This is a genomic window from Paenirhodobacter hankyongi (assembly GCF_003664585.1).
In the GTDB taxonomy this organism is placed as follows: Bacteria; Pseudomonadota; Alphaproteobacteria; order Rhodobacterales; family Rhodobacteraceae; genus Rhodobacter; species Rhodobacter hankyongi.
The window spans coordinates 56,390-146,408 of record NZ_RCHI01000011.1; the positions used below are offsets into that span (position 1 = coordinate 56,390).

Sequence of the window (90,019 nt, forward strand, 5' to 3'; positions counted from 1 at the left end):
GGCGCCACAGTTTTGCCCCGCTCGCGCTTGGCTTGACGCGCAGGAACTTTTGTTGTGATCGATGGGAACCGAGAACGCGGGTCCCTATCGATCACAGGGGTTCAACGCGTCACAGCACGAGGCAGGTATGACCATCTTCGACTTGATTTCCCGCACGGCTGCGGCCGCGACCGTCACCTTGATCGCGATCGCGCCCGTCCATGCCGAAACCGCAACCATCGACATCCTCCCCGCCCACAGTGTGGTGGTGAAGACCGCGGCCGGCCACGGCTCCGCCCGGTTCGACTGGATGCGCCCGACCACACCGGTCGTCGCCGAACGCGTGGCCTATGTCACGCCGCCCGGCAACGGCAGCTGGATCTGCTCGCCCTCGGGCTTCGGCTCGAAGTCGAAGTGCTATCGCCGCTGAGCGGCCGGCACCGGGCCATCCGCACCAGTTCTTTGATGCCTCCGGTGTGACGGCCGATCCGTCGCGACCGGGGCCTCAGAGGCTGCGGAACAGCTTCGCCAGACGATTGGCCTCGTCACCGAGGCCCCAGGGCGGGTTCAGCACGACCATGCCCGATCCGATCATCCCGTGCCCCTCGCGCGCGGGCGGGAAGCGCACTTCGCTCAGCAGGGCATCGGGATGCGCGGCCATCAGGGCGCGCACCATCGCGGCCTGCGCCGGCGCCACCGCGACCGTGGGCGCAAGCACCGGATACCAAAGGGCAATCACGCCCACGTTCCACTTGCGCGCCACCTGGCCCATCAGCCGCGGGATGGTGTCGTATTCGCTTTTCACCTCCCAGCTCGGGTCGATCAGCATCAGCCCGCGGCGCGGCGTCGGCGGTGCCATCGCGAGCGCCATCGCCAGCCCGTCCTTGTGGTGCAGCACGCCACCGAAGGGCGCCATCGCGGCGCGCAGCGCCTCGAATTCGCGCGGGTGCAGCTCGCACAGCTGGAGCGAGTCGATCGGCCGCAGCAGGTTCGCCGCGACGAGCGGCGAGCCCGGATAGGCGCGCGCGCCATGCGCGGCCCGCACCGCGGCAAGGGCCCTGGCATAGGGATGGGCCGGCGGGAACCAGCCCAGCTTCTCCACCCGCTCGATCCCGGCTGCCGCCTCGCCGGTCTTCACCGCCTCGGCCGCATCGAGCGCATAGAGCCCGCGGCCCGAATGGGTCTCGAGATAGCTCAGCGGTTTTTCCTTGCGGGTCATGTAGTCGAGCATCACCGCAAGCAGGGCGTGCTTGTGCACGTCGGCCAAGTTTCCGGCGTGGTAGATGTGTTGATAGGACAGCATGGCTTCCTCCGTTCACCCCTCAATGCCGTTGCCCGGTGCGCTCCGCAAGGGCAGGCATGCAGGTTTGCGAAGATGGGTGCGGAAATGGAAACGGCGGCCCCAGGGAGGAGGAGGGGGCCGCCGTCCGAACCTCGGCCCCAGGGAGGAGGAGGGGGCCTTGGTATGGGTGGCACCGCTCGGGAGGAGGAGTGAGCGGCACCGGAGCCGTCGGCCCAGGGAGGAGGAGGGGCCTTCGGTATATCGAACGGCGACCCCAGGGAGGAGGAGGGGGTCGCCGCCTGTCACGACGGGCCGGGAGGAGGATGGCCCTTCGCAAGTCTCGCGCCGAGAAGAAAGCGCGGTGCCCTCAGGGAGGAGGAGGAGGGCACCGCCTTCTTTACGAGACCCCAGGGAGGAGGAGGGGGTCATCGCATCGGCTTTCCGGCAGTGCCTTGCGGCTGGGGCCGGTATAGGGTGGCGGTGCCCTCAGGGAGGAGGAGGAGAGCACCGCCGATTTCCGAGGCCCAGGGAGGAGGAGGGGCCTCAGGAAGGGAAACTTATTTGCCGTAGGCGGCCTCAAGGGCCACGCGGGTGATCATCGATCGATGGATCCCCAGATCTTCGAGCTCGGCGCGCGACAGCGACTTGAGCTCGCGCATCGTCTGGCGGAACACCTTGCGGCGGGCGATCCCGTCGCGGATGCTGGCAACCAGGGTCGCCAGGCCGAAGTCGGCGGTGCGGATGTCGGTAACCAGAGCCATCGTCTCAACCTTTGGTCTTCGTCGTCTTGCCGTCTTGCGGTGGCAACGTCGCCACTGCTGTTGACGCAAACATGGCCCCAATGCTGCAGCTGCACAATGGCCATGAGGTGCAATGCTGCCATGCAGAAAATGCATAATAGGTGCTGACCTAATATTTGGTCATTTCACCCAACGTCACACGACATTTTATGTTCTGAAGATGCGTGTTTCGGCCAAATTTCGACGCTACTCCAGTTTGCGGCGATTTTGCGCCCTTGAACTCCGCGGCCAAAACGCCACAGTTCCGGCAAAAATCGGCGGAGAAGATCATGGCTCTGAGCAAGGAAACGGTGCTTGAGGCGCTGAAGCGAGTCGCGCTTCCGGGGGGCGGCGACCCGGTCACGCAGGGATTCGTGCATGCGCTGGCGGTCGAGTCGGGCGTTGTGCGCTTCGTTCTCGAGGGGGCGCCGGGCCCCGCGCTCGAGGCGCTGCGGCCGGCGCTCGAGGCGGCGGTGAGGGCGCTTCCCGGGGTGGAGAGTGTCACCGTGGTGGTGCCCGCGGGGCCGCCGCGCGGGCTTGGGGGCGGGCCGAAGATCGGTGGTCATCCGACGCCGCAGGCGGGCAAGCTGCCGGTTGCCGGCGTGCGCCACGTGATCGCGGTGGGCTCCGGCAAGGGCGGCGTCGGCAAGTCGACGGTCTCGGCCAATCTTGCGGTGGCGCTCGCGCGGGCCGGCAAGCGGGTCGGCCTGCTCGATGCCGACATCTACGGGCCGAGCCAGCCGCGGATGATGGGCGTGACCAAGCGCCCCTCGTCGCCCGACGGCAAGACCATCGTGCCGTTGCAGGCGCATGGCGTCACCCTGATGTCGATCGGGCTGATGCTGAAGGAGGACGAGGCGGTGATCTGGCGCGGCCCGATGCTGATGGGCGCGCTGCAGCAGATGCTGGGCCAGGTGCAATGGGATGCCTATGGTCCGCTTGACGTGCTGATCATCGACCTGCCGCCCGGCACCGGCGACATCCAGCTGACGCTGTGCCAGAAGACCGAGCTTGACGGTGCGATCATCGTCTCGACGCCGCAGGACATCGCCATGCTTGACGCGAAGAAGGCGATCGACATGTTCCGCCGGCTGAACACCCCGGTGTTCGGCCTGATCGAGAACATGTCGACCTATGTCTGCCCGAACTGCGGCCACGAGGCGCATCTGTTCGGTCATGGCGGGGTCGAGACCGAGGCGGCGCGGCTTGGGCTGCCGTTCCTCGGTGCGCTGCCGCTCGACCTCGAGGTGCGGCTCGCGGGCGATTCGGGCACGCCCGCCGCGGCGGGGGAGGGGGCGCCGGCGCGCGCCTATGCGGCGATCGCGCAGGCGCTGATCGCCTCGGGCGCGGTCTGAACCGGCGCCGATCCGGGAAATCACGGGAAAGGGGCGTCCTGCGGGGCGCCCCTTTCGCTTGGTGTGGCCGGCGTGCCCCCCGCGGTCCGGCGCGGGATTTCATGGCACTTGCCGCGCGAAAGCGCCGATTCACGCCGAATCACCGCCGCGTGAACCGCCGTGATCGGCCGAGAATCAGTCCTTGCCTGTGGGATATTCGCCACGCCCATTCTGGCCGGCGGGAATTTGTGGGATTTGTCCGGGAAAAGATGGCCCCACTAGATCTGGTGTTTCATGCGGTAATTGAAACGATTTGTGCCGTAATTTGTCATGAACTTGCCACAATCCCTTGAGTCTCGAATGGGTTATCCACAACATATCCACAGCTAGTTTGCGGCTGGTCCCGTCTTTTCCCTTGCTATCCCACCCCCGCCCGTGGCATCCCTTGCTCATCGAGAAGACGGGAACGAGGCAACAAGACCTCACGGCGAAAAGAGCAGATTTCATACAGGCACCCGCTTCACGAAACGAAGAGATCCGGCGCGCGAGCGAGCAGCATCCCCCAGGTGGCGCGCGCAGTCGGACAGCCCAGCGATGGGAACGAGGGCGGCGGATCGGACAGTGGCAGCAGTCCGATCCGCCGTTTTCATTACCGGGACCCCGGTTCCGGAAGCCACCAGAGGGGAAGGGGACAGGAGACAGGCCTTGGCGGGCATGTTCATCGGCGAATACACCTTCAAGGTGGACAGCAAGGGTCGCGTGTCGATCCCCGCGCTGTTTCGTCGTGAGCTCGAGGAGGGCGACCCCGAGGCCAAGGCCACCGGCCGCCCCCGCATGGTCATCGTCTACGGTGCCGACACCCAGAAGATGCTGCAGGTCTATTCCTACGAGGGCTTCCAGAAGCTCGCGGCAGAGATCAACGCCCGTCCCTACACCGACCCGCGCCGCGCGATCCTGCAGCGCCTCGTGCTGAACAAGGCTCACCCGACCGAGATCGATCCGGACGGCCGCCTTGTTCTGCCCGCGACGCTGCGCGGGCGGCTCACGCTCGAGGGCGAGGCCTATTTCGCCGGCATGGGCGAGACCTTCGAGATCTGGAAACCCGAGACCTTCGCCGTGGTCGATGCCGCGCGGATGGAAAAGCTGCTGGCCGAGATGGGCGAGGACTTCGACCCGCTCAGCCTGCTCGGCGGGGAGGGCTGAGGGATGAGCGGACCCGAGACCCAAGACGACGCCCCGCATGTTCCCGTCCTGCTGCGACCGCTCCTGAAGGCGGTCGCGCCTGTTTCGGGCGTCTGGCTCGACGGCACCTTCGGCGCGGGCGGCTATAGCCGCGGGCTGCTGGCGGCGGGCGCCGAGCGGGTGATCGGCGTCGATCGCGACCCGGCGGTGTTCGAGATGGCCAAGGCCTGGCGCGGCCCCTATGGCGACCGGCTGGTTCTGGTCGAGGGCACCTTCTCGGAGCTCGACAGCTATGCCGCCGAGATCGCGCCCGAGGGGCTTGACGGCGTGGTGCTCGATCTCGGCGTGTCCTCGATGCAGCTCGATCAGGCCGAGCGCGGCTTTTCCTTCATGAAGGACGGCCCGCTCGACATGCGCATGTCGCAGTCCGGCCCCTCGGCCGCCGACATCGTCAACGAGGCCGACGAGGGCGTGCTGGCCGATATCCTGTACCATTACGGCGAGGAACGCGCTTCGCGCCGCATCGCCCGCGCGATCGTCGAGGCCCGCGCCACCGCACCCTTTGCCACGACGCGCCAGCTTGTCGCGGTGATCGAGCGCTGCCTGCCGCGGCCGAAGCCCGGGCAGAGCCATCCGGCCACGCGCTCGTTCCAGGCGCTGCGCATTGCGGTGAACGACGAATTCGGGCAACTTGCAGCAGGCCTCGAATCCGCGGAGCGCGCATTGAAACCCGGTGGCAAGCTCGCCGTCGTCACTTTCCATTCCCTCGAAGACCGGGTGGTCAAGCGCTTCTTCCAGGCGCGCTCCGGTCGCACGCCCGCCGGCTCGCGCTATGCCCCCGTGCAGGCGGTCGAGATTGCGGCCTTCACCCCGGTGACGAAGAAGCCCGTCGGCCCCGACGAGCAGGAGCTTGCAGAGAACCCGCGCGCGCGCTCGGCGCTTCTGCGCGTCGCGATCCGCACCGAGGCGCCGGCCGGCCGCGCCGACCGCGCTGCGCTCGGCCTTCCCGCCCTTCCCGCCGCGACAGGACGCCACAGATGAGGACGCTGCTCTATCTCGCCACCGCGCTTTGCGTCATGGGGCTCGCCTTCTGGGCCTATCACGTGAACTATGCCACGCAGGACCGGCAGGGTGAGCTGCGTGCGCTGAAGAACGAGATCGCCTCGCTGCAGGAGGGGCTGAGCGTGCTGCGCGCCGAATGGGCCTATCAGAACCGTCCCGACCGGCTGCGCGAACTCGTCAACATGAACTTCACCGAGCTGCAGCTGCTGCCGCTCGCGCCCGAGCAGTTCGGCGCAGTGGGGCAGGTCGCCTATCCGAGCCCGGATGCGCCCGCCGCCGAGACCGCCGCGCCGCTTGCCGGGATGAAACCGATCGATGTCGTCAACGCGCCCGACGCGCTGCTGGAGGAAGGTCAATGATCCGCACGCCGCTTCGCCCGCTGGCCCGCATCCTTGACGCCCGCGCCCGCGGCGAGAATCCCGACGCGATCGAGCGCGAGAACATCCGCCTGCGCGGCGAGGCGCTGCGCGAGCGCGCCCGCACCACCGCCGAGGGCCGGCTCCTGATGATGGGCGTGCTGTTCCTTGCGGCCTTCGTCACCGTCGGGCTGCGGATGGGGACGCTTGCCGCCTCGACCCCCGAGGAGCCGCAGCTGGGCGATTCCGCCCCCGCGATCCTCGCGCAGCGCGCCGACATCACCGACCGCGAGGGGCGGGTGCTGGCGACGAACCTCGTCACCCACGCGCTTTACGCGCAGCCGCCGATGCTGGTCGATCCGGTCGGCACCGCCGACAAGCTGGTCAAGATCTTCCCCGACCTGAACCACGACCGCCTGGTCAAGGACTTCACCGGCGCGCGCAAGTTCGTCTGGATCAAGAAGAAGATCTCGCCCGAGCAGCTGCAGGCGGTGCATGACATCGGCGATCCCGGGCTGCTGTTCGGCCCGCGCGAGATGCGGCTTTATCCGAATGGCTCGGTCGCGGCGCATGTCCTGGGGGGCGCGCGCTTCGGCGCCGAGGGCGTGAACTCGGCCGAGGTCGTCGGTGTCGCTGGCGTCGAGAAGGCCTTTGACGGCTGGCTGCGCGATCCGGCGAACAAGGGCGCGCCGCTACAGCTCTCGATCGATCTGACGGTGCAGGCGGCGCTCGAGGAAGTGCTCGACGGCGGCATGAAGCTGATGGATGCCAAGGGCGCCTCGGCGGTGGTGATGGATGTGCATACCGGCGAGATCGTTGCGATGGCCTCGCTGCCCGATTTCGACCCGAACGACCGGCCGGCGCCGCTGACCAAGGGCGATGCCTCGGACAGCCCGCTGTTCAACCGCGCGGTGCAGGGCGTCTACGAACTCGGCTCGACCTTCAAGATCTTCGCGGTGGCACAGGCGCTGGAGCTTGGCCTCGTCAACCCCACGACGATGGTGCAGACGCAGTCGCCGATGGTCTTCGGTCGCTTCCGCATCCACGATTTCCACAATTACGGCCCGCAGCTGTCGGTCACCGACGTGATCGTCGAATCCTCGAACGTCGGCACCGCGCGCATCGTGCAGATGATCGGGCCCGACCGGCAGAAGGCCTTCCTCGAGAAGATGGGCTTCCTGGCCCCGACCCCGGTCGAGCTGAGCGAAGCGCCCACGGGCCGGCCGATCCTGCCGGCGAAATGGTCCGAGATCTCGGCGATGACGATCGGCTATGGCCATGGCCTCTCGGCCTCGCCGCTGCATCTGGCCGCCGCCTATTCGACGATCGCGAACGGCGGCCGCCGGGTCGAGCCGACGCTGGTGCACGACCCGCGCCATCAGGAAGGCGACCGGGTGCTGAGCGAGGAGACGGCCAAGCGTGCCCTCGCCATGATGCGCGCCGTGGTGACGCGCGGCACCGCCTCGTTCGGCGACGTGCGCGGCTATCAGGTCGCGGGCAAGACCGGCACCGCCGACAAGGTCAGCCCGACCGGCGGCTATTACAAGGACAAGGTGATGGCGACCTTCGCCGGCACCTTCCCGGTGACCGACCCCAAGTATGTGCTGGTCCTCAGCCTCGACGAGCCCTCGACCTTCGTGGCGGGCGAGAACCGCCGCACCGCCGGCTGGACCGCGGTGCCGGTCGCGGGCGAGGTAATCCGCCGTGTCGCGCCGCTTCTGGGCCTGCGCCCCGAGGGCAATACCCCCGACGTGCTTGACGGTATCCAGCTGGTCGTGGCGAAGGCCGGCAGCCACTGATCCCGGGCCGTATGGGCGCGCCGCCGCCCGCGTCCGCCCTTTTCCGCTCGGTCGGGAAAGGGCGCGTTGACGCTTCGCGGCACTCTCCGGTAAATGGGCTGGCAATTTTGAAGGGGCACAAGATATGGGCGAAGCAGTCACGAAAGCCCTGAGCGATCTCGGTCTGACCGCCCGGCACGGCGAGGATGTCGCCGTCACCGGCCTGTCCGTCGACAGCCGTCAGGTCAGGCCCGGCCATCTCTTCGCGGCGCTGCCCGGGGTGAAGGCGCATGGCGCGACCTTCCTGCCCGCGGCGCTCGAACGCGGGGCGGTGGCGGTGCTGACCGACCGCGCCGGCGAAGAGATCGCCCGGCCGCTGCTGGCCGGCAGCCCGGTCGCGCTGGTGGTGGTCGAGGATCCGCGCCAGAGCCTTGCCTATGCCGCCGCGCTGTGGTTCGGCGCGCAGCCCGCGACGGTGGTCGCGGTGACCGGTACCAACGGCAAGACCTCGGTCGCCACCTTCACCCGGCAGATCTGGCAGGCGCTCGGCCTCGAGGCGGCGAATATCGGCACCACCGGCGTCGAGGGCAGCTTCACCGCGCCTTCCGCCCATACCACGCCCGAGCCGATCACCCTGCACCGGCTGCTGGCCGAGATGGCCGAGGCCGGCGTCACCCATGCGGCGATGGAGGCGTCCTCGCACGGGCTCGCGCAGCGCCGCCTCGATGGCGTGCAGCTGTCCGCCGCGGCCTTCACCAACTTCACCCAGGACCACCTCGATTATCACGCCACCTTCGAGGAGTATTTCGCCGCGAAGGCCGGGCTCTTCACCCGGGTGCTGCCCGAGGATGGCGTCGCGGTGGTCAATACCGACGACCCCAAGGGGCTGGAACTCTTCGATTTTGCCGTGGCGCGGGGGCAGAAGGTGATCCGCATCGGCCATGACGCGGGCTGCGAGATGCGCCTTGGCGGACAGCGCTTCGACGCCGCGGGGCAGGACGTGCGCTTCATCTGGGAGGACGAGCCGCAGCTGGTCCGCCTGCCGCTGATCGGCGGGTTCCAGGCGATGAACGTGCTCACTGCCGCGGCGCTGGTCATCGCCTGCGGGGCGGAGCCGGCCGAGGTCTTTGCCGTGCTGCCGAAGCTGACGACCGTGCGTGGCCGGATGCAGCTTGCCGCGACGCGCACCAATGGCGCCACGGTCTTCGTCGATTACGCCCATACCCCCGACGCGGTCGAGACCGCGCTGAAGGCGCTGCGCCCGCATGTGCTGGGCCGGCTGGTGGCGATCGTCGGGGCGGGCGGCGATCGTGACCGCACGAAGCGGCCGCTGATGGGCCGCGCCGCCACCGCCTTCGCCGATCATGTCATCGTCACCGACGACAACCCCCGCACCGAGGACCCGGCCACGATCCGCGCCGCGGTGATGGAGGGCGCGGGGGCCGAGGCGCAGGAGGTGGGCGATCGCGCCGAGGCGATCCTGCGCGGCGTCGATGCGCTCGGCCCGGGCGATGCGCTCCTCATCATGGGCAAGGGGCACGAGCGGGGCCAGGTGATCGGCACCGACATCTTCCCCTTCGACGATGCCGAACAGGCCTCGATTGCCGTCGCGGCGCTGGATGGAAAGATCTGACATGGCCGTTCTGTGGACCTCTGCCGATGCCGCCGCCGCGACAGACGGGCGCGCGACGCGCCCCTTCGCCGTCACCGGCCTCTCGATCGATACCCGCACGATCCGCCCGGGCGAGCTGTTCGTGGCGCTGAAGGACGTGCGCGACGGCCATGACTTCGTGCGCGACGCGCTCGCCCGCGGCGCCGCCGCCGCGCTGGTCAGCCGCATTCCGGACGGCTGCAGCGACAGCGATCCGCTGCTTTTGGTCGAGGATGTGCTCACCGCTCTCGAGGCGCTTGGCCGGGCCGGGCGTGCCCGCACCCGGGCGCGGGTGATCGCGGTCACCGGTTCCGTCGGCAAGACCTCGTCGAAGGAGATGCTGCGCGCCGTGCTAAGCGCGCAGGGCAGGGTGCACGCCGCCGAGGCCAGCTTCAACAACCACTGGGGGGTGCCGATCACGCTTGCCCGGATGCCGGCCGACGCCGATTTCGCGGTGATCGAGATCGGCATGAACCACCCCGGCGAGATCGCGCCGCTTGCCCGCATGGCGCGCCCGCATGCGGCGATGATCACCACCGTCGCCCCGGCCCATCTCGAGGCCTTCGAATCGGTCGAGGGCATCGCCGATGAAAAGGCGACGATCTTCGAAGGGCTGGAACCTGGCGGCACGGCGGTCGTGCCCACGGGGCTGCCGGTGACGCCGATCCTGCTGGCAGCCGCGCAGGCCCATGCCGCGCAGATCGTCACCTTCGGCCCCGCCGCGGGCTCGGACTATCGCCTGCTCACCGCCCGCATCGCGGGCGATGCGACGATCGTGCAGGCCGAGGCGAAGGGGCATCCGCTGCTCTTCAAGGTGATGACCCCGGGCGCGCATTTTGCCGCGAATGCGCTTGGCGTGCTGGCGCTGGCCGAGGCTGTGGGCGCCGACCCTGCCGTTGCCGCGCTGGACCTTGGCACCTGGAGCCCGCCTGCCGGGCGTGGCACCCGCGAGCGGGTCTATCTCGACATCACCGACGAGGCGCAGAGCTTCGACCTGTTCGACGATGCCTTCAACGCCAACCCCGCCTCGATGGCGGCGGCGCTTGACGTGCTGGCCGCGACCGCGCCGCGCGATGGCATTGGCCGGGTGTCGCGCGGGCGCCGGGTGGCGATCCTCGGCGACATGCTCGAGCTTGGCCCCGACGAGCTGAAGCTGCACGCCGCCATCGCCCGGCTGCCGGCGATGGAGGCGGTCGACATCGTGCATTGTGCCGGCGTGCGGATGCGCGCGCTGTGGCAGGCGCTGCCGCAGGCGAAGCGCGGCGAATGGTTCGAGACCTCGACGGCCTTGGCCGAACGCGCCCGGCATCTCGTCGACGCGGGCGACGTGGTGCTGGTGAAGGGCTCGAAGGGCTCGAAGGTCAGCCTCGTCGTCGGGGCACTGAAGAAACTCGGCCAGCCCGGTGCGGCCGAGGCGTTCAAGGGAAAAGAATAATGCTGTATTGGCTTGCCCACCTGTCGAGCGGGGGCGATCTGTTCAACCTGTTTCGCTACATCACCTTCCGGGCGGGTGGCGCGTTCTTCACCGCGTTGATCTTCGGCTTCCTCTTCGGCCGGCCGCTGATCGACATGCTGCGTCGCAAGCAGGGCAAGGGCCAGCCGATCCGCACCGACGGGCCGGCGACGCATTTCGCCAAGGCCGGCACGCCGACGATGGGGGGGCTGCTGATCCTCTCGGCGCTGCTCGTCTCGACGCTGCTCTGGGCGCGGCTCGACAACGGCTATATCTGGATCACCCTCGGCGTGACCTATGGCTATGCGCTGATCGGTTTCGCCGATGATTACGCCAAGGTGACGAAGCAGAACGTCAAGGGCGTCAGCTCGCGCACCCGGATGATCCTCGGGCTGCTGCTCGCGGCCGTCGCCGGTGCCGCTGCCGCCTGGATGCACCCGCCCGAGCTGACCAATCAGCTTGCCCTGCCGGTGTTCAAGGATGCGCTGATCAACCTCGGCCTGTTCTTCGTGCCGTTCTCGATGCTGGTCATCGTCGGCGCGGCAAATGCGGTCAACCTGACCGACGGGCTCGACGGGCTCGCGATCATGCCGGTGATGATTGCCGCGGGCACGCTCGGCGCCATCGCCTATGTCGTCGGCCGCGCCGACTTCACCCAGTATCTCGGCGTGCATTTCGTGCCCGGCACCGGCGAGATACTGGTCTTCACCGCGGCGCTGATCGGCGGGGGGCTGGGCTTCCTGTGGTACAACGCCCCGCCGGCTGCGGTGTTCATGGGCGACACCGGTTCGCTTGCCCTTGGTGGCGCCCTTGGCGCCATCGCGGTCTGCACCAAGCACGAGCTGGTGCTCGCCATCGTCGGCGGCCTCTTCGTGGTCGAGGCGATGTCGGTGATCATCCAGGTCGCCTATTTCAAGCGCACCGGCAAGCGGGTGTTCCTGATGGCGCCGATCCACCACCATTTCGAGAAGAAGGGCTGGGGCGAGGCGCAGATCGTCATCCGCTTCTGGATCATCTCGCTCATCCTGGCGCTGATCGGCCTTGCCACGCTGAAGATCCGCTGAACGCGCTTCCTTCGCAAACCGCTTCCCGCCTGCCGCTCCATGCGGCAGGCGGTGCCGTTTTCGCCCGCCGCGCTCCCCCGCCGACGGAGGGCTGCGGCGCCGGGGCAGGGGGGCGCTGCCCCCCTCTTTGCCCTGCAGGCAAATTCACCCCCCGAGGTATTTTTGCCAAGATGAATGCAGGGGAAGGGCCTTCCCCTTTCGCCTTGCTTCAAATACCTCACGGGGGTGCGGGGGTGTGAAACCCCCGCGTCCGACGCGAGGAAAAGCAGATGATTCCGGTTCAGGGATACGAGGGGCACAAGGTCGCGGTTCTGGGGCTCGGGCGCTCCGGTCTGGCCACGGCGGCGGCGCTGAAGGCGGGGGGCGCGGTGCCGGTCCTGTGGGACGACAGCCCCGAGGCGCGCGCGAAGGCCGAGGAGGCGGGCTGGGCCTGCACCGATCTGGGCCGCGAGGGCGCCTTCGAGGGGATCTCGGCGCTGATCACCTCGCCGGGCATTCCGCATCTCTATCCGAAGATGAACCCGGTGATCGCGAAGGCGATGGCCGAGGGGATCCCGGTCGACAATGACATCGGGCTGTTCTTCCGGTCCTGGGCGACGGCCGACTGGGACAGTTTCGACGTGACGCCGCGCACGGTCTGCGTGACCGGCTCGAACGGCAAGTCGACGACCACGGCGCTGATCCACCACATCCTGGCCCATGCCGGCCGGCCGACGCAGATGGCGGGCAACATCGGGCGCGGCGTGCTCGACATCGAGCCGGCGATCGACGGCGAGGTGGTGGTGCTCGAGCTCTCGAGCTATCAGACCGATCTCGCCCGCGCGCTGACCCCCGATATCGCGGTCTTCACCAATCTCTCGCCCGACCATCTCGACCGCCACGCCGGCTATGGCGGCTATTTCGCGGCGAAGCGGCGGTTGTTTGCCGAGGGCGGGCCGGATCGTGCGGTGATCGGGGTGGACGAGCCCGAGGGGGTCTATCTGGCCAATCAGATGGCCAGCTCGCGCGAGGATGACCGGGTGATCCGGGTCTCCTCGGCGCAGAAGCTTGGCGCCTTCGGCTGGTCGGTCTTTGCCCGCAAGGGGTTCCTGGCCGAGTGGCGCAAGGGCCGGCAGGTCGCCTCGATCGACCTGCGCGAGGTCACCGGCCTGCCCGGCGCGCACAACCACCAGAACGCCTGCGCGGCCTATGCCGCGTGCCGGTCGCTCGGTCTGGCGCCGCGGGTGATCGAGGAGGCCTTCCACAGCTTCGCCGGCCTGCCGCACCGCTCGCAGACGGTCGCGGAAAAGCGTGGCGTGCGCTATGTGAACGACAGCAAGGCCACCAATGTCGACAGCGCGGCGAAGGCGCTCGAGGCCTTTCCGAACATCCGCTGGATCGCCGGAGGGCTGGGCAAAGAGGGCGGTGTCGCTTCCCTGCGGCCGCTTCTGGGCGCGGTGAAGAAGGCCTATTTCATCGGCCATTCGGCGCGCGATTTCGCGCTGGAGCTGGCGCCGCTTGAGCACGAGATCTGCGAGACGATGGAGGCGGCGGTGGCGCGTGCGGCGGCCGAGGCGGAGCCGGGCGATACCGTGCTGCTGGCGCCGGCCGCGGCGAGCTTCGACCAGTACAAGAGCTTCGAGAAGCGGGGCGAGCATTTCGCCGCGCTGGTCGCGGCGCTGCCGGAGTGAACCGCTAGAGCAGCGCCGCGCCCAGCCCCGCCCCCAGACCGACAAGGGCCACGGGCGGCAGCCGGGTGCCGAAGGCGAGCGCCAGCAGCAGCGCGGCAATCCCTGCCGCGCGGCCGTCGTGCAGCCCGGCAGGCAGGATCTGGGTGAGGAAGGCCGCGGCAAGCACGCCCACCACCGCGGCATTCACCGCCGCCACCGCGCCGCGCGCCCGCCCGCTCGCGCCGATCCGCGACCAGAGCGGCAGGATGAAGGCGTAAAGCGCGAAGCCCGGGGCGAAGATCGCCGCCGTGGCGATCAGCGCGCCGCCGATCCCGCCCGTCGCCGCGCCGAGATAGGCGGCGAAGGAGCACAGCGGGCCGGGCATTGCCTGCGCCAGGCCATAGCCGGCGAGGAAGGTCTCGGCCCCGACGTCGGGCAGCGCCTCGCGCAGGAGCGGCAGCACCACATGGCCGCCGCCGAAGACCAGCGCGCCGGCGCCGAGATAGGGGCGGGCGAAGGGCAGGGCGGCCAGCAGCAGGCAGGCGAGCGCCAGCGCCGGACCAAGGGCGCGGCCGCGTTCGGCCAGCGGCGCCGGGGCGGTGGCGGGCAGTGGCCGGGTGACGCCGATCGCGGCGGCCAGCGCGATCACCCCGATCTGCAGGGCCGAAGCGGGCAGGGCGAGCAGCGCGGCGCAGGCGACAAGCGCCAGCAGCCGGCGCGCGGTGTCGGGGCATAGGTTGCGCGCCATGCCCCACAGCGCCTGCGCGACCACCGCGAGGGCGACAAGCTTGAGCCCGGCGATCGCGCCCGCCGCCGCACCGCCCGGCAGCACCTGCGCCGACAGCCCGGCGAGCGTCATCAGCAGCGCCGAGGGCAGGGTGAAGCCGAGGAACGCCGCCAGCGCGCCGGCCACCCCGCCGCGGTGCAGCCCGATCGCGAAGCCGAGCTGTGACGAGGCCGGCCCCGGCAGGAACTGCGCGATCGCCAGCCGCTCGGCGAATTCGGCCTCGCTCAGCCAGCCGCGGCGCAGCACGAATTCGGTGCGGAAATAGCCGATATGAGCGGTCGGGCCGCCGAAACTGGTCAGGCCAAGGCGCAGGAAGGCGCCGAAGATCTGGTTCACCACAGCCCCTGCGTGCTTTCCTTCAGCACCTCGGCCGAGGCGCGCAGCGCCGCGGTCTCGGTCTCGCTCATCTCGGGCATCAGTGTCGCGCTGACGCCCTTGCGGCCGACGACGCGCGGCAGGCTCAGCGCGATGTCGGGCACGCCCTCGATCTCGGGCGCCACGACCGAGACCGACAGCACCGCGCCCTGATCGTCGCGGATCGCCTGCACGATGCGCGCAAGCCCGGCGCCGATGCCATACCAGGTGGCGCCCTTGCCCTCGATGATGCGGTACGCGGCGCGGCGCACGCCGGCGTCGATGGTGGCGCGGACCTCCTCGGTGATCGGCGCGCCGAGCTGGGCGCCGAAGCGGGCGACCGGCTCGGTGCCGGCCCGCGCCGAGGACCAGGCCAGCACCTCGCTGTCGCCGTGCTCGCCCAGCACATAGGCATGCACCGATTGCGGCGCGATGCCGAGATGCGCGCCAAGGAGGCTGCGGAAGCGCGCGGTGTCGAGGATGGTGCCCGAGCCGATCACCCGTTCGGGCGGCAGGCCCGAGGCGCGCAGCGCGACCTGGGTCATGATGTCCACGGGGTTCGAGGCGACAAGCAGCATCGCCCCCGGGGCGGCCGCACGCACGCCGCCGATGACGCTCGCGAAGACCTCGGCATTGCGGCTGAGCAGGCTGAGCCGGCTCTCTCCCGGCTTCTGCGCGACGCCCGCAGAGAGGATCACCACCTCGGCGCCCTCGAGCGCGTCATACTCGCCCGCGCTCAGCCGGCAGGGATGGGCGAAGGGCACGGCATGGCTGATGTCCTCGGCCTGGGCGCGGGCAAGCGCCGTGTTGCGATCGACGAAGACCACCTCGCTCGCCCCGCCGCGCAGGGCCAGGGCCGACCCGGCGGCCGAGCCGACCATTCCCGCGCCCACGATCCCGACCTTCATCGCCGCCTCCATGCGTTTGTTCGCGCCATCATGGCACAGTGCGGCGGCGCGGCAAAGACCGGGCGGCGGGGCGTTGCCAAGCCGGCGCGTTCGGGCCACGTTCCCCTAGGCAGCCGCGTGGCGATGCGCTAGACTCGCCGTCAGACCCGGGAAAAACGGGCGTGTTCGAGGCAGTGACGGCGGTACGTCCATGACAGATATGGTGTTTGGCACCGTGCCCGTTCGGGCTGGTGAACCTGTTCTTCCCCGCTGGTGGCGGACGATCGACAAATGGGCGCTGTCCGCGATCCTGATGCTGTTCGGCGTCGGCATGCTGCTTGGCCTTGCCGCCTCGGTTCCGCTGGCGGAAAAGAACGGGCTCGAACCCTTCTACTATGTCAAGCGTCAGGCCTTCTTCGGCTCGCTCGGCATCATCGCGATGCTGGTCATTTCGATGCTCAGCCCGACCCAGGTGCGGCGCATCGGGGTGATCGGCTTCCTCGGTGCCTTCCTGGCGCTGCTGGCGCTGCCGGTGATCGGTACCGATTTCGGCAAGGGCGCGGTGCGCTGGATCTCCTTCGGCTTCGCCTCGGTGCAGCCCTCCGAGTTCCTCAAGCCCGGCTTCGTCGTCATCGCCGCCTGGTTCATGGCCGCGGCGCATGAGGTCGCGGGACCGCCCGGCCGGCTCTACTCCTTCCTGCTCACCGTCCTCATCGTGGTGCTGCTGGCGCTGCAGCCCGACTTCGGCCAGGCCTCGCTGGTCCTCTTCAGCTGGATGGTGATGTATTTCATCGCCGGTGCGCCGATTTTCCTGCTCACCGTCATTGCCGGGCTGACCGCGGCGGGCGGGCTTTTCGCCTATAACATGTCCGAGCACTTCGCCCGTCGTATCAACGGCTTCCTCAGCACCGAGATCGACCCGCGCACGCAGATCGGCTATGCCACGAACGCGATCCAGGAGGGCGGTTTCTTCGGTGTCGGCGTCGGCGAGGGCACGGTGAAATGGTCGCTGCCCGATGCGCACACCGACTTCATCATCGCCGTCGCGGCCGAGGAATACGGCCTCATCCTGGTGATGATCATCATCGCGCTTTACGCGATCATCGTCGTGCGCTCGCTTCTGCGGCTGATGCGCGAGCGTGACCCCTTCACCCGGCTCGCGGGCTCGGGGCTTGCCTGCGCCTTCGGCGTGCAGGCGCTGATCAACATGGGCGTGGCGGTCCGGCTGCTGCCTGCGAAGGGGATGACGCTGCCCTTCGTCAGCTATGGCGGCTCGTCGGTCATCGCCTCGGGCATCGCGCTTGGCTTCCTCTTGGCGCTGACCCGCACCCGGCCGCAGGGCGAGATCTCCGACATCCTCGCCCGCCGCAAGTGAAGGAGGCCGCGATGGCCGCTCCGAAAGCTCCGCTTCTGCTGATCGCCGCGGGCGGCACCGGCGGGCACATGTTCCCGGCGCAGGCATTGGCCGAGGCGATGGTGCGCCGCGGCTGGCGGGTCAAGCTGTCGACGGATGCGCGCGGCGCGCGCTATACCGGCGGCTTTCCGCATGTCGTCCATGTCGAGGAGGTGGCCTCGGCGACCTTCGCGCGCGGCGGCGCGCTGGCGAAGCTTGCCGTGCCGTTCCGCATCCTTGGCGGCATCCTGACCGCGATCCGCCATGACCTGGCCGATCGCCCCGCCGCGGTGGTGGGCTTTGGCGGCTATCCGACGATCCCCGCGCTCGGCGCCGCGTGGCTGTTGCGCGTGCCGCGCGCGATCCACGAGCAGAACGGCGTGATGGGGCGGGTGAACCGGATCTTTGCGCGCCATGTCGACGCCTTCGCCTGTGGCACCTGGCCCACCGACCTGCCGCCCGGCGTGGCGGGCGTGCACACCGGCAACCCGGTGCGCGCCGCGATCATCGACCGCGCCGCCACGCCCTATGCCCCGTCCGGAGAGGGACCTTTGTCGGTTCTGGTGATCGGCGGCTCGCAAGGCGCGCGGGTGCTCTCGGACGTGGTGCCTGCGGCGCTGACCGCGCTGCCCGCGCCGCTGCGCGCCCGGCTGCGCGTCGCCCACCAGGCCCGCCCCGAGGACATGGAGCGCGTGACCGCCGCCTATGCCGCGGCCGGCATCGCCGCCGAGGTCGAACCCTTCTTCAAGGACGTGCCGCGCCGGCTGGCCGAGTGCCAGCTTGTGATCTCGCGCTCGGGCGCCTCCTCGGTCGCCGACATCTCGGTGATCGGCCGCCCCGCGATCCTGATCCCCTATGCCGCCGCCACCGGCGATCACCAGACGGCGAATGCCCGCGGCCTGACCGAGGCGGGCGCCGCGATCCTCGTGCCCGAGGCGCAGGCCACCGCCGAGAGCATCTCGGCCCAGGTCGCGCTGGTTCTGGACAATCCCGAGGGTGCGGTGCAGATGGCGCAGGCCGCGCTCGGATACGGCATCCCCGATGCCACCGGGCGGCTGGTCGAAATCGTCGAGAAACTTGCAGGACAACCGAAATGAGCGCTGCCACGAAACTTCCCGGGGAACTGGGCCCGATCCACTTCATCGGCATCGGCGGCATCGGCATGTCGGGCATCGCCGAAGTGCTGATCACGCTCGGCTACAAGGTGCAGGGCTCGGACGCCAAGGCCTCGAAGATCACCGACCGGCTGGTCGAGCTGGGCGCGACCTTCCACGAGGGCCAGCGCGCCGAGAACATCACCGACGACGTCGCGGTGGTGGTGATCTCCTCGGCGATCAAGAAGGGCAACCCCGAGCTGGAGGAGGCGCGCCGGCGCAAGCTGCCGGTGGTGCGCCGCGCCGAGATGCTGGCCGAGCTGATGCGGCTGAAGTCGAACATCGCGATCGCCGGCACCCATGGCAAGACCACGACGACGACGATGGTGGCGACGCTGCTCGACAAGGGCGGCTTCGATCCGACGGTCATCAACGGCGGCATCATCCACGCCTATGGCTCGAACGCGCGGGCGGGCGAGGGCGAGTGGATGGTGGTCGAGGCCGATGAATCCGACGGCTCGTTCAACCGGCTGCCGGCGACCATCGCGATCGTCACCAACATCGACCCCGAGCACATGGAGCACTGGGGCACGATCGAGAACCTGCGGCAGGGCTTCTACGACTTCGTCACCAACATCCCGTTCTACGGCATGGCGGTGTGCTGCACCGACCATCCCGAGGTCCAGGCCCTTGTCGGTCGCGTCACCGACCGCCGCGTCACCACCTTCGGCTTCAACGCCCAGGCCGATGTGCGCGCGGTCAACCTCAGCTTCTCGGAAGGCCGGGCGCATTTCGACGTTCTGCTGCAAAACGAGGGACCCGAGGCGAAGATCGAGGGCTGCTCGCTGCCGATGCCGGGCAACCACAACGTCTCGAACAGCCTTGCAGCGATCGCCGTGGCGCGTCACCTCGGCATGAAGAAGGACGAGATCCGCGCCGCGCTCGCGCAGTTCGGCGGCGTCAACCGCCGCTTCACCAAGGTCGGCGAGGTGCTGGGCGGCGTCACCATCATCGACGATTACGGCCACCACCCGGTCGAGATCGCGGCGGTGCTGAAGGCGGCGCGGCAATATGTGTCGGGCACGCCGGGCGCGCGGGTGATCGCGGCGCATCAGCCGCACCGCTACTCGCGCCTGCACAACCTCTTCGACGATTTCTGCACCTGCTTCAACGAGGCCGATGTGGTGGCGATCGCCGATGTCTATGCGGCGGGCGAGGACCCGATCCCGGGCGCCACGCGCGACGACCTCGTCGCCGGGCTGATCCGCCACGGTCACCGCCACGCCCGCGCGCTTTTCCACGAGGAAGACCTGGCGCGGCTGGTGAAGGAGCAGGCGCGGCCCGGCGATATCGTCGTCTGCCTCGGTGCCGGCACGATCTCGGCCTGGGCGAACAACCTCCCCAACATCCTCGGCGCCTGAGATGGCGCAGGACGGGAAGCTGAAGCGTCGCCTCGGCCCCGTCCTGCTGACCGCCTATGGCGTGGGCGTCATGGTTGGCGCCGGCATCTATGTGCTGGTCGGCGCCGTGGCGGGCCATGCGGGCGGCTGGACGCCGCTTGCCTTCGTGCTGGCGGGCCTCATTGCCGCGCCCTCCGCACTCTCCTATGCCGAGCTCTCCACCCGCCTGCCCGAGGCTGCGGGCGAGGTCGCCTATGTCGAAGCGGGGCTTGCCTCGCGCGCGCTTGGCGTGCTGGTGGGGCTTGCCATCGTGCTCTCGGGCGTGATCTCGGCCGCGGCGGTGCTGCGCGGCGGGGTCGGCTATCTGACGCTGCTGCTGCCGCTGCCCTCGCCGCCGCTGATCCTGGCGCTTGGTCTGCTGCTGACGGCGATCGCGCTCTGGGGGGTGCTGGAGTCGATCGGCTTTGCCGCGATCCTGACGGTGATCGAGGTCACCGGGCTTTTGCTGGTGATCTGGGCCGGGGCCAGCGTGCCCGCCGCGCCCGCGCTGGCGGCCGCCGTGCCGTGGTCGGGGATCGCCGCAGGCGCCGCGCTCGCCTTCTTCGCCTTCATCGGTTTCGAGGATATCGTGAACATGGCCGAGGAGGTGCGTGACCCGACCCGCACCCTGCCGCGCGCGATCCTGGCGGCCCTTGCGATCACCACGCTCCTCTATGTTGCGGTCTCGGCCGCCGCGGTCCATGCCGTGGCGCCCGCCGATCTTGCCCTTTCGGAAAGCCCGCTCGCCACGGTCTGGGCCAGGGCCTCGGCGCCGCAGGCGCTGTTGCCGGCGATTGCGGTGGCGGCGGCACTGAACGGGGTGCTGGCGCAGATCGTGATGGCGGCGCGGGTGCTTTACGGCCTTGGCCGGCGGTTGCCGGCGCTCGGCGTCTTTCGCCACATCCACCCGCGGCTTGGCACGCCGGTGGCGGCGACGCTCTTGGCGGGCGGGCTGATGCTGGTCGCGGCGCTCGCGCTGCCGGTCGCGGCGCTGGCGCAGCTCACCACCACCGTGCTGCTGAGCGTCTTCGTGCTGGTGAACCTCGCGCTGATCGGGCTGAAGCGGCGCGCGCCCGCGGCGCCGTTCCGGGTGCCGATGGCGGTGCCGGTCTTCGGCGCGCTGGCCTCGGGCGCGGCGCTTGCCGCCTCGTTCGGGGGGCTGGCATGAGCGCCGCGCTGATTGCCGCCTGCCTCTGGGCGCTGATCGCCACGCTGATCGGCCTCGCGCCGCGCCGCTTTCACTGGCCGGGCGGTATCGCGCTGATCGTCACCGGCCTGCCGCTGCTGGTCTGGGTCTTCGTGAGTGACGGGCCGGTGCCCGGCGTGTTGCTGCTTGCCGCGCAGGCCTCGGTGCTGCGCTGGCCGCTGCGCTTTCTCCTGCGCCGTCTGCTCCGCATCGGACGCAAGGCCGGGGGCTGAGCACGGCACTGGTGCGCGCAGGCCTTGCGGCCTATCCTGCCCGGGCAAGGCAGGAGGCCCCGATGCGCTTCACCATTCGCCACCTCACCCGCTACGGCTATTCCGCGCCGGTCCGGCTTGGCCCGCAGCGGCTGCGGCTCAGCCCGCGCACCGAGGGCGTGACGCTGCATTCGGCCGAGATCGCGGTGACGCCGGCACCGGTGACCCGGGTCGACCGCACCGATGCCTGGGGCAACGGGGTGACCCGGCTGACCTTCGGCCGCAAGACCCGCGAACTGGTGATCGAGAGCCGCTTCACCCTCGACACCCATGCCCCGGCGCCGCTGGCCGTGGCGCTGCCGGGGCTGCCCTGGTCCGCGCCTGCGCCCTCGGCCTTCCTGCCGTCGGAGGCCATCGATCCCGAGGTCGCGGCTTTCGCGGCCAGCCTTGCCGCTGCCACCCGCGGCCGGGCCGAGGACTTTCTTGCCGCGCTGAACGAGACGCTGTTCACCCGCACCGACCGCCACATCCGCCTGACCGGCAATGCCCAGAGCCCGGCCGAGACGCTGGCGACGGCGAAGGGCGCCTGCCGCGACCTGACCATGCTGTTCATCGCCGCGGCGCGCACGCAGGGGATCCCGGCGCGCTTCGTCTCGGGCTATCAGGCGCAGGCCGAAAGCGTCGATGGCCGGCGCCACCTGCATGCCTGGCCCGAGGTGTGGCTGCCCGGGCAGGGCTGGCGCGGCTATGACCCGACGCATGGGCTGCCGGTGACGGACGGGCATGTGGCGCTGTGTGTCGCGCCGGGGCAGGCGGGCACGCTGCCGCTCGAGGGCGGGTTCCGCGGGCCCGAGGTGACGACGACGCTCGATTACGAGGTGGTGATCGACGCCACCGAGCGGGCCGCCGACTGAGCCCGGCGACTGACCTCTTGCCCGGCCGCCGGCGCCGGGCTAAGCGAGGGCCATGGACAGCATCGCCTATACCCCGCGCGGCACGCTCAGCCGCAACCGCCCGCTTGCCGATCTCACCTGGCTGCGCGTCGGCGGCCCGGCCGACTGGTTCTTCCAGCCCGCCGATGCCGAGGATCTTGCGGCTTTCCTGGCCGCGCTGCCGGCCGAGGTGGCGGTCTTCCCGATGGGGGTGGGCTCGAACCTGATCGTGCGCGACGGCGGCATCCGGGCGGTGGTGATCCGCCTTGGCCGCGGTTTCAACGCGATCGAGGTCATGGCGGGCGAGGGCCGGGTGCGGGCGGGCGCCGCGGCGCTGGACGCCCATGTCGCGCGGCGCGCGGCCGAGGCGGGGCTCGACCTGACCTTCCTGCGTACCATCCCGGGCTCGATCGGCGGGGCGGTGCGGATGAATGCGGGCTGCTATGGCAGCTATACCGCCGACCACCTGATCGAGGTCGAGGCGGTGCTGCGCACCGGCGAGCGCGTGGTGATCCCCGCAGCCGATCTGCACCTTGCCTATCGCTCGAGCACGCTGCCCGAGGGGGCGGTGCTGACCGCCGCCATCTTCCGCGCCGAACGGGGCGAGCCCGCGGCGCTCGAGGCGCGGATGACCGATCAGATCGCGAAACGCGACGCCAGCCAGCCGACGAAAGAGCGCTCGGCCGGCTCGACCTTCCGCAACCCGGCGGGGTTCTCCTCGACCGGGCGGGCCGATGACGTGCACGATCTGAAGGCCTGGAAGGTGATCGACGAGGCCGGCATGCGCGGCGCGCGGCGCGGGGGCGCGCAGATGAGCGAGATGCACTCGAACTTCCTGATCAACACCGGCGGTGCCACGGCACAAGATCTAGAGGGTCTGGGCGAGGACGTGCGCAAAAAGGTTTTGCAGACGCAGGGAATTTCGCTAGAGTGGGAAATCATGCGCGTCGGCGAATATTGATCCGCGGCGCGCGGTCGTAGCGACAATTATTCCACGGGGGCGAAACCCCGGGAGAGGCGAAAGTGGCGGGCATGTCGAGCAGGGCATCCCACCTGGTGGCGGTCTTGATGGGTGGACCTTCCGCGGAGCGGGAAGTGTCTCTGTCGAGCGGGCGCGAATGCGCCAAGGCGCTCAGGGTGGCGGGATTCGAGGTCATCGAGATCGACGCGGGGCCGGACCTGCCGGCACAGCTGGCCGCTGCCAAGCCCGATTGCGTGTTCAATGCGCTGCATGGTCGCTGGGGCGAGGACGGCTGCGTCCAGGGGCTGCTCGAATGGCTGCGCCTGCCCTATACCCATTCGGGCGTGCTGGCCTCGGCGCTGGCGATGGACAAGACCCGCTCGAAATCCGCCTATCGCGCCGCCGGCCTGCCGGTGGTGGAAAGCGTGCTGGCCAGCAAGGCCGAGGTCTGTGCGCGCCACGTTCTGCCCGTGCCCTATGTGGTCAAGCCCAACAACGAGGGCTCCTCGGTCGGCGTCTACATCGTCACCGAAGGCTCGAACGGGCCGCCGCAGCTCTCGGCCGCGATGCCCGAGACGGTGATGGTCGAGACCTATGCCCCGGGCCGCGAGCTGACCTGCTCGGTGATGGAGGATCACGCGCTGGCCGTGACCGAGATCATCACCACCGGCTGGTATGACTACACCGCCAAATATGCCGAGGGCGGCTCGCGCCATGTCTGCCCGGCGGAGCTGCCCGAGGACGTGTTCCGCGCCTGTCAGGAGTACGCCTTGCGCGCCCACAAGGCGCTTGGCTGCCGGGGCCTGTCGCGCACCGATTTCCGCTGGGACGACAGCCGCGGCGTCGAGGGCATCGTGCTGCTCGAGACCAACACCCAGCCCGGGATGACGCCGACCTCGCTTGCCCCGGAACAGGCGGCGGCCGAGGGGATCAGCTTCCCCGAGCTCTGCCGCTGGATGGTGGAGGGGGCCTCATGCGATCGCTGAAGGCCGAGCCGCGTTATCTGCAGCAGGCCGGCCAGCGCCGGGTGACGATCCGTTCGCGCTCGAACGGCGGGCGGCGCGATCCGGCGCCCTCGCGGCTCGCCTTCCGGTTGCAGCGGCTGTGGCTGACCCCCTTCGTGCGCGCCTTCACCCGCATCGGCGTGCCGGTCTTCGTCGTCACGCTCGCGCTCGGCCTGTGGCTGGGCGACGAGGGGCGACGGGCCGACGCGATGGCGAAGCTCGAGGACATCAAGCTCTCGATCCAGAACCGCCCCGAATTCCGCGTCTCGACCCTGACCGTCGAAGGCGCGAGCCCCGAGGTCGAACAGGCGGTGCGTGCGATGCTGCCGGTTCAGCTTCCGGCCTCGCGCTTTGCCATCGACCTTGTCGCCTATCACGACACCATCGCCCGTCTTGATGCGGTGAAGGATGTGTCGCTGATCGTGCGCACCGGTGGCGCGCTCGACATCAAGGTGACCGAGCGCGAGCCGGTGATCCTGTGGCGCACCCCCTCGGGGATCGAGATGCTCGACGAGATCGGCCACCGCACCGCCTCGCTCACCCGGCGCGACGCGCGCCCCGACCTGCCGCTGATCGCGGGGGAGGGGGCGGATGCCGCCGTGCCCGAGGCGCTGCAGATCCTGGCCGCGGCGAAGCCGATCCTGCCGCGGGCGCGCGGCCTCGTGCGGATGGGCGAGCGGCGGTGGGACCTGGTCCTCGACCGCGATCAGCGCATCCTTCTGCCCGAGGAGAACCCGGTGCAGGCGGTCGAGCGGGTGCTGGCGCTTGATGCCGCCGAAGACCTGCTGAACCGCGATTTCACCCGGCTCGACATGCGCAATGCAGACCGTCCGACGATCCGTCTCAGCGCTCCGGCGCTGGCCCAGTATCAGGCGATCAGCGCCGGCGCGCTGAACAGTGTGAAGGTGTCCCAATGACCGATCTCTATCAGGCCCAGCGGGCGATGCGGAACATGCGCAAGGCGGCCCTTCAGCGCGGGGTCGTCGCCCTTCTCGACATCGGTTCGTCGAAGATCGCCTGCCTCGTGCTGCGTTTCGACAATGACGACGCGGTGCGCGAGGCCGAGGGCATCGGCTCGCTCGCCGGGCAGTCGAGCTTCCGCGTCATCGGTGCCGCCACCACCCGCTCGCGCGGCGTGCGCTTTGGCGAGATCGACGCCATGGCCGAGACCGAGCGCGCGATCCGCACCGCGGTGCAGGCGGCGCAGAAGATGGCCAACACCCGCGTCGACCACGTCATCGCCTGCTTCTCGGGCGCGGTGCCGCGCAGCTATGGCCTGGCCGGCGAGGTCGAGGTGATGGGCGCGCAGGTGGGCGAGCAGGACCTTGCCCGGGTGCTGGCGTCGTGCGACATGCCCGACATCGGGCAGGGGCGCGAGGTGCTGCACGCGCACCCGGTCAATTTCGCGCTCGACCACCGCTCGGGGCTGAGCGATCCGCGCGGTCATGTGGGCGCGCGGCTGGCGGTGGACATGCACCTGCTGACCGTCGATGCGGCGGCGGTGCACAACCTGATCTATTGCATCCGGCGCTGCGACCTCGAACTCGCGGGGATCGCCTCCTCGGCCTATGTCTCGGGGATGAGCTCGCTCGTCGAGGACGAGCAGGAGCTGGGGTCCGCCTGCATCGACATGGGCGGCGGCGCCACCGCGGTGTCGATCTTCATGAAGAAGCACATGATCTTTGCCGATGCGGTGCGGATGGGCGGCGATCACGTCACCCGCGACATCGCGGCGGGGCTGCAGGTGCCGATGGCGACGGCCGAGCGGATCAAGACCTTCCACGGCGGCGTCGTCGCGACCGGGATGGACGACCGCGAGATGATCGAGCTCGCCGGCAATTCGGGCGACTGGGAAAAGGACCGCCGTCGGGTCAGCCGCGCCGAGCTGATCGGCATCATGCGCCCGCGCGTCGAGGAGATCCTCGAGGAGGTGCGCGCGCTGCTGGACGTCGCGGGCTTCGATCATCTGCCGAGCCAGCAGATCGTGCTGACCGGCGGGGCGAGCCAGATCCCCGGCCTTGACGGGCTGGCGGCGCGCATCCTCGGCCAGAACGTGCGCCTTGGCCGGCCGCTGCGGGTGCAGGGGCTGCCACAGGCGGCGACGGGCTCGGGTTTTTCCTCGGTCGTCGGGCTCGCGCTTTTCGCGGCGCATCCGCAGGACGAATGGTGGGACTTCGAGGTCCCGGCGGAAAAGCTGGGCGGCAGGTCGTTCCGCCGCGCGCTGCGCTGGTTCCGCGACAACTGGTGAAACGCAAGGGCCGGGGCTGGTCCGTTTCGTTTTCCACCAGATGCAGAGGTATGCGCGAAATACCGCTGAACGGGCTTTGCTGCGCTCCAGATTTTGTGTTTCCCCTGTGTTTTTTGGGTGACGTTTCCCGGATTCGCAGATAAAACTAAGGGAATTACGGGGACGTTTCGGCCGGGGACAGGGCCGATCAGCACAAAACACAGGCGGAAACCCATGACCTTGAATCTGATGATGTCGGATCACGAAGACCTCAAGCCGCGGATCACCGTGTTCGGCGTCGGTGGTGCGGGCGGCAACGCGGTCAACAACATGATCGAGAAGCAGCTCGACGGGGTCGAGTTCGTCGTGGCCAACACCGATGCGCAGGCGCTGCAGCAGTCGCGCTCGCAGGCGCGGGTTCAGATGGGCCTGAAGGTGACCGAGGGGCTGGGCGCCGGCGCGCGTCCCTCCGTCGGCGCCGCCGCCGCCGAGGAAAGCATCGAGGCGATCGTCGACCATCTCGCCGGGGCGCACATGTGCTTCATCACCGCCGGCATGGGCGGCGGCACCGGCACCGGCGCCGCGCCGATCATCGCGCAGGCTGCCCGTGAGCTCGGTGTGCTGACCGTCGGCGTGGTGACCAAGCCCTTCCAGTTCGAGGGCTCGAAGCGGATGCGTCAGGCCGAGCAGGGCATCGAGGCGCTGCAGAAGGTCGTCGACACGCTCATCATCATCCCGAACCAGAACCTGTTCCGTCTGGCGAACGAGCGCACCACCTTCACCGAGGCCTTCGCGATGGCCGACGACGTGCTCTATCAGGGCGTGAAGGGGATTTCCGACCTGATGGTGCGCCCGGGCCTGATCAACCTCGACTTCGCCGACGTCCGCTCGGTGATGGACGAGATGGGCAAGGCGATGATGGGCACCGGCGACGCCTCGGGCGACGACCGCGCGATCCAGGCCGCCGAGAAGGCGATCGCCAACCCGCTGCTTGACGAGATTTCGCTCAAGGGCGCCAAGGGCGTGCTGATCAACATCACCGGCGGTTACGACCTGACGCTGTTCGAGCTGGACGAAGCCGCGAACCGCATCCGCGAAGAGGTCGACCCGGACGCGAACATCATCGTCGGCTCGACCCTCGATCCGGACATGGAAGGCATGATGCGGGTTTCGGTCGTCGCGACCGGGATCGACGCCGCCCCGGCCGCCGCCGAGGTGCCGGTGCCGCGCCGCTCGATGGCCGAGCCGCTGAAGGCGCACGAGCCCGCCCCGGCGCCGGTGCAGCAGGCCCCCGCCGCGCATCACGCGGCGCCGCAGCCCGCGCCGCAGCCGGCCGAGCGCAACCTCTTCGACGCGCCCGCCGCGGCTCCGCAGGCCCCGGTGCAGCAGCCCGCCGCGCGCGAGATGTCGGAAGAACTTCCGCCGCCCGCCTATCAGCCGCGCGCGACCGCCGCGCCGGCCCGCGAGCTGCATGTCGAGGAAGACGCCGGCTCCTTCGTCGCGCCGCGTCCGCGCGCCCCCGGCACGCCCTCGCCCGAGGCGCTCGCGCGTCTGCAGGCCGCGGTCAGCAAGGCCCCCTCGCAGCCCGGTCAGGCCCGTCCCGCGCCGCAGATGGGCGCCGGTCGCGCCCCCGCGCCGCAACCCGCCGCCGAGAAGCCGCGCTTCGGCATCAACTCGCTGATCAACCGCATGACCGGCCACGCCGCCGAGCCGCAGGCGCCGCAGCCGGCGCCGCAGCAGGCCTATCGTCCGGCCGCGCCGCAGCGTCCGAGCTATGACGAAGAGGTCGAGCAGGATCAGGACCGCATCGAGATCCCGGCTTTCCTGCGCCGTCAGGCGAACTGAACAGTTCACAAAATGTGAGTGAAAGAGCCGGGGAAACCCGGCTCTTTTTCTTTTGATTTCAAGAGGTTCATGCCGAGTTGGCGGGGTTTTGCCGCACTGCCGCGGCAATGTTTCAGTTTGTTGCAAAGAGTGAATTGTGATGTCGGGTCCACCTGCCTAACTGACACTCGTGGACCCCGGCCTGGTCGGGGATCGCGGTGTAAACAGGAGACGCTCGTGCAGACGACCTTGGCAAATGCGGTGACTTTCGATGGCGTGGGCCTGCACTCGGGCGCCCCGGTGCGCATGGTGCTGCGTCCGGCGCCGGCGGGCACGGGCATCGTCTTCCACCGCACCGACGTCACCGATCGCGATCCGCGCGTCCCGGCCCGCTGGGATACGGTCACGCCGTCGAAGCTCTGCACGCTGATCGAGAACGCCGAGGGTGTCTCGGTCTCGACCATCGAGCACATCATGGCGGCGCTTGCCGGCCTTGGCATCCGCAACGCGGTGATCGACATCGACGGCCCCGAGGTTCCGATCCTCGACGGCTCCTCGGCGCCTTTCGTGCGGGCGATCCGCCGCGCCGGCCTGCGCTCGCTGCCGGGAACGCTGCGCGCGATCCGCGTCCTGCGCCCGGTCGAGGTGCGCGAGGGCGAGGCGGTAGCACGGCTGGAACCGGCCGCCGAATTCGAGATCGATTTCACCATCGACTTCACCGACGCCGCGATCGGCCGTCAGGAAAAGCGGCTGAAGATGGCGAACGGCGCCTTCGTGCGCGAGCTGATGGACAGCCGCACCTTCTGCCGTCAGGCCGATGTGGATTACATGCAGTCGCACGGCCTCGCGCTTGGCGGCACCTACGAGAACGCGGTCGTCTTCGACGGCGACAAGGTGCTGAGCCCCGGCGGCCTGCGCCACGCGGACGAGGCGGTGCGCCACAAGATGCTCGACGCCATGGGCGACCTCGCGCTTGCCGGCGCGCCGATCGTTGGCCGCTATGTCGGCACGCGCGCCGGCCATGCAATGACCAACCGGCTGCTGCGCGCGCTCTTTGCCGACCGCACCGCCTGGATCTGGGAAGACTGCACCCCCGCGCAGGTCCACAGCCTGCCCGGCGCGGGTGTCTGCCGGCCGGTGGCGGTCGCCGCGCGCTGAGCTTGGCGGCGATGCGCGCGCAGGGCTCCTCCGGCGCGAAAGGCGTTTTGCGCCCCGGATTTTTCTGTGCTAGGAGGAGCGAAGCAGCCGCCCCGCGGGGCGGGCTTGGCAGGGCACCGGGGCTGAAACTCCCGGGCGGAATCGGGAAGAGGCAGGGCATGGCACTGGGCAGAACCGCGGCGCTTCGGGTCGGTAGTTTCGTGCTCGTCGCGGCGCTGGCCGCCTGTGGCGGCGGCTCGAGCAAGGAACCGCCGCTCGAGAACTTCACCGCCCAGCAGATCTATGAACGCGGCGAATACGAGCTCGAGGTCGGCAACCCCCGCCGCCCGGCCGAGGCGCTGCGCTATTTCTCCGAGGTCGAGCGGCTTTATCCCTATTCCGAATGGGCCAAGCGCGCGCTGATCATGGAAGTCTATGCCCAGCACAAGGCGAAGAAATACGAGGACGCGCGGTCCTCGGCACAGCGCTTCCTCGACACCTATCCGGGCGATGAGGACGCCGCCTATGCGAAATACCTGCTCGCGCTGAGCTATTACGACCAGATCGACGAGGTTGGCCGCGATCAGGGCCTGACTTTCCAGGCGCTGCAGTCGCTGCGCGAGGTGATCGAGCAATATCCCGACAGCGATTATGCGCGCTCGGCGATGCTGAAGTTCGACCTCGCCTTCGACCATCTCGCGGCGAAGGAAATGGAGATCGGGCGCTATTACCTGAAGCAGGGCCATTACACCGCCGCCATCAACCGCTTCCGCGTGGTGGTCGAGCAGTTCCAGACCACGACGCAGACGCCCGAGGCGCTCGAACGTCTGGTCGAGGCCTATCTCGCCCTCGGCATCACCGACGAGGCGCAGACGGCCGGCGCGATCCTTGGCCACAACTTCCAGTCCTCGCCCTTCTACGACGACGCCTATCGCCAGCTGAAGAAGCAGGGGCTGAGCCCCGAGGCGAAGGGCGACAGCTGGCTGTCCAAGATCTATCGCCAGGTGATCAAGGGCGAGTGGCTCTGACCGCGCACGCCTGAGGGGCCGACATGCTGCGCACGCTCGACATCCGCGACATGCTTCTGATCGACCGGCTGGAACTCGATTTCCGGCCGGGCCTCACCGTGCTCACCGGCGAGACCGGGGCGGGCAAGTCGATCCTGCTCGATTGCCTCGGCTTCGTGCTGGGCTGGCGCGGCCGGGCCGAGCTTGTGCGCAAGGGCGCCGAGCAGGGCGAGGTCACCGCCGTGTTCGAGCTGCCCGCAGGCCATGCCGCGCGGGCCGTGCTGGACGAGGCCGGCATCCCGGTGGGCGAGGAGCTGATCCTGCGCCGGGTGAATGCGCTTGATGGCCGCAAGACCGCCTGGATCAACGACCGCCGCGCCTCCGGCGAGGTGCTGCGTGCGGTCTCGGCGACCCTCGTCGAACTGCACGGTCAGCAGGACGACGGCGGGCTTCTGAACGCGCGCGGGCACCGCGCCCTGCTCGATGCCTTCGCCGGTCACGAAGATCTGATCTCCGCCACCCGCAGCGCCTGGAGCGCGCGGGCCGGGGCGGCAAAGCGCCTTGCCGCGGCGCAGGCGGCGCTGGCCGCGGTGAAGGAGGAAGAGGACTTCCTGCGCCATGCCGTGGCCGAGCTCGATATGCTCGACCCGCAGCCGGGCGAGGAGGCGACGCTCGACGCCGCCCGCCGCTCGATGCAGGGCGCCGAGCGGATCCGTGCCGATGTCGCCCGCGCGCTGCAGATCCTTGGCCCCGAGGGCGCCGAGGGCGCGCTGCGCGATGCCGACCGCTGGTTGCAGGGCGCGGCCGAGAAGGCCGAGGGCCGGCTGGATGCCCCGCTCGCCGCGCTTGACCGGGCACTGATCGAGCTCGGTGAGGCGGCGCAGGGGGTGGAGATCGCGCTTGACGCGCTGAACTTCGATCCGCGCGCGCTCGAGTCCTGCGAGGAGCGGCTTTTCGCGATCCGGGCGCTCGCCCGCAAGCACGGCGTACTGCCCGACGAACTTTGCGGGTTCGCGGGTGAGCTGCGTGCCCGTCTCGCTGCACTCGATGCCGGCGAGGCGGGGATTGCCGCGCTCGAGGTCGAGGTCGCGGCCTGCGAAGCCGCCTATCGCGCGGCGGCGGCCACGCTGTCCGCGGCGCGGGCCGAGGCCTCGGTGCGGCTCGATGCGGCGATGGCGGCCGAGCTGGCGCCGCTGAAACTTGAACGCGCGGTCTTCGAGACGCAGATCGCGCCGGGCGAGGCCGGCCCCGAGGGCACCGACGCCGTGGCCTTCACCGTGGCGACGAACCCGGGCGCGCCGGCGGGGCCCTTGAACCGCATCGCCTCGGGCGGCGAGCTCTCGCGTTTCCTGCTGGCGCTCAAGGTCGTTCTGGCGCGCGGCGCCGATGCGCTGACCCTGATCTTCGACGAGATCGACCGCGGTGTCGGCGGGGCGACGGCGGATGCCGTGGGCCGGCGTCTGGCGAAGCTGTCGCTGAGTGCCCAGGTGCTCGTCGTCACCCACAGCCCGCAGGTGGCAGCGCGTGGCAACACCCATTTCCGCGTGGCGAAATCGGTCAGCGACGGCATGACCACCTCGCGCGTCAGCGTGCTGAGCGCGGCCGAACGGGTGGACGAGATCGCCCGGATGATCTCGGGCGCCGAGGTCACCGGGGCGGCCCGCGCCGCGGCGCAGGAACTGATCGCGGGTTAGAGCGGCAGGAACTCGACCACGTCGCCGGCCTTGCGCGGGCCATCGCCCAGCGGCCGGATCAGCAGCGCATCGGCCTCGGCCAGAAGCCGCATCCGCGCCGAATCCTGACTTTCGACCGGCAGGATCTGCGGCAGGCTCTCGCCCGGCAGCAGGCGGGCGCGCATGTAATGGGTGCGCGGACCGGTCGGGCCAACATCGGCACCCAGAACCGCGCGGGCGGGCACCGGGCGGCCGTCGAAGCCCTGCATCTTCGCCAGCATCGGGCGCAGGAACAGCAGGGCGCAGACCGTGGCCGAGACCGGGTTTCCGGGCAGGCCAAGCAGCACCGCATCGCCCATCCGCCCCGCCATCAGCGGCTTGCCCGGGCGCATCGCGATCTTCCAGAAGGCGCGCTCGAGGCCGAGATCCGCCGCGACGGCGCCGACAAGATCGTGCTCGCCGACCGAAGCACCGCCCGCGGTGACGACAAGGTCGGCCCCTTCGGCCAGCGAGAAGGCAAAGCGCAGGCTGTCTTCGGTGTCGCGCGCAATCGGCAGCATCCGCACCTCGGCGCCGGCCTCCTCGGCCAGGGCCGCCAGCACGAAGCTGTTCGAGCTGAGGATCTGGTCGGGGCCCGGCGCCTCGCCCGGCATCACCAGCTCGTCGCCGGTCGCGATCAGCGCGACGACGGGGCGGCGGTGCACCGACAGCGTGGCGACGTTCATCGCCGCGATCAGGCCGAGATCGCGCGCGGTCAGCGGCGCGCGGGGGAAATACTCCATCCCCTCGGCGAAATCCTGTCCGCGCGGGCGGATGTTGTCGGCAGGCGACAGCGTCTCGGGCAGGGTGATCGTGTCGCCCTCGCGCGTGACGTCCTCCTGCAGCACCACCACGCCGCCCGGGGCGGGGCAGGGAGCGCCGGTGAAGATCCGCACCGCCTGACCGGGGGCAAGCGGGCCGGCATAGCCGCGGCCGGCGGCAGCCTCGCCCGCGACGCGCAGGCGCGCGCCCGGGCGGTGATCGGCGGTGGCAAGCCAATAGCCATCCATCGCCGAGGCGTCGAAGGGCGGCTGCGTCAGCATGGCATGCACCGGCGCGGCGAGCACCCGGCCAAGCCCCGCGCGCAGCGGCACCGTCTCGGCCGGCAGCGGCGCGACGAGCGCCAGAACCTTGTCGAGCGCCTCGGCCACCGGGATCATCGCGTCACCTCGTAGCGGCCGGACTTGCCGCCGTCCTTCAGAACCACGCGGATGCCCTCGATCCGCATCGACTTCTCGACCGCCTTCAGCATGTCATAGATCGTCAGCGCGGCGGTGGTGACGGCGGTCAGCGCCTCCATCTCGACCCCGGTCTGGCCCGAGGTTTTCACCGTCGCCTCGATCCGCACGCCGGGCAGGCTGGCGTCCGGCGTCAGCTCGACCGAGACCTTGGTGATCGGCAGCGGGTGGCACAGCGGAATGAGATCCGAGGTGCGCTTTGCCCCCATGATCGCGGCGACGCGGGCGATGCCCAGAACGTCGCCCTTCTTCGCGGTGCCGGCGGTGACATGGGCGAGCGTCTCGGGCGTCATCACCACATGGCCCTCGGCCACCGCAACGCGGTCGGTCACGGGTTTTGCCGAGACGTCGACCATATGCGCCTGCCCCTGCGCGTCGAAATGGCTGAGCCCGGTCATGCGGCCTCCAGCAGGGCCTTCGTCGCGGCGGTGACGTCCGCCTGCCGCATCAGGCTTTCGCCGATCAGGAAGCGGCGGGCGCCGACCTCGGCCATCGCCGCCATGTCGGCACGGGTGAAGATGCCGCTTTCGCAGACGAGATCGCGGCCCTCGGCCAGGATCGTCGGCGCCAGCCGGCGGGTGACGTCCAGCGTCACCTCGAAGGTCTTCAGGTTGCGGTTGTTCACGCCCAGAAGCGGCGATTTCAGCACCGTCAGCGCGCGCTCCATCTCGGCCTCGTCATGCACCTCGACGAGCACATCCATGCCCCAGCCGACGGCCGCATCCTCGAGCTCGGTGGCCAGCCCGTCCTCGACCGAGGCCATGATGATCAGGATGCAATCAGCGCCCCAGGCCCGCGCCTCGGCGACCTGATAGGTGTCGTAAAGGAAATCCTTGCGCAGCGCGGGCAGGCTGCAGGCGCCGCGCGCCGCGACCAGGAACTCGGGCGCGCCCTGGAACGAGGGGGCGTCGGTCAGCACCGACAGGCAGGCCGCGCCGCCCGCCTCATAGGCGCGCGCAAGCGCCGGCGGGTCGAAATCGGGGCGGATCAGCCCTTTCGAGGGCGAGGCCTTCTTGATCTCGGCAATCAGCCCGTAGCCGGTCGCGGATTTGGCCGCGAGCGCCTGCGCGAAGCCCCGGGTCGGGGCCTGCGCGCGGGCCTCGGCCTCGACCGTGGCGAGGGGGCGTGCGGTCTTCGCCGCCACCACTTCCTCGAGCTTGTAGGCCTTGATCTTGTCGAGAATGTTCATCCTGCCCCCTCAGGCCATGGCGCGCTTGAGCGCCTCGAGCTTGCCGCGCGCGGCGCCCGAGTCGATGCTTTCGGCCGCCATCCGCGCGCCGTCCTTCAGGTTGGCGACCTTGCCCGCCACGACCAGCGTCGCCGCCGCGTTCAGGCACACCGCGTCGCGATAGCCGCCGCGCATGCCGTCCAGCAGCGCCGCGAAGGCCTCGGCATTCTCGTGCGGCTCGCCGCCGATGATCTCCTCGAACGGGTGGACCGGCAGGCCGGCATCCTCGGGGTGCACCTCGAACTCGCGGATCTCGCCGGCCTCGAGCGCCGCGACCCAGCTCACGCCGGCGATCGACAGCTCGTCGGTGCCGTCGCCGCCATGGACCAGCCAGGCCGCGTCGGAGCCGAGCGTGCGCAGCACCTCGGCCATCGGCCGGATCCAGGCGCGCGAATAGGTGCCGGTGAGCTGACGCTTGACGCCCGCCGGGTTGGTCAGCGGCCCGAGCAGGTTGAAGATGGTGCGGGTGCCCAGTTCCACGCGGGTCGGGCCGATGTGGCGCATCGCCGGGTGGTGGATCGGCGCCATCAGGAAGGCGATGCCGATCTCGGCCAGCGCGCGCTCGGACACCTCGGCGCCCTTCATCACGTCAAGCCCCATCGCGCCAAGCGCATCGGCGGCGCCGGATTTCGAGCTGAGGTTGCGGTTGCCGTGCTTCGCCACCGGCACGCCCGCGCCCGCGACGACGAAGGCGGTGGCGGTCGAGATGTTCAGCGTGCCCTTGCCGTCGCCGCCGGTGCCGACGATGTCGATGGCGCCCGCGGGGGCGGAAATGCGGTTCATCTTCGCGCGCATCACTGCCGCCGCGGCGGCGATCTCGTCCACCGTCTCGCCCCGGGTGCGCAGCGCCATCAGGAAGCCGCCCATCTGGGCGGGCGTCGCCGTGCCCTCGAAGAAGGTCTCGAAGGCGGTCTCTGCTTCCGTCCGGGTCAGGGTGCGTTCGGCCGCGACGCCGATCAGGGGTTTCAGCTCGCTCATGCCGTCACCTTCACTTTCGCCTCGTCGAGGAAGTTGCGCAGCATCTGGTGGCCGTGCTCGGAGGCGATGGATTCGGGGTGGAACTGCACCCCCTCGATCAGCCGCTCCTTGTGGCGCAGCCCCATGATCATGCCGTCCTCGAGCCAGGCGGTGACCTCGAGGCAGTCGGGCAGGCTTTCGCGCTCGACGATCAGCGAGTGATAGCGGGTGGCCTGGAAGGGCGAGGGCAGGCCCTTGAACACGCCCTGGCCGGCGTGGTGGATGGTGCCCATCTTGCCGTGCACGATCTCGCCGGCGCGCACCACCTTGCCGCCGAAGGCCTCGCCGATGGTCTGATGGCCGAGGCACACGCCCAGCAGCGGCACCCCGGCCTCGGCCGCGGCGAGCGTCAGCGGCAGGCAGATGCCTGCCTGGGCAGGGTCGCAGGGCCCGGGGCTCAGCACGATCGCCTCGGCCCCCATCCCCATCGCCGCCTGCACATCCATCGCGTCGTTGCGCACGACCTTCACATCGGCGCCGAGCTCGCCGAAATAATGGACGAGGTTGTAGGTGAAGCTGTCGTAATTATCGATGAGCAGGAGCATGGGGCGTTTCCTTCTGCCGCCCGGGATCCGCGACGAGATTCAGGGGATGAACCGGGGCTTGCGTCGGGCTATAGATGCTCAGAGCGGCGCGCCGGGGTCAAGGGCCGGAGGGCGGTTTGAGGGCCCTTCGGGGGTGCGCGGGACAGATTCGAGAGGGCGGAACGCATGGTTCGTGGATTGATCGCGGGGCTGGGCACGGGCGGCGTGGTCGCAGTGCTGGGGCTCGGGGCGCTGTCGCTGGTGGCGCCGCTGCCGCAGCCGCAGCGGACCCCGCCGGCCTCGGCCGCGGGCGAGGACGCTCCGGCCACCCGCGATGCGGTCCAGCGCGCGCCGCATCTGCCCGCGCCCGCGAACAGCCCGGCTCCGATTGCCGCTGCGCCCGCCGCGCCCGTTCCGACCCCGCCCGCAGCTGCGCCGGCCCCCGCACCCGCCCCGGTGGCGCCGGTCGCGTCCGCGCCGGCCGCGCCGTCGGTGGTCGCCGCCGACAGCGCAGGCGATGCCGCGCCGGTCGCGCCGGCCGGGGAGGGGGCGCCTGCCGAGGTCGCCGCGCCCGCCGCCCCCGCGGCGGTGGCCGAACCGCCCGCCGCGCCGCTGCCCGGCACCGAGAGCGCCGCGCGCCCCGATGCCGTGGCCATCGCACCGCAATCGCCCGCGGTGCCCGAGCCGCCGCTTGCGATGCTCGAACCCGGGGCCGAGGCGCCGGTGCCGGTGCCGCCGCCGGGCGAGGTGGTGGCGCCCGAGCTGCCGCAGGCCGAGGCCGACGGGACTGCCGCCAGCGCCGAAGCGCCGGTGGCAAAGACGCCCGCGACGCCGATGGCGCCCGAGCCCGGGCAGGAGATCGTGCTGATGCCCGATGGCGCGATCGTGTCGCCCGAGCCGCAGCTGCCGCGCGTGTTCAGCCCCGGCGCCGATCCGCAGGGCTTTGCCAACGCACCCGGCACCACGGTGAACCGGCTGCCGACAATCGGCGACGAGACGCAGGTGGCCACCGCCCCCGCGCCGGGTTTCCAGCGCCCGCCGGGGGCCGAGGCGCCGGCCGGGGCCTTGCCCGGCGTGATGCCGCCGCCCACCACCACGACCGTGCCCGAGGCGGCCGCACCTGCGCCCGAGGGCGACGGGGCGCCGATCCGTCGCTTTGGCGCGGCCTTCACGCCCGAGCCCGGCAAGCCGCTGTTCTCGGTCGTGCTGATCGATACGGGCACCGCGGCGGGCGGGCTCGATGCGGGCACCATCACCTCGCTCGGCCTGCCGCTGACCGTTGCCATCGACCCGACCCGGCCTGATGCCGCCACCGCCGCCGCCGCCTATCGCGCCGCGGGGCTCGAGGTGGCGATCCTGGCCTCACCGTTGCCCGCAGGTGCGACGGCGCAGGATCTCGAGGTTGCGATCGAGGCCTGGCGGGCGGTGCTGCCCGAAGCCGTTGCCGTGGTCGAGCCGCCGGCTCCGGTGGTGCAGAACAACCGGCTGCTGTCGCAGGATCTGGTGGCGGTGCTGGCGCGCGAGGGGCTGGGGCTGGTGACGCAAAGCAGCGGCACCAATGCGGCCGAACAGCTGGCGCGTGCGGCAGGCCTGCCCGAGGTGCGGGTCTGGCGCGTGCTCGATGCCGATCGCGAGCGCGGCGCGGTGGTCGAGCGCACCCTTGCCCGCGCGGCCTTCGAGGCGGCACGCGATGGCGCCGTGACGGTGATGCTGAGCGCCTGGCCCGAGTCGGTCGCGGGGCTGACGAGCTGGTCGGTGGGCGCCACTGGCACGGTCAGCCTTGCGCCGGTCTCGGCGCTCGCCCTGGCGGCAACGCAAAACGGGGGCTGAGCGCCCCCGTTCGGTTCCTGTGATGCCCGGCGGGGCAGGGGCTCAGGCGTTGCCCTGGCGCACGAACAGGCCCGCCTCCTCGGCCGCCTTGCGCAGCGCCTTCGACTTGTTGACCGATTCCTGATACTCGCCCTCGGGATCGCTGTCGAAGACGACGCCGCCGCCCGCCTGGATGTAGAGCGTCTGATCCTTCACCACTGCGGTGCGCAGCGCGATGCACATGTCCATCTCGCCATTCGCCGCGAAATAGCCGACGCCGCCGCCGTAGATGCCGCGCTTCTCGGGTTCGAGCTCGTCGATGATCTCCATCGCCCGCACCTTCGGCGCGCCCGAGACGGTGCCCGCGGGCAGACCGGCGAGCAGCGCCGAGAGCGCATCCTCGCCGTCTGCCAGTTCGCCCACCACGTTCGAGACGATGTGCATGACGTGGGAATAGCGCTCGATGATGAATTTCTCGGTCGGATGCACCGTGCCGATCTTCGCCACCCGGCCGACGTCGTTGCGGCCGAGGTCGAGCAGCATCAGGTGCTCGGCCAGTTCCTTCTTGTCGGCCAGCAGCTCTTCTTCCAGCGCCTTGTCCTCGGCCGGCGTCGCACCACGCGGGCGGGTGCCGGCGATCGGGCGGATCGTCACCTCGCCTTCGCGCAGCCGCACCAGGATCTCGGGGCTGGCACCGACGATCTGGAAGCCGCCGAAGTTCAGGAAGAACATGAAGGGCGAGGGGTTGGTGCGCCGCAGCGAGCGATAGAGCGCGAAGGGCGGCAGCGGGAAATCCGCGCGCCAGCGCTGCGCCGGCACCACCTGGAAGATGTCGCCCGCGCGGATGTAGTCCTTGGCCTTCTCGACCGCGGCCTTGTAGCCCTCGGCGGTGAAGTTCGACACCAGCGGGCCGACCTTCGCGGTCTCGCCCATCTCGCGGCTCTGGTTCGGCGCGCGGTCGAGGTCGCGCAGCGCGTCCATCACCCGCTCGGCCGCCTGGGCATAGGCCGCCCGCGCCGACAGGCCCGAGCTCTGGAACGCCGGCGCGCAGAGGATCACGTCGCCCTTCACCCCGTCGAGCACCGCGACGACCGAGGGCCGCAGCAGCACCGCATCGGGCACGCCGAGCGGGTCGGGATTGCCGCCGGGCAGCTTCTCGACCAGCCGGATCATGTCATAGCCGAGATAGCCGAACAGGCCGGCCGCCGCGGCGGGCAGGCCCTCGGGCATCTCGATCCGGCTTTCGGCGATCAGCGCGCGCAGGCTGTCGAACGGGTGGCCGGGCAGCTCCTCGAAGCGCTCTTCGAACCGCGCCTGGCGGTTGATGCGGGCTGTCTCGCCGCGGCATTCCCAGATCACGTCGGGCTTCATGCCGATGATCGAATAGCGCCCGCGGACCTCGCCGCCGGTGACGGATTCGAACATGAAGCTGTTCTCGCGCGCATCGGCCAGCTTCAGCATCAGCGACACGGGCGTGTCGAGATCGGCCGCGAGGCGGGCGAAGACGAGCTGGTTGCGGCCCTGTTGCCAGGCGCGCTCGAACTCTTCGAAGCTGGGGGAAAGAGCTGCCACGACCGCCTCCTTACTGCATCTGCGCCTGCACTGCGTTGATCGCGGTGCTGTCGATGGTGAGCCCGGCCTCGGTTTCCGAAGCGCGGGCGAAAAGCTCGGCAAGATCGCCCGACATCGACTGCTCGAGCCGGGTCGAGAGCACGTCATGCACCTGCCTGGTGTCGGTGGCCTGCGGATCGGCCTCGGTCACCTTGACCGGCACCACGACGAAGACGGCCTCGTCCTGCGCCACCACGGCGGCGGCGCCGGGCCTGGTGTCGAAGGCGGTGGCCAGCAGGGTCGCGGGCGCGCCCTCGACGAAGCCCGAGCGTTCGAGCCCGGTCGCGTTCGAGACCAGAAGGCCCTGATCGGCGAGGCTCGCCCCGGCCGAGACGGCGGCGACGATCTCCTCGGCGCGGTCGGTCTTCAGCTTCTTCAGCTGCGCGGCCTTCCAGCTTGCCACGACCTTGTCGCGGACCTGATCGAAGGGGATCAGCGCGGCGGGCGTCACGCCATCGAGGCGCAGCGCGAAGACGCCGCCATCCTCGAGAGTGCCGAGTTCGGGGAAGTCCTGCTCGGTCACCTTGGCGGCGGCGGTGCGGAAGCTCTCATAGGCGGCGATGCCGTCGGTGGTGTCGGGCGCCATCGAGATATGGCCCGGCTGCATGTCGGTTTCCTTCGCCATCTCCTCGAGCGTCGCGCCCGAGGCAAGCCGGTCCTCGAGACCCGAGGTCATGTCGGAGACCATCCGCCGCGCACGGTCCATCACCGCCTCGGTCTCGAGGTCGGGCTTGGCCTGTTCGAAGGTGGTCTCCTCGGCGGGCAGGATGCCGTTCATCTGGTAAAGCGCGGGGCCGAGGTCGCTGTCGATCGGGCCCACGGTGCCGGGCGCGGTCAGCGCGAAGACCGCATCGCCGGCGCTGCCGAGCTCGTCCTTCGAGACCTCGCCCAGATCGGTGTCGGCAAGGGTCAGGCCGCGCTCCTTGGCGATGTCGGAAAAGCTCGCGGTGCCGGCGTCGAGCTTCTGCTTCGCCGCCTCGGCCTCTGCCCTGGTCGGGAAGACGAGCTTGTCGACAAGGCGCTTCTCGGGCTGGACGAACTCGCTTTTCCGCTCCTCATAGGCCGCGCGCAGCGTCGCCTCGTCGGGCTGCACCTTGTCCTTCAGCATCTCGGGGGTGAGCCAGACATAGCTGATCTCGCGCGTCTCGGGCTTGGTGAACTCCGCCGCATGATCCGCGTGCCAGGCCTTCAGCTCGTCCTCGCTGGGCTCGGGCAGGGTGGCGGTCAGATCCGCCTTGGTGATCTCGGCGAAGGCGATGTCGCGCTTCTCGGTGACGTATTTGGTATAGGCCGCGGCCAGCGCCTCGGGCGCCTTCACGCCGCCGGCCACCGCGCCCTGCAGGATCGAGCGCGCCACGTCCGAACGCAGGCGGGTCTCGAACTGGGCCTCGGTATAGCCCTGCTGGCGCAGCGCCATGCGATAGACCTCGCGGTCGAACTTGCCGTCGACGCCCTGGAAGCTGCGGATCGCCTGCACCTGGCGGCCGACCTCGGCATTGCCGACGGAAATGCCGAGCCGGCGGGCCTGTTCGCTCACCGCGGCCTCGGCGAAGACCTGCGCCTGCACCTGCCGGTCGAGGCCGAGCGCCTTCGCCTCGGCGAAGGTCAGCGGCCGGCCGAGCTGGGCCTGCGCGGCACTCATTCCTGAGCGCAGCGCGCGGGCATAATCGTTGATCGAGATCTCGGTCTTGCCGACCGAACCGATCGACTGCACCCGGCCCGAGAAGTTCGAGACGCCGAAGCCGCCAAGGCCAAGGACAAGCATCGCGAGCAACACCCAGACGACGACGCCCTTGCCATGGCTGCGCAGCTTGTTCGACATGCTCATTCCTCCCGGGGATCAGGCCTTTTGCGGGTGTTTAGGGCTTTGACGGGGGCGCCGCAAGGCTCAGGGCGCCACCGTGGCAAGGCGGCGGATCAATTCCGCGATGCCGGCGGTGTCGACATTCGCGAAGGCGATGCGCAGGCCGCGATCGCCCTGCACCGTGCCCTCGGGCATGAACATCGTGCCGGGCAGCAGCAGCACCCCCGCCTCGCGCACCAGACGCCGCGCGAAGTCGGGCGAGGCGTCGTGGCCCGGGTGGTCGACCCAGGCGAAATAGGCGCCGCAGCCATGCAGGTGCCAGCCCTCGAGCGCGCCGAACCCCTCGGTCAGCGCGGCGCGGCGCGCAAGCAGCTCGGCGCGTTCGCCGGCGACCCATTGCGCGAGGTTGCGCATCCCCCACAGCGCGCCGATCTGGCCAAGCTGGTTCGGGCAGATTGCCACGGTGTCGAGGAATTTCTCGACCTCGGCCAGACGCGCGGGTGAGGCGACGATGGCGCCGACGCGGTGGCCGGTCAGCCGGTAGGCCTTCGAGAAGGAGTAAAGATGGATGAAGGCCTCGTCCCAGTCGGGATCGGTGAACAGGTCATGCGGCGCGCCGGTGCGGCTGTCGAAGTCGCGATAGGTCTCGTCGACGATCAGCGCGAGGCCGCGCGACCGGGCAAGATCGTGGAAGGCGCGCACCAGCGCGGCCGGGTATTCCGCCCCGCCCGGGTTGTTGGGCGAGATCAGCACGATCGCCCTGGTGCGCGGCGTGATCCGCGCGGCGGCCTCCTCGGGGTCGGGCAGAAGGCCCGCGCCGGTGGGCAGCGGCACGGCCCGGACCGAGGCCATGTCGCACCACATCTTGTGGTTGAAATACCAGGGCGTCGGCAGCAGCACCTCGTCGCCCGGACCGGCAAGCGTCGCCATCACCGCGCAGAAGGCCTGGTTGCAGCCCTGGGTGATCGCCACCTGGCTTTCGGAAATCGTGCCGCCATAGGCCGTGGACCATTGCGCCGCGATCTCGGCGCGCAGCTCGGCCATGCCAAGCACCGGGCCGTAGAGATGGGCGGCGGGGTTGTCGAGCGCGGCTTCGGCGATGGCGCGGCGCAGCCCCTCGGGCGGCGGATCGACCGGCGCGGCCTGGCTGACGTTGAGGAGCGGCCGCTCGGGCGGGAAGCTCACCCCCTCGAGCCAGCGCCGCGCCTCCATCACCGGCGGCGCGAAGGTGGCGGCAAGGGCGGGGTTCAGCGGGCTGAGCGGCATCGGTGTCTCCTGAGTGTCGCGCGACACTAGGACCGCGGCGGCGCGAAGGAAACCCCCCGGCGGCGGCGCCATTCCTCCCAGGTCAGGGCGATCACCACGAGGTCGAGCCCGGTCAGCGCCAGCAGCACCACAGAATGGTCGAGGCTCCACAGGTGCAGCTGATAGAGGATGAAGGCGGAGAGCAGCACGATCGCGCCCGGATAGGCCCAGAGCACCCCGCGGGCAAGCAGCACCACGACGATCAGCTTCAGCCCGCCATGGCTGAGGAAATAGAGCGCATAGAAGCTTTGCGCCTCGACCGAGAAGCGCTGCGCGGCATGCAGCAGCGCATTGGCGAGGAAATCGCTCGCATCCTCGGAAAGCTCATGCGCCGTCAGCCGCTGTGCAAGCGCGACCAGCGCGCCCTGATGCAGCACCAGCAGGACCAGGCCCGAAAGCGTCTCGGCCGCGGCGAAGAGGCCCTTGGCCAGCAGGCTCGCCTCGAAGGCCGCGTGCAGCACCCGGCCGAGACGGGCTCGCATCGGCTCAGTCCACGCCCCGGTAGGGCTGCACATATTGCAGCGCGGTGTCCCAGGGGAAGAAGATCCAGGTGTCCTGGCTGACCTCGGTGATGAAGGTGTCCGCCTGCAGCCGGCCCTTGGGCTTGGCGTAGATCGTGGCGAAATGCGCCTTCGGATAGAGCGTGCGGACAAGCTCCATCGTCTTGCCCGAGTCGACGAGGTCGTCGACGATCAGGATGCCTTCGCCGTCGCCCATCAGATCCGCCTGCGGCGCCTTGATGACGGCCGGCGGGTGCTGGGTCTGGTGGTTGTAGCCCTTGACCGAGATCGTGTCGATCACGCGGATGTTCAGCTCGCGCGCGATGATCGCCGCGGGCACCAGGCCGCCGCGGGTGATGCCGACGATGGCACGCCAGGCGCCGTTGTCCGGGCCCTTGCCGTCCAGCCGCCAGGCCAGCGCGCGCGCGTCGCGATGGAGCTGGTCCCAGCTGACCAGAAAGCCCTTCTCGTGGGGAAGACGTTCGGACATGACAAGCCTCTCAGGTGAGTGCGAGTTTCAGGCCGAGGAGGGCGAGCAGCCCGCCAAAGCCACGCTCGATCGCGGTTTTCAGGCGCAGATAGCCGCGCCGGGTGCGCTCGAGCGAAAAGATGCGCGACACGAGCACGTTCCAGCCCGCGTCGTTGACGAAGATGATGCCGAGGATCGCGGCATAGGCCCAGAGCGGCGCCTGCGGCGGCACGAAGGTCAGGAAGATCGTGCCGAAGAAGACCGCGGGCTTCGGATTGGCGAGCTGCGTCGCGATGCCGAGCCAGACGAGGCCGAGGGGCGAGCGCGCCGAGGCGGTCTCGGTGATCTCGGCGTCGAAGGGGTCGGGGGCGTGGCGCCACATCTTCACCGCAAGGTAAATCAGATAGGCGGCGCCCGCGAATTTCAGCGCGGTGAGCAGGGCGGGGGCGATGCGGAACAGCACCGCCAGCCCGAACAGCGCGGCGCAGGCCCACAGGCAGGCGCCAAGCCCGATGCCGACCGACAGCCACGCCCCCCGCGCCATCCCTTCGCGCAGGCTGGTATGCGCGGCCATCAGGACGGCCGGCCCGGGCGAGATCGCCGCGGCCAGATGCACGAAGTAGATCGCGAGGAAGGCGGAAAGCGTCATCGCCGGGACTCAGGCGTCCTTGCGGCCGGTGACGACGTCGATGTCGGGCGCATCGACCGCCTTCATGCCGACGACGTGATAGCCCGCATCGACGTGCAGGATCTCGCCCGTGGTGCCCGAGCCGAGATCGGAGAGCAGGTAGAGCGCGGCCTTGCCGACCTCTTCCTGGGTCACGTTGCGGCGCAGCGGCGAGTTCAGCTCGTTCCACTTCATGATGTAGCGGAAGTCGCCGATGCCCGAGGCGGCGAGCGTCTTGATCGGGCCGGCCGAGATCGCGTTGCAGCGGATGCCGTCCTTGCCCAGATCCTCGGCGATGTATTTCACCGAAGCCTCGAGCGCGGCCTTGGCGATGCCCATCACGTTGTAATGCGGCATCACCTGCTCGGCGCCGTAATAGGTCAGCGTCAGCAGCGACCCGCCCTCGGGCATCAGCTCGGCGGCGCGGCGGGCAACGGCGGTGAACGAATAGACCGAGATGTCCATCGTCATCTTGAAGTTGTCCGACGAGGTGTCGACGTAGCGGCCGCGCAGCTCGTTCTTGTCGGAGAAGCCGATGGCGTGCACGACGAAGTCGATCGTGCCCCATTTCTCCTTCAGCGCGGCGAAGAGCGCATCGAGGCTTTCCTGGTTCGACACGTCGCATTCGATCATCGTGTCGGCGCCGATCGAGCCGGCCAGCGGTTCGACCCGCTTCTTCAGGGCTTCGCCCTGGTAGGAGAAGGCCAGCTCGGCCCCTGCATCGGCGCAGGCCTTTGCGATCCCCCAGGCAATCGACTTGTCGTTGGCGAGGCCCATGATCAGCCCGCGCTTGCCCGACATCAGGGTGTTCGTCATGTCAGGTTTCCCCCGCTTCCCTCTGGTAAGTGCGCAAGCATTAGGCGAAAGATCTGGGGGCATCAAGGCTGGACAGGGGCAGGGCAGGGGCCTTGCCCGCAGGGAAGGCCGCCACGATGGAGGATCGGATGAGCGACAGAACCGGGATCTTTGCGGGCGATGACCCGTTTGCACTGGCCAGCGCCTGGCTGGCCGAGGCGGAAAAGACCGAGATCAACGATCCGAACGCGATCGCCATCGCCTCGGTCGATGCCGAGGGCATGCCGAATGTGCGCATGGTGCTCCTGAAGGAGATCGAGGGGCGCGACGCGCCCTCGGGCGGCGCCTTCGTCGTCTATACCAACTACACCTCCCGCAAGGGCGAGGAGATCCTGGGCGCCGGCAAGGCGGCCTTCGTGATGCACTGGAAGAGCCTGCGCCGGCAGATCCGGGTGCGCGGCCTGGTGACCAAGGAGGACGGTCCGCAGGCCGACGCCTATTACGCCTCGCGCGCGCTGACCTCGCGGCTCGGGGCCTGGGCCTCGCACCAGAGCCAGCCGCTTTCCTCGCGCACCGCGCTGATGGCCGAGGTGGCGAAGGTGACCGCGCAGAAGGGGCCGAACCCGCCGCGTCCGCCGTTCTGGGGCGGGCTGCGGATCACCCCGCTCGAGATCGAATTCTGGGCCGACGGCGCCTTCCGGCTGCACGACCGCTTCCGCTGGACCCGGCCCGATGCGACCTCGGAGTGGCAGATTCAGCGCCTGAATCCGTAAAAAAATCGCGCATTTCACGCTTCGTGAAATGCGCGGGTCGGGTTTTCCTTACTTTTTTCGCTTGAATCCGTCTGCCTTGCTGTGACACTTGGGCAAGGCGGAGGACTCCGCTCCGGCTTGCGCCGGATCGAAGTGATGGACGGATAGCGATGAACGATTTGAGGGCCGAAGCCCGGACCGTGACGGGGCGCGTGAAATGGTTCGATCCGGGCAAGGGGTTCGGCTTTATCGTCGATCAGGAGGGCGGTCCTGACATCTTGCTGCATGCCAATGTGCTGCGCAATTTCGGGCAGGGCTCGGTGGCGGACAATGCCGGCATCACGGTCGTGGTGCAGGCGACGCCGCGCGGCGCGCAGGCGGTCGAGGTGATCGAGATCGTGCCGCCCGAGGCCGAGGGACGCCCGGCCCCGATCGAGGATCTGGGCGAGACCGACCCCGAGGCGCTGGCGGCGCTGCCGCTTGAACCGGCGCGGGTGAAGTGGTTTGACAAGGGCAAGGGCTTCGGCTTTGCCAACGTCTGGGGGCGACCCGAGGACGTGTTCATCCACATCGAGGTGCTGCGCCGGTCGGGCTTTGCCGATCTCGCGGCCGGGGAGGCGGTATGTCTGCGGGTGATCGAGGGGCGGCGTGGCCGCATGGCGGCGCAGGTCGTCGCCTGGGATATGGCGCTCTCGCGCTGAGCCTGCTGCTGGCCGCGGCCCCTGTGGCTGCGGCGCCGGTGTGCCGCGACGACAGTGCGATCCTCCAGCGCGCCGATGGCACGCCGATCGCCACCTTCACCGTCGAGATCGCCGATGACGCAGCCGAGCGCGAGCGGGGCCTGATGCAGCGCCCCTCGCTGCCGAAGGCGGCGGGGATGCTCTTCGTCTACCCGTCCGAGCGGCCGGTCGCCTTCTGGATGCATGACACGCTGATTCCGCTCGACATCATCTTCCTGGACGGGGCGGGGCGGGTGATCTCGGTGCAGGCCGAGGCGCGGCCGCGCGATGACACGCCGCTGCCCTCGCAAGGCGCGGCGCAGTATGTTCTCGAAATCAATGGCGGCCTTGCTGACCGGCTGGGGATCGGTGCGGGCACGGTGCTCTCGCATCCGGCGATTGCGGCCGGGCGCGCGGCGATCCCCTGTCGCTGACCCCTTTTCACCGGCGCCCGCCGCCTGTAGGAAGAACCCGTCGGGGCGTAGCGCAGCCTGGTAGCGCGTCTGTTTTGGGTACAGAAGGCCGTGAGTTCGAATCTCGCCGCCCCGACCATCTAAAATTTCCGTTGCGAATCAATGACTTGAGTCAATCTTGTCGCCGCCATGTGTTACAGTCGCGTGGGTGTAACACATGGGCCATGCGAGCCTAGTGTGACTCGTCCGGCAGCTGGCAACTCGAAATGGAAAAGGGCGAGGCCGTGAAGCCCCGCCCTCTCACGGATAAAGTTCTGAGCACCGCGCAGCCAGAGAATAGCCGCCGTGCCATGTCGGGGTTGATGGATGCCCTCCGCGCACTGTTCCGACTGATCGCAGCTCGCTAGTGGGTAAGGAACCACAGGGGCGGGCCAGCCCTATTCAGTTGTCAGTTCACGCGGCGATCTGCGCCACGCCCTCGCAATCGTCCCGACAGCCCTCGGGCATGACGCCCGCGTTCGCCAGCACGATCTTGACTGCACTCTCGGGGTCCGCCGGGTGCTGCGCGGCCTCCACCAGATCGGCGGCGAGGCGGTGCCAGACTTCATCGCTGAGATAGATGTTCTTCATTGGTGGCTCCCTGTTTCGATAGGCCAGATTCTAGACCGCGGCGGATTCGGAGCGCAAGAGGAAATTCCCGTAAAGCCATGAAATGATTAGTGATTATCGCTAAGCGCTAATCCATGTCGATCTGATCCATCAGGGCGTCAAGCTTGGCAATCGCGGCGGCCTCGGCGGCGGCTTCGATCATATCCAGCTCTTCGTCAGTCAGCTCCGCCGGGGCCGGTGCTGCGCTCGGCTTACCCTACCTGAGAACGATCACGGCACCATCCTTGCGAATGGCTTTGGCCGTGCGCAGTGTCTCAATTGCGCCACCCACGAGCTTCCGCACCGCGTCCTCGGTGATGCTCAGTTTTTGCGCGAGGTCACTGACCACCGGGTCATTGATCGGATCGAACCGGCCCATCTCAAGCAACCGAGCGCACACCATAAAGGCGACGTGTTGCTTGCTCGGGGCGAAGGGGTTTTGACCGCGGCCAATAGCGGTGCGGATGTGTTCGCGGCGCTTCTCGTTGCGCTCATTGCGCTCTGTCTTCTTTTGATCGGGCGTCAGCGTGACGTTGCGCCGGTATGATCTGACCTCGCGACCCTCTGCCTCGGCCCGGTCGGCATACTCCATCCGCGTCTTGGCGAGCTTCGTCTGATATTCAGGATCTGCGGCGCGTGCCCTGGCGCGGGCGGCCTTCACCTTCGGGTCGGTGCGCTTCTGCCGGTTCGCGTCCGCGAGCAACTTCTCTTGAAAGTCGGTGAGACTGGAATACCAATCTTGCTCGCCCGCGGGGTCTTCCTCCCGGTCGGGCTTGGTCTTGTAAAGCTCGCGAGCGTAGGCGCGCGAACTCTTCGCGGTGATGCCATTGGGGTATTTGGCGCGAAACCACGTCAGCGTTTCCGCGTCGGGTTGCCCGGCATAGAGCTTCGGCACTAGCGGCTTGATCGTGGTCGCGGTGGTCATGAAAGTGCCCGTTGTAGAGGGGGCGGGCCGAGCGCCGCAACGCTCGGCCCCACTCATTCGGCGGTCTTGTCGATCTGATTTGCCAGATCAACAGCAACGTCCAAGTTCAGCGGGAACTCGCGCTTCGTGATGGGCGACACGATCTTCACGCCGTTACCTGCGCGCTTCACCTTGACGCCGGTCAGAGCGCCGAGACCTTCGAGCCACCGCGCCTTGCGCTCGGGGTCCGAGGGGGTCAGCTCGCCAGACTCGCGCAGGAGGTCCGCGAGGGTCGGGCCTTCGCCAAGCGGGATCGTTACTTCAAAGCCGGACGCGGCCTTCACCACGATCTCGGGGCCGGTCTTGGTCACGTCGAGGCCGGGAATGTCGGCGGGGATCGTGCCTTTCGCGATCTCGGCCCGGACGAAATCGGCGATCACTTCGGGGATGGTCTGGCTCTTGGCGCGCGCGATCATGCGGAGCTGTTCCGCGCGTTCATTGGGGAGGCTGATATGGGTCGGCATTGTATCTTCGATAGGTTGATGAACTGACTTCAACATAAACACTTAAGTGTTATGTGTCAATGGGTGACCGAAGGATATTTGTGTTTCTCCGAATTTCTTGGAACCCATTTCGCTGGCCGGAATGGGAAAAGACATGTCAGCATTCCTTTCCAGTCTTACGAAGGCGCACCCGGAGGTGATACGGTTTTGCACGTTACGGAGCCGAGGGGGGACGGAACCGAAGAGGAAGAAAACTGCACGATACCGCACCCGAAGAGGAAGAAAACTGCACGTTACGGCACCCGGAGGTGAGGGTGAGACAAATTTCTTCTAGGTGTTGAAGTCGCACCCGGAGGAGAGAAAGAGACACCCGGAGGCGTGTGAGACAAATTTCTTCCTATTATAGGTAATTCTCTTAGTAAGAGGTATTCACTAAGATAGGCGGAAATTTGTCTCACGTTTGCTTCCGTTCCCATCCCCGGCTGCGAAGAAAGCTACCTTTCTTCTCACACCCTCCCTCGGTCCCGAAAGGGGAGGCTCCCGGCTCAAACAAAGACGCACCCGGCACCCAACGCGGTCGTGTCGTCGCCAGACTCAACAGGAGAGTCACAGGCGCGCATCTAGGGGTCTCCGGCCACCCCACCACCCGGAAGCCCCTCGAGACTCACCCACGAGCCTAAAAACGGCCTCTGCGTCGATCAGGTTAGAATCGTGAAGTTCTCCACCAGTGTCGCAGTGAAGGTGCAGGGCGCCGCGTCTGTCATGCTCCACTCGGCGCACGTCCACTTCCTCGGCGCCGTTTCGCCGTTTAGCACAAAATAGAACGGCACGTTCCCGCCTTGTCCGATGAAGAACGTGTCCAGCGCAAACGCCTCGTCGCGGGTCAGCGCATCCCACTTCAAGGTGATCTGCTTGCGGATGTGGTTGAGGCCAGCCGGTGCCGAGAGAGTGTAGCCGTCGCCAAAGTCAGCCGTGCGCAGGCTGACCTTGTTTGCGATACCTGTTCCGGGTGACGGACGGGGCGACGGGTCGAAGGTGTTCAGGGCCATGTCAGCGTCTCCCGTCGATCAGCGCAGCATCCCGCCGGGGCGCATCTGGTTCACAAGTTCTTTCTGCACCAGTGCCCGGAACATGCGTTCAGCCTGTTCTGCCATCTGGGCGGCAAGGTCAGCGTTCTGGGCAGGTGTGCCGCCGGTCGCGTTGACAGTGATCGGGGCGCTGATCGTGACGGCCTGCGCGGGACTCCCAGAGCGCCCGAGAGTGCCCTTGCTGATCGCCGGGGCATCACCTACCAGCCCGCCCCCGGAATAGCCTCTGAGCGCCCGCGTATGAAGCGTGTCGAGGGCGTCCACGCCAAGGCGCTGCACCGCGGTCTTGGACATGACAAACTCGCCCTTGTGAACGATGCCCGCCGGCTGAAACTTCCCACCGTCGCCAGTATAGCCACCGGCCGCGAAGCCCAGCAGGCCACCGAGGCCCGCTGCCAGATCGGTTCCACTGAACATGCCGACGAACATCTTGTTCAGCTGCGCCTTGGCGAGCTCCGCCAGGAGCTGGACGAGGGCTTCCTCGGCGGTCATGGCCCCCGTCGCGACGGCGGTGAAGACATCCGCCAGTGACTGGGCGCCAGCTTTCCCGGCCTCGTCGGCCTTCCTGAGCTTGGCGGCGGCCCTCTCGGCCTCGCTCCCGGCTTGCGCATAGCCCTGCGCCATCGCGTCAATCTGCGCCGTCAGCTCGGGCGTGATCTGCTTGCCCTCGGCCTGCGCCGCGGCCAAGAGCTTCGCCTTCGCATGGGCGGCATCCAGAGCGACGGCATAGTCAGAGCCCGCAGCCGCAGCGGCCACCAGCGCCACCGCCTCGGCGTCGAGCGCGGCCTTCTCGCGTTCAAGGTCAGCGACGGCCGCCGCGTAGCTGTCATGCGACCGACCACCAGCACCGCCGCCACCCCCCTTGCCAGATCCGCCGCCGACATTCTCGGAAATCATCGCAGGCGCAGCCTTCGGACGCGGCGAGGCCTCGGGCGCATATTGCCCCGGGGGCAGCTCGATCTCCGCAGCTGTCAGGCCGGTTCCGGTGGTCATGGGGAGTGACCCACCCGGCAGTGCCTCACGGGCCTCGCGGGCCTTCTGGCGAAGCGCTTCGAGTGCATCCCAGAGCCCGCCCAACCGTTCGATGACCTTCGAAAAGCGCGGGTTGTCGTCAATCTCATTCACCGAGGCCAGCGCGTCCTGCGCCTTGCGGATCAGCTCGGCCATGCGCTTCTCGAAATCGCCAGCGCTGATCTCGCCTCGATCAAGCTGACCGGAAAGCGTCTGCATTGACAGGGCGGCATCTTCCAGCGCCTCACCGGCGCCGGTGTCGCCCATCCGCCGCAGCTCGCCACCGAACCGCGTGAGGATTGGCGCAAGCGTGTCGGCCTGCGACGCGAAGCGCTCGTAAAGGCTCAGCAGATCGCCGATGGCCTGCGCGTTGTCGGCGACGGCCTGCCCGTTGCCTTCAAGCGCCCCGTTGACGTTCGGCCCGAGGATCTGGGGAGCCTGCGCGCGATTGCGGAACAGGTCCGAGGCCGCGAGCTTGTCGGTTTCGATCTGCGCGTTCAGCACCTGGGCAACAAAATCGGCGACGCCAAGCGCAGTCCGCTGCCAGCCCCGATGAATGCTATCGGTGAGCGCCGTATAGCGCCGGTCGAGCTGATCGGCTTTGTCGATCTGCTCTTGGGTGAGCACCGAGGCCCGCCCCATCATCGCCGAAATCCCACGCTCGCCGCGTCCAAGCATCTCAACGAGGCGCTCGCCGCCGGTGCCGCCGAATACCTCGTCGGCGATGCGGATCTGTGCGGCCTTGTCGAAGCCTTCGAGGCGCCTAATGATTTCGAGCATGAGCGCCGAGGGGTCTTTCAGACGCTTGGCAAGGTCGGTTGCCGAAAATCCGAGGCGCTTGAACGCATCCGCGCCCGAGCCGCTGCCTGTGGTGACGAACTCGTCAGCGCGCAGCGACAGCTCCTTGAAGCCATCGGTCAGCGCATCAATCGAAATCCGGTTCTGTGTGGCGACGTAGCTCCACCGCTGGAAGGCTTCGGCCTCCACGCCCGCGCGCCGGGCTTCGTTGCCGATCTCGGCAATGCCCCTCACCGTCTCGCGGATCTGGCCCGCTGCGGTGCCCAGAGCTGCACCGATGCCAGCACCCGCCAGCCCCGCGATGCCGACGCCGACGCCGGGCAGCGGAATGCTCTTGAAAGCGCCCGCCATCTTCGAGCCGAGGCCGGTATAGGTCGCGGCCATGCGGTCTGCCGACCGCTTCGCGCGGGTTTCCATGTCGCGGGCGAACTTCGATTGCGTTTGGCTCGCGCGCTTCAGCGCCCTTTCCAGCTTGTCCACGCGCGCTTCAACCGGGACGATCAGGCCGGGCAGTGCAATATCAGTCATTTCAAAATCTCACTCGTCAAAACACATAGAGTCCGCCCGCACCGGGCGCGTTGTAGGCACTGGAATTGCCGCCGCTCAGCGCAAGCCGCCCGACTGCCATCGCAGCCGCCACCGATCCGTCAATATGGCCGTGCTTCTTGTCGGCCTTGTCCTGCCAGATCAGGCCGTTTCGTTCGACGGCATACACACCTTCGAAGTGCCGGCGCAGAACCGCGTTGCCGTCATGCCGGATCAGGCGACCATTCACGGCGCGCACAAGCTCACCATTGGCAGGCCCCATCTGCGTCAGGTTCTGCCGAAACTGCACCATCGGCAGGCCGTCGGTGTAAAGCTCGGCTGCCATCGCTTGCAGCTTGTGCGGGTCATAGGCGACCTCTTGGACGTTATGGCGCGCACAGATTTCCACGATCTTGTCGGCCACCACCTGTTGCGGGACCACCGGGCCGGGGACCGCTTCAATCAGCCCATCCCTGACCCATTGCTTATAGGGCAGACCTTCGAGGCGTTCGCGCTCTTCCAGCGTCTCGGCCTGCACATAGAACCACGGCTTAATCGTGATTTGCCCGTCAGGATGCGCCCACGCTGCGACGATAGCCGAGAGGTCGCCAGAGGACGCATAGTCAACGCCTACCCAGCAATCCAGCGCCTCAAGGTCGGCTTCGTCGTTATCAAACCGACGCGCGTCGAAGGTGTCCATGTTGAACAGGGGCGCGGTGCTGTTGCCCAGCCATTCGTTCAGGGCGTATTGCCGGAAGGAATATGCCTCGGAAGGGTTTTCCCTGGCCTCGGTCGCCTTCGTGCGCAGCTCGGACAAGACCGGGTAGCCGTAGCTCAGGCCGGGGTTGACCTTGTGCCACGTCGCCTCATCCAGCCAATCGTCATCTTCTCCGGGCTCGAAGATGACCGGCAGGATTTCCGGGTTCACGATCTCGCCGAGGGCGATCTTGCGCACGTAGCTGTAACGATCATACGCCAGCCCCTCGCGGCCCCGGCCTGCGGTCGTCGCGGTGATCCAGAGACCACCGGCGCGCTTGGTCATACCGGATCGCAGGGCCTCCCAGAGGTCACGCCCCTTCCAGACGTGAACCTCATCGGCGAGAACGAATGTCGGCGTTGTGCCGTGCATCGCCTTGCCGTCGCTCGACACCGCCTTGAGCGTCGAGCCGTCGCGGGTGCTCCTGATCGTCTTCGGCGCGTTGTTCGCGTCATAGACCTTCGTCACGGCTGCAACGCGCGCGTCCTGACGGATGATCTCGGCAGCCTCGCGAAAGCCGATGCCAGCTTGTTCACGATCCGAAGCGGCAAAGATGATCTGACCGGCAGGCACGCGTTCGGGTCCAATCAAGTGCAACAGCGCCAGCGCAGCCGCGAGCGAGGTCTTCCGGTTGCCACGGGGAACCTGCAACCAGACTTCCTTGACGATCCGCGAGCCGTCCGCGTTGCGCGGCCCATAGATGCGCCGAACGATCCGCTCTTGCCACGGGTCGAGCTGAAAGGCGCGCTTCGGTTCCGTGCTGGCCGGGTGGCGCAGACGGCGCAGGAACTGCACGGCGCGCTCGCCATGGCCGAGGGGGTCGGGGATCGGCGAGTTATCGAAGACCCATTCAGGATAGGTGCTTGCCATGCGTCACACCGCCAGCGGGTCGTCGTCGTCGGGATCATCGGGCGCAGCCGAACCGATCCGGGCGCGCGACGTGGGGGTGAGGCCGTATTCGCTCGCGAGCTGGCGCGCGGTCTGTGCGTAGCGGATTTGAAGCCCGCCCAGCTTCAAATCGGGCACCGGGTTCTGTGCGAGGATTTTGGCGATCTGGCGCACCGCACCGGCAGCAACACAGTAGTTCTCCACGCCCGCGAGGTCGCCCTTCGTGATGATCCGGCGCGCGATCAGTTGGGGCATGACACGCTTCCACTCAGCCTTTGCATAAGCCGAGAGCCACGAGGGCGCGGGCGGTGCCTTCGCCAGTGCTTCGGTGTCGGGTGCCAGTGCGGGCTTGATGCCACGTTGATGCACGCTCATGCCGCTACCGCCCGCAGCTCAAGGCCGCGCCTGCGCCCGATCTCGGCAATGGCGACGATGTTCCACGCCTTGCCGCCGTGAAGGATGCGATCGGCCACCGACACGCCCGGAATCCACCGGATCAGAAACACCGCGTTGTTCTCGGTGCCTTCAATCGCGGTCGTCAGGAACTCGGAAATCCCGGCCTGCCGAAGCTCAGCACGCCCGGTCGCATAGGTTTCCCATGCGCTCGACACGGCACCCGAGGCCGCGACGGTCTCGGTCTGCCGTTGCAGCTCGATCAGGTTTTGAAGTTTGCCCGACTGCATGGTCACACCCTCCACCGCACCACGGCCTCAAGGACCATCGCGCCATGCGTCAGGCTCAGCTCGGGTTTGGGGTCGCGCAGCCACACCGTGCTCGGCGCGTGCCATTCGTCCACGATCAGCTCGGGCGTGTCCTTCGGGCCGAACTCAAGCGCACCATGCACAGCCGCCCCGATCATCCGGGCGGTGTCGGCGCCGTCTTCCTGCGCCCAGATGTGCAACGTGATGAACACCCGCGCCACGCGCTGCGAACCGGCAGCCCGACCGAGGTATTCGGTGCGTGCATCGCCGAGCACCACCGAGGGCAGACGCTCAGGGCGCACCGCACCGGCCCGGATGTTCTCGGGCGTCACCAGCGCGACCACCGCGGGCGAGCCGATCAGCGTCGAGCGCACAGCGGTCTGAAAGGCAAGGGCGGGGTCAATCATTGCCGCCTGCCTGCGCCGCTTCGCGCACGGCCTTGCCCACGGCCCGGCCGATCCGGCGCTTCGCCCGGTCCTGCGTCAGACGCGCCGCCGGCAGGAGGAACGGCTGCGCCTCGGTGCCGGGGTGCTGCGTGCCAGCGAAGAGTCCGCCGTTCTCGTGCGGCTTCGTGCCGAACTCGACAAGGTGGCCGTGCCGCTGCTCGGGGTTGCCCGCAGTGACAAGCGCCTGATTGTCGGCAGCGATGCGACGACCGCCGCCCTCGGCATAGGCGGGTGTTTCCGCACCGGGCGGCGTGACCGCGATGCTCGCTTTCAGATCGCCCGAGTCCTCGGGGGCGAGACTGCGCGCCACCTGGGCGAGGTCTTCGGCGGACTGCACCAGCGCAGGGCGCACCGCCGCAAGGATGGCCACGGGGATCGCTTCGAGGCGCTTCGCCAGCCGCGCGGCCTGTGCGTTCAGGTCGAACTCGGCCATCACACCGCCCACGCGCGTTGCGATTGCAGGAGGTCATGCACGCCGAACGGGACCGAGTAGGCGTTGCCACCAGTCAGCGCAGCCTCGCGCTGCTCATACCAGAAGGCCGAGAGCATGAGCACGGCCTGCCGGATCGTGGCCGGGAGAGGGTCAGGAAGGGGCGCGCCGATGAAGCTCGAAGCATAGGCCTCGGCAGCGTCGATCTTCGCGGCCAGCAAGGCGTCATCCAGATCGGAATCAAGATTGAGCTGAGCTTTCAGCTCGGCGATGGTAACAACGGACATACTCGAAAACTCGTAAGCGGAACAATTGGGGTATCATAGCACCTTATGGAAGGCACTTGAATACATAAGGAAAAGTTATTTCGTGCACATCCTGCGCGGACCTCCCCCCGCCGGTCCCTAAAAAGGGCGCAAATTGGAGACCACCCCGGCACCTTGACCGGCGTCAGGCTTCAGGCTCTTCTGCGCTTGTCGGACGGATCCAGAGCCTCGGCAATCGAGCGACCAGCTCGCAGGCGGTTCTTGATCGTCAGCACCTTCAGGCCGGTGCGCGCTGACCACTCAGCGAGTGTCAGGGTCTCGCCCTCATGGGTGAGGCGCTTTGCCGGGGTGCCGCGCGCCCAAGTGCCGCCCGTCGCCGCAGCCTTCGAGCGTTCCCTCGCCTCTTCAACCGAAGTCGTCAGTGCTTCCTCGACTGACCAGCCTGACCGCAGCCGCCCGTTCAGCGTATGGAATTTGATGCCGGTGCGCGCTGACCACTCTTCGAGCGTCAGGGTCTCGCCTTCAAAGGTGTAACGAATAGGCTCTGGCTTGACCTTCGGGGCAGGGGCTGGCTCGCGTTTCGCAAGGCTGCGCACATCACGCGGTTCAGCGACCAGCTCTTCAGGCGAAGGGGCCGCTGCGATCCGAGGCCCCATGCGCTCGATCAGCGCTTGCATGTCGATACCGGCTAGGCTGCACGCCTTAGCCAGATCAGAACTCGGCGTTGTTAGGTAGTCACGCGCACGACGGCACTCAAGCAAACGCGCCCTTGCTTTGCCGACTTCAGAGCCGGGGCCATAAAGCGCGTCTTCAACTGCCAGTAAGAGAACCGATTGCCAAAGACGTTTCTCAGCATCAGGTGCCGACGACATGGCTTGCGCGCTCTTCGCGTTGCTTGTGGCGGTTGTGACAGGGCGCGCAGAGCGGTTGCCAGTTGTGGCGGTCCCAGAAGAGCGCCTTGTTTCCCCGGTGCGGGATGATGTGATCGACCACCGTCGCAGGCGCACCGCACATAGCGCAATCGGGGTGTGCGGCAAGGAACGCCTTGCGCTCCTTCTGCCAGTCGGTCGTGTATCCACGCTCGCGGGCTGAGGGGCGTTTCGCATCGTGGCGGCGGTTCCGGGCGCGGGTGCTGGCGATCTGGCAGGCGCAACGCGCGCCATGGGCGACCAAGCGGCCACAGGTGCAGATATGGGGCGGGCGAGGCATCAGTGATCGCTTTGGAAGAAGATCGGCGGCAGCCCGTTGTTGCCGCTGGTCTCGGTAGTCTTTTGCTCGTCCGTTGCTTTGTTGGTGAACGGCGCGAAGAGAGTCTTCACATCGAGCGTGGTTTTCTGCTTGCCCTTCGGCCCGACCTTGGTGGTCAGGATACCGTTGATCATGGTGCCGCCGCAGACGACTTCACCGTATGCGATCGGAACGATGCCGCCCTCGCGGGTAGTGGTGACGGGGCCAGACGAGGAGTAGTTCGGATCTTCCTTCTCGGTCTCTTGCTGGGGCGCGATAAGCGAGGCCACGCCGGTCAGAAGCAGGCCGGTGCCCAATGACCCTATAACCGAAGCCGTTGACATAGTGCCGCCTGCAAACAGTGGCGCTGCAAGCGCAGCGCCACCGAAAGCAGAAAGGCCAATCAGAGCGATGCCGGCGATGACCTTACCGATGCCGCCGCGCTTAGAGCCCTTCAGGACCGGAACGATGTGCAGATCTTGCTTGCCGAGCTTGAAGCCGGGCAGGTCTTCCTCGCCCAGTTCGAGACCGTTCTTCTCGGTCTTGCCGACGACAACGCGGTAGAAGCCTTCGCGAATATGGTTGGCAAAGCCTGCGAAGTTCGCCCGCAAGGCTTGAATAGCCTCGGGGACAGTATCGACGGCGAATTGATGACTACGGCCAAAGGTCTTGCCGATGTTTCCGTGAAGATGAATCGTGCGCATTTACATGGCTTTCAGGCGAGCCAGCCCAGCCCGGTCGAAGTCAGGATCGAGACCCGCTTCAGTGTTGGCTTGGCGCTGTGCTGCGGTTTGTTTTGAATTGGTTTGACCCGGTGCGCTTTGATCCGACCCGCCGTTGACCGCGATCAGGTGCGCAATCTTGCCCTCAAAAGCCTGTGCGATCTCGGCGGGGGTGGCGGCCCAGGTCTCGGCGGGCGACCATCCGAGCCACCCGGTGCCAAGGCGAAACAGCTCTGCATAGGTCTCGGACCACGGCTTCGGCTGCGTCAGCGCGGGCGACGTCTTTTCGCCTGTGTCGTCGCCATCCAGCGGGGAGAGGAACAGCGCCATCAGCTCGGCCAGAGGCTCGGCCGCGGCGGCCTTGATCTCGGCAAGCGGGCGGTTCTCGAAGGAATGCAGAAGGGCCTCGGCGGCGAACCCAGAAACCGCAGAGGCCCGAATGAGCGCTTGCACCGTTTCGAGCGAGAACTGACCGAGGCGAACCACAAACCTCGGCCAGCCATCGTGCAAGCGCTCAAGCGTCATCGCCGCGCGCAGGGTGGGCCGGAGCGTCACGACATGGGGGCCGTGGCGCACCGTCACCTCAGAACTGCGCGCGAGCGGGTTCATGCTCAGGCCGCGAGCTTGAGCTTCGCCAGAGCCTCACCAAGCACGACACGGCCACCGACGCGGCGACGGGCGTGCAGCTTGACGATGCCATTCGCGGCGCCGGTGTAGTCGTCGCGCATGATCTCGAAGCCGGTGCGGTCGGCAATGGTGTAGCCCTCGGCGAAGTCGCCGAAGATGATCGGCGACTTGCCAGCGGTCGGCGCGTCCATGTCCACAGCTTCGTAGACCGGACGGCCCAGAAGGGTGGCGGGCTGGCCTGCGGTGAGCGCGGGCTGCCAGAGGAACGAACCGTTCGCGTCGGTGAGCTGACGAATAACAGCCATCGTCGCACGGTTCATCAGCCACGCGCCGTTGTTCGAGTAGGCCGTTTTCAGCGAATAGAAATGGTCAATCAGGGCGGCGGCGGTAATCGCGGCCACTTCGTTCTCCACGACCTCGGTCGAGGTCATCACGCCTTCGGCGGCGGTGGTGCCGTTGCCGGTGACGAACCATCGCGCCTCGATCTGGCCGAAGCGGCGGGCGATGTGGTTCGAGAGGTAGGCGTTCAGGTCAACCTGTGCGTCTTCCAGAAGAATGCGCGTGACCGGCACGATGACGGCCATTTCAAACGGCTTGAGGTCGATCTGTTCAAAGGTCGGCTCAGACTCGGGGCGCGCTCCGGTCTCGGTGACATGGGCGGGCTGCACTTCATCCACCAGACGGGGCAGTTGCAGAAGCGGGCCGCCCATGCTGATCGCCGAGGCAAGGCCGCGCAGAGGCGACTGTTCCGCGATTTTCTCGATGATCGACGCCGAGACGGTTTCCGGGGCGAGAATGCTGCCGGTCGAGGGCGCGCTGTAAGCGAGGTTCTTGCGCTCGCCGGTGCGCAGGTAGTCGGTGAAGCCCTTCACCTCGTCTTCGCCCATCACCGGGTTCTGGGTGCCGGAGGCGATGATGCCGGGGCGGTTGCCCTTGGCTTCGAGCTTGTCGAGGCGGGTCTTGATCTCGTCAAAGGCTTTGGTGTCGATCTGCGGCACCTGAGCCGCGGTCGTTTCGTTTTCCACGGGTGAAAGTTCCTTGTTCAAAAAAGTAGATTTCAAAGAGGTGATCTGCGCGCCGGGGTGGGCCGGAACGGCAACAATGCTGATTTCGTGAAGCTCAAGGGCGGTGATGCGACGGCCTTTTCCTTCGCGCTTGGCGTCCTTGGTGACAAAGCCGATGGACAGGCCCGAGACGGCACCCGCCTTGACCATCGCGCGCACCTCACGGGCGCGCTCCACGTCTTCAATCAGGAGGCGGCCTTTCACCGTCAGGCCCGCGTCGGTCTCGGCGATCTCATCCCAGACGCCGACGACCTGGCCCTGATCGTGCGCGAAGAGCATGGGCAGCGTGGCCGGGCCGGTGAAGGCGCCCTTGACGATCACGTCGCCCACCCGGTCGGCAGAACCGAACGGCCAAGCGATGCCGGTGATCTCGCCGGAATCGCTGACGCTCAGGTCGGCCTTGATCTCAAGTCGCTCGGTCACGCCGCCACCTTGAGCGCGGGCGCTTCCGCCTCAGGCTGCGCGACGCCGTTCCAGCGCGCTTCCATCACCTCGAAGGCCAGCGGGAAAATCTCGGCGAGCGGGCGGTTCGCGACATAGGCCGCGCAGAGGTGTTTTGCCTCTTCGGGATCTGTGCCGCCACCGATCAGGCCGAGGCGGATGATTTCGCCCAGCACGTTCGCCGGATAGGCGAGGTTCACGAGCTGGAAATAGAGCGCGCCCACGCCGAGGTCGGTGAGGCGTTCCAGCTCGGCAAGCATGGGGTCAGTGAGGGCGAAGGCGCGCTCCTTGTCACCAAAGAACGTGTGGAGGGTAATGAGGTCAGTCATTCGAAGGGGCTTTCTGAGAAGTAGGCGCCGAGGGGGCGGCGCTGGTCGTGTAAGGATTTTCGAGGGTGTCGCCGTCCGCATGGGGCGGCAGGTTCAGACCGGCCCGGACCTCGTTCGCGGTCATCGCACCCATGCTGCGATATTGGCCGTAGGCGTTCGCCCGCGCCGCGGTGTCGGTGGTGGTCAGGTCGTCGGTGACGAACTCCACATAGAGGTCACGCCGTTCCTCGGGCGTCAGCAGGCACCGGGCATAGGCCCATGCCCAGGTCGCGAGCCACGGCTTGAGTGTCACTTGCAGGAACTGGCGGGCCATTTCCTCGGTGTTTGACCATGTGCCGCGCGTCAGCTCGAAGAGCATCGTCGGCGGAACCCGGAACACGCGAGCGATTTCGCGGATCTGTTCAAGGCGGTTGTCGGCGAATTGGCTATCGGCGAGCGTCATCGTGACAGTCTCGAAGGACATGCCTTCATCGAGAATGGCGGTGCCACCCGAACGGCCCGAGCCATGCGCTGCGGTCCAGCTCGCGGCCAGGTTGGCCTTCGCCTGATCGCCAAGCGTCTTCTCGGTCTTGAGAATGCCACCGGGCTTGCCACCGTTCGCGAAGAGCTTGGCAATGTGCTCTTCGAACGCCAGAGCAAGGCCGATTGCCTCACGCCCGAGGGTGATCGGCGAGGCACCCCCGAAGGCGCTGACGTGCAGAATGTCGGTGAAGGCGTAGCGGTGACGGCCGTCCGCGAGCTGCACGAGATAGCTCGGTTCGCCGCTCGCGTCGGTTTCAATCTGAACTTGCGTCGGGTCGAGCCGGTGCAGCTCGACAGGTTCGCCCGCACCGTTGCGCACCACGAGGGCGAAGCCATGACCGCGCAAGAGGGCATCAGTCGTGAGCTGCACCCGCAGTGCCTCGGCAGAGGTCCAAGGGTTCGCCTCGTCGTGCATGAGGGAATAGGCGGGGTGGTCGGTGATCGTGGCGCGGCCATCGCGCTCGAAGAGCTTCACCGGCAGCGAGCCGACAGTCTCGGCGATCAGGGCAACGGCACAGGCAACAGCGGGGACACGCAGGGCACTTTCTGCCGTGACGGTCTTGCCGGTCAGGGTCGGGACGATACCGAAAATCGGAAGGGCGGTGGGGTCTGAGACCGCCACCGCCTTCCTCGTGAGAAAGGAAAGGGCTTTCTGAAACAAAGGTCACTCGAAACAGGGGCACTCGTAATAGGTGTTATATTACCCCATGCGGGGCAGAATGTGAATCCCCTAATCGAAGGGGATCACGATTTCATTGCGCTAGGTGGTCGAGGTTCAAGCCGGGGTAGGCGATCGCGTTAATCAGCTCCACGCGCTGCTCAAGCATCCCTTGCGGCATCTGCCCGTAACGGCCAGTCATGGACGCTTCGGCATGTCCGAGGATGAAACCGAACTGATTGTCGAGGTAGCCAGCCCGACGCAGGGCGTCGGCGGCACCATGCCGGAAAGAGTAGAGCGACAGGCCGCGGCCTTCCTTGAGGCCGATGCGCTTGAGATACTTTCCGAACTCGCGCGAGAACTCGGCCATCATCTGACCACGTTCATTCCTCTTCGCACCGGGGAAAAGCTGCTTGTCACCGGCCTTCACGCGGTCGGCGTGGTAACCGAGGAAGCCGAGCCGGATCAACTCGGGATGCACGGGCACGACGCGCATTGACCCTTCGGTTTTGACCGACTTGCCTTGCTCAGTCTGATCGCCCTCGGTGGTGATGTGAAACACCCAATGGCCGTGCAGCTCGCGCACGTCATTGGTCGCGAGCTGGCCGATTTCGCCATTCCGTGCGCCAGAGAACAGCATGACGAGCGGCACCCAATAGCGGTGGTCGCGGATCTGCACGTCACCGGGCCGGGAGATATACCGCCACTCACCTTCCTTGTCGCTCTGTGCCCCGGTGAAGAGGGGAGAGCTGAACAGGATGTTCAACTGCTCTGACGTGAAGGTCTGGGTCTTGGATCTCTTCTCCTTCGGCAGCGACATGCCCGACACGGGATTTTGTGCGAGGTAGCCGTTCGACACGAGCCAGTTGCAGAAGGCCCCGAGGCTAGAGAGGTAGCGGTTCACCGTGCGGTCGGACAGGACCGGGCGACCGAGCTTTTCGTTCGCCTTGACGATCTGGTGAATATTCATGCCTTTGAAGTCGTTCACCTCTGACGCGCGGACGGGATACTTGACGAGAAGGGCCTTCCAGTCGCGCACGGCCACCTTGTCGATAGCGTGAACCGGGAAGCTCGCCCCGACGCATTCAACGAAGGTGCCCACGTCGCGCCGGGTTTGGTCGAGACGATCTTGAGCAACGCGGCGCGGGTTCTCGCGAGCGAATATCTCGAAAACTTCCATGATCTTCTCGCCGGGTTTCGCTACCTCGCGGCGAGGGCCGGTTGCAGGCTTCACCAGAGGGTCGCGGGGCTGGCCCGAGTAGTCGCCCCGGTCGCGCTCTATGGCGCGGTCAAGGGCTTCGATCTCGGCGCGCATCATATGTCGGGCGAGGCTGATCCAATCAGGCGTGCCACGTTCCACCAGAAGGCGGTTCTCGTCCAGATAGGCGTCAACCTCGTGAGCGATCAGTGCCGTCTCGCCCTGCGCGAGCTGCCGGCGCATATCCGCGACCTTCACCTTGCGAGCCTCCGAAGCCACCGCGCTCGCTTCCTGCTTGGCTTTGAGGTCAAGCGAGGCGTCGAGAATCACAAGAGGGTCGGCGCTGGCGATCTCGCCACGCTGTGCCCGCCCGATCAGTTCGGACCTCGCTTGCTCAATCTCAGTCTCGCCGGGGAGATTCGCGCGCTCTGCTTCATCTCGCTCCATGGTGGCGGTGTAGTGATCCCAAACCGCGTGCTCACGGTCCGCAGGCACCAAAGAGCGACGTGAACGAAGGTCGTCAAAGCCTCGCTGCCATTCAGAAATTACTGGATAGAGGCGGCGCTTTGCTTCGGCTTCGTCATTGGTGCCAAGCGCCTTCACCAGCTCACGCTTGCCGATGATCTGCACCAGATCAAGCGGAACGCGAATCCGGGCAGAGTAGGCGGCGCCGCGACGGATGAGGTGACTAATGCGAGCCATCGGGCGCGCTCCATGTGGAAGGGCTGTGTGTTACAGTCATGTGTTACAGATTGACGGGAAATCTGCAAGCGATTACATATTGTTAGTTGAAAATAACGGCTTGCGGAAAACGTTATTATGTTCTCGCCGCCCCGACCACTTCCCCAGCCGCTGATCCCTCCCTCTGCACCCCCTAGATCTGGTGTGCCATTTCGGGAGCGATTCTCCCTTTCCCTGGCCCCGCACGGGATTCGGGAACATATTTTGGGCATGCTGCGCCGCGGCGCTTCGGGCATCGGCCAAAACCGGCCAGCTATCCACAAGATCTTGTGGGCTGTGGATGAAATTCATCCGATTTGTCATCTTCCTGTCGGAAATCCCAGTGGCACAAGGGGAATCCTCCTTGGGGCGGGAACCGCGCCGGGAGGGGGGATTGTGGAGGAATCGAGCCCGTCCGCCGCTCTGTCAAAGCGGCTTTCCCGTCAATAGAAAAAAGCCCGGCTGCGCCGCCAAAGTTCTGTTGACCCTTTCGTGAGCCTACGCCAGTTTGTGGACGTCAGCTGAGAAGCCACCAGATGTAGTGGCGCTGCGGGCGCGGGACGGAGCCTCACTTTCTGCTCGATCGGAAACGAGACGGCGCCTCCGGGACCACACCCCGGGGTTGGTCCCTGTGTCCATGCGTACCGGCGCGGCGGGTTTGTTTTTGAACACGGGACAGTGCAGATGAAGATCGAACGCAAGTTCACCTCGGCCAAGACCGGCGCCTATGGCGAGATCGCCTTCACCACCACCACTTCGGAAATTCGCAACCCCGATGGCAAGGTCGTGTTCCACAACGACTGCGTCGAGGTGCCCGAGGGCTGGAGCCAGGTTGCCTCCGACGTGCTTGCGCAGAAATACTTCCGCAAGGCCGGCGTTCCCGCGGCGCTGAAGACGGTGCGCGAGAAGGGCGTGCCCGAGTTCCTGTGGCGCTCGGTTCCGGATACCGAGGCGCTCGAGAACCTGCCGGAAGATCAGCGCATTGTGGGCGAAACTTCAGCCAAGCAGGTGTTCGACCGGATGGCCGGCGCCTGGACCTACTGGGGCTGGAAGGGCGGCTATTTCAGCACCGAGGACGATGCGCGCGCCTATTACGACGAGATGCGCTTCATGCTGGCCGAGCAGATGGCCGCGCCGAACAGCCCGCAGTGGTTCAACACCGGCCTGCACTGGGCCTATGGCATCGACGGCCCGTCGCAGGGCCACTATTACGTCGACCACGTCACCGGCAAGCTGACGAAATCGGCCTCGGCCTATGAACACCCGCAGCCGCATGCCTGCTTCATCCAGTCGGTGCGGGACGATCTGGTGGGCGAGGGCGGGATCATGGACCTGTGGGTCCGGGAAGCGCGTCTGTTCAAATACGGCTCGGGCACCGGCACCAATTTCTCGAGCCTGCGCGCCGAGGGCGAGAAGCTCTCGGGCGGCGGCAAGTCCTCGGGGCTGATGGGCTTCCTGAAGATCGGCGACCGGGCGGCCGGCGCGATCAAGTCGGGCGGCACCACGCGGCGCGCGGCGAAGATGGTGATCTGCGACATGGATCACCCCGATATCGAGGCCTTCATCAACTGGAAGGTGATCGAGGAGCAGAAGGTCGCCTCGCTGGTGGCCGGCTCGAAGATGCACGAGCGCGAGCTGAACAGGATCTTCGACGCGATCCGCGTCTGGGACGGCTCGGAGGAGGGCCGCGTCGATCCGGGCGTCAACGCGGGGCTGAAGGCCGCGATCCGCTCGGCCAAGAAGGCGCTGATCCCGGAAACCTATATCAACCGCGTCCTGCAATACGCGCGGCAGGGCTTCGACAGCATCGAATTCCCGACCTATGACACCGATTGGGACAGCGAGGCCTATATCTCGGTCTCGGGACAGAACTCGAACAACTCGGTGCGCGTCACCAACGCCTTCCTGAAGGCGGTGAAGGAGGATGCGCCGTGGGAGCTGCTGCGCCGCACCGACGGCAAGGTGGCGAAGACGGTGCGGGCGCGCGAACTCTGGGATCAGGTCGGTCACGCCGCCTGGGCCTGTGCCGACCCGGGCATCCAGTTCCACGACACGGTGAACGAGTGGCACACCTGCCCCGAGGACGGTCCGATCCGCGGCTCGAACCCCTGCTCGGAATACATGTTCCTCGACGACACGGCGTGCAACCTTGCCTCGATGAATCTGCTGACCTTCCACAAGGGCGGCAAGTTCGACGCGGATGCCTATGTGCATGCCACCCGGCTGTGGACCATCACGCTCGAGATCTCGGTGCTGATGGCGCAGTTCCCGAGCCAGGAGATCGCACAGCGCTCCTATGACTTCCGCACGCTGGGCCTAGGCTATGCCAATATCGGCGGGCTGCTGATGACCATGGGCCTTGGCTATGACTCGGACGAGGGCCGGGCACTGTGCGCCGCGCTGACCGCGGTGATGACCGGCGTCGCCTATGCGACCTCGGCCGAGATGGCGGCCGAGCTGGGCGCCTTCCCGGGCCATGCGAAGAACGCCGCGCACATGCTGCGGGTGATCCGCAACCACCGTACCGCGGCGCATGGGCTGTCGACGGGCTATGAGGGGCTCGAGGTGAAACCCGTGCCGCTCGATGCCGCGAACTGCCCTGATCCGGCGCTGGTGACGCTGGCGAAATCGGCCTGGGACGAGGCGCTGGCGCTTGGCGAGGCGCATGGCTTCCGCAACGCGCAGGTCTCGGTGATCGCGCCCACCGGCACCATCGGCCTGGTGATGGATTGCGACACGACGGGCATCGAGCCGGACTTCGCGCTGGTGAAGTTCAAGAAGCTCGCCGGCGGCGGTTACTTCAAGATCATCAACCGTTCGGTGCCCGCCGCGCTCGAGTCGCTGGGCTACCCCTCGGCGCAGATCGAGGAGATCATCGCCTCTGCGGTCGGCCACGGGTCCTTGGGCAATTGCCCGGCGATCAACCGCACGTCGCTCATCGGCCATGGCTTCGGCGCGGCCGAGATCGAGAAGATCGAGGCGGCGCTGCCCTCGGCCTTCGACATCCGCTTCGTCTTCAACCAGTGGACGCTGGGCGAGGATTTCTGCACCGGGACGCTGGGCATCCCGGTCGAGAAGCTGAACGACCCGTCCTTCGACATGCTGCGCCACCTCGGCTTCACCAAGGCGCAGATCGACGCGGCGAACGACCATGTCTGCGGCACGATGACCCTCGAGGGCGCGCCCTTCCTGAAGCCCGAGCATTACGCCGTCTTCGACTGCGCCAATGCCTGCGGCAAGAAGGGCACGCGCTACCTGTCGGTCGACAGCCACATCCGGATGATGGCGGCGGCGCAGTCGTTCATCTCGGGCGCGATCTCGAAGACGATCAACATGCCGAACACGGCGACGATCGAGGATGCGCTCGCCGCCTATGAGCTGAGCTGGTCGCTCGGCATCAAGGCGAACGCGCTTTACCGCGACGGTTCCAAGCTGAGCCAGCCGCTCGCCGCGGCGCTGGTCGAGGATGACGAGGAGGCCGAGGAGATCCTCGCCACCGGCAGCCAGCAGGAAAAGGCCGTCACCCTTGCCGAGAAGATCGTCGAGAAGGTGGTGGTGAAGGAGATCGTCCGTTCGCACCGCGAAAAGCTGCCGTCGCGCCGCAAGGGCTACACCCAGAAGGCGATCGTCGGCGGTCACAAGGTCTATCTGCGCACCGGCGAATACGATGACGGCTCGCTCGGCGAGATCTTCATCGACATGCACAAGGAAGGCGCGGGCTTCCGCGCGATGATGAACAACTTCGCCATCGCGGTCTCGGTCGGTCTGCAATACGGCGTGCCGCTCGAGGAATTCGTCGACGCCTTCACCTTCACCAAGTTCGAGCCGGCCGGCATGGTGCAGGGCAACGACTCGATCAAGAACGCGACCTCGATCCTCGATTATGTCTTCCGCGAACTGGCGGTCAGCTATCTCGACCGCACCGACCTCGCCCATATCAAGCCGAAGGGGACCGCCTTCGACGATCTGGGCGGCGGCAAGGACGAGGGCAAGCGCAACGTCGAGCCGGTGAGCGAGTCGGCGGCGTCGAAATCGCTCGAGGTGCTGCGGCAGATCTCGTCCTCGGGCTATCTGCGCAAGCGGCTGCCGCAGGAACTGGTGGTGCTGCGCGGTGGCGCGGCGGGCGGCATGGCGCTGTCGGGCGCGGCCGATCCGATCGCGGCGCTGAACACGCTGGTGCCGGAAACCGCGAAGGCGCCGGGCGCCGCGGCGACGACCTCGCTCGCCTCGGGGGTCGTCACCATGGATGCGCGCACCAAGGCGAAGCTGCAGGGCTACGAGGGCGAGGCCTGCGGCGAATGCGGCAACTACACGCTGGTGCGCAACGGCACCTGCATGAAGTGCAACACCTGCGGCGCCACCTCGGGCTGCAGCTGAGGGCCGCGCGCGGCCTGAGCAAGGCCCGGCCACGAAGCCGGGCCGCAACGAAGACCACGGACGCCCGCAAGGGCAGCACGGAAGACAGAAGGACGCCCCAGGTGGAGCTGATCGTCGGAAACAAACGGATTGCGGCCAAGGCGCTGCGGCGGATCCCGGGCGGGGTCGTGGCGCAGCTCGCGGGCGACGCGCTGACCTCGGTGCTGGACGCGACCTTCCGCGGCGGCGCCTCGATCGAGCTGCTGGGGGGCGATCTCGACCACCACACGCTTGACGTCACCGACATCCGCATGGCGGGCGCCTCGACCACTGTCACGCTGCTGACCAGCGGCGCGGTGGCCCTGCATTGAGATCCGGGGCGGGTGCGCTCGCCCCAGACGCCGAGAAGGCCCAGGCGAAACCATAGACACCTCGGGCGGTGCATCAACGAGCCTGATCGGCGAACCTGGCCCCCTCCCTCAAGGAGGGGGTCATTTTCTTTTGGAAATCAGGGGTTTCCGGAAAATGGGGCAGGGGCGAAAGAAAAACCGGAACTTTTCTCACGCAGGCGCTTGACGGGGCGCGCGGGCCTGCGTAAACACGCCCCACGCTCGGACAGCGATCGGGCGGAGGTGAGCGGTTGTAGCTCAGTTGGTTAGAGTACCGGCCTGTCACGCCGGGGGTCGCGGGTTCGAGCCCCGTCAACCGCGCCACCTCCCCGATCGCCGAGCGCTGAAATGCGCGGTTGTAGCTCAGTTGGTTAGAGTACCGGCCTGTCACGCCGGGGGTCGCGGGTTCGAGCCCCGTCAACCGCGCCATTTCCCTCCCTTCCGGAACATGATCTTGCTCCGTGCGGCCCGAAAGCTGCGCATTGGCCCCTCGGGGCCTCTTGCGCGCTTGCCCGGTTTCCGCGCCGGTCCTATATCGGACCGACAGCGAAGGAGCCTGCCATGACGGACGCATTTGACGCCAAGAGCCTGATCGACACCATGGGCGCCGCCGCGCGCGCCGCGGCCGCCGAGCTTGCCTATGCGCCAGCGGCGGCCAAGGAGGCGGCGCTGACCGCGGCCGCCGATGCGGTGCTGGCACATCTGGACGAGATTCTCGCCGCCAATGCCGAGGACATGGCCTTCGGGGCCGAAAAGGGGCTGACGCCCGCGATGCTCGACCGGCTGAAGCTCGACGAGGGGCGGGTGGCCTCGATCGTCGCCGGGCTGCGCGCGGTTGCCGCGCAACCCGATCCGGTCGGCACGGTGATCGCCGAATGGGACCGGCCCACCGGGCTGCACATCCAGCGCGTGCGCACGCCGCTGGGCGTGATCGGGGTGATCTACGAATCGCGGCCGAACGTGACGGCGGATGCCGGCGCGCTGTGCCTGAAGGCCGGCAATGCGGTGATCCTGCGCGGCGGCTCGGAAAGCTTCCATTCGAGCCGGGCGATTCACGCCTGCATGGTCGAGGGGCTGCGCGCCGCGGGCCTGCCCGAGGCGGCGATCCAGCTGGTGCCCACCCGCGACCGCGCGGTGGTGACCGAGATGCTGCATGCCGTGGCCTATATCGACGTGATCGTGCCGCGCGGCGGCAAGGGGCTTGTCGGCCTTGTGCAGCGCGAGGCACGGGTGCCGGTCTTTGCCCATCTCGAGGGGATCTGCCACATCTATGCCGATGGCGCGGCCGATGTCGCCAAGGCACGGCGCGTGGTACTGAACGCCAAGACCCGGCGCACCGGGATCTGCGGCGCGATGGAATGCCTGCTGATCGACCGCGCCTTCTATGAGAAGCACGGGCCGGTTCTGGTCGAGGATCTGGTCGCGGCCGGCGTCGAGGTCCGCACCGAGGGCGATCTGCTGAAGGTGCCGGGCACGGTTCCCGCCGCCCCCGACGATTTCGGTCGCGAGTTCCTCGACATGATCTGCGCGGCGAAGATCGTCGACGGTGTCGACGGCGCCATCGCCCATATCCGCCGCTATGGTTCGAACCACACCGAATCGATCCTGACCGAGGATGACGCCGCCGCGGCACGCTTCTTCCAGCGGCTCGATTCGGCGATCCTGATGCGCAACGCCTCGACCCAGTTCGCCGATGGCGGCGAATTCGGCATGGGCGGCGAGATCGGCATCGCCACCGGCAAGCTGCACGCGCGCGGGCCGGTGGGGGCGGAACAGCTGACCTCGTTCAAGTATCTGGTCACCGGCGACGGCACCTGCCGCACCTGAGCCGGGCCGCCGCCCGAAAGACAAAGGCCCCGCAGCGATGCGGGGCCTTTTGCTCAGAAGGTGATGGCGACGCCGCTGTCCGACATCTCCCAGTGCAGCGCACACCCCTGTGCCGCGGCCTCGCGCGGCAACAGGGCGAATTGCACCTGCGCGGGGCTGATCTTGCTTGCCTCGCCATCGAGGTTGGCCCAGAGCGCCGGATCGGGTTTCGTGCGTTCGGCGGTGCCGCTGACCTGCCACTGCCCGTCGTCGTTGCGCACGCTGATCGTGCCGCCGCGCGGCATCGCGGGTTCGAGGCAGAGGATCGCGAGGAAGGCGAGCTTGACCGCGCGGCGCGGCTGGTCGCCCTCGACCTGCCAGTCGTAGGTCGTGCGCCCGCCCTGCGACAGCGCCCGCATCAGCGTCACGAGTTCCGGCCGGCCGAGGCGCTGGTCGGTGCTGCTCTGGCCGAAGGCGATGCGGAAGAACTTCACCCGCGCATTGGCCGAGGCGACGCTTTCCGCGATCAGCTGCAGTTCCGGGCTCATCGGTGCCCCCGACATCGTCAGCAGCTCGACCCCGTTGCCGATCGCGCCCAATGGGCTGATAAGGTCGTGGCAGAGTCGCGACCCGACGAGGGCCACCAGGTCGGCTTCGGTCTCGGGCGTGTCAGTCTGCATGGCGCAATCCGGAGGTGAGAGCAGGATGAACGAATTTCTCGAACCGGGGATGCTGGTGCGCAATCCCCAGGCGCCGGACTGGGGCGTCGGTCAGGTGCAGTCGCGCGTGGGCGAGAAAGTCACGGTGAATTTCGAGCATGCGGGCAAACAGGTGATCGACGGACGCCGGGTCCAGTTGTTCCTCGTTATTCCAGACCAGGGTTGAAAGAACGTTAACGTCCAGCCTGGCTTGGGGTTTCAGACCATCGCACAGTGGGCGCTGTAATCAAGACTCGGCGGAACTCACGTCGCGGCATTGCATCGCGGCTGCCGCCTGTCCTAGAAACGCGGCAGGGACAAGGGGCAGGAGCTGATGGTTTCCGAACCGCTCGCGTATGAAATCCGTCTGGCGCGCGATGCGCGCGACCTGAAGGCGTCACAACGGCTGCGCTACGAGGTCTTCGTCGAGGAGCTCGGCGGCGACGGGCCGCTCGTCGACCATCCGGGCAGGCTGGAGATCGACGAGTTCGACGCGGTCTATGACCATCTCGTGCTGATCGACCCGTCGCGCAACCCCGACGATCTCGACCATGTCGTGGGCGCCTACCGGCTGCTGCCGTCCGACCGGGCCGAGGCCTTCGGCCGCTATTACTGCGACAGCGAATATGATCTGACGGCGCTGCGCCGCTCGGGGCGCAAGCTGCTCGAACTCGGCCGCTCCTGCGTGCATCCCGAGCACCGCGGCGGGGCGGCGATGCTGATGCTGTGGAACGGGCTTGCCGATTACGTGCTGGCGAACGGCATCGAGATCCTGTTCGGCGTCGCCTCCTTCCACGGCACCGATGCCACGGCGCTGCGGATGCCGCTTGCCTGGCTGCACCACCATCACCTCGCCCCCGAGGCGCTGCGCGTGCGGGCGCTGGCCGCGCATTTCCAGCCGATGGACCTGGTGCCCGAGGCCGAGCTCGACCGCCGGCAGGCGATGGCCGAGATGCCGAACCTGATCAAGGCCTACCTGCGGCTTGGCGGTTTCGTGGGCGAGGGGGCCTTCATCGACACCCCCTTCAATACCACCGACGTGCTGCTGTTGATGGACACGCAGGCGATGTCCGACAAGCACCGCGAGTTCTACACCCGCCGCACCGAGGCAAAGCCGTGAGCCCGACCTGGCATGGCGAGCCCGAACCGGAATTCGCGCCGCTGAGCCTTGCGGGCAAGCTGCGCGTGCTGCGCCGGGGCGGGGCGATGGCGACGGTGATCTATGGCGGGCTGACGCTGATGCTGCTGTTGCGGCTGATCGAGCGGCCGCTGCATGGCGCTGCGCGGCCCTGGACGCCGCATATCACCCGCGCCGTCTGCCGCGCCGTCTTTCCGCTGATGGGCATCCGCTACCGCGTCAGGGGCGCGCCGATGACCGAGATCGGCGCCGTGGTGGCGAACCACGTGTCCTGGCTCGACATCTTCTCGCTCAATGCCTGCCAGAAGGTCTATTTCGTCTCGAAGGCCGAGGTCGCGCGCTGGCCCGGCATCGGCGTTCTGGCACGCGCGACCGGCACCGTCTTCATCCGCCGCGACCCGCGCGAGGCGAAGGCGCAGCAGGCGCTGTTCGAGGAGCGCATCCGCGCCGGCCACCACCTGTTGTTCTTTCCCGAGGGCACCTCGACCGACGGGCGCCGCGTGCTGCCCTTCAAGCCGACGCTGTTTCAGGCCTTCTACAGCGACGGGCTCGACAAGGTGATGCGGGTGCAGCCGGTGACGGTGGTCTACAACGCCCCCGAGGGCGAGGACCCGCGCTTTTACGGCTGGTGGGGCGACATGTCCTTCGGGCCGCATCTGCTCAAGGTGCTGGCGGCGCCGCGGCAGGGCACGATCGAGGTGGTGTTCCATCCGCCGCTCGAGGTCGCGGCCTTCGCCGGCCGCAAGGAGCTTGCGGCGGCGGGCGAGGCGGCGGTGCGTGGCGCGCTACCCGGCTGAGCCTGCCCGCGCGCGATAGTGGCGCAGGACCGCCAGCCGGATCGCCGTCGCCAGCCCGGATTCGGTCACCCGCGCATCGTCGATCTCGGTGACGATCTCGTTGATGCCCAGCCCCCGCTCGGCCGCCATCTCGCGCAGCCCCGCCCAGAACTCGTCTTCCAGCGAGACTGAGGTGCGGTGCCCGTGCAGCGTCAGCGAATGCTTGCGCGGCCGGCTCATGGCGTCTCGTCGCCCTCGCGCCGATGCGCGTCGAGCCGGGTGCGGGCCTGCTCGGCCTGCGTTTCCTCGAGCACGCGCTGCGCCTTGGTGCGGCCGAATTTCGCGGCATTCTCGTCGCCCTGCGCGCGTTTCTCGGCGCGGGCCTTCTGCTTGCGGAAGCGGTTGAGATTGGTCACGTCAGCCATGGGATGACTGTGCCATATCGCGCGGGGGCGGGGAAGACGGGGCGGCGCTCACCAGGACAGGTCGAGCCGCTCGAGCCCGTGGAAATGGTAAAGGTCGGCATAGCGCGGCGGGGCGGCCAGCCGCAGATCGGGGAGCGCCCGGAAGAGCACGGGCAGGGCGCGCTGCAGCTCGAGCCGCGCGAGCGGCGCGCCGATGCAGAAATGCGCGCCCGCGCCGAAGCTGTAATTCACCTGCTGCGGCCGGCCGGGGTTGAAGCGGGTGGGCTCCTCCCACGGCCCCGGATCGCGGTTCGCGCCGGCGAGCAGCAACCCGACGCGGTCGCCGCGGCGAAAGGCCTGACCGCCGATCTCCAGGTCCTCATAGACCCAGCGGGTGAACAGATGCAGCGGCGGATCGAAGCGGAAGATCTCCTCGACCGTGCCCTCGATCCGGTTCGGCGTCAGCCAATAGGCGCCGGTGCCGGTCTCGAGAAGCGTCTTCACCCCGTTGCCGATGGTGTGCACGGTGGCCTCGTGCCCGGCGTTCAGCAGCAGGATGCAGGTCGCGATCAGCTCGTCGCGGCTGAGCCGGTCGCCCGCCTCCTCGGCGGCGATCAGCTCGGTGATCAGGTCGTTGCCCGGGCGGCGCCGGCGCTCCTCGACATAACGGCCGAGGAAGTCGACGAAGGCCTCGGTCGCGGCGACGGCGGCGGCCTCGCTCTCGCGCGTGCGGCGGGCCTGATACATGCCGACCATGGCGTTCGACCAGGACAGAAGGTCGTCGGCGCGCTCCTCGGGCACGCCCAGCAACCGCGCGATGAGGATCACCGGCAGCGGGCGGGCGAAATGGGCGAGCAGATCGCCGCCGCCTGCCGGAAAGCGGCCGATCAGCTCTTCGGCCAGCAGCTCGATCTCGGGGCCAAGCGCCGCGATCCGCGCCGAGGTGAAGGCGCGCAGCACCAGCCGGCGCAGCCGGGTGTGGCGCGGCGGTTCCAGTTCCAGCATCGAATGCGCCTCGACCGCGTAGAAGGGGGCGAGGTGGGGCGGGATCTCGGGCGCGTGCTCGGGTGGCGCCTCGCGGCCAAGCCGGCGGTCGCGCAGCGCGGCGCCGACCACCACGGCCCGGGCCGAGACCGGCAGGTCATAGTCCTGCCAGACCGCGAAGGCCCCGGCCGCCCGCACCCGGTCATAGAACGGGTAGGGATTCTGCACGAAGGCGGGGTCGAGCGGCGATTGCGTCAGGGTCTGCATGGGCACTCCGGTGGTTCGCGCCAGAAAAGCGCCCGGGCGCGTCGGGCGCAAGAGGCGGATCCGGCCAAAGCCACGCCCCGTCTGCCATTTTGCCCCCTTGCGCCTGCCACCTGGGCGGGGTCCCTTGGGGAAAAGGAGTGCCCCATGACCGTCACCATCACCCCCGTCCGCCCCGCCGACCGCCCCGAGTGGGAAGCGCTCTTCCGTGCCTATGCGGCCTTCTACAAGACCGAGGCGCAGGCGGCCGAGCCGCAGGTCTGGGACTGGATCCAGTCCGACGCCGAACCCTACTGGGCCGACATCGCCCGCGACGAGACCGGGCGTGCCCTCGGCCTCGTGCAGTATTCGCTGATGCACCGCTCGCTCTCGGGGGGCATGGTGGTCTATCTGAGCGACCTCTTCACCCTGCCCGAGGCGCGGGGGCAGGGCGTCGGCCGGGCGCTGATCGACCATGTCCGCGCCTTTGCCCGGACGCGCGGCTATGGCTCGGTGCGCTGGCTCACCGCCGAGACCAACACGCCGGCGCGCGCGCTTTACGACAGCTATGCCCCGGCCTCGGGCTTCATCCTCTACACGGTCACGGCCTGAGCCGCCGAGGGGGCGCTGCCCCCCCACGGCCTGCGGCCTCCCCCCGGAGTATTTCGGCCAAGAAAAAACGCCACGGGCTTTCTCCTTGCCGAAAATACCTCGGGGGAGGCCGCAGGCCGGGGGCAGCGCCCCCTCCCCTCTTGCGACGGCAGGGGCCACGAAAAAAGGCGGCCGGTGAGGGCCGCCTTTCCATTCAGTGTCCCGGCGTCAGGCCGTGGCTCAGCCCTTCGGGCCGATCATGTCCTCGGGGCGCACGATGCGGTCGAAGGTCTCGCCGTCGACATAGCCGAGCGCGATCGCCTCGTCGCGCAGGTTGGTGCCGTTCTTGTGCGCGGTCTTCGCGACCTTGGTCGCCGCGTCATAGCCGATGGTGGGGGCGAGCGCGGTGACCAGCATCAGGCTCTCCTTCATCAGCTTGTCGATGCGCGCGACGTTCGCCTTGGTGCCGACCACCATGTTGTCGGTGAAGGCGCTGGCCGAGTCGCCCAGAAGCTGCATCGACTGCAGCACGTTGTAGCTCATCATCGGGTTGTAGACGTTGAGCTCGAAATGGCCCTGCGAGCCGGCAAAGCCCACCGCCGCGTCATTGCCCATGACATGGGCGCAGACCATGGTCAGCGCCTCTGCCTGGGTCGGGTTGACCTTGCCCGGCATGATCGAGGACCCCGGCTCGTTCTCCGGCAGAATGAGCTCGCCCAGACCCGAGCGCGGGCCCGAACCCAGGAGACGCATGTCGTTCGCGATCTTGAAGAGCGAGGCGGCGATCGTCTTCAGCGCGCCCGAGAAGAACACCATCGCGTCATGGGCGGCGAGCGCCTCGAACTTGTTCGGCGCGGTGACGAAGGGCAGGCCGGTGATCTCGGCGATCTGCGCGGCGATGCGGCTGTCCCAGCCGACGCGGGTGTTGAGCCCGGTGCCGACGGCAGTGCCGCCCTGCGCGAGTTCGTAGATGTGCGGCAGCGCGAGTTTCACCCGCTCGATGCCGCGGTCGACCTGCGTCGCATAGCCCGAGAATTCCTGGCCGAGCGTCAGCGGCGTCGCGTCCTGCGTATGGGTGCGGCCGATCTTGATGATGTCCTTGAACTCGTCGGACTTCGCCCAGAGCGCCTTCGAGAGCTTCTCGAGCCCCGGCAGCAGCACGTCACGCGCCTGCATGGCAATGGCCACGTGCATCGCGGTCGGGAAGGTGTCGTTCGACGACTGGCCCATGTTGCAATGGTCGTTCGGGTGCACGGGCTTCTTCGAGCCCATCACGCCGCCGAGCATCTCGATGGCGCGGTTCGAGATCACCTCGTTCGCGTTCATGTTCGACTGCGTGCCCGAGCCCGTCTGCCACACCACGAGCGGGAAGTTGTCGTCGAACTTGCCCTCGATCACCTCGGTCGCGGCGGCGACGATCGCATCGGCGATCTCGGCGTCCATGTCGCCCTGCGCCTTGTTCACCAGCGCCGCGGCCTTCTTGATCACGCCAAGCGCGCGGATGATCGGTTTCGGCTGACGCTCCCAGCCGATCGGGAAGTTCATGATCGAGCGCTGCGTCTGCGCGCCCCAGTACTTGTCGGCGGGAACTTCGAGCGGACCGAAGCTGTCGGTCTCGGTGCGGGTCGCGGTCATCCTGGGCCTCCGTGAATGCGCAAAACCTTCCCGGGCGTCATAGAGCGCCGGGGGCCATATTGCAATCTGTATGCGGAGGTATACCGGGCTTACTTGCGCCACTGGTCGAGGCTGACGACCTCGGCCTCGCCGCGCGGTTTTTCCTCGGCGGCGGGGGCCTCGTCTTGCTCTTCCTCGTCGTCATCCTCCTCGTCGAAGTCCTGCGTCTCGAAGCGCAGGCCGAACTCGACCGAGGGGTCGACGAAGGTGTGGACGGCGTCGAAGGGGATATAGAGCGGTTCGGGGCTGTTGCCGAAGTTCAGCGTGATCGAGAAGCCGTCATCGGTGACCGCGAGATTCTCGAACCAGTGCTGGATCACCACGGTCATTTCCTCGGGGTAGCGCGACTTCAGCCACTCCGCCATCTCGACCTCGGGGTGGCGGGTGTCGAAGGTGATGAAGAAGTGATGGGCGCCGGGCAGGCCGTTGTCGGCCACATCCGTCAGCACGGTCTGGATCAGGCCGCGCATGGCTCTGTGCATCAGGTTGCCGTAGTCGATTTCGCGCATCACGTGGACCCTTTCCTTTGCGCTCAGCATAGGGGATTTGGCGCGCAAGGGAAGAGGGGGCGCGGCGGGCGCACGCTAGCCCAGATGTTCGCCGGCAAGGCACAGCGCCAGCGTGTCGGGCGGCAGCATGCCCACGCCCTCGAGGAAGGCCAGCACGTCGAAGTGATTGTGCGCCTCGGCGATCTTGTCGCCCTCGAAGCGCAGGGCGATCTGTGCCGTCAGCTCGAGCGGCGCATTCGTCTCGGCGGCGCGACCGCGGATCAGCATCAGCGTCCAGAGCCAGTCGTCATTCTCGAAATGGCGCAGGTAGGTGACCGAGGGTTCGGAGATCATCTCCTTCAGTGCCGGGATCAGCTCGGCGAAGTCGGTCGGTCGCAGTTCGAGCCCCGGCATCACGCCGGAGGCGAGGAAATCTTCGGTGTAGAAGGAGCCGATCTCGGCATAGGCGCCACCGATCCAGACCCGCTGGAACCAGTCATCGAGAATCTTGAGCTTGTCCATCGCATCGCCTCGTCTCGTGATGAGCAGACAATTGCAGAATGCGATTACCCAAGGGTTAACGGAGGGGGGGAGGTGCAGGATTCTGTTGCCAGGCTCCTGCGGGCCCCGCCTTACGCGGCTAAGCGCAAGGACTTAAGTTTCGGTACTCGAACTGCTTACGCAGCCAGAGCCACCGGAGCACGGTTGTCGTTGGCAACTGTACAATTTGCACCGATGACGGTGGTAGCTCACCGAGACAAAGCAAACACCTTTAGACGTTCGTCGATCCTATTTCGGCCCCATGTGCCCCCAACGAGGGAGTTCTGGTGGAGCCGCCGGGTACCGCCCCCGGGTCCGATCCGCTTATTCTGTGCGCGTTTATGCCCATAGTCCGGGTTGCCCCGGACAGAGACAATATAGGGGGGGGCGAGGGGCGGCACAAGGGGGCCGCGCGCATCGGGGGCGCGCCGGTCAGCGCGCCTTGCCGATCGGGCCGAGATGGGTCTGCCCGAAGCCTTCGGGCGTCTTCAGCCCGTAGCCGAGCATCCGGTCGAAGCTGCAATGCGCCAGCCAGAGCGCGCCGAGCGCGGTGCCGAGGGGCAGGGCCGCGATCAGGCCAAGCGCCAGCAGCGCCGCGCCGCCGGCATAGAGATGGGCGAGGTCGTAGCCCGCGGCGCCCACCCTCGGCCCGGCGAGATAGGCGGCAAAGCCGAGATCGGGGGCGAAGAAGAGCAGAACTGCCCCCCACCAGGGGATGCCGGCCCCGGCGTGCAGATAGAGCGCGATGGCGGCGATGAACAGTGCTGCGCCCTCGGCGCGTTGCCAGGAAACGGCCGCGGCCATGATGTCTTTCCTCGGATTGTCGTTTGCATGTGAAAGGGGGAGGCGGCAGGGCCAAAGTCAAGGGGCGCCCGAAGGCGCCCCCGAACGGTCGGTGCGGGTAGGGCTCAGTAGCCTGCCTTGATCTTCTCGAACTCGGCGAGCTGCTTCTCGCGCAGCTTCGGATCGTTCGGCACCTGGGCGAGGATCGGCGCGTTGATCGGGCCGAGGCCGGCGTCGAGCTTCTGTTCTTCCGACAGCAGCGCCATGCCCTTGGTGTTCGAATGGCCATAGCCGATCTCGTCGATCAGCGGCTGCGCGGCTTCCGGGCGCAGCCAGGAGTTCATGAAGTCATAGGCCTTCTCTTCCGAGCCGGGCGCGTCCTTCATGTTGACATAGCCGCAGAACCAGGTCGACGAGCCTTCCTTCGCCTCGCGCTGGAAGGCGACGGGATAGTTGTCGGCCTTGAGATAGGCGACGCCGTCGTTCCACGACCAGGCGACGAGCACTTCGCCCGAGGCCATGATCTGCGACATTTCCGAGGGGTCGGCCCAATAGCTCTGCACGTTCTCGTTGGCCTTGCGCAGCCAGTCGGCGGCGGCCTTGAACTGCTCGTCGGTGACCTTGGTCCAGTCGGTGACGCCGGTGGCCAGATAGGCAAGCGCCCAGACGTCGTCCGACGAGTTCGGCAGCGAGGTGCGGCCCTTGTATTTCGGGTTCACGAAGACCTGCAGCGTCGCGACATCCTCGGCCGGCACCTGCTCGGGGTTGTAGGCGATCGCGGTCACGCCCCAGTCGGTGGGCAGATACCACACGCCGCCCTCGTCCTTGAAGATCGGGCTATCGAGGAATTTCGGGTCGATGTCGGCGAAGGCCGGGATCTTCGACACGTCCCAGGGCTCGATCAGACCGGCATCGCGGTATTTCGACACCATCTGCGAGCAAGGGTGCACGACGTCCGCCTTGAAGCCCGAAGCGACCTTCTGATAGGCCTCGTCGTCATCGCCGTAGAAGGCATAGGTCGGGCTGTCGCCGTATTTCTCCTGATATTTCTCGAACAGGCCGGGCACCTCGAAACCTGCCCAGTCGAAGACGAGCAGGTCCTTGTCGGCGGCCAGCGCGGGCGCCGCCAGGACGGAGGCCGCGACACCGGCCAGGAGCAGGGAAGATTTCTTCATGAGAGCACTGTGATCCTGTAATGAGTGGATGCAGCGGGAAGCTGCGAGGGGCTTCGAAAGCGACGCTAGACCGCGGAAAACGGCACGACAAGCAAATTGTCGTGTGGCCTGCGTGTTTCGCCCGTGAGCGCGGCGCGATGCCTGCCGAAGGGGCAGTTGCCGCACCGGGGGCGCGGGAAAGCGAGCCTTCGCAAGGACTTGGGTTGCGTGAATGGAACGGGGAGACGGGCATGGGTGAGAGTGGGGCGATCCTTCTGTGGCTGCGGCGGGACTTTCGTCTGGCCGATCACCCGGCGCTGGCCGCCGCCGCCGCAAGCGGTCGTCCGGTGATCCCGGTCTTCGTTCTCGACCCGGTGGCCGAGGTCTGGGGCGCGGCCCCGCGCTGGCGGCTTGGCGAGGCGCTGGCAGCCTTCGCCGCGGCGCTTGACCGGATCGGTGCGCGGCTGGTGTTGCGCCGGGGGGCGGCGCTGGACACGCTTCTGGCGCTGATTGCCGAGACCGGGGCGACGGCGGTCTACTGGAGCCGCGATCTCGATCCGGCCGCGAAGGCGCGCGACACCGCGGTCAAGGCGGCGCTGAAGGCCGCGGGCATCGAGGCGCGGTCCTTCCCGGGGCAGGTGCTGTTCGATCCCTGGACGGTCGAGACCGGGCAGGGCGGGCCCTATCGGGTCTATACTCCCTACTGGAAGGCGGTGCGCGGGCGCGACCCGGGCGCGCCGCTGCCACCCGTCACCGCGCTGCGCCCGCCGGCAACCGCACCCGCGAGCGAGGCCCTTGCGGACTGGCGCCTCGGCGCGGCGATGAACCGCGGTGCGGCGGTCGTCGCGCGCCATGCGCAGGTGGGCGAGGCGGCGGCGCTGGCGCGCCTTGACCGGTTCCTCGAAACCGGCATCGACACCTATGCCGAGCGGCGCGACCTGCCGGCCGAGCCCGGCACTTCGGGCCTGTCCGAGAACCTCGCCTGGGGCGAGATCAGCGCCCGCACGATCTGGCGCGCCGGCCAGCGCGCGATGGACGCGGGCGCGGCGGGCGCCGAGACCTTCCTGAAGGAACTCGTCTGGCGCGACTTCGCCTGGCACCTGATGCACCATTTCCCCGAGCTGGGGAGCCGCAACTGGCGCCCGGAGTGGGACGCCTTCCCCTGGCAGGGCGACAGTCCGGCGGCCGAGCGCTGGCGGCGCGGGCAGACCGGCGTGCCCTTCGTCGATGCCGCGATGCGCGAGCTCTTCGTCACCGGCACGATGCACAACCGCGCGCGGATGATCGCCGCCTCCTATCTGACGAAGCATCTGCTGACCGACTGGCGCGTCGGGCTGGCCTGGTTTGCCGAGACGCTGATCGACTGGGACCCGGCCTCGAACGCGATGGGCTGGCAATGGGTGGCGGGCTCGGGGCCCGATGCCTCGCCCTTCTTCCGCATCTTCAACCCCGAGGGGCAGGCCCAGAAATTCGACCCCGACGGGCGCTATCGGCGCCGCTACCTCGGCATCGGCGCGCCGGGGGCGCAGGTCTTCCATGCGGCCGCGCCGCGGTCCTGGCATCTCGACCCCGCCGCGCCGCCGCCCGAACCGCTGATCGGGCTGGCCGAGGGGCGCGAGCGGGCGCTTGCGGCCTATCAGCAGCTGAAGGGCTGAGGCCGCTCCTCATTTGCGCCACATTCGGCTGCTAGTCATTCTTGCTTGACGAAGTGTGAATGTGACGAGGGGACCGATGCAGAGAGTGATCCTGCGCAGCTCGCGCGGAGCCCTGCCGACGGCGGCGAAGCTGGCCGCCGGGATCGGGCTTGCGCTCACCGGCTTTTTCACCGCCTCGGCGATCCTGCCCTATCTGCCGGAAGGGACGAAGGACCAGGGCTTCGGGCTGGTGTCGATGTCCTTCGGCTGGCTCATCGGCTGGCGGGTGATCGGCAGCGTGCCGCAGGCGACGCTTGCCGGCGCGGCGCGGATCGGGATGCGCGGGGCGCTGTGGCTGGCGCTGACCGTGCTGCTCTATCTCGGGGCGTTGCAGATGGTGGCGCGGATGCTGCGCGGCCGCTACCACGCCGTGACCGAGGCGCTGACCGACATCCTCGGTCAGGGGGTCGTGCTTGGTGGTGCGGCGTTTCAGCTCGACGTGATCGTCACGCTCTTTCTGGGGGGCGTGCTTTCCGCTATCCTCTCGGCTTGGGCCGCGCGGCGCTGGCAATGACACCGTGCCGCGGCCCGAACGGGGCAGCGGCAGGCAGGAACAGTGTCGGATCTTCATTTCTTCTTTGGCACGCTGTGCCATCTTCCGCTTCTGGAACGGGTTCTGGGGCGGCCGGTCGAGGCAAGCGCGGCGCATCTTCCTGGCCACGAGGCGCGCGTCGCCCTTGACGCACATGGCGAGGAGCTGTCCTTCCCGATGCTGGTGCCGGGCGGCGCCGGGGTGAGCGGCCTCGTAGCCGAGGTCGCCCCGGCCGAGGTGCCGCGGCTTGATTTCTACGAGCTGGGCTATGTCGCCGGCCCGGTCGAGGTCAGCCTTGACGGCGGCGGGCAGGTGACGGCGCGCAGCTATCTTGCGGGCGCCGCGCACTGGCGGCCCGGTGTCGCATGGGATTTCGACGCCTGGCGCGACCGCTGGGGCGAGACGGTGACTGAGGCGGCGGAGGAATTCCTGGCCCTGCGCGGGGTGCTGTCGCTCGAGGCCGCCGCGCAGCGCTATCCGCTGATCCTGGTGCGTGCCGCCTCACGGGTGCGGGCGCGGGCGCCACGCCCGGCGACGCTGCGCCGCACCCCGCAACCCGGCGACATCGAGATCGAGGCGCTCGACCGGCCCTATACGAAATTCTTCGCGGTCGAGGATTACACCCTGCGCCACCGCACCTTCACCGGCAAGATGAGCCCACCGCTCGACCGCGCGGCCTTCGTCTCGGGCGATGCCACGGTGGTGCTGCCCTATGACCCGGTGCGTGATCGGGTGCTGCTGGTCGAGCAGTTCCGCACCGGCCCGCTTGCCCGCGGCGACGCGAACCCCTGGTGCCTCGAACCGATCGCGGGGCGTGTCGATGCCGGCGAGACGCCCGAGTCGGCGGCCCGCCGCGAGGCGCAGGAAGAGGCGGGACTCACCCTCTCGCGGCTGATCGCGGCGCCGCGGTTCTACCCTTCGGTGGGCGCGAAGAGCGAATATCTCTTCACATTTCTGGCCCTTGCCGATCTGCCCGATGGCTCGGCCAGGCTTGGTGGGCTCGAGGATGAGGGCGAGGACATCCGTTCCCACCTCGTCTCCTTCGACGGGCTGATGTCCCTGATCGAGACCGGCGAGGCGGAAAACGCGCCGCTGATCGTGCTGGCGCTGTGGCTGGCGCGGCTGCGCCCGGGGCTGCGGGCCGAGGCGGGCGTCACCGCCGGCACGGGCGCGGGGGCCTCCGACGGGGCTTGAGGCGGCCGCGGTTGCGGCCTAAGTCTGGGCTTCTGATTTCACTGCGCGAGGATATTGGCATGACCATCTGCAAGGATCTGGCCGCGGCCGTGGGCAACACGCCGCTGATCCGGCTTCGGAAGGCGTCGGAGATCACCGGCTGCGACATCCTCGCCAAGGCCGAGTTCATGAACCCGGGCCAGTCGGTCAAGGACCGCGCCGCGCTGTTCATCATTCAGGACGCGATCGCCAAGGGGCAGCTGAAGCCCGGCGGCACGATCGTCGAGGGCACGGCCGGCAACACCGGCATCGGGCTTGCGCTGGTCGGTGCCTCGATGGGCTTCCGCACGGTGATCGTGATCCCGGAAACCCAGAGCCAGGAAAAGAAGGACATGCTGCGCCTTGCGGGCGCCGAGCTTGTCCAGGTGCCGGCGGCGCCCTATTCGAACCCGAACAACTTCGTGCGCTATTCCGAGCGGCTGGCGAGGGAACTCGCCAAGACCGACCCGAACGGGGTGATCTGGGCGAACCAGTTCGACAACGTGGCGAACCGGCAGGCGCATATCGAGACCACCGGCCCCGAGATCTGGACCCAGACCCAGGGCCAGGTGCACGGTTTCGTCGCCTCTGTGGGCTCGGGCGGCACCTTCGCCGGCACCGGCATGGCGCTGCAGCCGAAGGGGGTGAAGATCGCCCTGGCCGACCCGGACGGGGCGTCGCTGCACAGCTTCTACACCACCGGCGTGCTGAAGGCCGAGGGATCGTCGATCACCGAAGGCATCGGTCAGGCGCGGATCACCAAGAACCTCGAGGGCTTCACCCCCGACATGAGCTTCAACATCCATGATGACGAGGCGCTGCCCGTGGTCTTCGACCTGCTCTCGGAAGAGGGGCTGTGCGTCGGCGGCTCGTCGGGGATCAACGTCGCGGGCGCGATCCACATGGCGCGCGAGATGGGGCCGGGGCACACCATCGTCACCATCCTGTGCGACTATGGCAACCGCTACCAGTCGAAGCTGTTCAACCCCGCCTTCCTGAAGGCGAAGGGGCTGCCGGTGCCGACCTGGCTCGACGGTCCGGGCCGCGCCGTGCCGGAGGTGTTCGAGGGATGATCCTCCGCGTCCTGCGCCTCTGGCTCGTGGCGATGCTGATTGCGCTGCCTCTGGCCGCGCAGGAGCCCGACGCCCCCGATTACAAGAGCTGGAACAAGACGGCGACCAGCGCCGAGGAAACGGTGTCCGAGGCGAAGATCTCGGACACCAAACTGTCCGACCTGCGCGCCGAGATGGTGCAGTGGCGCACCACCTTCACCGAGGCGCAGGGGGTGAACGCCGACCAGATCGCCACGGTGAAAAGCCAGATCGCCGCGCTTGGCGATCCGCCGGCCGAGGGCCAGACCGAAGACCCCGCGATCGCCAAGCGACGCGCGGAGCTGGCCGACACGCTGGCCAAGCTGCAGGCGCCGGGCATCACCGCAGGCGAGGCGGCGACGCGCGCCGACAGCATCATCCGCACCATCGACAAGCTGGTGCGCGAGCGCCAGGCGGTCAAGCTCTTGCGGCTCTCACCCTCGGCGCTGAACCCGGTGAACTGGACCGAAGGGCTGTCGCTTTTCCGCTGGATGGGCGCGTGGATCTACGACGAGACGATCTGGCGCTTCACCCAGCCGAGCAATTACGACACGCTGCGCAACAGCGCCCCCCTGATCGCGGTGCTGGTGATCCTCTCGGGCATCCTGATGCTGCGCGGCAGCCGCTGGATGCTGGGCATGACCCGCTGGCTGCTGGGCAAGACCGCGATGCGCGGGCGCAACCTGATCTCGGGCTTCGTCTCGCTTGGCCAGGTGCTTCTGCCCTTCATCGGCGCGGTGCTGCTGGTCACCGCGCTGCAGCTCAGCTCGCTCTTCGGACCGATCCTGATGGAGCTGTTCCGCGAGCTGCCGGTGGTGCTGCTGCTCATCGTCGCCGCCTGGTGGCTGGGCAGCCGCGTCTTCCCGGGCCAGCCCGGGGCGGAAAGCGCGCTCGGCCTCGCCGAGGAGGGCCGCGCCGAGGGCCGCTTCCACGTCGTGATGATGGGGGTCGCCGTCGGGCTGGAATACCTGGTGATCAACTGGATCACGCCGCGGGCCGAGGATTTCCTTGGTGGCGCGGGCACGCTTGCCTCGGACAAGGCGCAGGCAGTGGCCGCGCGCGCCGATGCCGCGATCTCGGTGCTGCAGGCGCCGCTGCAGGTCTTTGCCGGGCTGATGCTGTTCCGCGTCGGCCAGCTCGTGCGCCGGCAGCTGAAGATCATGCAGGCGCAGGACGACGATGCGGCCTTCCGGCTGAACCTGATGCGCTGGATCGCGAATGCGCTGATCGTGCTGGGCCTCGCAGGGCCTGTGCTTGGCCTGATCGGCTATGTCAGTGCCGCCAATGCGCTGATCTGGCCGGCGATCACCTCGCTTGGCCTGATCGGCATCGTCGCCGTGCTGCAGGGCTTCGTGGCCGAGTTCTGGGTGGTCATCACCCGCTCGGAAGAGCGCCGGCGCGAGGCGCTGGTGCCGGTGCTGGCGGGCTTCGTGCTGACGCTCGCCGCGCTGCCGCTCTTCGCGCTGATCTGGGGCGCGCGGCGCGAGGACCTGATGGAGCTGTGGACGCAGTTCCGTGCCGGCTTCGATCTGGGCGGGGTGAAGATCTCGCCCACCATCTTCCTGACCCTCGTGGTGATCTTCGCCATCGGCTATACGGTCACGCGGCTGGTGCAGGGGGCGCTGAAAAGCTCGATCCTGCCGAAGACCACGCTCGACCGCGGTGGCCAGAATGCCATCGTCTCGGGCATCGGCTACATCGGCATCTTCCTGTCGGCGGTGCTCGCGATCTCGGCCGCGGGGATCGACCTCAGCTCGCTCGCCATCGTCGCCGGTGCGCTCTCGGTCGGCGTCGGCTTCGGCCTGCAGACCATCGTGCAGAACTTCGTCTCGGGCATCATCCTGTTGATCGAGCGCCCGATCTCCGAGGGTGACTGGATCCAGGTCGGCTCGCAGCAGGGCATCGTCAAGGCGATCACCGTTCGCTCGACCCGGATCGAGACCTTCGACCGCTCCGAGGTGATCGTGCCGAACGCCGATCTGATCAGCGGCCAGGTGACGAACTGGACGCGGGCGAACAAGACCGGGCGGCTGATCGTGCCGGTGGGCGTGGCCTATGGCTCTGACACCCGCAAGGTTTCGCGCATCCTGCAGGAGATCGCCGAGGCGCATCCACTGGTGATGATGAACCCCGAGCCCTTCGTGCTGTTCACCGATTTCGGCGCCGACAGCCTGAATTTCGAGATCCGCGCGATCCTGTCGGACGTGAACTTCTCCGCCCGCGTGCGCTCGGAGATCAACCACCAGATCAACGCCCGCTTCGTCGAGGAGGGGATCGAGATCCCCTTCGCGCAGCGCGACCTGTGGCTGCGCAACCCCGAGGTGCTGGCAACGGCGGTTCAAGCCGGGGCGGCCAGTGCCGCGCCGCAGAGCGTGCCGCATGGGGTCGTGCCGCACGAGCCGGCCCAGCCGGTCGCGCCGCCGACCGATCCGCTTGATGCCGGCCGCGACGCGGTCGCGCTGTCGGACAATGACGGCGCCGAGGAAGGCGACAACCGCTGAGGCCGGGGCCGGGCGGCGGGATCAGGTCTCGCCGTCCGGCCGCCCCTCGCGCGACAGGATCACCGCCAGCGGGCGCAGCGTCTGCGACTGTGCGCAGACGATCATCAGTGCGACCATGATCGGCACCGCAAGGAACATCCCCGGCAGCCCCCACACCGCCCCCCAGAAGGCGAGCGAGATGATGATGCCGAAGCTCGACAGCCGCAGCGCATGGCCCATCAGCATCGGGTCGATGATGTTGCCGATGACGAATTGCAACGCACTGCAGATCGCAAAGACGGTCAGCGCCGCCGCCGTGTCCTGGCTCAGGATATAGGCCGCAAGCCCGGCGATCACGGTGGCGATGATCGAGCCGATCGAGGGGATGAAGTTCAGCGCGAAGGTCAGCACCGCGACCGGCAGCGCAAGTTCATAGCCGCCAAGGGTGAACACCCCCCAGATCGCCGCGCCGGTGACCGCCGAGACCGCGGCCTTGACCAGCAGATAGTGGTTCACCCGCCGCATGATCCGCGCCACCGTGCGCTCGACGTTGCGGGCGCTTTCCGGGGTGCCCATCAGGTTCTCGAGTTTCGCCGGAAACCAGATCCGCTCGGCGAAGAGGAAGCCCACGAACAGAATGACCAGCACCACGGCGGAAAGCAGATTCGAGGCCTGCCCGGCGAGCGTGCTGAGATATCCCGCGATCTCGATCTTCTGGATCGATTCGAGCACCGCCTGTTCGACATCCGCGCCCATCCAGCCGAATAGGCTGGCGAGCGCGCGCTGTGCGGGCCCGGCATAGGCGACGGCCATCGTCACCACCTCGTTCGCCTGGGCCAGAAGCACCGCGGTGGCGGTGAGCAGCCCCGCGGCGATCAGCGCGAGGGCGACGATCGAGGCGAGCCAGCTTGGCACCCGCAGCGGCCCGATCCGCACCCGCCCGATCGCCGCGATTGCCTCGGAGGTGAGCGAGAACAGGATGATCGCGATGGCGAGCGAGATCAGCACGAAGCGCGCCTGCACCAGCAAGAACAGCACGAGCGCGAAGGCGATGATGCCGAGCAGCATGTTCGACAGCCGCCAGGCGTCGCGCATCTTCTCGCTGCGGACGGTCTGGCCGGGCTCGACGGGCAGCTGCATGGGATTTCCTTCGCGGGCATTCGGGGATGGGCTGCGCCCAGCCTAGGCACAGCCCCGGGGCGAGGCAAGGTCGGGTAGGGCGAAAGCGGGGCACGGAGCCTGTGCGCATCTGCGGTTTCGCAAGTTGACGGAGCCTCTTGCATCGCCCCCGGCTTTGCGGCTAGACACGGCCCCGGACGGGTGGCCGAGTGGTCGAAGGCGCACGCCTGGAAAGTGTGTAGGCGGGGAACCGTCTCGTGGGTTCGAATCCCATCCCGTCCGCCACTTGCTCAGTGCAAACCCGAAAACAGGTCCCTCGCGGGGCCTTTTTCTTTATGTGCCAAAGGGGTTTGCAGGGACCATCCGCCCTTCGGAGACTGGCCTGCCGCGCGAGATCGGTCTCCAAACGCCCACCGTCTCTTTCCACCCGCCCCTCGCTCTCGGCGAGACGGGTTCAAAACCCCCATAGATTTCAACGAACTGACCGGGGCGCGCTGCGTCCCTGTTTCGCTGGTTCCGGCTTGTCTCAAAACAGATGGCGACGCGACACGGGCGGCGTGGTCGTTGGTATGTCTTGGGTGTCTTGCGCGAAGTCTCTGATGACAAACGCAGTTTCCGCCCTTAGCCTGGCGTGATGTCAAACGGGGCCTGGACCGATCAAGAGAACGACCTGATCGTCGCGGATTACTTCGCGATGCTGGCCGACGACGTCTCTGGTCGCCCCTACAACAAGGCCGAGCATCGGCGCGGGCTTCTGCCGCTGTTGAATAATCGGTCCGAGGGATCGGTCGAGTTCAAGCACCAGAACATCAGCGCCGTGCTGAAGGGGCTGGGTGAGGATTGGATCCCGGGATACAAGCCCGCCTTCAATTTCCAGATGACGCTGGTGGATGCCGTGGCGCGCTGGCTGGCGCTGAACCCGGCATGGCTCGGCCGCCATTCAGATACCAGAGTGACGACCGGCCTCGCGGAGGCGCGGCCGATCTGGATCGGGCCGCCGCCCACGTTGTCGAACCAGCCGCCGCCGCAGGAGCTGGAGCAGATGCTGCACATCGCCCGCAAATTCGATGTCGCGGCGAGAGACGAACGAAACCGCGCCCTCGGCCGTGCCGGTGAGGAGCGCGTCTTGGCGCATGAGCGTGCAGCCCTGAAATCAGCGGGCCGCGACGATCTTGCGCGCAAGGTCCGGTGGGTTTCGGCGGAGGACGGCGATGGCGCCGGCTACGATATCGCCAGCTTTGCACCCGACGGCCGTCCGCGCCTGATCGAGGTGAAGACGACGAATGGCTGGGAGCGTACCCCTTTCCACATCAGCCGCAACGAGCTGGCCGTGGCCGAGGAGCGGCGCTCGGAATGGTCCCTGTTCCGGCTCTGGAACTTCGCGCGCGGACCGAAGGCGTTCGAGCTGCACCCGCCGCTGGACGCGCATGTCTCGCTGACCGCGACATCCTTTCAGGCGAGTTTCCATTGACTCCCGAAGCAGCTCCTTTGCGCCGCTTGGTCGCCTTCACAAGATTACAACGCCTTACGGCTCTATGATGCCTATTCTTGCCGGAAATCTCGGGTAAGCATCTGAGATGCAGTAGAAGCAACGTTGACGTTGGCGCCGGCGATCTGAGCGGCTGCAACTCGTCCTTGCGCCGCAAACTGTTGGAGACGTTCCCGCAATGCACTTAAATTGGCTGTGTCGATCACTAGCCTGATTGCAGTCCCTCGGAAATCCGAGTCGAATGTATGCTTCCCTTCGTGGCTTAGCTCAATTCCGGTTCCACCCGAACATAACAGGAAACTTCCACCGTTCCGGCAGATGCGGCTGGTCATATAGAGGCCGTAGCCAGAATTGTTCCATTGGTCGTTACCCCGCCCAGCGTGAGGATTCCCGGAGATTCCGGGCATCAAGGCCATCTGAAGGGCTTCCGGTTCCGTCAAGCCATCGAAGGCTGGGTTCCCGGTGAGAGCCCTATGGATGCCGATGCCGTCATCGACAATTCCAACTTCCACTTTATGGCGTTGGGGCCAATATTGAGCGCAAATGTATATCTTTTCAGAACCGCTATGCTCGACGACATTTCGCATGATCTCGCGGATGGAATATGTAAGGGTATCCTGCAATTCTCCCTGCTGATGGCGCGTAAGTAGCCCAGCAAGCTCGGCGGCTTTCCCCTCAATTACGTCTCCTACTTCCTGAAAGGAGTCGAATGCCTCTTGGCGAATCTCTGCGACATCAAGCTCGCTGATCGGAACGTACCTAGAACTTCCAGGTGCCTCACCGGGAGCATTCCCATGTTGGAGACCAAAAGATCGGAAGAAGCCGAAATGCGCTGCGTATGAGTGGTTTTCATGATTCCGTGCTCGTCGACGAGCTTCTGGTCGATTGCCTCGGAACTGGCGAAGCAGAGCAGAAAGGAGCAGCATCGAAAACGGAGGGAACCAACGCTCGCCGCCAAAGTGGAACTCGTATTCGGCTGCGTCTGGAAGATCTCGGAGCATGCAGGCGAACCCCGCGAGGCTAACCGGCGACAAATCGTAGGGGACGTCCACGCGCATTCGAAATCAGCTTTCCAATAGCCTAGAAAATATCAGAATTTGGACATGCCCACGGTCAGGCGCTACCTTTCTCATGAAATACATGCTTGGACTGTATTGACCCAGCGGAATCTGCTCAGTTTAAGCCGCTAATCTGAATGCCTCGGCAGGTGTGCGCATGGCAAGGGCCTGATGAGGGCGGCGGTTGTTGTAGAAGCTGATCCAGTCACCGATGACGCGGGTCGCGTGCTGGATGCTCTCGAAGCGATGGCGATGAACGCATTGCTCCTTG

88 protein-coding genes, 4 tRNA genes and 1 other RNA gene are annotated in these 90,019 nt (G+C 67.8%); 45 read left to right on the forward strand and 48 right to left on the reverse strand.

Annotation, left to right across the window (positions count from 1 at the left end):
* Nucleotides 1–127: 127 nt before the first annotated feature.
* Nucleotides 128–409, forward strand: a complete 282-nt coding sequence (locus DYS74_RS11925) for a hypothetical protein (RefSeq protein WP_121533922.1) — start codon at nt 128–130, stop codon at nt 407–409.
* Between the two features lie 75 nt (nt 410–484).
* On the opposite strand, the gene rlmJ is transcribed toward DYS74_RS11925, so the two are convergent.
* Together rlmJ and DYS74_RS11935 are read right to left on the reverse strand one after the other, a co-directional pair.
* Complete coding sequence (rlmJ, locus tag DYS74_RS11930; RefSeq protein ID WP_121533923.1) at nt 485–1,282, reverse strand: 23S rRNA (adenine(2030)-N(6))-methyltransferase RlmJ; 798 nt, start codon at nt 1,280–1,282, stop codon at nt 485–487.
* Nucleotides 1,283–1,818: 536 nt separating this feature from the next.
* Nucleotides 1,819–2,022, reverse strand: a complete 204-nt coding sequence (locus DYS74_RS11935; protein ID WP_121533924.1) for a DUF1127 domain-containing protein — start codon at nt 2,020–2,022, stop codon at nt 1,819–1,821.
* Nucleotides 2,023–2,330: 308 nt separating this feature from the next.
* Here DYS74_RS11935 and DYS74_RS11940 point away from each other — a divergent pair, with 308 nt between their 5' ends.
* The 9 genes from DYS74_RS11940 (at nt 2,331) to murD (ending at nt 13,590) form a co-directional block, all read left to right on the forward strand.
* Nucleotides 2,331–3,395 (forward strand): Mrp/NBP35 family ATP-binding protein, encoded by a 1,065-nt coding sequence (locus DYS74_RS11940; RefSeq protein WP_121533925.1) that lies wholly within the window; start codon nt 2,331–2,333, stop codon nt 3,393–3,395.
* Nucleotides 3,396–4,088: 693 nt separating this feature from the next.
* Nucleotides 4,089–4,577: a division/cell wall cluster transcriptional repressor MraZ gene (gene mraZ, locus DYS74_RS11945; protein ID WP_245965278.1), complete on the forward strand. Its 489-nt coding sequence runs from the start codon at nt 4,089–4,091 to the stop codon at nt 4,575–4,577.
* A 3-nt stretch (nt 4,578–4,580) separates the two neighbouring features.
* On the forward strand, nt 4,581–5,597 hold the full coding sequence (gene rsmH, locus DYS74_RS11950) for a 16S rRNA (cytosine(1402)-N(4))-methyltransferase RsmH (RefSeq protein WP_121533927.1): 1,017 nt from the start codon (nt 4,581–4,583) through the stop codon (nt 5,595–5,597).
* Complete coding sequence (gene ftsL / locus DYS74_RS11955; protein ID WP_121533928.1) at nt 5,594–5,977, forward strand: cell division protein FtsL; 384 nt, start codon at nt 5,594–5,596, stop codon at nt 5,975–5,977. The genes rsmH and ftsL overlap by 4 nt, the downstream gene beginning before the upstream one ends.
* A complete protein-coding gene (locus DYS74_RS11960; protein WP_121533929.1) occupies nt 5,974–7,773 on the forward strand; it encodes a peptidoglycan D,D-transpeptidase FtsI family protein in 1,800 nt (599 codons plus the stop codon). Before ftsL ends, DYS74_RS11960 begins: the two co-directional genes overlap by 4 nt.
* 124 nt (nt 7,774–7,897) lie before the next feature.
* Nucleotides 7,898–9,385: a UDP-N-acetylmuramoyl-L-alanyl-D-glutamate--2,6-diaminopimelate ligase gene (locus DYS74_RS11965; RefSeq protein WP_121533930.1), complete on the forward strand. Its 1,488-nt coding sequence runs from the start codon at nt 7,898–7,900 to the stop codon at nt 9,383–9,385.
* A 1-nt stretch (nt 9,386) separates the two neighbouring features.
* A complete protein-coding gene (locus DYS74_RS11970) occupies nt 9,387–10,838 on the forward strand; it encodes a UDP-N-acetylmuramoyl-tripeptide--D-alanyl-D-alanine ligase (protein ID WP_121533931.1) in 1,452 nt (483 codons plus the stop codon).
* Entirely contained in the window at nt 10,838–11,920 is a 1,083-nt protein-coding gene (mraY, locus tag DYS74_RS11975) for a phospho-N-acetylmuramoyl-pentapeptide-transferase (protein WP_113900080.1), read from the forward strand. The genes DYS74_RS11970 and mraY overlap by 1 nt, the downstream gene beginning before the upstream one ends.
* Before the next feature lie 269 nt (nt 11,921–12,189).
* Complete coding sequence (gene murD / locus DYS74_RS11980) at nt 12,190–13,590, forward strand: UDP-N-acetylmuramoyl-L-alanine--D-glutamate ligase (RefSeq protein ID WP_121533932.1); 1,401 nt, start codon at nt 12,190–12,192, stop codon at nt 13,588–13,590.
* A gap of 4 nt (nt 13,591–13,594) precedes the next feature.
* On the opposite strand, the gene chrA is transcribed toward murD, so the two are convergent.
* Both chrA and DYS74_RS11990 read right to left on the reverse strand, forming a co-directional pair.
* Complete coding sequence (chrA, locus tag DYS74_RS11985) at nt 13,595–14,692, reverse strand: chromate efflux transporter (protein WP_245965273.1); 1,098 nt, start codon at nt 14,690–14,692, stop codon at nt 13,595–13,597.
* Nucleotides 14,689–15,618: an L-lactate dehydrogenase gene (locus DYS74_RS11990; RefSeq protein WP_121534002.1), complete on the reverse strand. Its 930-nt coding sequence runs from the start codon at nt 15,616–15,618 to the stop codon at nt 14,689–14,691. The genes chrA and DYS74_RS11990 overlap by 4 nt, the downstream gene beginning before the upstream one ends.
* A 190-nt stretch (nt 15,619–15,808) precedes the next feature.
* Here DYS74_RS11990 and ftsW point away from each other — a divergent pair, with 190 nt between their 5' ends.
* The 14 genes from ftsW (at nt 15,809) to recN (ending at nt 31,707) form a co-directional block, all read left to right on the forward strand.
* Nucleotides 15,809–16,972 (forward strand): putative lipid II flippase FtsW, encoded by a 1,164-nt coding sequence (gene ftsW / locus DYS74_RS11995; RefSeq protein WP_121533934.1) that lies wholly within the window; start codon nt 15,809–15,811, stop codon nt 16,970–16,972.
* 11 nt (nt 16,973–16,983) lie between these two features.
* Nucleotides 16,984–18,087 (forward strand): UDP-N-acetylglucosamine--N-acetylmuramyl-(pentapeptide) pyrophosphoryl-undecaprenol N-acetylglucosamine transferase, encoded by a 1,104-nt coding sequence (locus DYS74_RS12000; protein ID WP_121533935.1) that lies wholly within the window; start codon nt 16,984–16,986, stop codon nt 18,085–18,087.
* Nucleotides 18,084–19,505, forward strand: coding sequence for a UDP-N-acetylmuramate--L-alanine ligase (gene murC, locus DYS74_RS12005; protein ID WP_121533936.1), 1,422 nt, complete (start codon nt 18,084–18,086; stop codon nt 19,503–19,505). The genes DYS74_RS12000 and murC overlap by 4 nt, the downstream gene beginning before the upstream one ends.
* A gap of 1 nt (nt 19,506) precedes the next feature.
* A complete protein-coding gene (locus DYS74_RS12010) occupies nt 19,507–20,691 on the forward strand; it encodes an APC family permease (protein ID WP_121533937.1) in 1,185 nt (394 codons plus the stop codon).
* The gene (locus DYS74_RS12015) at nt 20,688–20,942 is read left to right on the forward strand and encodes a DUF2484 family protein (RefSeq protein WP_121533938.1); all 255 of its coding nucleotides are present in this window, start codon (nt 20,688–20,690) and stop codon (nt 20,940–20,942) included. The genes DYS74_RS12010 and DYS74_RS12015 overlap by 4 nt, the downstream gene beginning before the upstream one ends.
* 62 nt (nt 20,943–21,004) lie before the next feature.
* On the forward strand, nt 21,005–21,835 hold the full coding sequence (locus DYS74_RS12020; protein WP_121533939.1) for a transglutaminase family protein: 831 nt from the start codon (nt 21,005–21,007) through the stop codon (nt 21,833–21,835).
* A gap of 52 nt (nt 21,836–21,887) precedes the next feature.
* Nucleotides 21,888–22,814: a UDP-N-acetylmuramate dehydrogenase gene (gene murB / locus DYS74_RS12025; RefSeq protein WP_121533940.1), complete on the forward strand. Its 927-nt coding sequence runs from the start codon at nt 21,888–21,890 to the stop codon at nt 22,812–22,814.
* Between the two features lie 71 nt (nt 22,815–22,885).
* Nucleotides 22,886–23,800, forward strand: a complete 915-nt coding sequence (locus DYS74_RS12030) for a D-alanine--D-alanine ligase (RefSeq protein ID WP_121533941.1) — start codon at nt 22,886–22,888, stop codon at nt 23,798–23,800.
* Entirely contained in the window at nt 23,788–24,735 is a 948-nt protein-coding gene (locus DYS74_RS12035) for a cell division protein FtsQ/DivIB (RefSeq protein ID WP_121533942.1), read from the forward strand. The genes DYS74_RS12030 and DYS74_RS12035 overlap by 13 nt, the downstream gene beginning before the upstream one ends.
* On the forward strand, nt 24,732–26,066 hold the full coding sequence (ftsA, locus tag DYS74_RS12040) for a cell division protein FtsA (protein WP_121533943.1): 1,335 nt from the start codon (nt 24,732–24,734) through the stop codon (nt 26,064–26,066). Before DYS74_RS12035 ends, ftsA begins: the two co-directional genes overlap by 4 nt.
* 213 nt (nt 26,067–26,279) lie before the next feature.
* A complete protein-coding gene (gene ftsZ / locus DYS74_RS12045) occupies nt 26,280–27,890 on the forward strand; it encodes a cell division protein FtsZ (protein ID WP_121533944.1) in 1,611 nt (536 codons plus the stop codon).
* Nucleotides 27,891–28,106: 216 nt separating this feature from the next.
* Nucleotides 28,107–29,027 carry a UDP-3-O-acyl-N-acetylglucosamine deacetylase gene (lpxC, locus tag DYS74_RS12050; RefSeq protein WP_121533945.1) on the forward strand — a complete coding sequence of 307 codons (921 nt, stop codon included), beginning with the start codon at nt 28,107–28,109 and terminating at the stop codon, nt 29,025–29,027.
* Nucleotides 29,028–29,185: 158 nt separating this feature from the next.
* Nucleotides 29,186–30,034 carry an outer membrane protein assembly factor BamD gene (locus tag DYS74_RS12055; RefSeq protein ID WP_183077519.1) on the forward strand — a complete coding sequence of 283 codons (849 nt, stop codon included), beginning with the start codon at nt 29,186–29,188 and terminating at the stop codon, nt 30,032–30,034.
* Nucleotides 30,035–30,057: 23 nt separating this feature from the next.
* Nucleotides 30,058–31,707, forward strand: coding sequence for a DNA repair protein RecN (gene recN, locus DYS74_RS12060; RefSeq protein ID WP_121533946.1), 1,650 nt, complete (start codon nt 30,058–30,060; stop codon nt 31,705–31,707).
* Here recN and DYS74_RS12065 read toward each other — a convergent pair.
* Genes DYS74_RS12065 through DYS74_RS12085 form a run of 5 tightly spaced genes read right to left on the reverse strand, consistent with a single transcriptional unit; the run spans nt 31,704 to nt 35,753 of the window.
* Entirely contained in the window at nt 31,704–32,885 is a 1,182-nt protein-coding gene (locus DYS74_RS12065; RefSeq protein WP_121533947.1) for a molybdopterin molybdotransferase MoeA, read from the reverse strand. The genes recN and DYS74_RS12065 overlap by 4 nt on opposite strands.
* The gene (gene moaC / locus DYS74_RS12070; protein ID WP_121533948.1) at nt 32,882–33,361 is read right to left on the reverse strand and encodes a cyclic pyranopterin monophosphate synthase MoaC; all 480 of its coding nucleotides are present in this window, start codon (nt 33,359–33,361) and stop codon (nt 32,882–32,884) included. Before moaC ends, DYS74_RS12065 begins: the two co-directional genes overlap by 4 nt.
* Entirely contained in the window at nt 33,358–34,152 is a 795-nt protein-coding gene (gene trpC / locus DYS74_RS12075) for an indole-3-glycerol phosphate synthase TrpC (RefSeq protein ID WP_121533949.1), read from the reverse strand. Before trpC ends, moaC begins: the two co-directional genes overlap by 4 nt.
* 9 nt (nt 34,153–34,161) lie before the next feature.
* Nucleotides 34,162–35,169 (reverse strand): anthranilate phosphoribosyltransferase, encoded by a 1,008-nt coding sequence (trpD, locus tag DYS74_RS12080; RefSeq protein WP_121533950.1) that lies wholly within the window; start codon nt 35,167–35,169, stop codon nt 34,162–34,164.
* Nucleotides 35,166–35,753 (reverse strand): anthranilate synthase component II, encoded by a 588-nt coding sequence (locus DYS74_RS12085; RefSeq protein ID WP_121533951.1) that lies wholly within the window; start codon nt 35,751–35,753, stop codon nt 35,166–35,168. Before DYS74_RS12085 ends, trpD begins: the two co-directional genes overlap by 4 nt.
* Nucleotides 35,754–35,918: 165 nt before the next feature.
* Between DYS74_RS12085 and DYS74_RS12090 the strand changes: the two genes are divergently transcribed.
* Nucleotides 35,919–37,562: a divergent polysaccharide deacetylase family protein gene (locus DYS74_RS12090; protein ID WP_121533952.1), complete on the forward strand. Its 1,644-nt coding sequence runs from the start codon at nt 35,919–35,921 to the stop codon at nt 37,560–37,562.
* 42 nt (nt 37,563–37,604) lie between these two features.
* On the opposite strand, the gene trpE is transcribed toward DYS74_RS12090, so the two are convergent.
* The 7 genes from trpE to fabI form a co-directional block, all read right to left on the reverse strand.
* Nucleotides 37,605–39,113, reverse strand: coding sequence for an anthranilate synthase component I (gene trpE / locus DYS74_RS12095; protein ID WP_121533953.1), 1,509 nt, complete (start codon nt 39,111–39,113; stop codon nt 37,605–37,607).
* Nucleotides 39,114–39,123: 10 nt separating this feature from the next.
* Nucleotides 39,124–40,974, reverse strand: coding sequence for a peptidylprolyl isomerase (locus tag DYS74_RS12100; protein ID WP_183077520.1), 1,851 nt, complete (start codon nt 40,972–40,974; stop codon nt 39,124–39,126).
* A gap of 66 nt (nt 40,975–41,040) precedes the next feature.
* Complete coding sequence (locus DYS74_RS12105; RefSeq protein ID WP_121533955.1) at nt 41,041–42,222, reverse strand: aminotransferase; 1,182 nt, start codon at nt 42,220–42,222, stop codon at nt 41,041–41,043.
* A gap of 26 nt (nt 42,223–42,248) precedes the next feature.
* The gene (locus DYS74_RS12110; RefSeq protein WP_183077521.1) at nt 42,249–42,743 is read right to left on the reverse strand and encodes a DUF2127 domain-containing protein; all 495 of its coding nucleotides are present in this window, start codon (nt 42,741–42,743) and stop codon (nt 42,249–42,251) included.
* Between the two features lie 4 nt (nt 42,744–42,747).
* Entirely contained in the window at nt 42,748–43,251 is a 504-nt protein-coding gene (gpt, locus tag DYS74_RS12115) for a xanthine phosphoribosyltransferase (RefSeq protein ID WP_121533957.1), read from the reverse strand.
* A gap of 10 nt (nt 43,252–43,261) precedes the next feature.
* Nucleotides 43,262–43,879, reverse strand: coding sequence for a LysE family translocator (locus DYS74_RS12120; protein ID WP_121533958.1), 618 nt, complete (start codon nt 43,877–43,879; stop codon nt 43,262–43,264).
* Between the two features lie 9 nt (nt 43,880–43,888).
* Complete coding sequence (gene fabI / locus DYS74_RS12125; protein WP_121533959.1) at nt 43,889–44,713, reverse strand: enoyl-ACP reductase FabI; 825 nt, start codon at nt 44,711–44,713, stop codon at nt 43,889–43,891.
* Between the two features lie 128 nt (nt 44,714–44,841).
* On the opposite strand from fabI, the gene pdxH reads away from it, so the two are divergent.
* The 4 genes from pdxH to DYS74_RS12145 all read left to right on the forward strand — a co-directional run bounded on the left by pdxH (nt 44,842) and on the right by DYS74_RS12145 (nt 46,715).
* The gene (gene pdxH, locus DYS74_RS12130) at nt 44,842–45,465 is read left to right on the forward strand and encodes a pyridoxamine 5'-phosphate oxidase (RefSeq protein WP_121533960.1); all 624 of its coding nucleotides are present in this window, start codon (nt 44,842–44,844) and stop codon (nt 45,463–45,465) included.
* 149 nt (nt 45,466–45,614) lie between these two features.
* On the forward strand, nt 45,615–46,145 hold the full coding sequence (locus DYS74_RS12135) for a cold-shock protein (protein WP_121533961.1): 531 nt from the start codon (nt 45,615–45,617) through the stop codon (nt 46,143–46,145).
* Nucleotides 46,146–46,168: 23 nt separating this feature from the next.
* Nucleotides 46,169–46,597, forward strand: coding sequence for a DUF192 domain-containing protein (locus DYS74_RS12140; protein ID WP_245965274.1), 429 nt, complete (start codon nt 46,169–46,171; stop codon nt 46,595–46,597).
* A 41-nt stretch (nt 46,598–46,638) separates the two neighbouring features.
* Nucleotides 46,639–46,715 (forward strand) — tRNA-Pro (locus DYS74_RS12145).
* Nucleotides 46,716–47,029: 314 nt separating this feature from the next.
* Here DYS74_RS12145 and DYS74_RS18675 read toward each other — a convergent pair.
* The 19 genes from DYS74_RS18675 to DYS74_RS12230 form a co-directional block, all read right to left on the reverse strand.
* Nucleotides 47,030–47,206: a hypothetical protein gene (locus tag DYS74_RS18675; RefSeq protein WP_183077522.1), complete on the reverse strand. Its 177-nt coding sequence runs from the start codon at nt 47,204–47,206 to the stop codon at nt 47,030–47,032.
* A 235-nt stretch (nt 47,207–47,441) separates the two neighbouring features.
* Nucleotides 47,442–48,149, reverse strand: coding sequence for a hypothetical protein (locus tag DYS74_RS12150; RefSeq protein ID WP_147435500.1), 708 nt, complete (start codon nt 48,147–48,149; stop codon nt 47,442–47,444).
* 53 nt (nt 48,150–48,202) lie between these two features.
* Nucleotides 48,203–48,652 (reverse strand): hypothetical protein, encoded by a 450-nt coding sequence (locus DYS74_RS12155; protein ID WP_121533963.1) that lies wholly within the window; start codon nt 48,650–48,652, stop codon nt 48,203–48,205.
* A 677-nt stretch (nt 48,653–49,329) separates the two neighbouring features.
* Nucleotides 49,330–49,680 carry a phage tail protein gene (locus DYS74_RS12160; protein WP_121533964.1) on the reverse strand — a complete coding sequence of 117 codons (351 nt, stop codon included), beginning with the start codon at nt 49,678–49,680 and terminating at the stop codon, nt 49,330–49,332.
* Nucleotides 49,681–49,698: 18 nt separating this feature from the next.
* Nucleotides 49,699–52,056: a phage tail tape measure protein gene (locus DYS74_RS12165; RefSeq protein ID WP_121533965.1), complete on the reverse strand. Its 2,358-nt coding sequence runs from the start codon at nt 52,054–52,056 to the stop codon at nt 49,699–49,701.
* 16 nt (nt 52,057–52,072) lie between these two features.
* Complete coding sequence (locus DYS74_RS12170; protein ID WP_121533966.1) at nt 52,073–53,680, reverse strand: terminase large subunit; 1,608 nt, start codon at nt 53,678–53,680, stop codon at nt 52,073–52,075.
* A 3-nt stretch (nt 53,681–53,683) separates the two neighbouring features.
* Complete coding sequence (locus tag DYS74_RS12175) at nt 53,684–54,073, reverse strand: P27 family phage terminase small subunit (protein ID WP_121533967.1); 390 nt, start codon at nt 54,071–54,073, stop codon at nt 53,684–53,686.
* Nucleotides 54,070–54,381, reverse strand: coding sequence for a phage head closure protein (locus DYS74_RS12180; protein ID WP_121533968.1), 312 nt, complete (start codon nt 54,379–54,381; stop codon nt 54,070–54,072). Before DYS74_RS12180 ends, DYS74_RS12175 begins: the two co-directional genes overlap by 4 nt.
* A 2-nt stretch (nt 54,382–54,383) precedes the next feature.
* The gene (locus DYS74_RS12185) at nt 54,384–54,806 is read right to left on the reverse strand and encodes a DUF3168 domain-containing protein (protein ID WP_121533969.1); all 423 of its coding nucleotides are present in this window, start codon (nt 54,804–54,806) and stop codon (nt 54,384–54,386) included.
* Nucleotides 54,799–55,278 carry an HK97 gp10 family phage protein gene (locus DYS74_RS12190; RefSeq protein WP_121533970.1) on the reverse strand — a complete coding sequence of 160 codons (480 nt, stop codon included), beginning with the start codon at nt 55,276–55,278 and terminating at the stop codon, nt 54,799–54,801. The genes DYS74_RS12185 and DYS74_RS12190 overlap by 8 nt, the downstream gene beginning before the upstream one ends.
* Nucleotides 55,278–55,562: a head-tail connector protein gene (locus tag DYS74_RS12195; RefSeq protein ID WP_121533971.1), complete on the reverse strand. Its 285-nt coding sequence runs from the start codon at nt 55,560–55,562 to the stop codon at nt 55,278–55,280. Before DYS74_RS12195 ends, DYS74_RS12190 begins: the two co-directional genes overlap by 1 nt.
* 170 nt (nt 55,563–55,732) lie before the next feature.
* Nucleotides 55,733–56,218, reverse strand: coding sequence for a hypothetical protein (locus DYS74_RS18485; protein ID WP_147435502.1), 486 nt, complete (start codon nt 56,216–56,218; stop codon nt 55,733–55,735).
* A gap of 178 nt (nt 56,219–56,396) precedes the next feature.
* Nucleotides 56,397–56,750 (reverse strand): HNH endonuclease signature motif containing protein, encoded by a 354-nt coding sequence (locus DYS74_RS12200; protein ID WP_121533972.1) that lies wholly within the window; start codon nt 56,748–56,750, stop codon nt 56,397–56,399.
* Nucleotides 56,750–57,472, reverse strand: coding sequence for a tail assembly protein (locus DYS74_RS12205; RefSeq protein WP_121533973.1), 723 nt, complete (start codon nt 57,470–57,472; stop codon nt 56,750–56,752). The genes DYS74_RS12200 and DYS74_RS12205 overlap by 1 nt, the downstream gene beginning before the upstream one ends.
* The gene (locus DYS74_RS12210; protein WP_121533974.1) at nt 57,473–58,099 is read right to left on the reverse strand and encodes a phage tail assembly chaperone; all 627 of its coding nucleotides are present in this window, start codon (nt 58,097–58,099) and stop codon (nt 57,473–57,475) included.
* 2 nt (nt 58,100–58,101) lie between these two features.
* On the reverse strand, nt 58,102–59,604 hold the full coding sequence (locus DYS74_RS12215) for a phage major capsid protein (protein WP_121533975.1): 1,503 nt from the start codon (nt 59,602–59,604) through the stop codon (nt 58,102–58,104).
* The gene (locus DYS74_RS12220) at nt 59,601–59,951 is read right to left on the reverse strand and encodes a gene transfer agent family protein (RefSeq protein WP_121533976.1); all 351 of its coding nucleotides are present in this window, start codon (nt 59,949–59,951) and stop codon (nt 59,601–59,603) included. The genes DYS74_RS12215 and DYS74_RS12220 overlap by 4 nt, the downstream gene beginning before the upstream one ends.
* A complete protein-coding gene (locus tag DYS74_RS12225; protein WP_245965275.1) occupies nt 59,944–61,095 on the reverse strand; it encodes a phage portal protein in 1,152 nt (383 codons plus the stop codon). Before DYS74_RS12225 ends, DYS74_RS12220 begins: the two co-directional genes overlap by 8 nt.
* A gap of 130 nt (nt 61,096–61,225) precedes the next feature.
* Nucleotides 61,226–63,031 carry a site-specific integrase gene (locus tag DYS74_RS12230; protein ID WP_121533978.1) on the reverse strand — a complete coding sequence of 602 codons (1,806 nt, stop codon included), beginning with the start codon at nt 63,029–63,031 and terminating at the stop codon, nt 61,226–61,228.
* 702 nt (nt 63,032–63,733) lie between these two features.
* On the opposite strand from DYS74_RS12230, the gene DYS74_RS12235 reads away from it, so the two are divergent.
* The 5 genes from DYS74_RS12235 (at nt 63,734) to DYS74_RS12255 (ending at nt 69,621) form a co-directional block, all read left to right on the forward strand.
* Entirely contained in the window at nt 63,734–67,426 is a 3,693-nt protein-coding gene (locus DYS74_RS12235; protein ID WP_121533979.1) for a vitamin B12-dependent ribonucleotide reductase, read from the forward strand.
* A gap of 101 nt (nt 67,427–67,527) precedes the next feature.
* Nucleotides 67,528–67,776, forward strand: a complete 249-nt coding sequence (locus DYS74_RS12240) for a hypothetical protein (RefSeq protein ID WP_121533980.1) — start codon at nt 67,528–67,530, stop codon at nt 67,774–67,776.
* 265 nt (nt 67,777–68,041) lie between these two features.
* Nucleotides 68,042–68,118: transfer RNA gene (locus DYS74_RS12245), tRNA-Asp, on the forward strand.
* 28 nt (nt 68,119–68,146) lie between these two features.
* Nucleotides 68,147–68,223 (forward strand) — tRNA-Asp (locus tag DYS74_RS12250).
* Between the two features lie 132 nt (nt 68,224–68,355).
* Nucleotides 68,356–69,621, forward strand: a complete 1,266-nt coding sequence (locus tag DYS74_RS12255) for a glutamate-5-semialdehyde dehydrogenase (protein ID WP_121533981.1) — start codon at nt 68,356–68,358, stop codon at nt 69,619–69,621.
* Nucleotides 69,622–69,674: 53 nt separating this feature from the next.
* Here DYS74_RS12255 and DYS74_RS12260 read toward each other — a convergent pair whose 3' ends face one another.
* The gene (locus DYS74_RS12260) at nt 69,675–70,280 is read right to left on the reverse strand and encodes a histidine phosphotransferase family protein (protein WP_121533982.1); all 606 of its coding nucleotides are present in this window, start codon (nt 70,278–70,280) and stop codon (nt 69,675–69,677) included.
* Between the two features lie 25 nt (nt 70,281–70,305).
* Here DYS74_RS12260 and DYS74_RS12265 point away from each other — a divergent pair, with 25 nt between their 5' ends.
* The 3 genes from DYS74_RS12265 (at nt 70,306) to DYS74_RS12275 (ending at nt 72,233) form a co-directional block, all read left to right on the forward strand.
* A complete protein-coding gene (locus tag DYS74_RS12265) occupies nt 70,306–70,485 on the forward strand; it encodes a DUF3553 domain-containing protein (protein ID WP_113900145.1) in 180 nt (59 codons plus the stop codon).
* A gap of 147 nt (nt 70,486–70,632) precedes the next feature.
* Nucleotides 70,633–71,418, forward strand: coding sequence for a GNAT family N-acetyltransferase (locus DYS74_RS12270; protein WP_121533983.1), 786 nt, complete (start codon nt 70,633–70,635; stop codon nt 71,416–71,418).
* Nucleotides 71,415–72,233 carry a lysophospholipid acyltransferase family protein gene (locus tag DYS74_RS12275; protein ID WP_245965276.1) on the forward strand — a complete coding sequence of 273 codons (819 nt, stop codon included), beginning with the start codon at nt 71,415–71,417 and terminating at the stop codon, nt 72,231–72,233. Before DYS74_RS12270 ends, DYS74_RS12275 begins: the two co-directional genes overlap by 4 nt.
* Here DYS74_RS12275 and DYS74_RS12280 read toward each other — a convergent pair.
* Genes DYS74_RS12280 through DYS74_RS12290 form a run of 3 tightly spaced genes read right to left on the reverse strand, consistent with a single transcriptional unit; the run spans nt 72,222 to nt 73,867 of the window.
* Nucleotides 72,222–72,452, reverse strand: coding sequence for a ribbon-helix-helix domain-containing protein (locus DYS74_RS12280; protein ID WP_121533984.1), 231 nt, complete (start codon nt 72,450–72,452; stop codon nt 72,222–72,224). The two genes, DYS74_RS12275 and DYS74_RS12280, sit on opposite strands and share 12 nt — an antisense overlap.
* Nucleotides 72,449–72,637 carry a DUF4169 family protein gene (locus DYS74_RS12285; RefSeq protein WP_121533985.1) on the reverse strand — a complete coding sequence of 63 codons (189 nt, stop codon included), beginning with the start codon at nt 72,635–72,637 and terminating at the stop codon, nt 72,449–72,451. The genes DYS74_RS12280 and DYS74_RS12285 overlap by 4 nt, the downstream gene beginning before the upstream one ends.
* Before the next feature lie 48 nt (nt 72,638–72,685).
* Nucleotides 72,686–73,867: a cytochrome P450 gene (locus DYS74_RS12290; protein WP_121533986.1), complete on the reverse strand. Its 1,182-nt coding sequence runs from the start codon at nt 73,865–73,867 to the stop codon at nt 72,686–72,688.
* A 144-nt stretch (nt 73,868–74,011) separates the two neighbouring features.
* Here DYS74_RS12290 and DYS74_RS12295 point away from each other — a divergent pair, with 144 nt between their 5' ends.
* Nucleotides 74,012–74,455, forward strand: a complete 444-nt coding sequence (locus DYS74_RS12295; RefSeq protein ID WP_121533987.1) for a GNAT family N-acetyltransferase — start codon at nt 74,012–74,014, stop codon at nt 74,453–74,455.
* Nucleotides 74,456–74,674: 219 nt separating this feature from the next.
* Here the strand turns inward: DYS74_RS12295 and fumC are convergent, their stop codons facing one another.
* The 6 genes from fumC to DYS74_RS12325 all read right to left on the reverse strand — a co-directional run bounded on the left by fumC (nt 74,675) and on the right by DYS74_RS12325 (nt 79,094).
* Nucleotides 74,675–76,069 (reverse strand): class II fumarate hydratase, encoded by a 1,395-nt coding sequence (fumC, locus tag DYS74_RS12300; RefSeq protein WP_121533988.1) that lies wholly within the window; start codon nt 76,067–76,069, stop codon nt 74,675–74,677.
* An 89-nt stretch (nt 76,070–76,158) separates the two neighbouring features.
* Nucleotides 76,159–76,620, reverse strand: a complete 462-nt coding sequence (locus tag DYS74_RS12305) for an SspB family protein (RefSeq protein WP_121533989.1) — start codon at nt 76,618–76,620, stop codon at nt 76,159–76,161.
* A 72-nt stretch (nt 76,621–76,692) separates the two neighbouring features.
* Nucleotides 76,693–77,118 carry a nuclear transport factor 2 family protein gene (locus DYS74_RS12310; RefSeq protein ID WP_121533990.1) on the reverse strand — a complete coding sequence of 142 codons (426 nt, stop codon included), beginning with the start codon at nt 77,116–77,118 and terminating at the stop codon, nt 76,693–76,695.
* Between the two features lie 71 nt (nt 77,119–77,189).
* Nucleotides 77,190–77,543: a transfer-messenger RNA gene (gene ssrA, locus DYS74_RS12315) on the reverse strand.
* A 25-nt stretch (nt 77,544–77,568) separates the two neighbouring features.
* The gene (locus DYS74_RS12320; RefSeq protein ID WP_121533991.1) at nt 77,569–77,940 is read right to left on the reverse strand and encodes a DUF4260 family protein; all 372 of its coding nucleotides are present in this window, start codon (nt 77,938–77,940) and stop codon (nt 77,569–77,571) included.
* Between the two features lie 104 nt (nt 77,941–78,044).
* A complete protein-coding gene (locus DYS74_RS12325) occupies nt 78,045–79,094 on the reverse strand; it encodes an ABC transporter substrate-binding protein (RefSeq protein WP_121533992.1) in 1,050 nt (349 codons plus the stop codon).
* 230 nt (nt 79,095–79,324) lie between these two features.
* Here DYS74_RS12325 and DYS74_RS12330 point away from each other — a divergent pair, with 230 nt between their 5' ends.
* The 5 genes from DYS74_RS12330 (at nt 79,325) to DYS74_RS12350 (ending at nt 86,103) form a co-directional block, all read left to right on the forward strand.
* Nucleotides 79,325–80,728 (forward strand): cryptochrome/photolyase family protein, encoded by a 1,404-nt coding sequence (locus DYS74_RS12330; protein ID WP_121533993.1) that lies wholly within the window; start codon nt 79,325–79,327, stop codon nt 80,726–80,728.
* A gap of 76 nt (nt 80,729–80,804) precedes the next feature.
* Nucleotides 80,805–81,281: a TrgA family protein gene (locus DYS74_RS12335; protein ID WP_121533994.1), complete on the forward strand. Its 477-nt coding sequence runs from the start codon at nt 80,805–80,807 to the stop codon at nt 81,279–81,281.
* A 42-nt stretch (nt 81,282–81,323) separates the two neighbouring features.
* Nucleotides 81,324–82,493 carry an NUDIX domain-containing protein gene (locus DYS74_RS12340; RefSeq protein ID WP_121533995.1) on the forward strand — a complete coding sequence of 390 codons (1,170 nt, stop codon included), beginning with the start codon at nt 81,324–81,326 and terminating at the stop codon, nt 82,491–82,493.
* Nucleotides 82,494–82,552: 59 nt separating this feature from the next.
* Nucleotides 82,553–83,584 (forward strand): cysteine synthase A, encoded by a 1,032-nt coding sequence (locus DYS74_RS12345; RefSeq protein ID WP_121533996.1) that lies wholly within the window; start codon nt 82,553–82,555, stop codon nt 83,582–83,584.
* A complete protein-coding gene (locus tag DYS74_RS12350; RefSeq protein ID WP_121533997.1) occupies nt 83,581–86,103 on the forward strand; it encodes a DUF3772 domain-containing protein in 2,523 nt (840 codons plus the stop codon). Before DYS74_RS12345 ends, DYS74_RS12350 begins: the two co-directional genes overlap by 4 nt.
* Nucleotides 86,104–86,124: 21 nt before the next feature.
* Here DYS74_RS12350 and DYS74_RS12355 read toward each other — a convergent pair whose 3' ends face one another.
* Nucleotides 86,125–87,222, reverse strand: a complete 1,098-nt coding sequence (locus DYS74_RS12355) for an AI-2E family transporter (RefSeq protein WP_394342961.1) — start codon at nt 87,220–87,222, stop codon at nt 86,125–86,127.
* A gap of 174 nt (nt 87,223–87,396) precedes the next feature.
* Here DYS74_RS12355 and DYS74_RS12360 point away from each other — a divergent pair.
* A tRNA-Ser gene (locus DYS74_RS12360) sits at nt 87,397–87,486 on the forward strand.
* A gap of 349 nt (nt 87,487–87,835) precedes the next feature.
* Nucleotides 87,836–88,672, forward strand: a complete 837-nt coding sequence (locus tag DYS74_RS12365; RefSeq protein WP_121533998.1) for a DUF3883 domain-containing protein — start codon at nt 87,836–87,838, stop codon at nt 88,670–88,672.
* A 71-nt stretch (nt 88,673–88,743) separates the two neighbouring features.
* Here the strand turns inward: DYS74_RS12365 and DYS74_RS18490 are convergent, their stop codons facing one another.
* Together DYS74_RS18490 and DYS74_RS19070 are read right to left on the reverse strand one after the other, a co-directional pair.
* On the reverse strand, nt 88,744–89,691 hold the full coding sequence (locus tag DYS74_RS18490; protein WP_147435504.1) for an ATP-binding protein: 948 nt from the start codon (nt 89,689–89,691) through the stop codon (nt 88,744–88,746).
* A gap of 177 nt (nt 89,692–89,868) precedes the next feature.
* On the reverse strand, nt 89,869–90,019 hold a 151-nt coding region (locus tag DYS74_RS19070), incomplete at its 5' end, for an integrase core domain-containing protein (RefSeq protein ID WP_147435480.1).

Excerpts from the sequence above, each read along its gene's own strand:
- DYS74_RS11925 (WP_121533922.1), top strand. The coding sequence starts at position 128 with ATGACCATCTTCGACTTGATTTCCCGCACGGCTGCGGCCGCGACCGTC.
- rlmJ (WP_121533923.1), bottom strand. The coding sequence starts at position 1,282 with ATGCTGTCCTATCAACACATCTACCACGCCGGAAACTTGGCCGACGTG.
- DYS74_RS11935 (WP_121533924.1), bottom strand. The coding sequence starts at position 2,022 with ATGGCTCTGGTTACCGACATCCGCACCGCCGACTTCGGCCTGGCGACC.
- DYS74_RS11940 (WP_121533925.1), top strand. The coding sequence starts at position 2,331 with ATGGCTCTGAGCAAGGAAACGGTGCTTGAGGCGCTGAAGCGAGTCGCG.
- mraZ (WP_245965278.1), top strand. The coding sequence starts at position 4,089 with ATGTTCATCGGCGAATACACCTTCAAGGTGGACAGCAAGGGTCGCGTG.
- rsmH (WP_121533927.1), top strand. The coding sequence starts at position 4,581 with ATGAGCGGACCCGAGACCCAAGACGACGCCCCGCATGTTCCCGTCCTG.
- ftsL (WP_121533928.1), top strand. The coding sequence starts at position 5,594 with ATGAGGACGCTGCTCTATCTCGCCACCGCGCTTTGCGTCATGGGGCTC.
- DYS74_RS11960 (WP_121533929.1), top strand. The coding sequence starts at position 5,974 with ATGATCCGCACGCCGCTTCGCCCGCTGGCCCGCATCCTTGACGCCCGC.
- DYS74_RS11965 (WP_121533930.1), top strand. The coding sequence starts at position 7,898 with ATGGGCGAAGCAGTCACGAAAGCCCTGAGCGATCTCGGTCTGACCGCC.
- DYS74_RS11970 (WP_121533931.1), top strand. The coding sequence starts at position 9,387 with ATGGCCGTTCTGTGGACCTCTGCCGATGCCGCCGCCGCGACAGACGGG.
- mraY (WP_113900080.1), top strand. The coding sequence starts at position 10,838 with ATGCTGTATTGGCTTGCCCACCTGTCGAGCGGGGGCGATCTGTTCAAC.
- murD (WP_121533932.1), top strand. The coding sequence starts at position 12,190 with ATGATTCCGGTTCAGGGATACGAGGGGCACAAGGTCGCGGTTCTGGGG.
- DYS74_RS11990 (WP_121534002.1), bottom strand. The coding sequence starts at position 15,618 with ATGAAGGTCGGGATCGTGGGCGCGGGAATGGTCGGCTCGGCCGCCGGG.
- ftsW (WP_121533934.1), top strand. The coding sequence starts at position 15,809 with ATGACAGATATGGTGTTTGGCACCGTGCCCGTTCGGGCTGGTGAACCT.
- DYS74_RS12000 (WP_121533935.1), top strand. The coding sequence starts at position 16,984 with ATGGCCGCTCCGAAAGCTCCGCTTCTGCTGATCGCCGCGGGCGGCACC.
- murC (WP_121533936.1), top strand. The coding sequence starts at position 18,084 with ATGAGCGCTGCCACGAAACTTCCCGGGGAACTGGGCCCGATCCACTTC.
- DYS74_RS12010 (WP_121533937.1), top strand. The coding sequence starts at position 19,507 with ATGGCGCAGGACGGGAAGCTGAAGCGTCGCCTCGGCCCCGTCCTGCTG.
- DYS74_RS12015 (WP_121533938.1), top strand. The coding sequence starts at position 20,688 with ATGAGCGCCGCGCTGATTGCCGCCTGCCTCTGGGCGCTGATCGCCACG.
- DYS74_RS12020 (WP_121533939.1), top strand. The coding sequence starts at position 21,005 with ATGCGCTTCACCATTCGCCACCTCACCCGCTACGGCTATTCCGCGCCG.
- murB (WP_121533940.1), top strand. The coding sequence starts at position 21,888 with ATGGACAGCATCGCCTATACCCCGCGCGGCACGCTCAGCCGCAACCGC.
- DYS74_RS12030 (WP_121533941.1), top strand. The coding sequence starts at position 22,886 with ATGTCGAGCAGGGCATCCCACCTGGTGGCGGTCTTGATGGGTGGACCT.
- DYS74_RS12035 (WP_121533942.1), top strand. The coding sequence starts at position 23,788 with ATGCGATCGCTGAAGGCCGAGCCGCGTTATCTGCAGCAGGCCGGCCAG.
- ftsA (WP_121533943.1), top strand. The coding sequence starts at position 24,732 with ATGACCGATCTCTATCAGGCCCAGCGGGCGATGCGGAACATGCGCAAG.
- ftsZ (WP_121533944.1), top strand. The coding sequence starts at position 26,280 with ATGACCTTGAATCTGATGATGTCGGATCACGAAGACCTCAAGCCGCGG.
- DYS74_RS12055 (WP_183077519.1), top strand. The coding sequence starts at position 29,186 with ATGGCACTGGGCAGAACCGCGGCGCTTCGGGTCGGTAGTTTCGTGCTC.
- recN (WP_121533946.1), top strand. The coding sequence starts at position 30,058 with ATGCTGCGCACGCTCGACATCCGCGACATGCTTCTGATCGACCGGCTG.
- DYS74_RS12065 (WP_121533947.1), bottom strand. The coding sequence starts at position 32,885 with ATGATCCCGGTGGCCGAGGCGCTCGACAAGGTTCTGGCGCTCGTCGCG.
- moaC (WP_121533948.1), bottom strand. The coding sequence starts at position 33,361 with ATGACCGGGCTCAGCCATTTCGACGCGCAGGGGCAGGCGCATATGGTC.
- trpC (WP_121533949.1), bottom strand. The coding sequence starts at position 34,152 with ATGAACATTCTCGACAAGATCAAGGCCTACAAGCTCGAGGAAGTGGTG.
- trpD (WP_121533950.1), bottom strand. The coding sequence starts at position 35,169 with ATGAGCGAGCTGAAACCCCTGATCGGCGTCGCGGCCGAACGCACCCTG.
- DYS74_RS12085 (WP_121533951.1), bottom strand. The coding sequence starts at position 35,753 with ATGCTCCTGCTCATCGATAATTACGACAGCTTCACCTACAACCTCGTC.
- DYS74_RS12090 (WP_121533952.1), top strand. The coding sequence starts at position 35,919 with ATGGTTCGTGGATTGATCGCGGGGCTGGGCACGGGCGGCGTGGTCGCA.
- DYS74_RS12100 (WP_183077520.1), bottom strand. The coding sequence starts at position 40,974 with ATGTCGAACAAGCTGCGCAGCCATGGCAAGGGCGTCGTCGTCTGGGTG.
- DYS74_RS12105 (WP_121533955.1), bottom strand. The coding sequence starts at position 42,222 with ATGCCGCTCAGCCCGCTGAACCCCGCCCTTGCCGCCACCTTCGCGCCG.
- DYS74_RS12110 (WP_183077521.1), bottom strand. The coding sequence starts at position 42,743 with ATGCGAGCCCGTCTCGGCCGGGTGCTGCACGCGGCCTTCGAGGCGAGC.
- gpt (WP_121533957.1), bottom strand. The coding sequence starts at position 43,251 with ATGTCCGAACGTCTTCCCCACGAGAAGGGCTTTCTGGTCAGCTGGGAC.
- DYS74_RS12120 (WP_121533958.1), bottom strand. The coding sequence starts at position 43,879 with ATGACGCTTTCCGCCTTCCTCGCGATCTACTTCGTGCATCTGGCCGCG.
- fabI (WP_121533959.1), bottom strand. The coding sequence starts at position 44,713 with ATGACGAACACCCTGATGTCGGGCAAGCGCGGGCTGATCATGGGCCTC.
- pdxH (WP_121533960.1), top strand. The coding sequence starts at position 44,842 with ATGAGCGACAGAACCGGGATCTTTGCGGGCGATGACCCGTTTGCACTG.
- DYS74_RS12135 (WP_121533961.1), top strand. The coding sequence starts at position 45,615 with ATGAACGATTTGAGGGCCGAAGCCCGGACCGTGACGGGGCGCGTGAAA.
- DYS74_RS18675 (WP_183077522.1), bottom strand. The coding sequence starts at position 47,206 with ATGAAGAACATCTATCTCAGCGATGAAGTCTGGCACCGCCTCGCCGCC.
- DYS74_RS12150 (WP_147435500.1), bottom strand. The coding sequence starts at position 48,149 with ATGACCACCGCGACCACGATCAAGCCGCTAGTGCCGAAGCTCTATGCC.
- DYS74_RS12155 (WP_121533963.1), bottom strand. The coding sequence starts at position 48,652 with ATGCCGACCCATATCAGCCTCCCCAATGAACGCGCGGAACAGCTCCGC.
- DYS74_RS12160 (WP_121533964.1), bottom strand. The coding sequence starts at position 49,680 with ATGGCCCTGAACACCTTCGACCCGTCGCCCCGTCCGTCACCCGGAACA.
- DYS74_RS12165 (WP_121533965.1), bottom strand. The coding sequence starts at position 52,056 with ATGACTGATATTGCACTGCCCGGCCTGATCGTCCCGGTTGAAGCGCGC.
- DYS74_RS12170 (WP_121533966.1), bottom strand. The coding sequence starts at position 53,680 with ATGGCAAGCACCTATCCTGAATGGGTCTTCGATAACTCGCCGATCCCC.
- DYS74_RS12175 (WP_121533967.1), bottom strand. The coding sequence starts at position 54,073 with ATGAGCGTGCATCAACGTGGCATCAAGCCCGCACTGGCACCCGACACC.
- DYS74_RS12180 (WP_121533968.1), bottom strand. The coding sequence starts at position 54,381 with ATGCAGTCGGGCAAACTTCAAAACCTGATCGAGCTGCAACGGCAGACC.
- DYS74_RS12185 (WP_121533969.1), bottom strand. The coding sequence starts at position 54,806 with ATGATTGACCCCGCCCTTGCCTTTCAGACCGCTGTGCGCTCGACGCTG.
- DYS74_RS12190 (WP_121533970.1), bottom strand. The coding sequence starts at position 55,278 with ATGGCCGAGTTCGACCTGAACGCACAGGCCGCGCGGCTGGCGAAGCGC.
- DYS74_RS12195 (WP_121533971.1), bottom strand. The coding sequence starts at position 55,562 with ATGTCCGTTGTTACCATCGCCGAGCTGAAAGCTCAGCTCAATCTTGAT.
- DYS74_RS18485 (WP_147435502.1), bottom strand. The coding sequence starts at position 56,218 with ATGCAAGCGCTGATCGAGCGCATGGGGCCTCGGATCGCAGCGGCCCCT.
- DYS74_RS12200 (WP_121533972.1), bottom strand. The coding sequence starts at position 56,750 with ATGCCTCGCCCGCCCCATATCTGCACCTGTGGCCGCTTGGTCGCCCAT.
- DYS74_RS12205 (WP_121533973.1), bottom strand. The coding sequence starts at position 57,472 with ATGCGCACGATTCATCTTCACGGAAACATCGGCAAGACCTTTGGCCGT.
- DYS74_RS12210 (WP_121533974.1), bottom strand. The coding sequence starts at position 58,099 with ATGAACCCGCTCGCGCGCAGTTCTGAGGTGACGGTGCGCCACGGCCCC.
- DYS74_RS12220 (WP_121533976.1), bottom strand. The coding sequence starts at position 59,951 with ATGACTGACCTCATTACCCTCCACACGTTCTTTGGTGACAAGGAGCGC.
- DYS74_RS12230 (WP_121533978.1), bottom strand. The coding sequence starts at position 63,031 with ATGGCTCGCATTAGTCACCTCATCCGTCGCGGCGCCGCCTACTCTGCC.
- DYS74_RS12235 (WP_121533979.1), top strand. The coding sequence starts at position 63,734 with ATGAAGATCGAACGCAAGTTCACCTCGGCCAAGACCGGCGCCTATGGC.
- DYS74_RS12255 (WP_121533981.1), top strand. The coding sequence starts at position 68,356 with ATGACGGACGCATTTGACGCCAAGAGCCTGATCGACACCATGGGCGCC.
- DYS74_RS12260 (WP_121533982.1), bottom strand. The coding sequence starts at position 70,280 with ATGCAGACTGACACGCCCGAGACCGAAGCCGACCTGGTGGCCCTCGTC.
- DYS74_RS12265 (WP_113900145.1), top strand. The coding sequence starts at position 70,306 with ATGAACGAATTTCTCGAACCGGGGATGCTGGTGCGCAATCCCCAGGCG.
- DYS74_RS12270 (WP_121533983.1), top strand. The coding sequence starts at position 70,633 with ATGGTTTCCGAACCGCTCGCGTATGAAATCCGTCTGGCGCGCGATGCG.
- DYS74_RS12280 (WP_121533984.1), bottom strand. The coding sequence starts at position 72,452 with ATGAGCCGGCCGCGCAAGCATTCGCTGACGCTGCACGGGCACCGCACC.
- DYS74_RS12285 (WP_121533985.1), bottom strand. The coding sequence starts at position 72,637 with ATGGCTGACGTGACCAATCTCAACCGCTTCCGCAAGCAGAAGGCCCGC.
- DYS74_RS12290 (WP_121533986.1), bottom strand. The coding sequence starts at position 73,867 with ATGCAGACCCTGACGCAATCGCCGCTCGACCCCGCCTTCGTGCAGAAT.
- DYS74_RS12295 (WP_121533987.1), top strand. The coding sequence starts at position 74,012 with ATGACCGTCACCATCACCCCCGTCCGCCCCGCCGACCGCCCCGAGTGG.
- fumC (WP_121533988.1), bottom strand. The coding sequence starts at position 76,069 with ATGACCGCGACCCGCACCGAGACCGACAGCTTCGGTCCGCTCGAAGTT.
- DYS74_RS12310 (WP_121533990.1), bottom strand. The coding sequence starts at position 77,118 with ATGGACAAGCTCAAGATTCTCGATGACTGGTTCCAGCGGGTCTGGATC.
- DYS74_RS12320 (WP_121533991.1), bottom strand. The coding sequence starts at position 77,940 with ATGGCCGCGGCCGTTTCCTGGCAACGCGCCGAGGGCGCAGCACTGTTC.
- DYS74_RS12325 (WP_121533992.1), bottom strand. The coding sequence starts at position 79,094 with ATGAAGAAATCTTCCCTGCTCCTGGCCGGTGTCGCGGCCTCCGTCCTG.
- DYS74_RS12330 (WP_121533993.1), top strand. The coding sequence starts at position 79,325 with ATGGGTGAGAGTGGGGCGATCCTTCTGTGGCTGCGGCGGGACTTTCGT.
- DYS74_RS12335 (WP_121533994.1), top strand. The coding sequence starts at position 80,805 with ATGCAGAGAGTGATCCTGCGCAGCTCGCGCGGAGCCCTGCCGACGGCG.
- DYS74_RS12345 (WP_121533996.1), top strand. The coding sequence starts at position 82,553 with ATGACCATCTGCAAGGATCTGGCCGCGGCCGTGGGCAACACGCCGCTG.
- DYS74_RS12350 (WP_121533997.1), top strand. The coding sequence starts at position 83,581 with ATGATCCTCCGCGTCCTGCGCCTCTGGCTCGTGGCGATGCTGATTGCG.
- DYS74_RS12355 (WP_394342961.1), bottom strand. The coding sequence starts at position 87,222 with ATGCAGCTGCCCGTCGAGCCCGGCCAGACCGTCCGCAGCGAGAAGATG.
- DYS74_RS12365 (WP_121533998.1), top strand. The coding sequence starts at position 87,836 with ATGTCAAACGGGGCCTGGACCGATCAAGAGAACGACCTGATCGTCGCG.
- DYS74_RS18490 (WP_147435504.1), bottom strand. The coding sequence starts at position 89,691 with ATGCTCCGAGATCTTCCAGACGCAGCCGAATACGAGTTCCACTTTGGC.